The sequence below is a fragment of the Streptomyces sp. NPDC051976 genome (genome assembly GCF_040680795.1).
Taxonomy (GTDB): domain Bacteria; phylum Actinomycetota; class Actinomycetes; order Streptomycetales; family Streptomycetaceae; genus Actinacidiphila.
In genome coordinates this window covers 1-109,880 of record NZ_JBFAXL010000002.1, presented here as the reverse complement: position 1 = coordinate 109,880, position 109,880 = coordinate 1, and the positions used below count along the sequence as shown (strand labels likewise).

Here is a 109,880-nt window from a genome sequence, read left to right as displayed (position 1 = left end):
GGGCGGCGGCGTGGGCTGGCCCTCGGACGCCATCGTCTGCATGATCCCGGCAACCGGCTTGCCCTTGAGCGTGCAGACCGAATAGCCCCCGAACTCCTCGGCACCGACCTCGCCCTGCCAGCCGAAGAGGTCCCGGTAGAAGTCCAGCGCGGCCTGCTGGTCAGGGACCATCAGGTCGAGCCAGCACGGAGTCCCGGGCTCATAGGGAGTGGTCACTTCAGGCATCTGTAGCCCTCCAACCGATCGACCGCCACGGGCCCGCGCCCGGACGGGTAGGCACCCCCTGCAGACCACCTTCCTCGCGCTCCCGCGATACCGCCATCCGAACCGAAAATCGGTGCAAATGAGGCGCGCGGGGCGGCGGCGCCGCATACGGGAGGCGGCGCCGGGTGAGGCGCGCGGGGCTGAACGGTCAGGTATGCGAAGCGGCGTCGGGTGCGGCGTGCGAGGTGGCGGCGTCGCGTAGAAGCCCCAGAAACGCCGACAGGGCGGGGCGGTCCTCGGTCGTCGCGTCGACCAGGACGTGGATGGCGCGCACGGGCGTGGGGCGGGTGACCGGCCGCACCGCCACGTCCGCGGCGGGGATGGCCTCCAGCGCCAGCCTGGGGACCATCGTCACGCCGAGCCCGGTCGCGACGAAAGCCACGGCGGTCGCGTAGTCGTGCGCCTCGACCACGAAGTCCGGGCTGAAGCCGGCCGCCCCGCACGCGTCGAGGATGGTCTGGCGGCACAGGCTGCTCGGCCATTCGTTGTCGATCCACCGCTCGCCGCTCAGCTTCGCCAGCTCGACCGCCGGCTCGGCGGCGAGGGGGTGGTCCGGCGGCAGGACCATCACATACGGGTCGTCCAGCAGATGGATCGCGTGCAGTCCCGCAGGCACCCGCACCGTCTCGTCCAGCACCACGATCTCGGCGTCCGCGGGCTCGCCCGTCAGCCCCTTGCCCACCCGCAGCTCCAGCCTGACCTGCGGGAAGCGGCGGCCGAACGCACCGACGACCGGCGGGATCAGCACCGCGCCGGCGGTGGCGAAGTAGCGCACCGTCAGACGGTGCAGCTTTCCCGCCCGCAGGTCGGCCAGCGCGGTCTCGGCGTCGGCGATCCGCTCCTGGATCCCTTGCGCGTGCGCGGCGAGGAGGCGCCCGGCCTCGGTGGCGCGTACGCCCCGGCCATGGCGTTCCAGCAGCAGCGACCCGGTCTCCCGCTGCAGCGCGGCGATGTGCTGGCTGATCGCCGAGGGCGTGTAGCCGAGTGCGGCCGCCGCGGCGTGGATCGAGCCGGTCTCGACGACCGAGCGGAGGACGACGAGGCGTCGGACATCGAGCATGGGCGTGATTGTACAGTCGCACTGCACAATCACTCCAGAAAACATCGCTTGTGCTGGGGTGTTGGACGCGCCCAGAATTTCCGGCATGACGCACGCGACGAACTCCGCCGAACACACCGCCAGGCACCCCAAGGATCCTTGGCCTGTCCCACGGACCGCCCTTCAGCCTGTCCTCCGGCCCGTCCGCCTGGGGATCATCGGGCTGGGCGCGATGGGTGCCGAGATGCTGGATGTGGCGGTGCGGCACCCGGAGTTCGAGGTGGTCCTGGCCGCGGACCCGAGTGCGGAGGCGCTCGCCCGGGCGCGGGCGGCGCGCCCCGGCGTGGCGTACGTGCGGGACCCGGGGCAACTGCTCGACCACGACGGGCTCGACGCGGTCTACGTCGCCTCGCCGCCCGCCACGCATGCGGCCCTGGCGATACGCGCCATGAAGGCGGGCAAGGCGGTCTTCGCCGAGAAGCCGCTCGCGGTGGACCCGGCAGAGGGCGAGGAGATGGTGGCGGTCGCCGCGGCGACGGGCGTGGTGAACGCGCTGAACTTCACCCTGTCCGACCGCGCCGCCGCCCTGGCGGTGGGCCGGGCCGTGCGCGACGGTGACGCGGGGACCGTCGTCGGCGTGGACCTGCGCTTCTCCTTCCCGCAGTGGCCCCGCGCCTTCCAGCAGGACGCCCGCTGGCTGGCCGCACGCGAACAGGGCGGTTTCCTCCGCGAGGTCGCCTCGCACTACTTCTTCCTCACCGACCGGCTCCTCGGCCCGCTCTCCCCGGTCCACACCCACCTGACCTACGGCGACGGCAGCGACACGGCCGCCGAGACCGCGGCCACCGGGCTCTTCCTCGCGGGCACCGTCCCCGTACGCCTCTCCGCCCAGGTCGCCGCCGCCCCCGAGACCTACGAATGGACGCTGCACGGAACCGCCCGGTCCTACCGCCTCACCGACTGGGCCGACCTCTGGCACACCACCCCCTCCGGCTGGACCCGTATCGCCCTCGACGGCCCCCGCGGCACCGAGGAGACCCGCCTCACCGAGTTCGCCCGCGCCCTCCGCGGCGAGCACACCACCCTGCCCGACTTCGCCGCGGGCCTCCGCGTCCAGCACCTGGTCGAGCACTTCCACCGCACCGCCCGCTGACGACCCGCGGCCCGGTGGGGCCCCTCGTCCCTGGCGGCTTCGTGACGGGAGTCATGGGCTCCCTTGACCGTGGATTGACACCACGGCCCCTACAGTGCCGGTGTGTCCCATCCGATTGAGAGCGGTTCAGCCCCCGAAAGCCAGATACTCGTCGTCCCGCTGATGAGCGCGCTGCCCTCGCCGGACGGCGTGCCCGTACGCGAGGGGCAGACGCAACTGCAACTCAGACGGGTCTTGGCCGACGGCGGGGAACCGCGTCTGGTGCTGGTCGCGTTCAGCACCGTTGCCGGGCTCGTGCACGCCATGGGCGACGAGCAGCCCTGGGGTGCGATCCCGGCCGCGGCGCTCGATGAAGCGCTGCGGGGGTCCGGGGCGGAGGCCGTACTGGTGGATCCGGTGCTTGCCCGTGGGTGACTTCTCCGGGATCGACCCCGACGCGATGCAGCAGATGATCAAGTCATTCACCGGTGACGCGGCCGACCTCGCAGGGAGCGCGCAGTCCCTCAAGACCGCCTTCGGCTCGCTGGGGCTGGACACGGGGCCGCTCGACGAGCTGATCGGCATCAGCCGGTGGGCCGACGACCAGGCGCCGATGCTGCGCCGCAGGCAGGCGCTCGCCGCCGCGATGAGCCGGCCGGGCAGCGGCCCGCGGGAGATGGTGCAGGTACCCGAGCCGGTGCCCACCGTGAAGCAGGCGCAGGCAGACGGGACCAAGGCCGCGGCCGACGCGAACGCTGCGGAGAAACTGGCGGGCGGACCGGCGGGTGACGCCTTCCACCAGGTCGCGCTGGAGCTGGCCGCGCACAGGAACGACCCGGACTGGACCTCGGCCTTCTACGCCGGGCTCGATCCGAGACTGGCCGCGCAACTGCCGTCCGTGATCGCGGCGACGCGCAGCTCCACCGGCAAGGAGGACATGGCGACCTTCGCCGACGCCTTCAGGACCGCGATGCACGCCGCCAACCCGGCCCCCGGCTTCGACAAGGTGCTGGCCCTGTTCCAGGGACCCGTCCCCAAGGACGACCCGTCGGCGGTCTGGAACCGGGCGCTGATGCAGCAGGACGACCCGGACCTGTGGAGTATCGCCTGGGCCGACCTGGAGGACCTGTTCGTCCCCGAACACAGCTGGTCGACGGAGGGCGGCATCCTCCAGGGCGTTCTGGCCGGTCAGGCGCAGTACGCGAACCTGATCCGCGACCGCGCCGACCGGTTCGCCAAGGCCGCGGAGGCCCTGCACGAGTACCGGGTCAACAGCCCTGGCCTGACCACGGCCCAGCGCAACGCGATCAAGAAGCTCACCGGAAATCTGGGCCGTGCGTCGGCGGCCGATCTGCGGCAGGCGGAGGGAGTGCTGGCCAAGTTCAACCTCGGCGGCCTGTCGAAGCTCATGAACGCCTCGGTCACCGATGCCGCCAGTCCGCTGCTGCGCGGCGCGGCGTCTGACAGCGAGGTGCTCGGGAAGTTCCTGCGCGTCGGCGAGAAGGTGCCGGTGGTCGGCGCCGTACTCACCGTCGGCGGCACCTGGTGGGACATCAAGAACGGTACGGATCCGGATGTCGCCGTCACCGCCAACGTGGGGTCGCTGGCGATCGGCGCGGGCGCGGGCTGGGCGATGGAGGCCGCCACGATCGCGATCGCGGGCGGCCCGGTCGGCTGGGCCGCGGGGGCGGGGATCCTCGTCGCCGCGGGCGTCGGCTACGCGGCCTACCGTTTCCTGGAGAGCGACACGGGTCAGAAAATGATCAAGGGAACCGAGCACGCCGTCGAAGGCGCCGCCAAGGACATCGGGCACGCGGCCGAGAGCGTCGGACACTGGTTGGGGTTGTGATGGCGCGCAAAGTCAAGCGGCAGGACTGGACACCACCGCCCGGGCCCGAGCCCGAGACCGCTGCCTCGGCGTCTTCGGGCGGCCGGGGCCCGGCGCCGCTCGCCGCGCCGAAGCGGGGGCTGATCGCCGTGCTGCTGGTCTTCGGCGTCCTGTGCTTCGGGATGTTCTTCGCCTTCCGCTCCGACTGCGGCTCCACGGTCGACGCGCTGCGGGCGCACGGCACGCAGAAGGTGGCCTTCGTCGCGAGCGAGGGCACCAACCGCTACGGCGAGCACACCGATGTCGCGGTCTCCTTCGACGATGCCCAGGGCGCCCACCGGGAGAAGCTGTGCGTCCCCTCGGGCGGTTCGCTGCCGAAGGGGCTCGCCAAGGGGGCGGCGGTGGCTGTCCTCTACGACACCCGCCAGCCGTCCCGCGTGATGCTCGCCTCCCAGGTGGCCCACCCGCCCGGCTGGACCCTCCCCATGGTGCTCTCGCTCTCGGGCGGAATCCTCTTCCTCGGCCTGGGGGCGGCGGTCTTCGTCCGGCGCAGAATGGCGCTGCGCGGTGCGGGGGGCCTGCGGATCAGAGGCTGACGAGGCCGATCTGCTTGGCGCACAGGCGGGCCATGTCGTCGACGTCCGACGTCAGGACGACGACAGGCCCTCGCTGTCGAGAACCACCGTCTCGACGTGCTGGTTCACGCCTCGCGTGGGCGACGCCTCATCCGGCCGGTGTCCTCGGCCGGATGCCGGCCGAGGACACCGCATGGACCGGCGGTCCGCCCGTCAGGACGTGCTGCCCGCACCCGGCTGTACGGCGCCGACGGTCAGCAGGTTGACGTGGCCCGCGCAGGCCTGGGCGGTGGAGGCGAGGTAGAGCGGTGTGGTCTGGTTCGGCGGGTAGATCTGCAGGTAGGTCGCCGCCCTCGGCTGGCACTCGGTTGCCGGGAAGTTGCCCGCGTCCGCGATCTGCAGCGTCACATTGGCCTTGGCGCCGGGCGCCAGGGTGACCAGATGGCGAGGGGAGTCGGTGTTCCGCGTGGCGGCCAGGCCGATCTGGGTGACCGGGGTGCCGCCGGCGAGGGAGACACCGGGGTAGCCGTAGAGCGTGCAGGCGGTCGGGGAGATGTTCTTGAAGTCGATGACGGTGTAGGTGCTGCCGGCGGTGCCCTGCGTGCTCGCCACCTTCGCCTGCAGGGACCGGGTCGGGCACGCGCTGGTTCCGCTACCGGCGTGGCTCGCCTTGGTCGCCCCGGAGGTGGTGGTCCCCGCTGGGGCGCTCCCCGCCGTGCTGCCTGCCGTCGTGCTCGTGGCCGACGTGGTGGCCCCCTTGGCGGAGGTCGCGTCCGGTGCCGACGCGGCCGGGTCGTTCGGTCCGCAGCCCGTGGCCAGGACCGCGACGCAGGCCAGGGCCAGTACGGGCAGCATCCGCCGGGCTGCCGGTGGGGAGAACGTCATGGAGGTGCCGCCTTTCCGCTGATGCGGCCTGACGAGCCGCCTGCTCTCCAGGACGCAGCACCGCCCCACTCGGTTCGCCCGTATTCGTCCACGGCCGCGGCGACCCGGCGCCACCTCTCCCCTAGGCTCGGTCCATGCGACTGAGCACTGTGATTCTGCCGATCTACCGCTGGGCCGACGAAGGCCGGGAGGTGTGGCGGCGGGCCGAGGAGCTGGGTTTTCACGCCGCCTACACCTATGACCACCTGACGTGGCGGTCGTTCCGGGAGCGGACATGGTTCGGGGCGGTGCCGACGCTGACGGCGGCGGCGGGGGTCACGTCGCGGATGCGGCTCGGCACCCTGGTGACGTCGCCGAACTTCCGGCATCCGGTGACCTTGGCCAAGGATCTGATGACGCTCGACGATGTGAGCCAGGGGCGGGTGACGCTGGGGATCGGGGCGGGCGGGAGCGGGTTCGACGCGACGGCGCTGGGGCAGGAGGCGTGGTCGCCGCGGGAGCGGGCCGATCGGTTCGGGGAGTTCGTCGGGCTGCTCGACCGGCTGCTGAGCAGTGAGGCGGTGGCGTACGAGGGGGAGTTCTACTCCGCGGGGGATGTGCGGAACATCCCCGGGTGCGTGCAGCGGCCGCGGATCCCGTTCGCGGTGGCGGCGACCGGGCCGCGCGGGCTGAGGCTCACCGCGCGGCACGGGCAGGCGTGGGTGACCACCGGGGATCCGGCGCTGTACGAGACGGGGACGCCGCAGGAGTCGCTGGCCGCGGTGCGCGGGCAGGTGGAACGGCTGGGCGCCGCCTGCGCCGAGATCGGCCGGGACGTCGCCGATATGCCGAAGATCATGCTCACCGGCTTCACCCCGGACCAGGGGCACCCGCTGGACTCGGTGGACGCGTTCGTGGACTTCGCGGGCAAGCACGCGGAGGTGGGCATCGACGAGATGGTGATCCACTGGCCCATCGCCGGCACCGAGTTCGGCGCCGACCCGAAGGTCTTCGAGCGGATCGCCACCGAGGCGCTCGGCCAACTGGGCTGAGCGGCGAAGCCCCGGAGCGCCGCCGCGCGGCTCAGTCCGGAGCGCCGTCGGGGTCCCGCGGGCGGGCGGCGAGGGCGTCCATGCGGCGGGCGGCGACCTCCCGGGCGGTGGCGGCGGCGACGAACTCCGGGATCTGGCCGGGGCCGACCAGGTCGCGGACGGCGGTGACCGTGGCGGCGGGCAGCGGGACCGGAACCTCGGACGGCGGCGCGGTGGCGGGCGCGGGGCGGGGCGGGGCCGTGGGCAGCACCGCGTCGCCGAGGTGGCGGCGTACGTGCTCGGTGGCCAGCATCCGCATGGCGCGGGCCAGTTCGGCGTCGACCGTCTGCTGCGCCAGCGGGCGCAGCCGCCGGACCAGGGACGCCGCCTCGGCCGCCTCCTCGTCGGTGGGCGGGTGGTGCAGGAACCGCTCGAAGACGTACTCGGTGGTGAACTGCAGGAACCGCTCGGAGATGTGCTCGACCTGCACCCGCAGCTCCCGCAGGTGCCCGGTGATGGCGGGCAGCGGCACCCCGGCGGCGTGCAGCTCCGCGGCCACGGCCAGCTCCTGCGGGCTGGGCACCAGGAACTCGTCCTCGCTGCCCGCGACCGCCTCCAGGACCCCGAGCTGCAGCGCCTCCTCCACGGCTGTCAGGTCCGCCGTGCCGCCGAATGCCTCCATCAGCTCGGCGAGGCTGATCCGCGCGGGCGTCTCATCCGACCACGGCCGGTCCACCTCGCCGACCAGCCCGAGGACACCGCCCAGCCCGGTGCCCGCGTCCCACGCCGCCAGCAGCTCCTTGATGCTGGCCAGGGTGTAGCCGCGCTCCAGGAGGTCGGCGATCTGCCGCAACCGGGCCAGATGCGCGTCGTCGTACACATTGGCCCGGCCGCGCCGCTCCGGTTTCGGCAGCAGCCCGCGGTCGGTGTAGGCGCGGATGGTCCTGACCGTGGTCCCGCTCAGGTGGGAGAGGTCCTCGATCCGGTACGCGCGCTCGTCGGCGGCGGTGCTCAACGCTTCACTCCTCGGTCGTCACGAAGCCGCCGCGCGGCCGGGCGTCGTGGCGGCCCGGGCCGCCGGGGAGACGGCCAGGTACTCGACGGCCCTGCGCATCGAACCCTCCTGCGACGGATGGTACGACCGCCGAAGGTAGCGGGGCATCGCCGCGTTCAGCGAGGCCCAGGACGGCACCAGTCCGCGGCCCGCCGCGGCACGGTGGTCGCGCAGCCGGTAGACGCCCTTGGCCAGCCGCGGGTCGTGCCGCATCAGGTAGCGGGCGCCGACTATCCACAGATAGGTGAGCGTCGGCCAGGCGAACGCCATGCCCTCGGCGCGCCGCAGATAGCGGGGTATGCCGGTGCCGCCCACGTGCTGGTACATGTCGAAGGCGACCGCCCGGTGCTCGACCTCCTCGGCGCCGTGCCAGCGCAGCAGGTCCAGCATCACCTCGTCGGTGCCCGCGGCGTCGAGCGCGTCGGCGGCCAGGACCCAGTCGCCGAGCACCGCCGTGAAGTGCTCGATCGCCGCGATCAGGGAGAGCCGGAAGCGCAGCCACTCGCGGCGCGGTATCGGCACGCCCCACGGCGGCTTCTCGCCGAGCAGCACGTCGAACATCCACTCCACGTGCCTGGTGTAGCCGCTGGTGTCCAGATTCTGCTCGGCCAGGTGCTCCAGCACATAGGCGTGCTGGACGCTGTGGGTGGCCTCCTGGCCCATGAACCCCTTGACGTCCTTGAGGAGTTGCTCGTCGCTGACCAGCGGCAGCGCCTCCTTGAAGACCTTGACGAACCACCGCTCGCCCGCGGGCAGTAGCAGGTGCAGCACATTGATGACGTGCGTCGCGGTCGGCTCGTCCGGGATCCAGTGCAGCGGGGTGCGCTTCCAGTCGAACGTGACCCGGCGCGGCTTGATCGCGTAACCCATGGTGGTGCGTCCTCCTTCGGATGGTCGAAACGGTCGGGGTGGTCGGAACGGTCGGAACGGTCGGAGTGGTCGAAAGGGCTGAGACGGTCGAGAGGGTCCGGGCGGCCGGGCGGCCGGTGGGCCGTCCGGGGCGGGGTCACAGTGGCGGGTCGACGCGGGCGAAGGCCCGCAGCGCACCGGGGGACAGCCGGGACAGAAGCCGTGCGCCCCGGGCCTCGGGCGTGACGGGCACGACGGCGGTGTTGCGCTGCACGGCGTGCAGGATCGCGCGGGCGACCTTCTCCGGCGGGTAGTTGCGCAGTCCGTAGAGCCGGGCCGAGCGCGCCCTGCGCCGGTCCTGCTCCTCCTCGCTCACCCCGGCGAAGCGGGCGCTGCCGGTGATGGGCGTGTTGACGATGCCGGGGCAGATGGCGCTCACCCCGATGCCGTGCGGGGCCAGTTCGGCGCGCAGGCACTCGCTGAGCATCAGCACGGCCGCCTTGGAGGTGCTGTACGCGGGCAGCGCCCGGGAGGGCTGGAAGGCCGCGGCCGAGGCGGTGTTGACGATGTGGCCGCCCTGGCCGCGCTCCACCATCTGCCGGCCGAACAACCGGCAGCCGTGGATCACCCCCCACAAGTTGACGTCGAGCACCTGCTTCCAGTCCTCGGGTGTGGTGTCGAGGAAGGCGCCCGCCAGGCCGATGCCCGCGTTGTTCACCACCACGTCTGGGACGCCGTGGGTGTCGGCGGTACGCGCGGCGAGCTTCTCCATCGCCTCGCCGTCCGAGACGTCCACGGTCTCCGGCCAGGCGTCGGGGGCGCCGATCAGCCGGGACAGCTCCGCGGTGCGCGCGGCGCCCTCGGTGTCCCGATCGACGGCGATGACACGGGCGCCCGCCTCGGCGAAGGCGAAGGCGGTGGCCCGGCCGATGCCGCTGGCCGCCCCGGTGACCAGGACGAGCTGCCCGGCGAACCGCTGCCGGGCGCTGTCCCCTGCCTTCCCGAGCACGCCCGGCACCGCGGCGGCCGCCGTCCCTCCGGTGGCGCTCCCGGCCGGGCCGCCGCCGAACTCGTGGGCGGTGACGAAGTCCGTGATCCAGCGGGCCAGTTGGTCGGGCCGGGAGCGCGGCACCCAGTGCTTGGCGGGCAGGGTGCGCCGGGTGAGCCGCGGCACCCACTGCTCCAGGTCGTCGTAGAGCCGCTCGGACAGGAAGGCGTCACCGGTCGGGGTGATGAGCTGCACCGGCACATGGGCGTAGGCGTCGGGGCGCGGACTGCCCAGCCGCTGCCGGACGTTGTCGCGGTAGAGCCAGGCGCCGTGCGCCGCGTCCTCGGGCAGCGAGGCGGTCGGATAGCTGTCCGCGGGCAGCTTCTCCACCCGGGCCAGCAGCTTGGGCCACTGCTTGCCGAGCACGCCGCGCCAGGCCAGCTCGGGCAGGACGGGGGTGTGCAGCGCGTACACGTACCAGGACTTCGCGCCCTGGCCGATGACCTGGGCGGCCCGGCGCGGGGTGGGGCGGCGCACCCGGCGCCTGATCCAGTGGCCGAAGTGGTCGAGGCACGGGCCGGAGATCGAGGTGAAGGAGGCGATCCGGCCCTCGGTGCGGCCGACGGTCGCGAACTCCCAGCCCTGCACGGAACCCCAGTCGTGGCCGACCAGATGGACCGGCCGGTCGGGGCTGACCGCGTCGGCCACCGCGAGGAAGTCCTCGGTCAGCTTGTCCAGGGTGAAGCCGCCCTTGAGCGGGTCGGGGGCCGCGGACCTGCCGTGGCCGCGCACGTCGTAGAGCACCACGTGGTAGCGGTCGGCGAGCAGCCCGGCGACGTCGGACCAGACCTCCTTGCTGTCCGGGTAGCCGTGCAGCAGCAGTACGGTCGGCAGCGCGGTGTCCCCGTACTCGGCGACGCACAGCCGCACGCCGCCGGCACCCGTCACGAAGCGCTCCCGTGCCTGCTCCGGCCCGCTCATGCCGCCGCCTCCGACCCGCTCGCCGCGTCCGTGCCCGCCACCGCGCCCGCCCCCGCGTCGGTCTCCGCCTCCGACCACCGCCGCACATGGGGCAGTTCGTCGTCGAGCCAGTAGGCGTCGGTCTCCGTGACCACGAGGATCTCCTCGAACTTCGCTCCGGTGCCGCGGAATCCCAGGTGCGGTTCGACCGCCCACAGGCCGGGGTGCGGCGGATGGTCGGACATCCGGTACGGGCTCCACAGCGGGGACCAGCCCTCGCGGTGGCCGTGCAGGGCGTCGGACGCGAGGCCCTTGAGCGCCTGCGTGCCGAACCCGGCGACGCGCGGTGACCAGCGGCGGTCGCCGACCCGGTCGACCTTGTGGGCGATCACGCCGAAGGGATAGGCGCGGTGCCGGTTGGCGTACCCCTGACGGGACATCAGCCGGTCGACGTCCTGGTAGATCTCCCGCAGCGGCCGGCGCTCGCGCACCTCGTCCAGGATCAGCTCGCGGTGCTCGCGCAGGTCGGCCATCAGCCGCTCCTGCAGCGGGTTGGGGCCGAGCGCCCCCGAATACCCGATGTCGGCGGTGCAGCCTTCGTACGCCGGGGCCATGTCGAGGATGAACGGCATGCCCGGCTCGAGCCGGCGGCCGGTCGGGAAGAACTGCAGGGGCACCTTGAAGCCGGTGAACGCCGTACGGTCGCCGAACCAGGCGAAGGGCAGATGGAACCAGTCCCGCACGCCGTGCTCGCGCGCCCTGACCCGCATCGCGCGCGCCGCGTCCCGCTCGGTCATCCCGGGCCGCAGCTCCGCCGCGACCGCTTCCGCGATCGAGTACGCGAGCCGCTGCACCCTGCGGAAACCGTCCAGTCCGTCGTCCATGCCGCTCACCCCAGCCCCTACCGGACACCTCTGCCAAAGCTGACAGCAATCAATGTGACAGCGACTCGTGGCAGGGTCAAGGCCCCCCCCGTGCCGCCTGTGGAAAACCCCTGACCCCGACAGCCTTCATCCCTGCGGACCCCCGACCCCTACGGGAAGTCAGCCGAGAGGACTACAGGAATCCGGCACTCCGGACTGACGACCGGTGTGGTCTGCGCCACTAACTTCGAACACGTGACTGTGATCGCTACCGAAGGCCTGAGCAAGCGGTTCCCGAGGGTGACCGCTCTGGACCGGCTGACCGTCGACATCACCCCCGGTGTGACCGGGCTGGTGGGTGCGAACGGCGCCGGCAAATCGACCCTGATCAAGATCCTGCTGGGGCTCTCCCCGGCGACCGAGGGTCGTGCCGCGGTGCTCGGGCTCGACGTGGCCACGGACGGCGCGGAGATCCGCAGCCGCGTCGGCTACATGCCCGAGCACGACTGCCTGCCACCGGACGTGTCGGCGACCGAGTTCGTCGTGCACATGGCCCGGATGTCGGGGCTGCCGCCCACCGCCGCCCGCGAGCGCACCGCCGACACGCTGCGCCACGTCGGGCTCTACGAGGAGCGGTACCGCCCGATGGGCGGCTACTCGACGGGCATGAAGCAGCGCGTGAAACTCGCGCAGGCGCTGGTCCACGACCCGGCGCTGGTCCTCCTCGACGAGCCCACGAACGGCCTCGACCCGGCGGGCCGCGACGAGATGCTCGCCCTGATCCGCCGCGTCCACACCGACTTCGGCATCTCCGTGCTGGTCACCTCGCACCTGCTCGGCGAGCTGGAGCGGACCAGTGACCACGTGGTGGTGATCGACGGCGGCAAGCTGCTGCGGGCCTCCTCCACCAGCGACTTCACCCAGGCCACCGCCTCCCTCGCGGTCGAGGTCACCGACCGCGAGGGCGAGCTGCTGACCGCGCTGACCGGCGCGGGCCTCACCGCCCAGGCCAACGGCCATCTGCTGCTGGTCGACATCGCGGGCGACGAGACGTACGACACCGTCCGGGACGCGGTCGCCGGACTCGGGGTCGGCCTCGTCCGGATGGAGCAGCGCCGCCACCGCATCGCCGAACTCTTCATCGACGACGAGGACGCCGACCGGGCCGCGGCCGACCACGCCGCCGACCGTGCGGCCGCCCGCGCCGCCGACCAGGACCGCACCGAAGGCAAGGAGGGAGAAGACCGTGACGCAGCCTGACACGGTGGCGGCCACCGCCCCCGGACCCGCCGCATCCACCGCGCCCGATGTCATCCACAACATCGGCTACCGCAAGTACACCGGCCCGCGCCTCGGCCGCGGCTACGCCCGGATCTCCCTGTTCTCGCAGAGCCTGCGCGGCGCCTACGGGCTGGGCCGCAGCGCCAAGTCCAAGGTGCTGCCGATGATCCTGCTGGCCGCGATGTGCGCACCCGCGCTGATCATGGTGGCGGTCGCGGTCTTCACCCACATGACGAAGCTGCCGGTGGAGTACACGCGGTACGCGATCATCATGCAGGCCGTCATCACCCTGTTCGTGGCGTCCCAGGCGCCCCAGTCGGTCTCCCGCGACCTGCGGTTCAAGACCACCCCGCTGTACTTCTCGCGGCCCATCGAACGGATCGACTACGTGGCCGCCAAGTACGCGGCGCTCACGGTGGCGCTGTTCCTGCTGACCGCGGTGCCACTGCTCATCCTCTACATCGGCGCGCTGCTGGCGAAGCTCAGCTTCACCACCCAGACCGCCGGGTTTGCGAAGGGTCTGGTGTCCGTCACTCTTCTGTCGCTGCTCTTCGCGGGAATCGGCCTGGTCATCGCCTCGGTCACCCCGCGGCGCGGCTTCGGCGTCGCCGCGATCATCGCGACGTTCGTCATCACCTACGCCGCGGTGTCCAGCGTCCAGGCGGTCGCCGACAGCCAGGAGAAGTTCCACGTCATCGGGTGGTTGGGCGTCTTCTCGCCGATCTCGCTGATCGACGGCTTCCAGAGCTGGTTCCTGGGCGCGACCTCCGCCTTCCCGCACGCCTCGGGACCGCCCGACGCGCTTGCCGGTCTGGTCTACCTGCTGGTGATCCTCGCACTCATCGGCGGCAGCTTCGGACTGCTGATGCGCCGCTACCGGAAGGTCGGCCTGTCATGACGACGATCAGCATCGACAACGTCTCGCGCTGGTTCGGCAACGTGGTGGCGGTCAACGACATCACCATGACGATCGGCCCCGGCGTGACGGGCCTGCTCGGCCCCAATGGTGCGGGAAAATCCACGCTCATCAATATGATGGCGGGTTTCCTGGCCCCCTCGAACGGCGCGGTCACCCTCGACGGCACGCCCATCTGGCGCAACCAGGAGGCGTACCGCGAGATCGGCATCGTCCCCGAGCGCGAGGCGATGTACGACTTCCTCACCGCACGCGAGTTCGTGGTGGCCAACGCCGAGCTGCACGGGCTGGCCGACCCGGCCGCCGCCGCCCAGCGGGCGCTGGCCACCGTCGAGATGGAGTACGCGCAGGACCGGCGGATCGACACGTACAGCAAGGGCATGCGGCAGCGCGCGAAGATGGCGTCCGCGCTGGTCCACGAACCGTCCGTGCTGCTGCTCGACGAGCCGTTCAACGGCATGGACCCGCGGCAGCGGCTGCACCTGATGGACCTGCTGCGGCGGATGGGCGCCGACGGCCGGACCGTGCTGTTCTCCTCGCACATCCTGGAGGAGGTCGAGCAGCTCGCCCACCACATCGAGGTCGTGGTGGCCGGACGGCACGCCGCTTCCGGCGACTTCCGCAAGATCCGCCGCCTGATGACCGACCGGCCGCACCGCTACCTGGTGCGGTCCAGCGACGACCGCCGGCTGGCGTCGGCGCTGATCGCGCACGGCTCCACCGCCGCGATCGAGCTGGACAAGGCGGAGAAGGCGCTGCGCATCCAGGCGGTCGACTTCGCCGGGTTCACCGAATACCTGCCCCGGATCGCCCGCGACCACGGCATCCGGCTCTTCACCGTCTCGCCGTCCGACGAGTCCCTGGAGAGCGTCTTCTCCTACCTGGTCACGGCGTAAGGAGCCGACCGACATGCCTGCCACCCACGCCACCACCGCCGCCGCGACCACCACCTCGGCGCCACCCGTACGGCCGCCGGCCGCCACCGGTCCCGTCCTGTTCCACCCCACCGTGGCCCGGCTCACCTATCGGGCGCTGCTCGGCCGCCGCCGCGCCCTGCTGCTCTTCGCGCTGCCGCTGCTCCTGCTGATCATCGTCAGCGCGGTCCGCGCCCTCACCGGCGCCGACGACGACACCGCCAACCACCTGCTCCAGGGCTTCGCGCTCGGCTCCATGGTGCCGCTGATCGGCGTCATCGCCGGGACCGGCGCGATCGGCCCGGAGATCGACGACGGCGCCATCGTCTATCTGCTGGCCAAGCCGATCAGACGCTCGACGATCATCTTCACCAAACTCCTGGTCGCCATAGGCGTCACCGCCGCCTTCTCGGCGATCCCCGTACTGATCGCCGGATACATCCTCAACGGCAACGGGCTGAACATGGCGGTGGCGTACGGGGTCGCCGCGGCCGTCGCCTCCCTCACCTACGCGGCGATCTTCCTGATGCTCGGGGTGATCACCCGGCACGCGGTCGTCGCGGGCCTGGTCTACGCCCTGGTGTGGGAGTCGGTGATCGGAAACGTGGTGCCGGGCGCCAGGACGCTCAGCGTCCAGCAGTGGGCGCTGGCCATAGCCCAGAAGATCAGCGACGGTGGCGTGGTCACCTCCGAGGTGGCGCTGCCCACCGCGGTGGTGCTCCTGGTGCTGGTCACGACCGCGGCCACCGGATTCGCCGTCCACAAGCTGCGCACGCTCAAGCTCGCCGGGGAGGAGTGACGGCGCGCTGAACCGGGGGTGTGAGCACGGTGGAGGACCCCACTCAGCGCACCCACAGAGTGTCGGTTAAGACTGGTGTCGATGGCCCAGGACACCTCCGACACCAGCGCCCAGGTTCCGCCCGAGCCGCAGATCCCGGCCTGGTGGGCACACGAGCGCCGCCGCGTCACCCTTGGGGACGCGCGGCGCTCCGTCGCGGCGTGGATACGCTCGTCCCCCGGTACGCACATATGGCTGCTGGTGCTGGCCATCACCACCGGCATCGTGGCCGTGGTCTCGCCGCACGCCCGGTCGTATCTGCTGCACCATGTGAGCACCAACCTCGTGGAACTGCGCCACCACCCGTTGCGTGTGCTCTTCGCGAGCGCCCTGTGGATAGAGACACCGTCGGGTTTCGCGCTCTACGCCGTCCTCTACGAGCTGGTGCACGCCCCGGCCGAGCGCTGGCTGGGCACCTGGCGGTGGCTGGTGGTCGCCGCCACCGCGCACATAGGCGCCACCCTGGTCAGCCAGAAGGCGGTGCTGTTCGGCATCCACGACGAGCGGCTGCCGCGTTCGCTGGCGCACACCGTGGACATCGGGGTGAGCTACGGCCTCGCGGGCGTCATCGGGGTGCTGGCGTACCGCGTGCCGCGCCCCTGGCGCTGGGGGTACATCGCCGGGGTGCTGGCGTTCTTCACCCACCGGGTGGCCACCGACGGCACGTTCACCGACCTGGGCCATCTCACCGCCGTGCTGATCGGCCTGGCCTGCTTCCCGATCACTCCCCGGAACCCCAGGAACCCCAGGACCCCCCGGACTCCCTGACGACCGTCAGAAGGGGCCGAAGAGGCGTTCCAGCACCACCGCGATGCCGTCCTCGTCGTTCGACGCGGTGACCTCGTCGGCGACCTGCTTGAGGTCGGGGTGGGCGTTGGCCATCGCCACGCCGTACGCGGCCCAGGCGAACATCGGCAGGTCGTTGGGCATGTCGCCGAAGGCGATCGTGTCGGCGGCCTTCACGCCCAGACGGCGGGCGGCCAGGGAGAGGCCGGTCGCCTTGGTGAGGCCGAGGGGCAGCAGTTCGACGATGCCCTCGCCCGCCATGGTGACGCCCACGAGGTCGCCGGCCACGCGCTGGGCGGCCTGGGCCAGCCGGTCGTCGTCCAGGCCCGGATGCTGCACATAGAGCTTGTTGATCGGCGCCGACCACAGCTCGGCGGGGTCGTTCATCACGGTGACGGGCAGCTCGGGGTGGTACCTGTACCCCTCGCCGACCAGCACGTCGCCGGAGAGCCCGTCCCTGCTGGCGGCCAGGAAGAGCGGCCCGATCTCGGCCTCTATCTTGGCCAGCGCGAGCCCGGCGAGCTGCCGGTCGAGGGTGACCGAGGTGAGCAGCCGGTGCGTGCCCGCGTCGTAGATCTGCGCGCCCTGGCCGCAGACGGCGAGGCCGTCGTAGCCGAGGTCGTCCAGGATGTGCCGGGTCCAGGGCACCGAGCGGCCGGTAACGATGATGTGCGCCGCGCCCGCCGCGGTGACCGCGGCGAGCGCGTCACGCGACGCCTGGGAGACGGTGTTGTCGCCGCGCAGCAGCGTGCCGTCCAGGTCGGTGGCGACCAGACGGTACGGCAGCCGCGCGGCGGACGACGAGGCCGCGCCGGGTGCGGACGAAGCGCCGGGTCCCGTACTCACTTGGAGACGGGTTCCAGCAGCTCCCGGCCGCCCAGGTACGGGCGCAGGACCTCCGGCACCCGGACCGAGCCGTCGGCCTGCTGGTGGTTCTCCAGGAGCGCCACGATGGTCCTCGGCACGGCGCACAGGGTGCCGTTGAGCGTCGCCAGCGGGCGGGTGCCGTTCTCGTCGCGCATCCGGACCGACAGCCGACGGGACTGGAACTCGGTGGTGTTCGACGTCGAGGTCAGCTCGCGGTACTTGCCCTGGGTCGGGATCCACGCCTCGCAGTCGAACTTGCGCGACGCGGAGGACCCCAGGTCGCCCGAGGCCAGCTCGATCACCTGGAAGGGGAGTTCGAGGGCGGTCAGCCACTGCTTCTCCCAGGCCAGCAGCCGCTGGTGCTCGGCCTCCGCGTCCTCCGGCGTGGTGTAGACGAACATCTCCACCTTGTCGAACTGGTGGACCCGGATGATGCCGCGGGTGTCCTTGCCGTACGAGCCCGCCTCGCGCCGGTAGCAGGGGGAGAAGCCCGCGTAGCGCAGCGGCAGCTTGCCCGCGTCGATGATCTCGTCCATGTGGTACGCGGCGAGCGGCACCTCGGAGGTGCCGACCAGGTAGAGGTCGTCCTTCTCCAGGTAGTAGACGTCGTCCTCGACCTGGCCGAGGTAGCCGGTGCCCGCCATGGCGGCGGGCTTGACCAGGGTCGGGGTGAGGACGGGGGTGAAGCCCGCCGCGGTGGCCTGCGCGATGGCCGCGTTGACCAGGGCGAGCTCCAGCAGCGCGCCGACACCGGTCAGGTAGTAGAAGCGCGAACCCGACACCTTGGCGCCGCGGTCGACGTCGATGGCGCCGAGCAGCTCGCCCAGCTCCAGGTGGTCCCGGGGCGTGAAGCCGTCCGCCGCGAAGTCGCGCGGGGTGCCGTGCTGCTCCAGGACGACGAAGTCCTCCTCGCCGCCGATCGGCGCGTCGGGGTGGACCAGGTTGCCCAGCTGCAGGAGCAGCCGCTGGGCCTCCTCCGCGGCGGCGTGCTGGTCGGCGTCGGCGGCCTTGACCGCGGCGGCCAGCTCGCCGGTCCGCTTGAGCAGTTCGGCCTTCTCGTCGCCCTGCGCCTTCGGGATCAGCTTGCCGAGCTGCTTCTGCTCGGCCCGCAGCTCGTCGAAGCGGGTACTGGAGGACCGGCGCCGCTCGTCGGCGGCGAGGAGGGAGTCGACGAGCGCGACGTCCTCTCCACGGGCGCGCTGGGACGCGCGCACACGGTCGGGGTCCTCACGAAGCAGGCGAAGGTCAATCACGGCTACAGGCTACCGGGGAGCGGGCATCGGCCGCGACAACATTAGGGCCTTTATGAGTGCTATGTCCGCTTCGGGGGAAAAGCGAGTCAAATCCAATAAAGAGGGAATTGGTGAGCCGTCCACCGCATTCACCCCTTCCCTCCCCCGGGTCATCCCGCCTGTGGAGAACCGGAGTTGATCACGGTCGGGTATCCCGCCCGGCGGAAAGTTATCCACAGGCTGCTGGGGATAGCCATTCTTTGTCCACAGGGTGTGGGGAAGATCTGTGGAGAAGGAGGAAGATCGTTTTCCGGGGTCGGCGCTCGGCTATGGATTCCCCAACCAAACCCGTCCCACACTCACTTTCGAGTGAGAAGTGTTCCCTCGGGAGAGTTGGCGGGGGGAATTGGGGTGACGAGGGGTGAGCTGCGTCACCATGGGCGGAGGTGGCGCCTGTGTACGGATTTGTCGACTAGGTCGGATTGCCGTGTCGACTTGTCCCCAGTTACCCACAGGCTGCGGCGCACCCCTGTGGATAACTTTCCGGGAGTCTCAGGCCCGGCCGTCCAGCGCGCGGTTCAGCCAGTCGGACGCGGTGGTGAACTCCTCGTCCGTCGCCCCCCTGGCCACCCGCGCCGGGACCTCGTCGGCCCGCGGATAGGACCCGAGGAACCGTACGTTCAGACAGCGCCGCCGCAGCCCCATCAGCGTCTCGCCCACGCGGCGGTCGGTGAGGTGGCCCTCGGCGTCCACCGAGAAGCAGTACTGGCCCAGGCCCTGCCCGGTCGGGCGGGACTCGATCCGCATCAGGTTCACCCCGCGGATCGCGAACTCCTGCAGCAGGTCGAGCAGCGCGCCGGGGTGGTCGTCGCGCAGCCAGAACACCGCCGACGTCTTGTCCGCGCCGGTCGGCGACGCCAGCCGGGCCGGCCGCCCGACCAGGACGAAGCGGGTGGTGGCGTTCTGCGCGTCGTGGATGTCGGTGGCCAGCGCCTCCAGACCGTACGTCGGCGCCGCGAACTCGCCCGCGAAGGCGCCGTCGAAGCGGCCCTCCTGCACCAGCCGGGCGCCGTCGGCGTTGGACGCGGCCGACTCCCACAGCGCGTCCGGCAGGTTCCCGGCCAGCCAGTTCCGCACCTGGACCTGCGCGGCCGGGTGCCCGGTGACCGTCTTCACGTCCGCCAGCGCGGTGCCGGGGCGCACCAGCAGCGCGAACGCGATCGGCAGCAGCACCTCGCGGTAGATCATCAGCGGCTCGCCGAAGGCCAGCTCGTCCAGGGTGGCGGTGATCCCGCCCTCCACCGAGTTCTCGATCGGCACCAGCGCGCCGCCCGCGGAGCCGTTGCGCACCGCGTCCAGCGCCGCGGGCACCGACACCATCGGCACCAGCTCACGCGTGGCGGCCTCGGGCAGCGTGCGCAGCGCGGCCTCCGTGAAGGTGCCTTCGGGACCGAGATAGGTGTAACGGCTCGCTGACGACATGCGTTCAGCCTAATGGCCCCCGGCGCCCGCCCGGCCGCTCTTGGCCGGGATCACCGGCGCCCGGACCCCGCCCGGCCGCCCCGGCCGTCCGTCAGCCCTCCAGCAGCCGCTGCCCCACGTACTCGCCGGGACCGCAGCCGCCCGGCACCGCGAACAGCGCGCTGGCCTCGTGCCGCAGGAAGCGGGAGAGGCCGTCGGCGCCGTCGAGCTTGCGCTGCACCGGGACGAAGCCGCGCAGCGGATCGGCCTGCCAGGCGACGAAGAGCAGCCCGGCGTCCGGGGCGCCGTCGGTGCCGATGCCGTCGTGGTACGAGAACGCCCGCCGCAGCATGGCCGCGCCGCCGTTGGAGGCCGCGGCCGCCACCCGTACGTGTGCGTCGCCCGCGATGGCGAGCGCGCCGTCGGGGCCGATCTTTCCCAGGTCGACCGGGGTGGTCTCGGTGCCGCCGGACAGCGGCGCCCCGTCGGACTTGCGGCGGCCGATCACCTTCTCCTGGCGGGCCACGGACAGCCGGTCCCAGGAGTCCAGCAGCATCCGGATCCGCCGCACGACGGCGTACGACCCGCCCGCCATCCATTGCGGCGTCCCCGCGGACGGCACGAAGACCTTCCGCGCGAAGTCCGGCTCCGACGGCTTGGGGTTGTTGGTGCCGTCGATCTGGCCCATCAGATTGCGCCCGGTCATCGGCCGCGCGGTGGCGCCAGGGGTGCGGTTGAAGCCGTTCATCTGCCAGCGGACGGCAGCCGCGCTCCCGGCCGCCTTCTGGATCACCCGCAGCGCGTGGAAGGCCACCAGGGCGTCGTCGGCGCCGATCTGCACCCACAGATCGCCGTTGCTGCGCCGGGTGTCGAGGTGGTCGGCGGGGAAGTCGGGCAGCGGCGCGAGCGCCTCGGGCAGGTGGGCGGTCAGTCCTGTGCGGCTGAAGAAGGTGCGGCCGAAGCCGAAGGTGACGGTGAGGGAGGAGGGCCCCGCGTCGTCCGCGACCTGGTCGTCGTAAGCCGCCGGCGTGGTGGGCGAACCCGTGCCTGTCATCGCGCGGGCCGCGTCCGACCAGCGGCGCAGCAGCGCGGCGGCCGTCCTGCGGTCGGCGCCGGGCGCCAGGTCGAAGGCGACGAGATGGCCGCGCGCCTGCGCCGGTTCGACGATCCCCGCTTGGTGCCTGCCCTCGAACGGGACACGCGACGAGCCCACGGTGGTCAGCGCCACGGGTGCGTCGCGCGCCGCCAGGGCGCCACCCGCCCCCGCCGCACCGCCGACGACCAGCCCCGCGGCCCCGGCGGCGCCCGCGGTGGACAGCAGCCGCCGCCGGGAGAAGGCCCCGGGGGCGCCGCTCCCGGCGTCCGTTTCGGCGTCACCCATGGCGTCCCGTTCGGCGTCACCTATGGCGCCGCCTTCCGCGCCGCCCGCCGTGGTGGTCTCTGTCCTGTCGCTGCGGCTGCTCACGGCACCTGCACGTTCCTCGTCAGCGTCACCTCGTCGATGTCGGAGGTGCGTACGGTCAGGGAGATCTGCCAGGTGCCCGGCAGCGGGAGCTGGACGTTCTGGGCGATCCAGTGCCCGGCGACGAACCGCTTCAGCGGCACCTGGATCGGCCCGAGCTTCTTGGCGGGAAGGGTGAACGCCAGGCGCACCTCGGGCACCTCGACCGCGACGCCCGTGGGCCCGGTGAGGATCACGTGCACCACGTTGGGCGTGCCGGTGCGGCCCGGGTCCATCGAGAAGGCGGCGCTGCCCTTGCCGTTCTGGCCACCGGTGTCGTACGGGATGGTGACGCCGTTGTCGACCGAGTCGGTGCCGCCCGGCGTGGACGCGGCGGGCGCGTCGGCCAGTCCCTTCTGCTCCTCGGCGGCCCGCCCCGGCTGGGTGCCGGTGAGCATGGTGGTGACGGTCAGCAGGACCACCGCCACACCCACCTCGGCGAGCACCGAGCGGCGCAGCCTGTTGCGCCCGGGATCCGCGTCGCGCTGCTTCTTCGCCTCCGCGGCGCTCCTGGCGGCCTGCTGCCGCCGCAACTGCGCGGCGCGTCCGGGGTCGAGGTCGTCCGGCGCCCCGTTCGCCGCACCCTTGGTGCCGGATTTCGCCGCCGGCCCCGCACCGGCCTTCTCCGCACCCTTGGTGCCGGATCTCGGGCCGCCCTTTGCCGCCGCGGCAGCCTTCACCTGGGTCCTCGCCTCGGCCTTCGCGGTGTCCTTCGCCGTGTCCCTCGCGGTGTCCTTGGCCTCGGCCCTGGCCGCGGGCACCGTCCCCAGCTCCCGGGTCCAGCGCCGCGAGAACCACGCCACGCACACCAGGGTGCACACCAGGCCGATCTTGATCAGCAGCAGCCGCCCGTAGTGGGTGTCGGTGAAGGCGTGCCAGGTGCCCACCTGGCGCCACGCCTGGTAGGTGCCCGTGCAGATCAGGGTGGTGACGGCGGTCAGCGCGATGGCGGAGAAGCGGCGTACGGCGAAGGGCTCGACCGCACCCGCGGTGGAGGGTGTGCTGAGCGCGGTGAGCAGGGTGATCAGACCGCCGAGCCAGACCGCCATGGACAGCAGGTGGACCACGTCGAGCGGCATCGCGAGCTGGTGCTGGATGCCGACGGAGGCGTGCTCGGCCATCGCCCAGGTGGCGGCGATACCGGTGGCCACGACGGTGCCGCCGATGCCGAGTCCCCAGGCGAGGTCGGCGCGTTCGGCCGGGTCCTCGCGTTTGGCGTAGCTGCCGAAGAGCACGGCGAGGAAGACGGCCGCCGCGGCGAGCAGCAGCAGCCGGGACAGCAGTGCGGCGCCCGGTCTGGTCTCCAGCATCGACCGCATGACGCCCAGGTCGAAGGCGTCGCCGAGGCCGCTGCCGTTGACGTACGGGCCGCGCAGCATCAGCAGCGCGATGGTGGAGCCGACCAGGGTGGCCCAGCCTCCGGCGGCCAGCCGCTGCATGGGGCGCAGCAGGGCGCCGCGCGGCCAGCACACGGACAGGAAGACGCAGCTGCCGATCAGCAGCGCGAACCCGGCGTAGGCGAAGTAGCGGGCGACGCCGTAGAGCGTGCCCGCCACTCCGCCGCCGACGGCGGCCTCGCTCGACAGGTCGACGGTCGTCTTCGAGGGCGCGCCCACCGAGAAGGTGAACGCCCCGGCGACCGGGTGGCTGTCCTGCGACACCGCCTTCCAGGCCACGGTGTACGTGCCGTTCCCCAGCCCCGGGCGCAGCGTGACGGTGGCCGTGGAGCCGGAGTCCTGGCCACTGGCGTGCTGCGCCTGGTCACTGGCCACATCGGCGCCGCGCGGGTCGAGCACCCGCAGCGAGTCGGCGGAGAGCAGCACCCCTTCGGAGAAGGTGAGCAGCACCCGCTGCGGCGCCGTCTGCACCACCGAGCCCCCTACGGGGTCGGTACGGATCAGCGCGGCGTGCGCGGACGCGGGCGTGGCGGTGCCCAGCACCAGGGCGGCCAGCGCGCCGAGGGCGACCGCCAGCGCGGCGAGCCGCCGGACGGCGCCCCGCGGAGCGCGGGGAGTGGGTACGTACGACCGTGTGTTCATCGGTGCATCAGCCCCCGGGTCGGTATGTCGTCGGGCGCACGGGCACGGTGACCGTCACCGTGGCAGGTGTGGCGTGGGTGAAGTGGAGAGTGAGCGTCACCTTGTCACCCACGGCGGGTCTGCGGGTGAGGTTCTCCAGCATCAGATGGTCGGCGCCCAGGCCGAGCGCGAGGCTGCCCCCGGCCGGGACGGGCAGCGACATGACCTGGCGCATGGTGGTGCCGACGGTGGTGTGCAGGGTGACGTGCGCGGCCAGCGGCGTGGTCACCGACGTCAGTTCCGCGGCGCCGCCACCGGTGTTGCGGACCGTGAGGTACGCGGCGGCCATGTCGGTGAGCAGCGGCTGCGGTATGTAGCCGTCGGACACCGCGAGCCGCGCGGGCGACCCGCCGCCCGACCCCGACCCGGCGGCCGAGGAGGACGCGCTGCCGAGCCCCACCACCGCGGCGACCGCGACGGCCGCGCCGCCCGCGACCGCCCCGACGACGGCGCCGGTGAGCTTGCGGCGCCGGGTCACGGGGCCTCGCTCCTGATGATCTTGGGCAGGTCCGCCGCGTACTGCTCGGCGGTGGTGCCCGACATGTAGAGCACGTGCCCCTTGTCGTCCTTGGGCCAGAACGCCAGGACCTCGGCGCCGTGGGTGACGGTGATGCTGCCGTCCTTCTCCTTGACCGGCTTGTCGATCCCGATGCCGAGCGAGCGCGCGGCGTTCTGGATGGTCTCGAACTTGCCGGTCAGCCCGATGAACGACTTGTCCATCGCGCCCAGCCACTGGGTGAGCCGGGCGGGAGTGTCGCGGTCGGGGTCGGTGCTGACGAAGACGATCCGCAGCGCGGCCTGGTCGGCCTGGGACAGCTTGGCCTTGGCCAGCGCCAGGTCGCTCATGGTGGTGGGGCAGACGTCGGGGCAGTGCGTGTAGCCGAAGAAGATCAGCGTGGGGTGGCCCGCGGTCTGCTTCACCAGGTCGAACGGCTTGCCGTGGTTGTCGGTGAGCACGAGGGCGGGCTTGGTGAACGGCGTGTCGAGCAGCGTGCCGGCCTTCTGCGTGCCGTTGGACACGGCCGCCACATCGGCGTCGGCGCCGCTGCCGGCGTTGCCGGACGAGCCGCTGGACGAGCCGCAGCCGGTCAGCGCGAGGGCGCCCGCCGCGGCGAGCGCGACCGACCCGGTCCTGAAGGCGGTACGGCGCGTGCGGGAGGCGGAGGTGGTGCGGGTGGTGCGGGTGGTACGCATGACAGTGGTCCCCAGAGTGCGGTGTCGGTGTGCCGGGCGGCCGCGCGCGGTGACGCGGTCGGCCGCCCGGCGGGACGGGTCAGGGGTCGGGCCCCGGACCTGATCCCGGACCTGAAGCCCGACCTGACGTCGGACCTGAAGCCGGATCAGGCGGACGGGGTGCGGCGGCGCCCGGCGAACACGCCGAACGCGACACCTACCGCGCCCACGAGGATGCCGACGACGCCCAGCACCCGGGCGGTGTCGTCACTGCCGCCGCCGCTGTCACCGGACGCGGTGTCCTGCTTCCCCGACGCCTTGGTGTCGGCCGCGGAACCGGGAGCCGCCGTGCCCGGGGTGGTCGAGCCGCCGCTGGACGAGGCGGCCGTCAGCGTCAGCTTGGGCGCCGGGTTCTCCGGCTCCGCGGCGCCCGCCTGCGGCACCTCGATCCAGCGGACGACCTGGCCGTTGTCGTATGTCTGCAGCGTCTTGAACACCAGCGAGTCGGCGTTGTCGGGCAGCGGGCCGAGCGAGACGGGGAACTGCTGGAACTGCCCCGGGGCGATCTTCCCGCCCGACCAGACGATCTTCGTGACCGCCTCGTTGACCGTGCCGTCGTCCGTCTTCAGCGGCGTGGTGAGCTTCGCCGTGGTGACCTTCGCGGTCCAGCCGGGGACGGGCTGGAGGGAGACCGACGCGATCGGGTGGTCGGCGGGCAGATTGACCTCGATCTTGATCGTGGACGCGCTGTCCTGCTCGTTGGGGACCTTGAAGGCGACGGTGCTGTAGCTGCCCTTGGCGGCGCTGGCGGGCTGCACGGTGACATGGGCGAAGGCGGGCACGGCCGCCAGCAGGACGGTGGCTCCGGCGAACGCGGCGACGGTCGCGGCGCGGCCGCGGATACGTGAGCTGCTCATGGCAGGGGTTCTCCACAGAGGAAGTGAGGTGGGCGTGGACGCGTACGGGCGGGCCCGCGCGCCGTCGGCTCATCCCCGGCCGCCGCTCCCGTCGGGAGCGTGGCACGTGCGGAGAACGAGGCGTCGCGTCAGGCCGCGCCGAAGGCCATCGGCGGGCCGCGCCTGGCCATCGCGTGCCGCAGCAGCCACACCGTACGGTGCCTGGCCGCCGTCGCCCCTGAGGTGCAGCGGGTCCGCAGCCGTGCGGCCGCCGTCCCGGCCGCCTGCGCGGCGAGCGCCGACAGCAGGGCGTGCGCCCGGTGCAGTACGGCGGGTGAGAGCACCGCCAACTCGGCCGCGCCGCGCACCGACAGCCGTATCAGCCGCCACAGCGCGGCCTCACCGCGGCGCAGTATCCAGCCCGCCACCACGGCGGCGAGCAGGTGGGCGAGGACCATCCGCGACGAGCACAGCGGCAGCGCACTCAGGGTGTGCGCGACGCCGCCCCACGGGGTGGTGCCGCCGCCCATGCCGTGCATGCCGTCCATGCCCGCGGTCCCGGCCGGGTGCGTGCTGAGCGCGGCGGGGTCGAGTCCCGCGCCGCGCACTATCGAGGCGGCCCTGCCCGGGGTGAGGGGCAGCGCCTGGCTGTGGCAGAGCAGCCGGGCGGCGACCGCCATCAGGGAGTCGGAGCCTGTGCCGGTCCCGGTGGTCCCGGAGGCGCCGGGCGAGGACGGCAGGGTGGCACACGCCTGGCCCGCGCCGAAGACGGTGTGCAGCGCGAGTTGTCCGGCGGCCAGGGCGGCGGCGATGCCCGGCAGGGAGCGTTCCCGCCCGGCCAGCGGGGCCACCACCGCGAAGACCGCGAGCCAGCCGAAGACCAGTGACCACACCGGGACCGTACGACCCGAGGCCGCCGTGTGGCCTGCCGCGGCCAGCACGACGCAGACCGCGGTGAACACCGCGGCCCTCAGCAGTCGCATTCCGGCGCCCGCGCGCACGGAGGAGGCGGCGCCCCCGGAGGCAGTCATGTCGGCGGTCATCCTCTCACCGCGCGCACGGCGCCGGTAAGGCGGGTGCCCGGCTCGCGGGGGTGTGCGCCGGTCGTCCCCTTACACCCGTACGCCGGGGGTCCACATCCGCCGAATGAGCGGTATCACGTCAACACCACGCTTACGGGACGCCCTTCGTGGCAATACGTAACCTTATGTCGAGCCGCAGCCAGGAGGCTGGAGCATGAGCATCTGGTGGTCTCTCCATTTGCGGCGCGAGGCCGCGAGCGTTCCGCTGGCCAGACGGCTGCTGCTGGGGACGATGGAGACCGCCGGGGTGGACCCCGACATCTCCTTCGACCTCTCGGTGGCGCTCACCGAGGCTTGCGCGAACGCCGTGGAACACGCCGGATCAGCCACGGAGTACAGCGTCACCGCCAGGATCGAGGGTGACCGCTGCAGGATCGAGGTGGCCGACGCCGGGCCGGGTTTCCCCCGCGACCGCTTCCGTCACCCGGCCCGGCCGCTGACCCATCGGGGTCAGCAGTCCGAGCACGGGCGCGGACTCATCCTCATCGAAGCCCTCGTGGACCATGTCCACTTCCAGAACCGGCCGGGCCACGGCACGGTCGTCTCGTTCGACAAGGTACTCAAATGGCGTGACGGCGCTCTGCTGAAAGCGTCGTAGCCGGTCCGGTCGACTCCCAGGGGTCAGGCCCTGAGCGCCGCCATCCACGCCTCGACCTTGTCGGAGCGGCGCGGCAGCGCGGCCGACAGGTTCCGGTTGCCGTCGGCGGTGACGAGGATGTCGTCCTCGATCCGGACGCCGATGCCGCGGTACTCCTCCGGCACCGACAGGTCGTCCGCCTGGAAGTACAGTCCGGGCTCCACGGTCAGCACCATGCCGGGCTCCAGGGTGCAGTCCACGTAGGACTCGGTCCGCGCGTGGGCGCAGTCGTGCACGTCGAGGCCGAGCATGTGGCCGGTGCCGTGCAGGGTCCAGCGGCGCTGCAGGGCCAGTTCCAGCACCCGCTCGGCCGGGCCCTCTACCAGCCCCCACTCGACCAGCTTCTCGGCCAGCACGCGCTGCGACGCCTCGTGGAAGTCGCGGTAGGCGGCGCCCGGCTTGACCGCGTCGATACCCGCCTGCTGCGACTCGTACACCGCGTCGTAGATCTTGCGCTGGAGCGGGGTGAAGCGGCCGTTGATCGGCAGGGTGCGGGTGACGTCCGCGGTGTAGAGGGACCGGGTCTCCACGCCCGCGTCGAGCAGCAGCAGTTCGCCGGAGCGGACCGCGCCGTCGTTGCGCACCCAGTGCAGGGTGGTGGCGTGCGGGCCCGCGGCGCAGATGGAGCCGTAGCCGACGTCGTTGCCCTCGACCCGGGCGCGCAGGAAGAACGTGCCCTCGATCCAGCGCTCGGAGGTCGCCTCGGCCTTGTCCAAGGTGCGGACGACGTCCTCGAAGCCGCGAGTGGTCGAGTCGCACGCCTGCTGCAGCTCGGCGATCTCGAACTCGTCCTTGACCAGTCGCAGTTCCGACAGGAACACGGTCAGCTCGGCGTCCCGCTCCGCGGTCACCTTGTCGGTGAGCGCGGCCTCGATACCGGCGTCGTGGCCGCGGACCACGCGGACCGGTCCGGTCGCCTCGCGCAGGGTGTCGGCGGCCGTGCGGAGGTCCTTGCAGGGGAGCCCGAGCAGCGTCTCGGCCTCCGTCAGGCTGTTGCGGCGGCCGACCCACAGCTCGCCCTGGCCGTCCAGCCAGAACTCGCCGTTGTCCCGTGCCGAGCGCGGCAGCAGGTACACCGCCGCCTCGTGCCCCGACTCCGCCGTCGGCTCCAGTACGAGGACGGCGTCCTGCGTCTGGTCGCCGGTCAGGTGCACGTACTCGGTCGCGGGCCTGAACGGGTAGTCGGTGTCGTTGGACCGGGGGCGCAGATTGCCGGCGGGGACCACGATCCGCTCGCCGGGGAAGCGCGCCGAGAGCGCCGCGCGGCGGGCGGCGGCGTATCCGGCCTGCGGGATCGGCTCGAGACCCGACAGCTCGGTGTCGGCCCAGTCGGACTTCATCGAGGCCGCCAACTCGTCGGAAACCGCCGGGTAGAGCCGGTTCTTCCGCTCCTTGATGGGTGCGTCCTGGCTCTCGGGTGTCTCAGGGGTCTCCTGGTCGACCAGCTTGTCCTGGGCGTCGGCCACGTCCTGCCTCCTCGCGATAGACCTCCGGCCATCGTAAGTGCGCAGGCAAGGGGCCCCGCGCGGGTGGTGCGGGCGGGGGCGGCCGGCGGGGTGCCGGGCGGCGGGTGCGGGGGTCCTCAGTCGAAGTGGACGGCGAGCAGGACGACGTCCTCGACGCTGTCGGCGGCCGTCCGGTCGAGGCCGTCGGGCAGCAGGGCGTGCAGCACATGGTCGGCGAGCTGCTCGGGGTCCTCGCGGACCGGGCGCGGGGCGCTCTGGGCGGCGGTGTGCAGCCGTGCGAAGGCCCGGTCGGCGGGTTCCCCGGTGCGGTGCAGCAGGCCGTCGGTGTAGAGCAGCAGGCTCTCGCCCTGCTGGACCCGCAGCTCCACGCTGGGCGCCTCCCAGCAGCTCAGCATGTTCAGCGGGGCCGACAGGGAGGTCTCCACGTACTCGCAGCGGCGGTCGCCGACCACCAGCGGCGGGCAGTGCCCGGCGCCCGCGAGGATCAGCTTGCGCCCGCCGGTCCGTCCGGTGGGCGCCGCCTCCACGTACGTGAACAGCGCGGTCGCGGACCGGGCGGGCTCGGTCAGCCGCATCAGCAGTTCGAGGTCGGAGAGCACCGCGACCGGGTCCTCGCCCTCTATCACCGCGTAGGCCCGCAGCGACGCGCGCAGCCGTCCCATGGCGGCGACCGCGCTGGGCCCGGCTCCGGTGACCCCGCCGACGGCCAGGCCGAGCGCGCCTTCGGGCAGCGGCAGCGCGTCGAACCAGTCGCCGCCGCCGCGCGGCCCCGTGCTGTGGCGTACGGCCATCCGTACGCCGGGAACGCGCGGCAGCCGGGCGGGCAGCAGCTCGGCGGCGAGTGCGGCGGCGGTCTCGCGGGCGCGGACGAGGTCCAGCACACGGGCCAGGTGTTCGGCGGCGAAGCGCAGGTAGAGGCCCATCAGGCGGCGCTGGCGCTGGATCGGCTGGGCGGGCTCGTCGTAGAACCAGACGGCGGTACCGAGGCGGCCGGTGGGGCGGGGGGCGGTGCCGCCGTGGGCGAGTGCCGCGGCGGGTGTGGTGAGGGTCGCACTCGGGGCGGCGGCCGGGTCGGCCGCGGTGGCGTCGAGGGGGCTCGTGAGGCCGGTGACGAGCTGCAGCGAGTAGCTGGCGGCGAGGCCGAGCTGCTGGGCGACCTCGCGGTGGCGCGGGTCGAGGCCGGGCTCGTGCAGGAGGTCGGGGTGCAGGCGTTCGTCGGGGACGGTGTCCGGGTCGGTGCCTTCAGGGGCGACGGCGGTGGTGGCCGCCGGGGCGCCGTCAGGGAGGTCCGCGGGGGCGCCGTCGCCGGTCGCCTCGCCCGGGTCGGGTGGGCGCGGGCGGCCGGCGGCGTGGGCGGCGGGGCGGGGCACGGTCTCGATGGTGCCGAGGTCGGCGTGGCCGAGACCGAGTCCCACGGTGATGTCGGGGCCGAGGCCGTCGGCCGGTTCCAGCGCGATCAGGCCGCGGCGGGCGCCGAGCAGGGTCGCCCCGGCCCGCAGCACCTCGTGCAGCGCGTCGTCGAGGTCGGCCCTGCGGGCGAGCCGCTCGGTCAGCTCGTGCACCAGGGAGAGGTCGCACACCCAGGACGCCAGCCGGTCCTGTACGGCGAGGGAGCGCTCGACGGCGCCGGGTCCGCTGTGACGGGTGTGACGGACGGCCGTGGCGTCGTGGTCGGCGTCGTGACCGGAGCCGGGCGTGGTGTCGAGCCCGGTGTCGTGGCTGGTACCGATACCGCCGTCCATACCGCCATCCGCAAGCGGACCTGCGGTTTCCGGCCGTTCCGGCAGTTTGTGCGCCGCGGCTGGTGTGGCGGGGGAGGTGGACGTGGTGGCTGTGGTGGTCGCCGAAGGGACCGATGGGGCGGCATTCTGCGCCGTGCCGGGACGAGGTGGCTCGGTTCCAGCCACTTTTCTGGCGTGGGCGGGGCTCATGGCCGGGGACTTCCGGCCAGCGGCCGACGAATGGGGCAATCAACGCTTTTCGTCCGCAATGCGCGGAGCATCTGCATGAATAGCATCGCAAACCCCCATGTCGTGCTGCGCCGCTACCAAGGAACCCACTTCTACACGCAGCATCACGGGCATGTCCAGGATTGTCCTGGTACCACGAATGGTGTCGGGGTCACAGACCACGATCGCTCCTCGTCCGGACCGTGGCCGGACGTTGGCCGGAAACAGCCACCCCCGTCTCATGCGCGCTGTCGACTGATCCCAGCCAACAGCGCGTCATTTTCACGGGTGATGGGTAGGAACCCGTAGTCCGGCTCAAGCGTCGTAGTACGTAAGCAGTTGACAGCCGACCCCACCCCGAGTGGCGACGGGAGCTGCGCCCGGCGGGATCCACGAGCAGTGGTTCACGACCGGGGCAGGTGAGCAAGCGCCATGCGCACGCCACCCATCGCCACGTTCCACGCTCGGCCGGCGGCGTGATGCGCTGCCTCGTAAGCGGTGTGCTCGACAGTTCCACGTGTAATGGGCAGATCCCTGGGCGTTAACGGAAAGGAACGAGCGCTGATGCGCGAGATCCTCGGAAGGCGACGCAAGCTCTCACTGCAGCGAAAGGGGCGCACCGCGTTGCTCAACGCGGCGCTCATGTACGCCGAACAGTGGCGTTGGCGCGTGCTCCCCGGTGTCGGATACGACAAGCGAGGCGGCACCTGGCGGGCGGCCGGTGCGCAGCCGTGCGCCTGCGCGCGGCCCAACTGCCCGGTGCCCGGTGCCCATCCGCATGAGCCCGGGCTACTGGCGGCCACCCACGACCCGCGCATGGTGCGCTGGTGGTGGACCCGCAGGCCGGACGCGCCGGTCGTCCTGGCCACCGGCGACCGGGTGTCGGCCGCGAGCCTGCCCGCGGTGGCGGGCGCGCGGGCGCTGGACGCGATCGAGCGGCTGGGCGTACGCCTCGGCCCGGTGCTCGCCACGCCCACCCGGTACGTGATCCTCGTGGCGCCCTACTCGCTCGCCGAACTGGGCGAACTCCTGGACAGCCAGGACTGGGTGCCGACGTCGCTGCGCTACCACGGTGACGGCGGATATGTGGCGCTGCCGCCGTCGAGCAGCAGCGCGGGGCAGCTGCGCTGGGTGCGGCCGCCGGTCGTCGAGCCGGGTGCGAGCGCGCCCTGGCTCCCGCAGATCGCCGACCTGGTGGACGCCCTGGTCCGCGCGGGCCGTACCGCGCCGGACAGCGACCGGCTGACGTTCTGAGGCCTGCGTGGTCCGGGCCGCCGGGTCACCCGTTCGGGTAGCGGACGCCGACGGCGTCCTCTGAACGGCGCTCGGCGGACCCGGTTGCCTGGGTCGGCCCGCTAGATTTCGAACGGACCGCAACCGTCGAGGTCAGGTGAGTCCGTGGTGTCACAGCAACCTGCCAGCCCACACGACCGTTCGATGGATGAGCAGGCTTCGGGTCTGCGGATGGTCGCCCTCGCGAGTGTCGCCGCCCTCGCCGTGGTCCTGCCGCTGGCCGCGGCCACCAACGGCCCGCACGACCACGCGGCTCCCAACCACTCCGGCCAGCGTGCGGCCCAGCGCCCGCCGCACGCCCGCACGACCTCCGCCAACGGCTACGGCCCGCTCACCGCGCTGCCGCGCTCCGACGGCGCCAGCTGAGGCCCTCCGGCCTCGCGGCCCTGCCGCGTCCGGGCATGGAAACGCCCGGTCGCTGGCGACGGGGGATGCACCAGCGACCGGGCTGTCCAAACGGTAACAAGAGTTCCGCCGATCGCAAATTCCCTGATCGGGGCCGACCGGCTATTCCGCGCCATTCCGTGGTCCATGTGACGGGAATCACTGACCGACCGCTCAGTAGGCGCGATGTCGCGGACTTTCTGTGAGTCCGCCATGAGATTTCCCTGCGCGGTCGCGTTCGCAACACCGTTCGACTATTTCCAGCCGCCCACCCCCCACCCACCCCCCTCCCCGGGCGCCCCAGGACCCCCGAAGCCCCCCTACGCGGGACCGGTTCTCGCCCACGGCTGCGCTTCCGGAAGAGGGTTCGCCCCGAAGGGGCGCGGGGAACTGCGCGACCAGCCGTCGACGAGCTGCACGTCACCACCGGCCCCAATGGGGCAGACGCGTTGTTTCCCGACCACCGGCCCGGTGGGGGCGGGCCGCGCAGTTCCCCGCGCCCCTACGGGGCACGTCCGGTGCCTGGCCCACCGCAAGCGCCGCGCGCTTCCCCGCGCCCCTAAACGGGGCGCCGCCCTCCGGGCGGCTAGGAGAGGGTGATCTGGCGGTTGGTGAAGCCGCTGCGGGCGCGCCGCTCCTCAGCGGTGAGCGGCTCGGTACGGGCCAGCGTCTCGGAGAGCCGCTCACCGAAGGCGGCAGCCGGCTTCTCGACCTCGTCGGCACCCATGCCGACCGGCAGGTCCCAGACGGGCACGACCAGCCCGTGCGCGCGGAAGGAGCCGACCAGCCGCGTACCGTCGCCGAGCGACGAGACCCCGGCCGCGTGGAGGCGCGCGAGCGCGTCGAGGAGCTGCTCCTCGGGATGCGGCATGACCCACCGCAGGTGGTTCTTCTCGGGCGTCTCGCACCAGTACGCGGCGTCGACCCCGGTCAGCCGTACGGTCGGGATCGCGGCCTGGTTGGCGCGCTCCAGCGACGCCGCCACCTCACCGGTCGCCGCGTCCGCGTCCTCCAGCCAGAACTCGAACCCGCTGTGCACCTCCGGCACGAAGGGCGCGTCGAGGTCGAGCAGGTCCTGCAGCCGCCGCCCGTCCTGCGCGGGCCGCCGGCCCTCCACCGGGTTGCCCGGCTCGGCGGCGAGCGCCCGCAGCAGGGTGTCGGCGAGGTCGCGGCTGATGTCACCGGACGCCGCGTCGTTCTGCAGGCCGAGCAGTACGGCGCCGGTGTCACGGCGCAGCCCGGGCCACGCCATCGGCAGCACGGTGCCCAGCGTCACCGACGGCACGCCCTCGGGCAGCGGGTCCTTGAGCGTCAGCGGCACCGTCGCGGCCGGTACGAGTTCGCGCAGCGCGACCCAGTCGCACTCCCCGGGCAGCCCCTCGAACGGGCGCCGTACCAGCTCGGTCACCGCGTGCGCCGCCTCCCGGCCGTGGCACGCCTTGTAGCGGCGGCCGGAACCACAGGGGCAGGGCTCGCGCGCGCCGACCACGGGAACCGCTTCGCCCGCCGTACCCCCGCTCGCTCCGTGACCCTTGGTCGGGGCCTTCGTCTTCGTCGCGGTCGCACGCTTCTTGGCCATGGCTCGGTCTCTCCCGTAACGGCGGTGTTCCGGCCGCGAGCCTAGCGCTCACCGGCCCCGCGCCGGACCATGCCGAGCCCGGCCGCAGGGGCGGCGCGTCAGCGGCGCGTCACGGGGGTGGACCGGGGGAGGGCGACGGCGTCACCGTCCTGCCCGCGCCGCACGCGTGCTTGGAGCGCGCTCCTTCAGCCGAGGTCGTCGAGCGACTCGGCGAGGTCCAGCGGAAGATCGAGGGGTATGCCCATCGGCAGGCCGCCCCGGCCCGAGCCCATCCCCGCTCCCACGGTGGAGCCGACCCGATCGTCCCGCCGGGCGTGCCGGCCGCGTACCGGAAGCAGCGCCCAGACGGTGACCTCGCCGGGCGCGTCGTCCCGTACGCCCCACCGCAGCGCCAGGCTGCCGACGATGCCCAGACCGCGACCGCCGTGCGCGGTCAGCGAGGGGCTGGCGGGGCGGGGCCGCGTCGGGCCGCCGCCGTCGGTGACCTCGACCGCGAGCAGTCCGTCGTCACCGATCATCCAGGCGGCGCGTATGCCGCAGTGCGCCCCCGCGGGGCCGTCGTCGCAGCCGTCCAGCGGGCGGGCGTGCCGACACGAATTGCTCAGCAGTTCCGAGAGGATGAGGACCGCGTCGTCGATCACCGGCTCCGGCACGTCCCGCGCGCACAGCTCCCCGCGCAGTTTCCGCCGTGCTTCCGCGACACCCGTCGGACCATGGGGAAGGGCCATGGTCGAGGACGTCGGCACCTCCTGCGCCACCATCAACGACACCCCCGAGACCTCCTTCACCCCACGCCACGGGATGGATGCCCCCTGGAACTCGACCGGAAACAAGCCAACCGCGTTCTAACGAGGCACTCCGGACGCATTCCGCACTTTCGCGCGCCGTCCGAACACGATACGAACGCGCCGGAGCACGCCCTGTGACGGGCATGGCTGAATCAGGGTCGATGGAGCGCTCTCAGTGCCCGTAATGCCGGGAAAATTGGCAATACGGAGTCGTCTGGCATGCGTCGTACGTGTGTGCGGCGTGAGTCGGGTGTGTGGCGCACATCACTGTGAACCTCAGCGGCCCAGTTGGGCAAGTACCTGGCGTGGCCTGTTTGTGATGATCGCCTCAACGCCGAGCCGTACGCAGAGGTCGACATCGACCGGTTCGTCCACTGTCCAGACGTGAACCTGGTGCCCAGCCCGATGCAATCGCGCCACGTACCCCGGGTTGGCCCGCAGGATCCGCATGCTCGGCCCGGCGATGCCCACCCCCGCGGGCAGCCGCCCGTCGCGGTGCCGCGGCGAGACGTACTGCATGAGGTAGACGGTCGGCAGTTCCGGCGCCCCCAGCCGGACCCGGCGCAGTGAGCGTGACGAGAAGCTCATCACCCGTACCTGCGAGGGCTGCCCGGCCGGCGGCCGGTCGAGGTCGAAGCGGCGCAGCAGTTCCAGCAGCCGCTCCTCCACCTGGCCCGCCCATCGCGTCGGGTGCTTCGTCTCGATCGCCAGCTCCACCCGCCGGTCGGTCTCGACGACCAGCTCCAGCAGCCGCTGGAGGGTCAGGACCCGGCTGCGCTCGTGCGCGTTCTCGTCCCCTTGTGTGCCCTCGTCCCCCCGCGTGCCCTCGTACCGCTCCGGCGCCTCCGGATCGGTGTGCTGGCCCTTCCAGGAACCGAAGTCCAGGGCGGCCAGATCGGCCAGCTCGAGCGAGGAGACGGCGCCGCGGCCGTTCGACGTACGGTTCACCCGCCAGTCGTGGACGCAGACGAGTTCGCCGTCCGCGGTCAGACGTACGTCGCATTCCAGGGCATCCGCCCCGTCCTCGATGGCTTTCCGGTACGCGGCGAGCGTATGTTCTGGTACATCCTCGGAAGCGCCTCGATGGGCGACGACCTGGACAGGTCGCCCGTCCTGGCTTGCCTCCGGGACCGCGCGCGCAAATGTCACCGGGCCATGGTGCCACCGCTCCACCGGCGGTCACGCGATCAGGCCCCGTACAACCGGGCGCGGATACGCACAGCTCCGCCTTACGGCGGTCCGACACGCCGTGGGAAATGCTGTGTTCGGCCCACCAAACCCGTCATGACCCTGAGGAGAATCGCTGTGAGCACCGAGAACGAAGCCGGCTCCGGCCCGGCTGCGGAGCCGGCAGCGCCCGCGACCGACGGTGCACAGGCGGCCCAGACCCCCGCCCCTTCCGTACCGCACGCATCTCCTGCACCTTCTGTCCCGCCCGCCCCTCCCGTCTCCCCCGCGGACTCCGCCCGGGGAGAGGAGCGGACCGAGATCCTGCCGGAGGTGTCCGCACAGGATCCGTACGCGGCGCCTGCTCCGGCCCCCGCCCCTTCGCCGTACGCGCCGCCGCCGCCCCCGCCGGGCTCGACGCCTTCGCCGTACGACACACCGCCGAGCGCCGCCTTCGGGGCGGAGCCGCCGCACGCGGGGCACGGTTCGGGCTCGGGCATGGGTTCCGACCCCTTCGGCTCCCCGGTGCCGCCGCCGTACGCCGGGCCGCACGCGCAGCCGGGCCCCGGCGGTCCCGGCGGACCGGCCGCGCCGATGTGGGGCACGCAGGTGCCGCACCCGCCGAACTCCCCCAAGCGCCGCGGTGTCGGCGGCCTGCTGGCCACCGTCCTGGTGGCTGCCCTCGTCGGCGGTGGCGTGGGCGGCGGCGTCGGCTACTGGGCGGGCGACCGCCACCACAGCGACAGCCCCGTCTCCTCCACCACCGTCTCCGACGGCGGCAGCCAGAAGGCGTTCAACCGGTCGCCGACCTCCGTCGCCGGTATCGCCAACAAGGCGCTGCCCAGCGTCGTCACGATCAAGGCCAGCGGCAGCCAGGAGAGCGGCACTGGCACCGGCTTCGTCTACGACACCCAGGGCCACATCCTCACCAACAACCACGTGGTCGCCCCGGCGGCCGACGGCGGCAAGCTCACCGTCACCTTCTCCAACGGCAAGACGTACGACGCCCAGGTCGTCGGCCGCGCCCAGGGCTACGACGTGGCCGTGGTCAAGCTGAAGAACCCCGACGGCGTCAAGCTCACGCCGCTGCCGCTCGGAAACTCCGACAACGCCGCGGTCGGCGACGCCACCATCGCCATCGGCGCCCCGTTCGGCCTCTCGGGCACCGTCACCACCGGCATCGTCAGCGCCGTCCACCGCCCCGTCGCCTCCAGCGACGGCCAGGGCTCCAGCGCCTCCTACATGAGCGCCATCCAGACCGACGCCTCGATCAACCCCGGCAACTCCGGCGGCCCCCTCCTCAACGCCAACGGCGCCGTGATCGGCATCAACTCCGCCATCCAGTCCGCCACCAACAACGACCCCTCCGGCGGCCAGGCCGGCAGCGTCGGCCTCGGCTTCGCCATCCCGATCAACCAGGCCAAGCGCGTCGCCGACCAGCTCATCCAGACCGGCAAGCCCGTCTACCCGCTGATCGGTGTCAGCCTCGACACCCAGTTCCAGGGCGACGGCGCCAAGATCAGCACCGCCTCCGGCGCCATCACCCCCAACGGCCCCGGCGCTGCGGCCGGCCTCCAGCCCGGCGACGTCATCACCAAGTTCGACGACACCCAGATCGACAGCGGCCAGACCCTGATCGGCGAGATCTGGCAGCACTCCCCCGGCGACAAGGCCACCATCACCTACGACCGCGGCGGCAAGACCCACACCACCACCGTCACCCTCGGCTCCCGCGTCGGCGACAGCTAACCGTTAAGCTGACCCCCGCGCCGCCCACCCCACCACCCCCGGGCGACGCGGGGAGGCTTGCCCGAGCGGCCTAAGGGAACGGTCTTGAAAACCGTCGTGGCAGCGATGTCACCGTGGGTTCAAATCCCACAGCCTCCGCGTAGTACGTGAACACGCAGGTGGGGGCGGCTCCCGATTGAACCGGGAGCCGCCCCCACCTGTTGTGCGTCCCGGCCGTGTGCCAGTGGATTCCGTAGTGTCGCCCTGCCTACGGACGAACCCGTCCGCCTCTGTGCCGGAGGGTCGGCAGCTGGGACGGACGGGTTCGTGGGGCCCGATGGCAAGTGGCGGGTCAGATCAGGCTGTTGTAGATGGTCCAGCCGGTGCCGATCTTGGTGCGGGCGGTGTAGGGGGCGGCGGCCTTGCCTGTGCCCTGGTACAGCCACAGGGCACCGGACGCGTCACGGCCGAGGATGTCGGCCCGGCCGTCGCCGGTCAGGTCGCCGGGAACGAGGAGGGCGTTGTAGATGGTCCAGCCGGTGCCGACCTTGGTGCGGGCGGTGTAGGGGGCCGCGGCCTTGCCTGTGCCCTGGTACAGCCACAGGGTGCCTGATGTGTCACGCGCCAGCAGATCGGCGCGACCGTCACCGGTCAGATCACCCGCACCGACGAGGGCGCTGTACACGGCCCAGCCGCCACCTACCTTGGTGCGGGCGGCGAAGGGCGCGGTCGGGTTCCCGGTTCCCTGGTACAGCCACAGGACTCCCGATGCGTCACGCGCCAGCAGGTCCGCCCGGCCGTCACCCGTCACATCGCCCGTACCGACGAGGTTGTTGTAAACACCCCAGCCGCCACCGACCCTGGTGCGGGGCGCGAAGACCTTCGTGGCTCCGCCACCGCGGTAGTACCAGAGGACACCGCTGCCGTCACGGGCGACGACATCGCCCGAGCCGTCGGCGGTCAGCTTCGACAGCGCTGTGATCGAGTTGTACTGCTGCCAACCGCCGCCGACCTCCACGCGTGGCCGGTACGGCGCTGTGGCGTTGCCCGTGCCGTCGTAACGCCACAGCGTCCCCTGCGTGTCACGGGTGAGGAAGCGGCTGCCGACCGGGACGGGATGCGGGCTGTCGACGGCGAAGCCGACCGTCGCCTCCGGGCTGGCGGCGCCCACGCCGGACGCCTGGAAGCGGACGTCCGCCACGACCTGCCAGGCGTCGACCGTTGCGCCGGCCGCCAGGGTGTAGGTGAGGGTGTGGTCACCGGCCGGCAGGTCGCAGGACACAGCCTCGGCCGTGCCGTTGACCGGTCCCGTCGCGTGGTCGCAGGCGCCCTGTGGCCCGCCGCCCACCGAGGTGACCTTGATGTCGACAGCGCTCTTGGTCCAGTCGGGCTGGCCGTCCGCGGGGCGGAACGCCACGGTGAGGCGGCCGGGGCTCTCGGCGTGGACGTGCACGGTGTGCGTGGCTGTCGACGACGCCGCGAGGTCCGTGGTGGTCACGTCGAGGAAGCTCTGCGTCTGCTCGATCAGGCCGCTCGGGATTGTGGGGTCGGAGGGGTTGTTCGTCGGCCCCTGATAGTCGCCGACGGCAAGGAACCGGTCGTCACCGGCGCCGTCGACAGGGGCGATGTCGCTGAACGTGTAGGACGGGGACGCGGCGGCGGGAACGGTGGCCCCGGACTGCTTCGTCCAGGTGGTGCCGTCGTAGTGCCAGAAGACCGGCGTGGCGCCCATGGACGAGTCGTCCGCGCCGGCCGCCCACAGCCCGCCGTGCCCGTCCGGCCGGATGGAGCCGACGAGGAACTCGGACAAGCCTCCGGTGACGTCGTGCCACGCAGAGCCGTCCCAGTGTTCGACGTGTGGAACGGCCGGTCCGGCTGATGCGGGATAGCCCCAGCCCGCCATGTAGACGTCGTCCGGAGACACCGCCGCGACCTCGGCCATGGTGACACCCGCGGGCGCCGGCGGCTGGGCCATCAGCGTCCAGGTCGTCCCGTCCCAGTGGTACGCCACCGGGTGGCCGCCGTCCACGGGGAACCGCATGCCCGTCGCGTAGGCGTCGTTCGCCGAAACGGCGTCGATGCCGCGGATGTCTACGTGGTCGGGCAGGGCGAAGGTCTTCCAGGCGCCGTTGCTGTAGGTGTACAGGGCGTCGCCGCCCTCGAAAAGCCTGCCCGGAACCGCCTTGATCGGCACCTCGATCCAGGTCCGGTCCAGCGCGCCTGCCGCTGGGACGACCGCCCACTGCTTCCCGTCGTAGTGGGCCAGGAACTGCGTCCCGCCGGTGAGGGTCGCGGTGGTGCCGTAGGCCCATACGTCGTCGGCCGAAGACGCGCTGACGGCCGACCACTCGTCCACCTCGGGGAGCGCGGGGTCCGTGATCGGCGACCAGATCCGCCCGTCCCAGCGCATGAGAATGCCGTGGTCGTCGGTTCCCCGCCCGGCCGCCCACGCTCGGTCGGCAGCTACCGAGGTCACCGACGTCAGCGACTCCGCGGCGGTCTTGCCGGACAGCGCCGCCTTCCAGCCGGGCGTCGAGGCGTGGTGCGTCGCGGGTGCCGGGTCGGCTGCCGCCGTTCCCCCGGAGCCCACGAGTGCGGTGAGCAGGGCGAAGCCTGCTGTGCTTGCGACGGCAAGACGCCGGGCTCGCTCAAGCGAGCGCTTCCTCTTCATGACGCGTCCCCTCCTTTGGCCCACGGTCCCTCGGGGCCCATGCGTTGTCCTGTACGGCTGGACCGGACGCGTCGCCACGCGCAGGCACCGCGCACGACCGCCGATAACGGCGCCGGGCAGATGCCTGTCCTGGAGTCCCCTCCGTGCGCGGCTCGTCCGGCGCCTGCGGGCTCGGCACACATACCGCCCTGCAGGCACCGCTCAGCCATGGATTGGGCCAGGCGCATACGCCCCTGCCCGAGACCGCTCCCCTGCGGTCCCGGGCAGTGTGCCACATCCGGCTCGGGGAGGGACGGCACCCTTCACGAGCGGATCCCCGCTGGCCAGCTGGGGCCACAACCTGGAGACCGCCAGCACTCACCACGTGCTTGCCGCAGTAATCCGGATCGCCCGGCGGAGCGGAGGAGAGACTGAGCCAGGCCGCGCCTAGGGGTGGTCGGGGTTCTGGCGGCTCTGCTTGCGGTGGAGGTGGGGGGACTGGGAGGGTCCGGGCGTGAGTGTGGTGCTGGGAGACAAGCAGAGGTTCGCCGCCGAGGTGGGGGAGCGGGAGGGCGGGTTGTGCCGTGTGGACCTGTGGGCTGGGGGGAAGTGGCTGACCTGCGACGACAATATGGCGTTCGTCGGTCAGTTCCGTCGTGACGTCCTGGATACGGTCGATCGGCTGCGCTCCGGGTACGGGGGGCCGGCGCCGTTCGACGGGCTGTCGCCGGAGGACGCGCACCGGCGTCTCAGGCTCCGCGCGGAGGGCGAGGACGAGACCGGTGCGGAGTTCGACCTGCGCGGCCGGGTGCGGATCCTGGACTGGGGGCCCACGACCGACAACGTGTCGGCCCACCTCTTCCACTACGGGGATCGGCTGGTGATCACGCTGCAGTTCTGGCGCAGTGAGCTCCTGGTCAACCACCCGCACCACGCGGGCGAGGTCTTTGTCGTGGAGATCCCGACGGCGGAGTTCATCGGAATCCTGGAGGCGCTCGTCGCCACCCTCGACGAGGGCGAACCCGGGCCGGGGTGATCGAGGAAGCCCCGTAGGCTCCGGGCATGTCGTACGGGACGGACGCGCGGGAGCTGTACGAGGCCGTGGCGTGGTACGAGGGGGCCGAGCTGTACGAGGCGGTTGTCGCGCCGTGGGTGGATCGGGCCCAGGGCGGCTACCGCGGTTGGCTGGCCACGGCGGGCGAGGACAACTCCTGGTGGGAGGTGCGGGGTTCGGGGCTGGTCGGGCGGGAACTCGTGTGGGAGCTGTACGCCCTGCACCGGGTCGGTGACGTGCTGGCGCTCGCCTTTCAGCCGCGTTCCGGCAAGCCCGGTTCGCCGGAGCCGGAGCCGGATCCGGAGCCGGATCCGGAGCCGGATCCGGATCGCTTGCTGTCGGCGCGCGAGTACCTCGACGTGTTCACCTCGCTCGGCTTGACGCCGTTCGAGGACGGAGACGCTTTCGACCCGTTCCTCCACGAGATCGCCGAGGTCGAACAGGCCGACGACCCGCGGGCGCCGATCGAGATCGCCGAGGTGATCTGGCCCGGCCTGATGCTGGGCCAACTGCTCTTCAGCCGGGCCGGGGTGCGGATCCGCGCCGGGGTCGAGCACGCGCAGCGCGGCGTCGCGGACCGCTCCACCCTGTACTGGACCTTCCGGCGCCGCCATCGGCCGACGGTCGATCTGTCCCTGGGCTGGGGCAGCAACTCCCAGTGGCGCACCGACTTCCGCCTCGACTACCGGACCCCGACCGGCGACCGGCTCAACGTGCGAGGCGACCTCCCCATCGACGGCCGGTCCGACCTCCCCCTCGACCATCCGGAGAACCTCAGCCCCGAGGAGCGACTTCTGACTCCGGCCGAGCGACGCGAACTGCTGCGCCACCGCTGTCTCCTGCGTCCGCCCGAGGCCGTCGACACACTGGACGCGTCACTCGGCTGGGAGCGGGATCTGATGCCCTTCGACTGGCGGCTTCCTGACTCCGAGACCTGAAAGCTCAGTGGTCGGTGCCGCCGGGCCCCGCCGCCACTCGGTCACGGTAGCCGTCGGGTCGGCGGCTGATCGACGATTGGCCCCCCCGGCTGGTCAGGCCCCCGGCCGGTTAGGAGTCGAAGTAGGCCCGCGCGACCGCGTACGTGTCCTCGTAGAGGTGGTAGCGGGTGATCTTGCCGTCGTGGACGGTGGTGTGGAGGGCGAAGGCGGTGTCGATGTCGCGGCCGGTCTTCTTGACCTGGGAGACCATGCGGCCGGTGAGGACGACGTCCTCGTCGGCGGCGATGATCTGGTGGAGGTCGAACTGCTTGGCCTGGACGTGGGTTTGGAGCAGTTCGAAGAAGGTGCGCATGTCGTCGGCGGAGCTGACTTCCGGTACCCAGGGGATGCCGGGCGGGTGGGGGATGGAGAAGGAGACCGAGTCGGCGAAGAGGGTCGCGGCCTCGGCGGCCTTGCCCTCCGCGAGCAGGGGGAACAGGCGCTGCACGGTCTGGACCGGTGACTCTGCTGTCATGCGTGTCGATGGTACAGACGGGGCGGGGGGTTCACAGGAGTATCAGGGGACGCGTTGGCAGCACCCGTCACCCGTCACCCGTCACAGTGCGGTGTGCGGCAGGTGTGGGGCCGGTGGCGCCGCGGTCCCGCAGGCCCTTGAAGGGCGGGCCGTCAGGCCGACGCTCACAGCCACAGGCTCTCCCACGCGACGCCCGTCGGACGGGTCGACGGGTCCCGGAGGAAGTCCGCGAAGACGGATATGACCTGGTCGCGGTCGGGGAGGGCGCAGCGGTAGTGCCGTTCCGGAGCGCCGTCGCGGTACTCGAGCGCGTGGGTGCCCGCGGCGACGCCCGCCTGATCGCCGGTCCCGACCTGGACGAAGTGTCCGGCCGGACCTTCGAGGATCATGAACCAGTTGTCCGCGGACAACCGGCGCACCGCTCGCTCCACTGTCTCCGGGTCCGGATCACTGACCGGCAGACCGACGCAGGACCGCAACTCCAAGGCACCCGCGGCCCGTAGCGCGGGCGGTACGTGGACGACCTCGGCTTGCGGGTCGAAGCAGACCAGGCCGTGCTCCGCCGCCAACGTGATGACGCGGGGCGCCACTTCGGCCGCCCGGCTCCACCGCATCGGCATCAGTACGAAGCCGTCCCCGACGTCCAGGCCCACCGACCACGGCGACGACTCGTCCCAGCCGCCCGACCCGTCCGAGCCGTCCGCCCCGCCTGCCGCGTCCGCCCCGTCCGCCGTGTACGCCCCGTCCGCCGGCTCGGGGAACTCGGCGATCAGTGCCGCGTGGAAGTCCCGTACCGCCGCGGAAGGCGGCACCACCGCGGTCTCGCCCTCGCACAGCCGCCGGTACGTCTCCTCCGCCGCCGCACGCGAAGGGCGCGCCTCCGCGCACCACACGCCAAGATCAAAACTCACGACGTCCCCCTGTGCGGCGAAACCGACCCCCGTTGAGCGGAGATGCTAGGGGACCCCACTGACAACCGGCCCCCAGCTCCCGATCCGCTCCCGATCTCTCCCGATCCGCTCCCGACCCTCCCCTTCAGCGTTGTGAAGGAGCGACGTCGGGCACGGCGGTGACGGGGTTGTGGCCCTCGGCGACCAGCCGCATGACGACGCCCGCCACGCCTTCGAGTTGGCGTGCGTGATCAAGGCCGCCGATCACGGCGGGTACGCCGCCCAGGTCGCGGATCAGGGTCGCGGCGGTGGCGAGTGCCGCGGCGTCGTCGCCGCACATGGCGACCGTCCGCGGTGGTTGCCCCGCCGCCGGCCGCGTCAACCAGCTCGTCCCCGCGAAGAGGTGCAGCGCTTTGACCGGTCGGCTGCCCACGGCCCGCTCGGCGACGTACTGCACCGCGGACCCGGTCGGCGGCTTCAGCAGACCGGTGGCGAAGTCGACGGCGTTGGTGCAGTCGATCACGGGTTTGCCCGCCAACGACCCCTCACCCGCCCCCGCCAGCGCGAGCACGGGGCCGATCCCCTCCCACGCCAGCGCCACGACCGCGGCCTCGCACGCGCCAGCCACCCGCGCCGGAGTCGCCGCCTCCACGGCATCGCCGAGCCGGTCGGCGATCACTCGCGCCTTGTCGAGGGAACGGCCCCCGACGAGGACGTCGTGCCCGCCGCGCGCCCATGCCTCCGCCAGCGCGGAAGCCATCCCCCCGGTGCCCAGAATTCCGATACGCACGCCGCTCTCCCCACTCCGAAAGTCGCCCGGTTCGTTGTTCGTCCCTCGTTACGCTAGGAACGCCGGGCCTACCGATCGGTAGGCCCGGGCCCGGTAGGAAGTGGGATGTGAACGACGACTGCGCGCCCTTCGCCGCCGACTGCGCGGTGCGTCTCGCCGCCGAACTGATCGCACACACCTGGGATCCGGTGGTGCTCATGGCGCTGCGGGCGGGCAGGAGGCGCCGGATCGACCTTCTCGAAGCCATCGCGGGTGTCAGCGACAAGGTGCTGACCCAGTCGTTGCGCCGTCTGCACGCCAACGGCCTGACCACCCGGGTCACTTCACCGGTAGACCGCTCGGTGGCGTACGAACTCTCCGCGCTGGGACGCGGTCTCGCGGACGGTCCGCTGGCCGCGCTCGGCCAGTGGGCGATCGACCACGCCGACGAGGTCCTGGCCGCCCAGGAGCAGCACCGCCGGGAAGCTCCCGGCACGCGGTGATCTCCTACACCGCCCTTTCCATGCACACCAGTCGGTCCCGCTCGTCCCACGGCGCGACGACCGTGAAGCCGAGCCGTTCATAGAGGCCGATGGCGTCCGTGCGCCACTGCCAGACGGACAGCCGTACGGTACGGACGCCGTCGGCCGCCGCGTGGGCGAGGGCGGCGTTGACGAGGGCGGACGCGATGCCCCGGCCTCGGGAGGCCGGGGTTGTCCACAGGCGTTTGATCTCGCACCGGCCGTCGACGGGAGCGGTGACCACCAGACAGCCGACGAGGGCGTCCGTGTCCGCGCCCGACGCCACCAGCACCGTGTCCCCGGCGAACGCGGCGCGCGGGTCCAGGACTTCCGACCGGTAGCGGTCCGGCAGGAGAGCCGCGTCGGCGACGGGCTCGCCCTTCTCGGCCTGCGTACGGAGGTGGTAGGCCGCGAGCAGCGCGGACAGCCCCGGCCGGCCGGACGGCTCCTGCTCCTGCCCCTGCCAGCGGACGACCGCGACCTCGCGTTGATCCGTCATCGCGCCAGCATCACATGGACCGGGGCGAGACCTGACAGCCGGGACCCCGCTGGTCGTTGGGTCACTTTCCGCCGGGTGGGGCAGCCGATGCCGTGCCGGTCTGCTGGACCAGTACGGCGGTGGCGCGTTCCAGGAGCGTGCACAGAGCGGTGTACTCGGCGGACGTGAACGCTTCGGCGAGGGCGCGCTCCAGGACGTTCACCTCCTGGTAGGCGCGGTCGAGTACGGTCCGGCCGTCGTCCGTCAGGCTGGTGATCTGCACCTTGGCGTGCACGGGTGACGGCTCACGGCGGATGAGGCCCTTGGACTCCAAGGTGCTCAGCACACTGCTCATGCTCTGCTGCGTCACTCCGCAGTGGCGGGCCAACTGAGCACCGGACAGGCCGCCTTCGCGGGTCAGGAGCAGCAGCACGGTGTACTGCGTCATGGTCAGTCCGTAGCCGCGCAGCACCGCTTCGTGATGCGCCATCAGGGCCTGCTCCGACCGCCTGATCCGGGTGCAGAGGTCCTCCCCGACCTCCTCCCCGACCTCCTCTCCGACCTCGTCTCCGGGGTCATCTCCGACGGGTGTCCGCACGACGCTCTCCGCTCTCTCAGCCACCTATAACAGGTTCATGTGTTGACTCAGGGTTCTTACATACCTAGAGTCCTCGAATGTAAGGATACTGAGTCAACACAGAGGGCTGTAATCGTGAAGGCTGTTGTTCTCGACGCCGAGGACCGCTACGAGATCGCCGAGCTCGACGAGCCCGTCCCTGGCCCCGGCGAGGTGGCGATTCGGGTCGCCTACGCCGGGATCCAGTGGGGCGACACGATGGTCAGGGACGGCCACTTCCCTGTGCCGCGCCCCTTCGTGCCCGGCTTCGAGGCGGTCGGTCACGTGGCCGCGGCCGGACCCGGCGTCGACGCGGATCGGGTCGGCGAGCCGGTCGCCGCACTCACCTCGGCGGGCGCGTACGCCGAGGTGGTGGTGGCGCCCGCGGAGCTGGCACTGCACCTGGGCGACCTCGGCGACCTCGGCGATCTCCGCGACGGCCAAGGCTCCCTCCCGCTCCGTACCGCCGCCGGTCTCGGGTGGGCCGGGCCGACCGCCTACGACCTGGTCAACACCGCCGCCCGCGTCCGTAGCGGCGACAGCGTGCTGATCCACGCCGCCGCCGGCGGAGTAGGAACCCTGGCCGTGCAGTTCGCCCGGCTGGCCGGGGCCGGACGGATCGTCGGTGTGGTCGGCAGCGGTGAACGGGCCGCGTACGCATCCCGGTTCGGCTACGACCAGGTCGTGCTGCGCGAGGAGTTCTCGGCGGGAGCGCTCGGTGACGAGGGGTTCGATGTGATCTTCGACCCGGTGGGCGGACAGACCCGGCGGGTCGGCCTCGAACACCTCGCCCCGCACGGCCGCCTCGTCGCCTTCGGCAACCTCGACACCTACGAACCCGTACTGGCCAGTGCCAACGACCTCCTCACCCACGGCACTTCACTCGTCACCTACAACAGCAGCCTGCTCCAGCGGACCCACCCGGAACGCCTCGCCGACAGCGCCGCCCGCGCCCTCCGCCTCGTCGCCGACGGCCGGGTACGTGTGGACATCACCGCCGAGTACGAGATGGCGGACCTCGCCACCGCCGTGGAGCGACTCGCCGCGGGCGCCACCCACGGCAAGAGCATCCTGCGCATCGCCTGAGCGGGGCGCCTGAGCGGGGTGGCGGGGGCCGACCGCGGCGGGTCCGTCATATGGGGAGGTCGGCCAGGGTGGGGGCGATCGTGCCGAAGAGGTCGCCGATGGTGGTCAGGGCCGAGGTGTGGAGGGCGGCCGCGGGGACGGTGGTGCCGTCGGGGGCGGCGAGGGCGCGGGTGGCGGTGGCTTCGGCGACGACGGTGGGGTGGTAGCCGAGGTTGAACGCGCCCTGGGCGGTGAAGGTGACGCACATATGGGTCATGAAGCCCGCCAGGACGAGTTCGGGTCCGGCGTCCAGAGCGCGCAGCGTCTTCTCCAGGTCGGTGTTGTGGAAGGAGTTGGGGACCTGCTTGACGACGACGGGCTCCCCGTCGACCGGGGCGACCTGGGCGCAGATGGCGCCGATCTCGGCGCGGATGTCGTACGGGGTGTTCTCGCCGCCGTCGTTGACGACGTGGATCACCGGTGTCCCGGCGGCGCGGGCGGCCGACAGCAGACGGGCGGCCGCCGCGAGGGCCTCATCGGCGCCCTCCAGCGCCATGACGCCGGTGGTGTACGTGTTCTGGAAGTCGATCATGATCAGGGTGGCGTCGGCCAGGCGAGGCAACGGGTCGCCGAGGCCGAACACGTCACGCAGGGTCGGGGAAGCGGTCATGGTTCTCGTGGTCCTTTCATCGCAGGTCAAGGGGGACAAGTGGGGTCGCACACGGGCTGAGGGCAGGGCGAAGCCGCGCCGTGGGCGCCGTGTCCGGAGGGCCGGTTGCCTGGCCTTTGGTGGAGCGGATACGTGGGGCTGATCCGTGGAGCGAATTCGTTGAGCGAGGAGGTCAGTTGGTGGTGCGGAAGCGGCGGCGGTAGGCCGCCGGGGTGGTGCCGATCTGTTTGCGCAGTGCCCGGTGGAGGGTTTCGATGGAGCCGAATCCGCAGCCGGTGGCGACCTGGTCCAGGGGCTGGTCGGTGCTCTCCAACAGGCGGCGGGCCGCCTCCACCCGGGCGGCTTCGACGTAGGTGGCCGCGCTGGTGCCGGTCTCCTGGCGGAAGACCCGGGCGAAGTGCCGTTCGCTCAGGCACATCCGCCCGGCCAGCGCGGCCGCGGACAGATCACCGTCGAGGTGGTCGGTGATGAAGACCCGCAGCTCGTCGATGTCCCGTCGGGCGGCGGGGGGTTGGCTGAGCGGGACCGAGAACTGGCTCTGCCCGCCCTGCCGTTTGAGGTACATCACCAACTGCCGGGCCACCGCGAGCGCGATCTCCTCGCCGAGGTCCTCGGCCACCAGCGCCAGCGCCAGGTCCATGCAGGCGCTGATCCCGGCGCCGGTCCACACCTTCCCCGACCGTACGAAGATCGGGTCCGGGTCGACCGTCACCGCGGGATTCTCGGCAGCCAACTGCGCGGCCGTCGACCAGTGCGTGGTGGCCGTCCTGCCGTCCAGCAGCCCGGCCGCGGCCAGCAGATGGGCGCCCACGCAGACCGACGCCACCCGGCGGGCCTGCGGGGCGATCTGCTTGATCCACTCCACGATGTCCTGGTCGATCCGGGCGACCGGCCCAGCGGGCAACATCTCCACCGCCCCGGGCACGAGCAGTGTGTCCAGCACCCCGCCGACTTCCGCGAACGCGCAGTCGGCGACCAGCCGCACCCCGGCGGAGGTGGTGACCTCGCCCCGGGTACGCCCCGCCAGCCGCACCTCGTACCCCGCCGCCCGGCCCCCGACCCGCGCCGCCTCCCGGTTGGCCAGCGCGAAGACCTCGGCCGGTCCGGTGACGTCGAGCAGGTCGACATCGGGGAAGACCGCGATGACGACGAGGCGGGTGGTGGTGGGCATGCGTCCATCGTCGCCGCGACCCCCGACGTCCGCAATGACGGCTTTCTGTCACATCCGGACACGGTCAGGCCGGCCGGTCCGGGCCCGCCCCCCGGGCGCGTCGGGCGTGCACCCGCCCTGTAGGTACGCGGTAGGCCGCCACGGCCTCAGCGGCGCGCATACGCTCCTGCCAGTGCGTGGAAGGACTCCTTCGGTTCCCAGTGCCAGGGGGAGTTGGGGTCGGCCGGGTGGTCGCGTATGACCTTCACCAGGCTGTAGCCGGCCATGTCGAGGTCGAGCCGTGGGTTGGTGCGATGCGGGGCGTCCGGGGTGACGAAGGTGTAGGCCATGGCGCCGTAGAGGTTCAGCTCGGTGAAGGCGCCGAAGACTTCGGTCAGGTAGGCGGCCTGGGTGTGCTCGCTGCGTACCAGGCCCTTCTTTATCTGCGGCGGCGTCGTGTCGTAGTCGACGACGTCCCAGGCCATGCCGCCCAGCTTCGGGGCGCCCTTGAAAGTGCAGGACCCGAACTCGGTGATGGCCAGCGGCTTTCCGGGGCGGAGATACTTGCGCAGTTCGGCGAGGTGGCCGGCGCGGTCGGGGTAGTAGCCGTAGTAGTCGACGCACACCAGGTCGAACAGCTTCCAGTCGACGTCCTCATCCTGCGCGGCGCCGTACGACAGCGGCCCGTGGAAGACGGAACGGCCGACGGCGGCGGCCCGCGCGGTGAACTCGCGCAGCAGCCTCGCCGTCTTCACCGGGTCGTAGGCGCCCTTGAGCAGGTTCTTGATGCGTTCCTGCGCCGTGGCGCCGGGCACGATGCCGGGGACGTAGAGCAGGAACTCGCAGCCCACGTTCAGATGCACCCGGACGCCTTGGCGGCGCAGGCGTTCGGCGTAGCGGCCGGTCTCGGCGAGGTGGGCGAGGATGTCGGCGGCGGGCACGTCGCCGAGGGTCGGCTCCAGCCATATGTGCAGGCCGCGTTCGGCCGCCTCGGCCGCGCTGCGGGTGAGGCGCTCGACACCGTCGCCGGTGATCTTGACGGTGTCGGCGTGCAGGTCGCGGCGGATGGCCCGCATGTCGGCCTGGGTACGGGTCGGGCTCCACGCCGTCGCGGGCGTCTCACCCTCCCCCACCTCGTACACGACCCCCCGATACCGCACCCCGCCGGGCGCCGAGGGCTTCGGCGCGGGCCGCTGCCCGGTGGCCGTCGTATGCGGCGTGCCGCCGCGCCCTCGTCCCGTCGCGACCGCCTGCCCGGCGGCCACCGTCGCCGCCCCGACCGCGACGGCCCCCGCGATCCCCAGGAACCGCGCCCTGCTGAGCTGCCTCGCACCCATGTCGTCTCTCCCCGTCCGTGCCGTGGCGTCGGGCCGCCGTGCACCGGCGACCCGTCTCCCGGCGGCCGTGCCCGCCGGTACCCGATGTCAGCAGCCTGCGGGAACCCGGCGGCGGGCACCATTCGCCGAATGTCCACGAAATGGCTGGCCGACCGGCGGAAAGGAGCTGGCCGATCGACGGAAGAGAGTGGCCATTCGGCCGAGGCGCCGTCGCTGCCCGCCCGCCTACGCTCGTGTCATGACGAACGGTCCCGATCCCGCAGCTGCCGAGGGCGCCGGTCCGGCCACGGGTGACGGGCTCGACCGCGCTGGGTCCGCGCTCTCCGCCAAGAGCGCGGCCGCCCCGCGTGCCAGGCGCTCCCGGTCGGCCCGGGACTGGCTCGTGGACACGCTCGTCTTCGCCGCGGCCGTCTTCCTGGGGCTGGTCGTGCTCGGGGTGGTCAAGGAGCAGGGGTCCGTGGCCGGGTGGGCGATCGACCTGGACCCGTTCCTGGGGCTGGTGGCGTGCCTGGCGCTGTGGTGGCGGCGGCGCTGGCCGTTCGCCGTGGCGCTGATCGGGCTGCCCGCAGTGGCGCTGGCGACGAGTGCGCTGCCCGCGGGGGCGGTGATCGTGGCGAATCTGGCGTTGCGGGTGCCCTGGCGGCGGGCGCTGTGGACGCTGGGGGCGTACGTGGTGTGCGTGGTGCCGTCAGGGCTGCTGATCTCCGATACGGGGGACGAGCTGTGGATCAGCGGGGCGCTGTCGCTGGCGTATCTGCTGGCGGCCTTCGCGGGCGGCCACGCGCTGCACTCGCGGCGGCTGCTGGTGGAGCGGTTGCGGGAGGACGCGGAGCGGGCCCGGGCCGAGCACCGGCGGCGGATGGCCGACGCCCGTCGTAGCGAGCGACAGGCCATCGCCCGGGAGATGCACGACGTGCTGGCGCACCGTATCTCCTTGGTCTCGGTGCACGCGGGGGCGCTGGCCTACCGGACCCGGCAGGCGGAGGCGGCGGTCGGGCCCGCACTCAGCGGCGTGGAGGTCGCGGAGAGCGCCGAGGTGATCCGGGGCAACGCGCATCAGGCGCTGGAGGAGCTGCAGGAGGTGCTGTATCTGCTGCGGGCGGAGGACGACGGCGGCGAGCCGGCATCGCTGCTGCCGCGGATCGGGGACATCGGCGGGCTGGTGGCGGACGCGCGGGCGACCGGGCAGCCGGTGGACTACCGCGCCGACCTGGCCGTTCATGCCGTCGGCGACCTGCGGCCGCAGGTGCACAGGACCGCGTACCGCGTGGCCCAGGAGGGGCTGACCAACGCCCGCAAGCACGCGCCGGGCGCGCGTGTCAGCGTGCGGCTGAGTGGCGGGCCCGGCCGCGATCTGACGGTGGAGGTCAGCAACGAACTGCCCACACGTACGGGTTCGGGCTCGGGTACGGGGCCGGGCTCGGGCCGCGGTGCGGCGATCCCGGGTGCGGGCGCCGGGCTGACCGGCCTCGCCGAACGCGTCCACCTGGAGGGCGGCACTCTCGACCATGCCGCGGTGGACGGCACGTTCACGCTGTGCGCCCGGCTACCGTGGCCCGAGAGGTGAGGCCGTGATCCGGGTACTGCTGGCAGACGACGACCCCTTGGTACGGACGGGGTTGCGGCTGATGCTGCGCGGGGCAGACGGCATCGACGTCGTCGGGGAGGCGGCGAACGGCGTGGAGGCGGCCGCCGCGGTCCGCGCCCACACACCCGACGTGGTGCTGATGGACATCCGGATGCCGGTCATGGACGGCCTCGCCGCCACCCGCGAACTCACCGCGCGCGGTGACCAGGCGCCGCGGGTGATCGTGCTGACCACGTTCGACGAGCACTCCCTGGTCCTGGAGGCGATGCGTGCGGGCGCGGCTGGTTACCTGGTCAAGCACGCGGCACCGGAGGAGATTGTCGAGGCGGTACGGCGTGCCGCGCTCGGCGAGCCCACCCTGTCGGCGCCTGCGGCACGCGCGCTGATAGCGCACGCGGCCACCGGTTCCGGCGACCGGGCGGAACAGGCCCGCCTACGTCTGGCGTTGCTCAGCGAGCGGGAGCGCGACGTAGCGGTGGCGGTCGCCGACGGGCTGTCCAACAACGAGATCGGCGCCCGCCTCCACCTCTCCGTCGGCACGGTCAAGGCCCATCTCTCCAGCGCCCTGGCCAAACTCGACCTGGACAACCGCGTCCAGCTCGCCCTTCTCACCCACGACGCCGATCCGCGCCCGTAGCCGGGGAGTTGCCGCCTGGAGGCCGAGGGCACGGACTGCGGACGCGCCTCAGGGGCGGCCGCCGAACTGCCAGTTGTGGACCTCGATGGCGGCGTAGCGGTCCTCGGTGAGGACGGCGCGGGCGGTGGCCGGGTCGGGGGCGCGCAGGAGGACGGCGGTGCCGAGCCAGGTGGTGCCGTCGTCGGCGAGCAGGGGGCCGTAGGCGATGAGTTCGTCCCGGTCGTCGGGGAGTTCGAGGTCGGCGGGCTCGCCGGTGCCCGGTCCGAGGCCGAGGACGAGGTAGCGGGTGCCGCCGGTGCGGCCGCCGGGGAAGTCCCACATGGTGCGGCCCAGGGTGTTGCGCCAGCGGCGCAGCATCACGTCGCGGTACATGCCCGCCTGGTAGCCGGGCTCGTCGAAGGCGAAGGCACGGGCCGCGGCGGCGTCCGGGAGGTCGAGGATGTGCACGCTGCCGGTGGGCGTGTCCCAGTCGTCGGCCATGGTCGGTCCGCGGGCGATCATCTCCTTGGCGTACTGGTCCATGTAGGACCAGTGCGCTTCCAGCAGCTCTTCGCGCAGTGCCAGGGAGTCGGGCCGGTCGCGGTGGTAGCAGAGGAACTCCATCCCCTCAGTCTTCACACCCCGCCTCGCCGCCGCGCGCCATTTTCCCGGGCCCGGCGGACGAGGTGAACGGGGCGGCTCAGCAGGGCGGGTCGAGCCCGAGCCCCGGGGCCAGGATGGTGGCCGTCGCCGCGCTGGCCACGCCCAGCAGCGCGCCCGCGATGACGTCACCGGGGTAGTGGACGCCCGTGTGGACACGGGAGTAGCCGACGGCGGTGGCCAGCATGCCCAGGGGCGCAGCGGACCAGGGGTAGCGGGACCCGACCGCGGCGGCGAAGGCGAAGGCGGAGGCGGTGTGGCCGGAGGGGAAGGAGGCGGAGATGGGCATGGGGACATGGCGGCCGAGGGGGACGTTCACCGGGTCCGGGCGGGGGCGGCGGACCAGGGTCTTGCCCAGCAGGTTGGCGCTCGCCGAGGCCACCCCGATGGCGGCGACGCCCAGGAGCGCGGCGTCGCGCGGCCGCCCGGGTCGTAGCGCCAGCGCGGCGGCGACGGCGAAGGAGAGCTTCGAGTGGTCCGCGGCGGAGCTGAGCCGCCGCAGGTTCGTGTCCAGCGTCGGGGTGGGAGTGGCGGCGACGGCCGCGTAGAGCGCCTGGTCGAGCATCGACAGGTCGGTGAGCAGGGGGCTGCGCGCCAGACGGCTGCGGCTCCGGCTCAGGCGGCCACGGCCCAGGCGCCGGCCCAGCCGATGGACCGCGCTACGGCCGTTCGGACGGCTGCTACTGCTCACGGGAGTCCTCCTCGCCGTGCCCGAAGGCGAGTTGACGTACGCGCCGCCACCGCAGGGGGTGGGCGGCGGCGGGGACACCGGGGCGGTGCCGGGGGACCCGTACCCGCAGGGCGCCCGGCCGGATGGCGCAGTGGACGGGGACGGGCAGGGTGAGCGCCTCGCCGTCCACGGCGACCGGAATGGTGGGCTCCGCCGCCGACACGACGAGTGTGTGGGCGGTGGTCACGCTGATCCCGGTCGCGCGCTGGCCGCGAAGGGCCAGGTCGGCGGCCTGGGCGGCGCTGGTCACCCGCAGCCCGAGGACGCCCAGGGTGCCGGTGTCGAGCCGGGGACGGCGCCCGGCGGTGACGGGTTCGGCGGCGCCGTAAGGGTTGTTGCTCACCAGCAGCGCCTGCGGGGTCTCCGGGCGAGCGCCGTCGATCTCCACGCGCAGCCCCTTGCCCGAGCGGGTGTCGAGCAGGTCGGGCAGGGCGTCGAGCGCGGTGGTCGCCTTGGCGTCGCGGTACGCCGGGCTCTGCACGATCTCGGCGTAGGTGCCGAAGGAGACGGTGTTGACGAAGGCGCGTCCGGCGACCGTACCGAGGTCGACCTTGAGTTCCTCGCCGTCGGTGAGGGCGTCCAGGCAGGCCGCGGGGTCGTTGCGGTCCAGGCCGAGGTCCATGGCGAAGTGGTTGCGGGTACCGGCCGAGATGACGAGGAAGGGGATGTCGTGCTCGGCGGCGACGGCCGCGACCAGCGCCTGCGTACCGTCTCCGCCCGCGACTCCGAGCAGGTCGGCGCCCTCGGCCAGCGCCTGGCGGGCGAGCGCCGCCACGTCCTGGTGCGTCGTGGTGTCGAGCAGCACCACCTGGGCGCCGAGCGCCCGCGCCTTGTCGGCGAGGCCGAACTTCTCCACCTTGCCGCCGCCGGAGCGCGGGTTCATGATCAGCACCGGCCGTCGCGGGGGTTCGCCGCGCACCGCGGGCATCCGGTGCCGCGGCCGGTCGACGCGCAGCGCGAGTTGGGCGCAGCCCGCGGCGACCGCCCACAGCGCCACCGAGGCGGTCGCGGTGAGCAGCAGGTTCGTACTCGCGTACAGCACCAGGACGGCCGCGGGTGCCGCGAGCGCCAGCAGGGAGCCCAGCACGCGGATGAGGCCGCGCCGGGCCAGTGCCCACCAGATCCCCGCCGCCGCCAGCGCCAGTCCGGCGAGCCCGGCCAGCACCACGAGCGCGGTGCGCGTCCCGGCGAACGCCAGCAGCACCGCGATGGCCGCCACCGCACAGAGCAGCGCGACCCGCGCGAGCAGCCTGGCACGGGCGATCGTGGTCATCGGCGCCCCCTCGGGTCCGATCTCGATCGTCCGCGCGCCGGTCAGCCGCGGCAAACGGCGGTACGCCAGTCGGGGGCACGAACGGCCGGGGCCGACCCCGCCTCCGGCCCCACCCCCGGCTCCGGTCTCAGCTCTCCGGAGCCGACCCCGACCCCGGCCCCGACGCTGACCCCGGTCCTGACCCCGACCCCGAGGCCGGTTCGCCGCAGGCGAGGGCGACCGAGGTCATCCAGGCGATGACGGTGTCGCGCTGTTCCGGGGGGAGGCCCGCCTCCAGTTCGGCCTCGCGGCGCTGGACGGCGGGGAGCGCGGCTTCGTAGCGGGTGGTGCCGAGGGGGGTGATGTGGAGCTGGTGAGTGCGGCGGTCGGTGGGGTGCGGGGAGCGGGTGATCAGGCCGTCGCGTTCCAGCCCGGCCAGCATCTCGTTGGCGGCCTGACGGGTGCTGCCGACCGCTCGGGCCAACTGGGCGATCGACGTGCCGGGGTGCATCCGTACCGTCATCAGCGTGGCGAACTGCGGGACGGTGAGGCCGAACTCCTCGAGTTCGGCGCCGATCGCCGCGCGCATGCTGAGCCAGGTGTGGCGGACCAGGAAGCTCAGTACCCAGTCGCGGCGCTCCTCGCCCGTGTCGGCGCCCGTGCCGATGCCCGTGCCCATGTGACGTCCTCCACATTCATGATTGACAGGAACCTTACGATTCGCCACGATGGTCAGAACGTCAGGTACCTGTCGATCCTAGCGCGCGGCCGCGCGCCACCGCTTTCGACCGAAGGTCATCACGTATGCCACCCACCACGCCACCGCCGGCGGCCGCGCCGGCGGGCTCGTCCTCGACCCCGCCGCCGTCCCGGCAGCGGATCATCCTCGGCGTCCTCGTCTTCGCCCAGGTACTCATCTGGCTCGACGGCACCATCCTGTCCACCGCCTTCGAGACGCTGGCCGACCCGGTTCGCGGCCTGGGCGCCACGCCCGGCCAGCTGCAGTGGGCGACGGGCGCCTACACGCTGGCCTTCGCGGGGCTGATGTTCACCGGCGGCGCGCTCGGCGACCGGTTCGGGCACCGCAACACGCTGCTGGCGGGCATGTCGCTGTTCGGCGCCGCCTCGGCGCTGGCCGCGTACTCTTCCACCCCCGGCCAGCTCATCGCCGCACGTACGGTGATGGGCGTCGGGGCCGCCCTGCTCGTTCCGGCCACCATGGCAGTGGTGAGCTGGACCTTCGAGCCCGCCCAACGACCCGCCGCCTTCGGCACGTTGTCGTCCTTCGCCGGGGTCGGGATCGCCGCGGGGCCGATCCTGGCCGGGGCGCTGCTGGCCCGGTTCTGGTGGGGGTCGGTGTTCCTCGTCAACGTGCCGGTGGTCCTCGTCGGCCTCGTCTTCATCGCGCGGTACGTGCCCAACTCCCGCAGTCCGCAGGCCCGTCGGCTGGACCCGGCCGGGATGGTGCTGTCGACCGGCGGCCTGGGGCTGCTCGCGTACGGTCTGATCCGCGCCGGTCAGGACGCGTCCTTCGGGAAGCCGCCGGTGTGGGGGTGCGTCGCGGCGGGGCTGGCGCTGATCGCGGTCTTCGTGGTCGTCGAACTACGCATCTCCCACCGGAGTTTCGACCCCCGGCTGCTGACCCAGCGGCGGTTCGCCGCGGGCAACGCCGCCCTGATGATGGTGTTCGTCGCGCTCACGGCGGGCTCCTTCTACCAGGCGTTCTATCTGCAGGGCGCCCGCCACTACTCGGCGCTGCACGCCTCGTTCCTCTCGCTGCCCGCGGCGCTCGGCGTGGTCGTCGGCGCGCCCGTCGCCGTACGCCTGACCCGCCGGACGTCCGTGCTGCTGGTCTGCTCGCTCGCGCTGACCGTCTCCGCGCTGGCGATGGGCTCGCTCACCCAGTTCGGCGCGACCACCCCGATCGCCTGGTACTCCGTGGCCATGCTCGTCCAGGGCACGGCGATCGGCATGGTGATCGCCCCGGTCACGGGCGCGGTGCTGGGCTCGCTGCCCAGGGAGCAGGCAGGGGCGGGCAGCGCGGTCAACAGCGCGCTGCGGCAGACCGGCAGCGTGCTGGGCATCGCGGCGGGCGGCACGATCACCGCGATCGTCTACCGGCGCTCGATCGACGGCTCGCTGACCGGACTTCCGGTTCCGGAGCAGCGACAGGCCCGGGTCTCGGCCGAGTTCGCCCGCCATGTCGCGGCCGCCCGGCACGACCCCCACCTCGCCCGCGCCGCCGACTCCGCGTTCCTGCACGCCATGCATGTCGCCGCCGTGTGGACGACGGGATTCGCACTGCTCGGCACGGCGGCGCTGCTCATCGGCTTCCGGCCGGAGCGCGGCACACCGCCGCCGGAGGAACGGGCCCAGCCGGCGCGCGAGACGAGCGCCGCGAACGCGAGTTGAGACCGCACACGAGTGGCGCCCGGGACCTCCCCAAAGGTCCCGGGCGCCGCCCGCTCTCGCCAGATGGATCAACTCCGGTCAGGGCAGCGCCGGTTGGCAGTCCCGCCGGACGAGATCCCAGACGTCCTCGGCGGACGGGCAGCTGAGGGCGGTGGCGGCCACCGAGGCGCAGGTGTCGTGGCGCAGGCGGCGGATACGGGCGCGCACCTCGTCGAGCGCGGCCGGAGCGGCGGACAGGCTGTCGCAGCCGAGGCCGAGGAGCAGCGGGGTGACCAGGGGATGGGCGGCGGCGTCCCCGCACACGGAGACCTGGCGGCCGTACCGGTGGGCGGCTTCGACGACCGTGGCGATGGCGCGCAGTACGGCGGGGTGCGCGGCCAGCGCCGGTGTCGCCGCCGGGTCGCGTCGGTCCAGGCCGAGGATCTGGCTGGTGAGGTCGTTGCTGCCGATCGAGAAGAAGGCCGACTCGCGGGCCAGGGCGTCGGCCGCGGCGACGGCCTCGGGCAGCTCCACCATGATGCCCAACGGCGGTGCGGTGACGCCCAGTTCGGCGGCCACCCGGTCGAGGAGGGCACGGCAGGCGCGGAGTTCGCCCACGTCGGCGACCATCGGGATCATGATCCGCAGGTCCGTCTCGGCGCCCGCCCGCAGCAGGCTGCGGAACTGGTCGGCGAAGGCGTCGGGCCGCGCGAGCATCAACGGCAGCCCGCGGCCCAGGCGTTGGCCCTCGCGCCCCTTCGACAGGAACGGCGGCAGCTTGTCGTCGGCGAAGTCCAGGGTGCGGACGGTCACCGGCTGACCGGTCAGCGCGCGCAGCACCGGTACGAGGGCTGCCGCGTGCCGACTCTCGGTGGGCCAGTCGGCCGCCTGGAGGAAGGGCAGTTCGGTACGGAGCAGGCCCACCCCCTCGGCGTCGGCGGCCAGGGCGGCGCGCGCCTCGGCGGGTGTGGCCACGTTCGCCCTGAGCACGACCCGGTGGCCGTCGAGCGTCTCGGCGGGCAGATGGCGTTCCCCGGCGAGGGCGAGCCGCCGGGTGCGGGCGGCGTCCATCGCGTGCAGCGCGGCGGCGCGTTCCTCGGGGTCGGGGTGGATGACGGCGGTGACGCGCTCGGCGTCGAGCAGGATCTCCTGCCCGTCCGGCAGATCGAGGAGCTGGGGGTCCACCGCCAGCAGCAGGGGTATGCCCAGCGAGCGCGCCACGATGGCGGCGTGCGAGTTGGGGCCGCCGGTCACCGACGCGGCGGCGATCACCGTGCGGCCGGGTTCCAGCAGATCGGCCGCGCCGACCTCGTGCGCGACCAGCACCAGCGGCTGGTCGGGCGCGGGGCCCGTGTCGCCGTGCAGCCAGGCCAGCGCCTGGCGGCCCACCTGCCGTACGTCGGCGGCGCGTTCGGCCAGCGTCGGGTCGTCGAGGGCGCCGATGAGTCCGGCGTAGCTGTCGACGGCCTGCCGGATGGCCACCGCCACCGGCTGGCCCTCGCGGGCCCGGGCGACCGCCTGCCCGCGCAGGTCGCCGTCGAGCGCGATGTAGCCGTTGACCTCCATGATGTCGGCCTGCTCGTCCTTGCCCTGCTCGCGCAGCGCCGCCGACAGATCCTGCAGCCGGGCGGCGACGGCGTCGAATGCCTCGGTGACCTGCGCGGCGGGATCGCCCGCGGTACGGCGCGGCAGCGCGCTGTGCGTACGCGGCCGGTCGGTGCGGTGCAGGACGCCCAGCGCCGTACCGGGCGACGCGGGGTGGCCGGGGTAGGCGTGCCGGGTCATGAGGCGGCCACCGTACGAGCGCGACTGCGGCCGTCCTGGCGGGGCGCCGTGGCAGGGGCCGTCAGGGCGCCGCCCGGTCGGCGGGGCGTCGTCGCGGGGGTCGTCGGGGTGCGGCCGTCCTGGCGGGGCGTCGTGGCGGGGGCCATCCGGGCGCGACCGTCTCGGCGGGCGGGCATCAGGGCGCCACCGTGTCGGCGAGGGCGCGGAAGATGAGGGCGGTGGACGTGGCGCCCGGGTCCTGGTGGCCGACACTGCGGGCGCCGAGGTAGGAGGCGCGGCCCTTGCGGGCCTGCATGGGCGTGGTCGCCCGCATGCCCTCCTCGGCGGCGTCGGCCGCGGCGTGGGCCGCCGCGGCGAAGTCGCCGCCGGAGTCGGCCGCGAGCCGGAAGGCGGCCAGCGCGGGGGTGAAGGCGTCGATCATGGTCTTGTCCCCGGGCGTCGCCGCGCCGAGCTTCTGCACGCTCTGCAGACCGGCGGCGAGCGCCACGGCGAACTGCTCGGTGTCGGCGACCGGGGTGTCCAGCGCCTTGCCGAGGGCGCGGAAGGCGCTGCCGTACAGCGGTCCCGAGGCGCCGCCGACCACGGAGATCAGCGTCGTACCCGTCGTGACCAGCACGGCCCCGACGGTCTCGGGTGCGGAGTCGGCCAGGGCGGCGGTGGCGGCGGAGAAGCCGCGGTCCATGTTGGTGCCGTGGTCGGCGTCGCCGATGGCCGAGTCGAGCTGGGTGAGCAGGTCCTTGTTCTTCGCTACGGCGGCGGCGATGGCCTGCACCCAGGCGCGGGCGCGGTCGATGTCCACGGGGTCTCCGTTCTCAGGGGGTCGGCGGGGGGAGGGGATGGGGCGATGGGGACGGGGGACGGGGCCGGGGCCCGGGTGGCAGGGAAACCCGGGCCCCGCCGTGTTCCCCTCAGGCTCCCCAGCGCAGGCCGGGGGTGTCCACGGGCGCGTCCCACAGGGACAGCATGTCGCTGTCCGCCCGGCACACGGTGACCGAAACACCCGCCATGTCCAGGCTGGTGACGTAGTTCCCGACCAGACTGCGCGCGATCACGATGCCCCGCTCCGCGAACGCGGCGGCGACCTCGTGAAAGACCACGTACAACTCCAGCAGGGGTGTGGCGCCCAGGCCGTTGACCATGACGATCGTGCGGTCGCCCGCGGCGAGCGGCTGGTCGGCGAGGATCGCGTCCAGGGCGGTGGCCACGATCTCCTTGGCGGTACGGAGCTTGTCGCGGCGGCGGCCCGGCTCGCCGTGGATGCCGACGCCGATCTCGATCTCGTCCTCCGGCAGGTCGAAGCCGGGCTTGCCCGCCGCGGGTGTGGTGCAGGCGGTCAGGGCGACGGCGAAGGACCGGGAGGCGGCGTTGACGTCGCGGGCGGCCTTCACCACGGTCGCGAGGTCGGCGCCCTGTTCGGCGAGGGCCCCGGCGATCTTCTCGACGAAGACGGTGGCCCCGGTGCCGCGCCGGCCCGCGGTCCAGGTGGAGTCCTGGACGGCCACGTCGTCGTCGACCAGGACCGTCTCGACGCTGACGCCTTCCTCCACGGCGAGTTCGGCGGCCATCTCGAAGTTCAGTACGTCACCTGTGTAGTTCTTCACGATGAAGACCACACCGGCGCCGGTGTCGACGGCCTTCGCGGCGGCGAGCATCTGCCCGGGCACCGGCGAGGTGAACACCTCGCCCGCGCAGGCGGCATCGAGCATGCCGGGGCCGACGAAGCCGCCGTGCAGGGGCTCATGGCCGGAGCCGCCACCGGAGACAAGGGCGACCTTGCCCGGTCTGCCGCCGCCCGCGCCGCGGGAGATCACCTTGTTCGCGCGGTCGACGCTCAGTTCGGGGTGCGCGGCGGCGATCCCGGCGAGGGCGTCGTCGAGGACCGTCTCGGGGCTGTTGATGAGTTTCTTCATGACAGGACTCCTTCGCGGGGCGCCACCTGCGGGGACGGCTCCCCGGCCGAACCGGCGGGCAGGCGGCGGGCGTTGAGGGCGGCGTAGAGGACTCCGGCGGCGACCGCGCCCACGGCCTCGGCGGCCAGGTAGACCGGCAACTGGTTCCAGTGGACCGTGGAGCCGAAGAACTGGCCGATGACCATGGGCCCGAGGGTCCTGGCCATGTTGATGGAGGCGCCGGTGGCCGGGGCGACCGGGATGATGATGGCGAAGACGGCCAGGCCGATGGCCAGTCCGGCGAAACCGCCGGCCGCCCGCCGGTCGATGGCCCCGAAGACGACGAAGGCCAGGATGAAGGTGCCGACGGCCTCGGCGAAGAACGCGTGGCCGACACTGGTCTGCGGCCCGTACGAGGCGATGCCGAGGCCGACGTCCGCCGCTTTGTGGCCCAGGACGCCGATGATCGCGAGGGCTCCCACCAGCGCACCGGTCACCTGGGCGGCGATGTAGCCGGGGACGTCCCGCCAGGGCATCTTCCCGGTGGCGGCCAGGGCCAGGGTGATCGCCGGGTTGATCTGGCAGCCGGAGATGTGGCCGATCGCGTAGACCATGGCGACCACCACGGTGGCGAACGCGAGGGAGATCATGCCCAGTTCCGCCATGGTGAACGGGGCTGTGCCGCCGATTATCAGCGTGGCGGGGACCGATCCGACGCCGATGAACACCAGCATCGCGGTGCCCAGCAATTCGGCGAGAAGCTTCTGAGGGTACGTGTTCTCTTCCATGACGGCGCCCGGCCGAGCGGCGGCTCGGGCGCTCACCTCCTCCGCACTGAGGAATATTTCGCTTCCGCGAGTGACGTTCATCATTACTGAACGATGTTCGGAAGTTAAGCCCGCGTTTCACGGGTGTCAAGGGGTCCGGAGCGGAGAGTTGTCCGAGATGTGCGCATCGGCCCCACGGTGACGACCGTGGGGCCGATGGCGGAAAGGGGGCCCGGGGAGGCGGGCGGCGGGGTGGGTCGCCGGGCGGGTCGCGGGGCGGGCGGCCGGTCAGGCGGTGGCGCGGCGGGCGGTCCCGCGGGGCGCGCCCAGGTCGCGCGAGAGGCTGCGCGCGGTCTCCCGTACCGTCACGGCAAGCTCCTGACGTGCGGTTTCCGCGAGCAGGCGCTCGACGGGACCGACGATGCCGATGGCGCCGACCACCTCGCCCGAGCGGTCGAAGACGGGCGCGGCGATCCCCGCGTCACCGATCGCGGACTCCTGGTCCTCCAGTGCGTACCCCGTCGCGAGCACCTCGTCGAGCTGGCGTTCCAGCGCCGCCCGGTCGGTGATGCTGGCGCCGGTCAGGACCGCGGGTTCGGCCGCGAGCAGGCGCTCGCGCTCGGCGGCGGGGGCGAAGGCGACCACGGCCTTGCCCAGCGCGCAGGTGCTCCACGGGATGCTGGCGCCGACCTCGAGGATCTGCACCGCCCCCTCCGGGCGGAAGGCGTGGTGCACCACGAGCACGTGGTCGCCGTTGAGCACGGCCACCCACACCGCCTCGCCCGCCCGGGTGGCCAGCTGATCCGCCCAGGTCAGCGAGCGGGTGCGCAGTTCCTGGGTGTCCAGATAGGCGTTGCCGAGCAGTACGAGGTCGGGGCCGAGCTGGTACTTGGAGCTGTCCCGGTCCTGGACCACCAGGCCCTCGGTCTCCAGCGTGCGCAGCAGTGCGTGGACGGTCGGCTTGGCCACGCCGAGGCGGTCGGCCAGCTCGGTCACACCCAGCCGGGGGCCCGTCGACGCGAGCTCCCGGAGGATCTGGACCGCGCGCTGTACCGCCTGCACCATGAAGTAACCCCTGATTCACTATTGCTGAACAGCGTTCCGAGATCTACGGTAGGCGTTCATGAGAGCACCTGTCGGAATCGTACTCGTATCCCACAGCGCCGAACTCGTCGCCGGACTGCGCGGTCTGGTGGCGCAGATCGGCTCCGACGACGTCTCCCTCGCGACCGCGGGAGGGACCGACGACGGCCGCATCGGCACCAGCTACGACCTGGTCCTCGCCGCGATCCAGCAGGCCGACCGCGGTGGGGGTGTCGTCGTCCTCCCCGACCTCGGCAGCTCGGTCCTCACCGCGCTGACCGTGCTGGAGGACCACCCCCGTACCGATGTCGTGATCGTCGACGCGCCCTTCGTCGAGGGAGCCGTCGCCGCCGTGGTGACCGCCGCGTCCGGCGCCGACCTGGAGACCGTCGTCAAAGCCGCCGAGGAGGCCCGCAATGTCCCCAAGCTCTGAGTCCCCGAGTGCCGAGTCCACCGCGCCCGCGTCGCCGCACGACGACCCGGCGCTCGCGCGGCACGAGATCAGCGTGGTGCTGCCCGCGAACCTGCACGCCCGGCCCGCGGGCCGCCTCGCCCGCGCCGCCGCCGGCCTGGACTGCGCCGTACAACTCGAGTTCGGCGCCCGTACGGTCGACCCGACCGGCGTCCTCGCCGTGATGGCGCTGGGCGCCACGGCAGGGAGCACCGTGACGGTACGGGCGCAGGGCCCCGGCGCGGAAGCGGCCGCCGCGGCGCTGGCGGAGATCCTCGCCACCGCCGAATAGCCTGGCTCCCCGCCCACCCGCCGCCGTCACGAAAGAGCCGCCGACCATGATCACGGAACGTGAGCCGTCGCACGGGCCGACGAGCAGGATCGGGCTGGGCCTGGCCGCCGTCGGCCGCCCCGGCTACATCACCACCGGCCGCGCGGACGACCTGCCCCCGGAGGCCGGCCGCACCGTCGCCGCGCTGCGCCAACGCACGTACGAACTCCTGGACTTCGCGTACGCGCGCGGCGTCCGCTACGTCGACACCGCCCGCTCGTACGGCCGCGGGGAGGAGTTCCTCGGCGACTGGCTGCGCGGTGGCGGCGAGCTCCAGGACCTCACCGTCGCCAGCAAGTGGGGCTACACCTACACCGCCGACTGGCGCGTCCACGCCGAGGCGCACGAGGTCAAGGACCACGGCGCCGCGACCTACGACCGGCAGATCGCCGAGACCCGCGCGCTCCTGGGCGACCGGCTCGACGTCTACCAGGTCCACTCGGTCACCCCGGACAGCACCGCGCTGACCGATCCCGTCCTGCACCGCCGCCTCGCGGAACTCGCCGCCGGGGGCGTCAGGGTGGGGTTGACCACCAGCGGTCCGCGGCAGGCCGACGCGATCCGCGCCGCGCTGGAGGTGAGCGTGGACGGCGAACCCCTCTTCCGTACCGTGCAGTCCACCTGGAACCTGCTCGAGACCTCGGCGGAGCCCGCGCTGGCCGAGGCCCACGCGGCGGGCCGGACGGTCGTGGTCAAGGAGGCTCTCGCCAACGGCCGCCTCGCCCAGTCCCTGACCGGGCCCCGGCCCCATCCGGAGCTCGTCGCGATCGCCGCGGCCACCTACGCGTCCTGCGACGCCGTCGCCCTGGCCGCCGCGCTCCGCAGGCCCTGGGCCGACGTCGTGCTGTCCGGCGCGGTGACCACCGCCCAGCTCGCGGCCAACCTGCGCGCCACCGAGGTCCACCTGAGCACCGAGCACCTCACCCGGCTCGCCACCCTCGCCGAGACCCCGGACGACTACTGGACGCACAGGTCCCAGCTGCCCTGGTCGTAGCGCCTCGCCCGAGCCCCTGCCCCGCCGCCTGCCCCGCCGCCCGGACGATCAGGTGGCGGGGTTCACCCGTTCGTGTGCTGCGCATTAATTCGAACACGTGCTTGAATCTGGGGCATGGCGTACTCCTTCCCTCAGGACCTGCTGGAGGCTCAGCGGGACTGGTATGTCGTGTGCGGACTGTTGGCGGACAGGTCATGCTCCGCCGCGCAGAGCACGGTGCTGCGGCGGCGGTTGCAGCGGTTGTCGGTGCGGGTGTCGACGCATCCGCACTGGGCGACGTATGCGGGGCGGGCGCCGGAGGCGCGGATGGCGTTGCGGGAGGTGGTGCGGGCGGAGGAGAGGGGCGGGGTGTGAGCGCGGGCGGGCCCGCGGTGGTGGGCAGGGCGGGTGTGGACGAAGAAGGGGCGCGGCCATGGACGGGGCGGGGTCGGAGTTCCTGACGGCCAGGCAGGAGGCCATCGTGAAGGTGATGCGGGACTGGATGGACGACTACGGCTATCCGCCGACCGTGCGGGAGATAGCCGCCGCCGTCGGGCTCAGCAGTCCTTCGTCGGTGGTCCACCATCTACGGGCAATGGAGCGCAAAGGGGTGCTGAGCCACCGGCCGGGGCACAGCAGGACATACCAACTGCACCTCCTCTGACGACGGGGTACGGCACCAGATCAGGGCAACTCCCCCATCGCGGGGGGTTCCGCCGGGCTGACGCACAACCGGTAGGCGATCTTTGCGAAAGCATCACAACTACCTCGCAGCCTCTTCCGTCCGGGCTGTTAGTTTTTCGGCGCCTGATCGTGCACTTACGTGAACCGGCCGTCAGCGACCCTGACGGCACCGTCAGCACAGAGAGATTCCCATGGACTACTGCTACTCGTGCCGCAGGAACCTCAATGGGGCCCTGGTGTGCCCGGGGTGCGGTGCCTATGCCCCGGACATCGCTCCGCCTGCCTACCGCTTCGAGAGCCCGGCGGTCGCACAGCCCGCCACGATGAGTCCGGTCACCTCTGTGATGGCTCCCGCCCCGATGTCCGACCCGCTGGCGAGCGTTCCCGGGCCGTGGGGAAGCTACGGCGGCGAGCAGTTCCCTGAGGCGGGTCCGGCACACGCGGGTTCGGCGTACGCAGGCCCGGCGCACGCGGGTCCGGCGTATTCGGGCATGCACGCGGGGCCCCTGCACGACGGGGACAGCTCGGTCTTCGGTGGCCCGGAGCTGAGCGGCGTGGGGCTGGAGAGCGTGGAGAGCGACGGCGCGGCGATGGAGGAGGCCGAGGCGCCGGTCGCCGGGTCCTCCGACGACGCGTACGCGCTGCCCCCGATATCCCGGCGCGGGCGGGGACGGGCGGACCGCCGCAGGCAGCTGGAGCAGTGGAGGAAGAACAAGCGCCGTGCCGTGGCCGCCACGGCCGTGGCGATCGTCGGTGGCGCGCTGACCGCCGCCGCGCTGCCGGACAACTCCTCCAAGGGCCAGTCCACCACGGCCTCCTCGTCGGACGACGGGACCCCGGTGTCGTCGCTGACGAGCACCAGCACCGACTCGACCGGCGTGCAGCCGGAGGCCGACGCGTCGCAGCACATGGCCGCGCACTCGTCGAAGCCGGCCGCCGCGCAGCAGCACACCACGGTCACCGTCCACCCGGCGGCGACGTCGAGCCCGCGGCCGAACAACACCGCCACGTACCCGATGACACCGTCGGCCCCGGTGCGGCAGCACACCACGACGACCCGCTCCGCCGCGGGCACGCACACCCAGGTGCAGCACGCCACGGGCAGCGCCCAGGCCCAGACCCCCGCGCCGACCACGACGACGCAGGCCCCGGCGCCGAGCAGCACCACGGGCGCGAGCGCGCCCACCAGCACGGCCCAGACGCCGCCGTCGACCGCGAGCACCTCGCCGACGCAGGTGTGCCTGCTCTTCCTCTGCCTCAACTGACCGGCTTCGACAGACCGGCTTCGAAAGACCGGCCTCAACTGACCGGCAACTGATCGGCGGTAACTGACGGCAGCCTCCCTGCCGAGGTCCGCGTCGGCCAGCGCCCACACCCATGCCCCGGGTGTGGGCGCTGGCTGGTTTTGGCCGAAAATCTGCCGGAACGTTTATGCGTAGGCGGGACAAGGGCTGTGCCGCGGTCATGGGTCGGCCGAGGGGTGAAGAGAGGGCAAAACGGTCAGTTAACGGGTTTGTCGACAGATCGTCACGCTTGCGGGGGAAAACGACGAACCGGGTGCGTTCCGCGGGGATGGCCTGGGCAACTCTGGACTCGGCGACGCCGTACGAACGAAACGGCGGCGCGGTCGGCCAACCGCACTGCTCAGCACGACAGTTCAGCCCGATCCAGTTCAGCTCAGCTCGATTCCCCTGGAGGGAACACCATGGCAAGCATCCGTACCGTCCGTGTCCTGGCCGCCGTCGCCGCACTGCCGCTCGCGGCGGTGCTGTTCGCCGGAAGCGCCGCGGCTGACGACGGCGCTTTCGCGGGTGGCCACTCGAACGCGACGGTGGTGAGCAATTCCGGCGGCAATGTGAACGGGGCCAACTTCGGCAATGTGACGACGACCCAGCAGGCGGCGACGGGCGCGGGTGCGTCGAACCAGAACAACACGGCGAGCGTGGCCGGTTCCGGTTTCACCGCCATCGACCAGGACAACGTCAACATCCACTTCGCGCAGCTCTGGTGAGGTGAGGGCGGCGTGCGCGCCTGGGGGAGCGCGATGCCGTCCGGCCGGTGAGCCGAACGCGCGGCGGCACGTCATGTGCCGCCGCGCGATCGTGTCCCGCGGGAGGATGGGTGGGTGAACGGGCACGCGGGCGGGGAAGCGGACGGGGACGTGGACGGCGACGTGGACGGCGACGTGGCGCTGCTGGTGGTCGGGTCGGTCAACGCCGATCTCGTGGTGCGGGTGGCACGCCATCCGGCGCCCGGTGAGACCGTGCTGGGCACGGCGGGCCCCGAGACGCACCCGGGCGGGAAGGGCGCCAACCAGGCGGTCGCGGCGGGCCGGTTGGGCGCCCGGGTCGGCCTGTGCGGGCTGGTCGGGGCGGACGCCCACGGCGAGCGGCTGACCGCCGGGCTGCGGGCCGCGGGGGTGGACACCTCGGCCCTCGGGGTGGCTCCTGAGGCGCCGACCGGCCTCGCGCTGATCACCGTGGCGGCCGACGGCGAGAACACCATCGTGGTGGCCGCGGGCGCCAACGCGGCGCTGACGGAGGCCGAGGTCGAACGGGCGGTGCGCAAGGGCGTCCGCGTGGTGTCCGCGCAGTGCGAGGTGCCGATCGCGGCGGTACGGGCGGCGGCCCGCGCGGCGGAGCGGACCGGCGCCCGGCTGGTGCTCAACCCGTCACCGCCCGAGGCGCTCAGCGCCGACTCCCACCGGGCGGGCGAACTCCTCGCCGCCGCGGACCCGTTGGTGGTCAACCAGCACGAGATGCGGGTGCTGCTCGGCGGTGCGGGCGAGGGCGGCGAGGCCGAGCCGGAGGACCTGTTGCGGCTCGGTGTGCGGTCCGCCGTCGTCACCCTGGGCGGCGTCGGAGCGGTCGTGGTCGAGCGGACGGCGGAGGGGAGCCGTACGACACGGCTGGCGGCCGTACGCGTGCGGGTCGTGGACACCACCGGGGCCGGGGACGCCTTCACCGGGGCGCTGGCCTGGCGGTTGGCGGAGGGGGACGGGCTGGTCGCGGCGGCCCGCTGGGCGGTGCGGGCGGGCGCCGCGGCCGTACAGGAAAGCGGTGCGCAACTTTCGTCCACAGCCTGTGGAAAACTTTTGGCGACGGACCCGGGCATTGACAGAGCCCGCCCCTGAGGCCGAATCTGACGGTCAGTCAGAAATGGTGCACGGGAAGGGGGTCGGTCGGCGATGCCGGATGCCAGCGGCGAGCGGGACCCGCTCTACGAGGAACTGCGGGCCTACGAGGGCCGCACCATGGTCGAGCACGGCACCGGCAAGGACCCCGTCAACACCCCCATGATCCGGCACTGGTGCGAGGCGATGGGCCACCCCGTACCGCCGGACGGCAGCGCGCCCGCCACCATGCTGCAGGTGTGGATCATGGGCGGCCTGTCCGGCCACGCTCCGGGTGCGGGCCGCACCTCCACCTACGACGACCTCTTCGGCCTGCTCGACGCGGCCGGCTACCGCTCCATCGTCGCGACCGACTGCGAGCAGGAGTATCTGGCGCCGCTGCGTCCCGGCCAACTGATCAGCTACAACGGGGTCGTCGAGGCGGTCTCGCCGCGCAAGACGACCGCGCTCGGCACCGGCTACTTCCTCACCACCCGCACGGACATCCGTGCGGACGGCGTGCTCGCCGGCACCCACCGCTTCCGGGTCCTCAAGTACGCCCCGGCGGCCAAGCGCCCCTCGCCCGCGACGCCGCCACCCGCCGAGGCCCCCCGCCGCCCGCGCCCGGTCGTCAACCGGGACAACGCCGGTTACTGGCAGGCGATCGAGCGGGACCGCCGACTCCTCATCCAGCGCTGCACCGGCTGCGGCACCCTGCGCCTGCCCTGGCTCCCCGGCTGCAACGCCTGCGGCTCCCCCGAGTGGGACACGCTCCCGGCCGCGGGGCCCGGCACCGTCTTCTCGTACGTCGTGATGCACCACCCGCCGTTCCCCGCCTTCGACCCGCCCTACGCGGTCGCGTTGGTCGAACTGGCCGAAGGCGTAAGGCTGCTGGGCAATGTGGTCGGCGTCCCGTGCGACAAGGTGCGGGTCGGCGCGCCCGTCGTGCTGGACTTCCAGGTGGTGGACGGCGACCTGACCGTGCCGGTCTTCCGCGCCGCCGGGACGGAGGCGGCCGGATGACCGCCGTCGGCGACACGCTGCCGCCGCGCAGCGTCCCGGTGACCCGCACGCTGGTGGTCTCCGGCGCGCTGGCCACCCGCGACTTCCAGGACGTCCACCACGACCAGGAACTCGCCCACGCCAAGGGCTCGCCCGACATCTTCATGAACATCCTCACCACCAACGGCCTGGTGGGCGGCTATGTGTCGGCCCACTTCGGCCCGCACGCGGTGATCACGGCCGTCCGTATCCGGCTGGGAGCGCCCAACTACCCCGGCGACACCATGGAGTTGACGGGTACGGTCACGGCGCTCGCGGGCCGGACCGCGACCGTCGCGGTCACCGGCGCCAACGCGCTCGGAAACCATGTCACCGGCACCGTCACGGTGGAACTCCCGGCGGAGTCCGCCCCGGAACTCCCCGAGGGGGCAGCCCGATGAGCGTGCGCAGCCGTGACGTGCTCGGCGGCCGGGCGGCCGTCGCGGGGATCGGGGCGACCGAGTTCTCCAAGGACTCCGGGCGCAGCGAGTTGAAGCTGGCCGTCGAGGCGGTGCGGGCGGCGCTGGACGACGCGGGGCTGACGCCGGCGGACGTGGACGGGATGGTGACGTTCACGATGGACACCAGCCCGGAGATCACGGTGGCGCAGGCGGCGGGCATCGGCGAGCTGTCGTTCTTCTCCCGCGTCCACTACGGGGGCGGCGCGGCCTGCGCGACCGTGCAGCAGGCGGCGATGGCGGTCGCGACCGGGATCGCGGAGGTGGTGGTCTGCTACCGGGCCTTCAACGAGCGCTCGGGGCGCAGGTTCGGCTCCGGGGTGGTGCGGCGCGAGCCGTCGGCCGAGGGCGCGGCGCTGGGCGTGAACCTGCCGTCGGGGCTGCTCACCCCGGCGTCCTGGGTGGCGATGGCCGCCCAGCGCTATCTGTCGGTTTATGGGAAGGATGCGACGGTTTTCGGCCATGTCGCGGTCGCCGACCGCCGCCACGCGGCGAACAACCCGGCCGCGTACTTCCACGGCCGCCCGATCACCCTGGCCGACCACGCCGCCTCGCGCTGGATCGTGGAGCCGCTGCGGCTGCTCGACTGCTGCCAGGAGACCGACGGCGGCCAGGCGGTCGTGGTGACCTCGGTGGAGCGGGCACGCGACCTGCGGCGCCGCCCTGCGGTGATCACCGCGGCCGCGCAGGGGGCGGGGCGGGCGCAGGAGCAGATGACCAGCTACTACCGCGGCGCGGACGACCTGGCCGGGCTGCCCGAGATGGCGGTGGTGGCACGGCAGTTGTGGCGGACCAGCGGGCTCCGGCCGGACGCGGTCGACACGGCGGTGCTCTACGACCACTTCACGCCGTTCGTGCTGATGCAGCTGGAGGAGTTCGGCTTCTGCGGCCGCGGCGAGGCGGCCGACTTCGCCGCCGACGGCGGCCTCGAACTGGGCGGCCGCCTCCCGGTGAACACCCACGGCGGCCAACTCGGGGAGGCATATGTGCATGGCATGAACGGCATCGCGGAGGCGGTCCGCCAGGTGCGCGGCACCAGCGTCAACCAGGTGCCGTCCGCCGCCCACGTCCTCGTCACCGCCGGAACCGGCGTCCCCACCTCCGGCCTGATCCTGTCCGCCGACGGCTGATCCGCAACGTCGGAGACGGTGCCCGCGCACGGCTGATCCGTACGGTCGATCAGCGGCGTGTCTCCGTCGCCCCGGGCTGCCGCCCGCGTTAACTCACGAAATGCGCCAAAGAAATAGGTTTATCCGTTATGCCGTTATCGCTGTCTTGACGCTCACCGGCCTGCTGCTCCCCGAGGCGTCCGCCGCCGCCGCGTACACCGAGGGCCACCGGCACGGCCACGGCCACGGCCACGGCCACCGGCACAGCCACGGCCACCGGCACGGTCACGGCTACGGCCATGGCCGCGGCCGCGACGGGGTTCCCCGGATCTTCCAGGGCAAGGGCTTTGACGCCTGCCAGGCACCCTCCCTGGCCGCCATGCGCGCCTGGCGGGCGAGCTCCCCGTATCGCGCGGTCGGCATCTACTTCGGCGGCCGGGCGCGCGCCTGCTCCTCGCAGACCAATCTGAACAAGGACTGGGTCCAGCAGAACAGCGCCGCGGGCTGGAACATGCTGCCCATCTACGTCGGATCGCAGAGCCCCTGCGTGAACGGGTCGAACAAGAACCCCTACCGCATCGACACCAGCCGCCCCGCGGCGCAGGGCACCTCCGAGGGCAGCGACGCCGTGCAGACCGCGGCCGCCGTCGGCCTCACCGCGGGCAGCGCGCTCTACCTCGACATGGAGGCGTACGACTACACGAACGCGAGCTGCGCCGCCGCGACCCTGAGCTATGTGCGGGGCTGGGACCGCCAGGTGCGGGCGCTGGGCTATGTGCCCGCCTTCTACAGCAGCGCCGATTCCGGGGTCACGCACATGGAACAGGCCCGCAGGGCCGGTACGCCCGATCTGCCGGAGGCCGTCTGGTACGCGCGCTGGGGCGTGGCCGCGAACCTCACCGACGAGCCGTCGCTGGCCTCGTCCGCGTGGACCCCGCACGCGCGGATCCACCAGTACACGGGCAGCGTCACCGAGTCGTACGGCGGCTACCGCCTGACCATCGACCGCGACCTGCTCGACGCACCCGTGGGCCAGGTCTGAACCCCGGCGCCATCGGGTGGATCCCTTGGGGGTCCCCTACCCCCGGATCCCCCCTCGGGGGGTGGGGACAGCCCCCGTCCTACGACCTGAGAGTGATCCCGTTTCGGCACCTCCGGCCGATCCGCACGGGGTACCTCGGCTCCTAGCGTGGAGCCATGACCACGCCTGTGTGCACCAGCGCCGATTCGACGCAGTTCACGGCCTACGTACGCACCAAGGGCCCGACGCTGCTGAGGACCGCGCGTTCCCTGACCCCCAACCCCTCCGACGCAGAGGATCTGCTGCAGACCGCGCTGACCAAGACGTACCTGGCGTGGGACCGGATAGAGGACCACCGTGCCGTGGACGGCTACGTCCGCCGCACCCTGGTCAACACGCGCACGTCCCAGTGGCGCAAGCGCAAGGTGGACGAGTTCACCACCGACGAGGTGCCGGAGCCCGCCGGCACCTCGGGACCCGACCTGGTGGAGCAGCAGGCGCAGCGTGACGCCCTGCTGCGGGCCGTCGGCAGGCTGCCTCCGCGGCAGCGCGCCATGGTCGTCCTCAGGTATTACGAGGACATGAGCGAGGTGCAGACCGCCGAGGCGCTGGGCGTCTCCGTCGGCACCGTCAAGAGCGCGGTCTCGCGCGCCCTCGGCAAGCTCCGTGACGATCCGGAACTGGAGCTGTGCGTGGCGTGACGCATCCGTGACCCCGCTCTCGCCCGCGAATCGGGCGCGGGGTAGTGACATACCGCTTGGTATGCCAGCAGAATCGCGGACACCACTGTCCCGCGAAGCTGCCGGAGGCCACCGTGCTGAGCACGATGCAGGATGTACCGCTGACCGTCACGCGGATCCTTGTCCATGGCGCACAGATCCATGGAAACTCCCAGGTCACCACGTGGACGGGGGAGTCGGAGCCGCAGCGGCGCTCCTTCCGCGAGATCGGCGCCCGCGCGGTACGGCTGGCGAACGGCCTGCGGGACGGCCTGGGGGTGAACCAGGGCGACCGGGTGGCCACCCTCATGTGGAACAACGCCGAACACCTCGAGGCGTACCTGGCGATCCCCTCCATGGGCTCGGTCCTGCACACCCTGAACCTGCGCCTCCCCGCCGACCAGCTCGTCTGGATCGTCAACCACGCCGCCGACCGCGTGATCCTGGTCAACGGCTCGCTGATCCCGCTGCTCGCCCCGCTGCTCCCGCGCCTCGAAGTGGTCGAGCACCTGGTGGTCGTCGGCCCCGGCGACCGCTCGCCGCTGGAGGGCTGCCACGCGACCGTGCACGACTACGAGGAGCTGCTCGACGGGCGGCCCAGCACCTACGACTGGCCCGAGCTGGACGAGCGGACGGCCGCGGCCATGTGCTACACCTCCGGGACGACGGGCGACCCCAAGGGCGTCGTCTACTCGCACCGCTCGGTGTACCTGCACTCGCTGCAGGTCAACTCCGCCGAGTCGATGGGCCTCACCAGCCACGACACCTCGCTGCCCGTGGTGCCGATGTTCCACGTCAACGCGTGGGGGCTGCCGCACGCGGCCTTCATGTCGGGCATCAACATGCTGATGCCGGACCGCTTCCTCCAGCCCGGCCCGCTCGCCGAGATGATCGAGAGCGAGCGTCCGACGCACGCCGCCGCCGTCCCCACCATCTGGCAGGGCCTGCTCGCCGAGCTGACCGCCAAGCCGCGGGACGTCTCCTGCATGAAGTCGGTCACCATCGGCGGTTCCGCGTGCCCGCCCGCGCTGATGAAGGCGTTCGACGAGCAGCTGAACGTCCGCCTGTGCCAGGCGTGGGGCATGACGGAGACCTCGCCGCTGGGCACCGTCGCGCACCCGCCGGCCGGGGCGACCGGCGAGGAGGAGTGGGCGTACCGGATCACTCAGGGGCGCTTCCCCGCGTCCGTCGAGGCCCGGCTGATCGGCCCCGACGGCTCGGTGATGCCGTGGGACGGCGAGTCCACCGGCGAGCTGGAGGTGCGCGGGCCGTGGATCACCGGCGCGTACTACGGCGGTGTCGGCGAGGAACCGCTGCGGCCCGAGGACAAGTTCAGCCCCGACGGGTGGCTGCGCACCGGTGACGTCGGCGTGATCTCCGACAACGGCTTCCTGACCCTCACCGACCGGGCCAAGGACGTCATCAAGTCCGGCGGCGAGTGGATCTCCTCCGTCGAGCTGGAGAACCACCTCATGGGCCACCCCGACGTCGCCGAGGCCGCCGTCGTCGCCGTCCCCGACGAGCGCTGGGGCGAGCGCCCGCTGGCCACCGTCGTCCTCCGCGAGGGCGCCGACACCTCCTACGAGACCCTGCGCGACTTCCTCGCCACCCGCATCGCCCGCTGGCAGATCCCCGAGCGCTGGGCGATCATCCCCGCCGTCCCCAAGACGAGCGTCGGCAAGTTCGACAAGAAGGTGCTTCGCAAGAACTACGCGGACGGCGACCTGGACGTGACGCGGCTGGGTTAGTCCCCGGGCGGCGGAGGAAGGGCCCGGCAGAGGGCTTCCAGGGCGGCGGTGAAGGTGTGGTCGGGGGCGGCCGCGTAGCCGACCACCAGGCCGTCCTGGGGGGTGGCGGGGGCCGGGGCGGCCGGGTGGAGGAAGTCGGAGAGCGGGTCCAGGGCCAGGGACTGGAAGGCGGCGGCCCGGGTGGCGGAGCGTTCGGTGCCCGGGGGCAGCCGCAGTACGGCGTGGAGCCCGGCCGCGATGCCGGTGGCGGCGACGTGCGGGGCGTGTAGGGCGAGCGCCGCGGTGAGCTGGTCGCGGCGGCGCCGGTAGCGCTGTCGCATCCCGCGCAGGTGCCGGTCGTACGCGCCGGACTCGATGAACTCCGCCAGGGTGAGCTGTTCGAGCGCGCTGGCGGTCGGCTCGCGCTCGCCCTTGGCCGCCACCACCGCGCCCACCAGGTGCGCGGGCAGTGCCATCCAGCCCAGCCGCAGCGCGGGCGTCAGGCTCTTGCTGGCCGAGCCGAGATAGGCCACCCGCTCGGGATCGAGCCCCTGCACCGCGCCGATCGGCTGCCGGTCGTACCGGAACTCCCCGTCGTAGTCGTCCTCCAGGACCAGCCCGCCCACCGACCGCGCCCAGCTCACCACGGCCGCCCGCCGCTCGGGCGACAGCGGCACGCCGGTCGGGAACTGGTGGGCGGGGGTGAGCAGTACGGTACGAGCCCGGGTCGCCGCCAGACCCGAGGTGTCGGCCCCGCGCGCGTCGACGGACAGCGGGAGGGTGCGCAGCCCCGCCCGGTCGAGCAGCGCGCGGTGGAACGGCAGCCCGTACGACTCCACCGCCAGTGGTGCGCGGCGCACCGCGTGCAGGGTGCTCAGCAGCCGCAGCCCGCCCGCGAAACCCGAGCAGACGACGATGCGTTCGGGCGAGGTGCGCACCCCGCGGGCCCTGGCCAGATACCCGGCCAGCGCCCGGCGCAGCTCGATCCGGCCCTGCGGATCGCCGGGCCCGAAGGCGTCGTTGGGCGCGGCGGTGAGCGCGCGGCGGGCGGCGGCCACCCAGGCGGCGCGCGGGAACGAGCCGGTGTGCGGCTGCCCCTGCCGCAGGTCGTACGCGGGCGGCGGCGCGGCGGGCGTGGCCGCGGGGGCGGGCGGCGGCGCCGACGGCGTCCGGTCGGCGACCCGCGTCCCGGAGCCCTGGCGGGCCGTCAGCCATCCTTCGGCGACCAGCTCGGCGTAGGCGTCGGCGACCGTGTTCCGCGCCATCCCGAGGTCCGCCGCCAGCGAGCGGTACGGCGGCAGCCGGGTGCCGGGCGCCAGCCGCCCGCCCCGCACCGCCTCCCGCAGCGCCCCGGTGAGCGCGGCCCGCCGACCGCCCTGCCCCGACACCTCAAGATGCAGGTCACGACCCAGACCCTCAGCGGAATTGACCCATGAATCCGTCACGAAATTGCACTCTACGCCAGGTCGCCCGGCCTCATAGAGTTACTGCCATGACGACGAACACGACGCACACGACGCACCCCGCCCACGACGCGACCGCCGAGCAGCACGCGACCGTCCACCGCCTCGACCTCGCCTCGGCCGCCCCCAAGGTCTTCAAGGCGCTCATCGGGTTCGACGTCGCCAGCCGCGCCGGACTCGACCCGATCCTGGTGGAACTCGTCCAGACCCGCGCCTCGCAGATCAACGGCTGCGCGTACTGCCTCTTCATGCACACCAAGGACGCCCGTAAGCGCGGCGAGAGCGAGGAGCGGCTCTACCTGCTCGCCACCTGGCGCGAGGCCGCGCACTTCTACACCGCGAAGGAGCAGGCCGCCCTCGCGCTCACCGAGGCCGTCACGCTCATCTCGCACGACGGCGTCCCGGACGACGTCTACGCCCGCGCCGCCGAGCACTTCGACGACGCCGAACTCGCCCAGCTCCTCGGCCTGATCCTCACCATCAACACCTGGAACCGGATCGCGCTGACCAGCCGCAAGGTGCCGGGCACCGACCAGCGGCAGTGACCTTGCGGCAGGTGCCCGATACGCCTCAGGTGCCGATCTTGCCGAGCAGGTCGACGATCCGGGACTGCACGTCCGTGCTCGTCGACCGCTCGGCGAGGAAGAGCACCGTCTCGCCGGAGGCCAGCCGGGGCAGCTCGCCCGGGTCGATGTCGGCGGAGGTGTAGACGACCAGCGGCGTGTTGTTCAGCCGGGCGTGGCCGCGCAGCCAGTCCACGATGCCCTGCCGGCGGCGCCGGATCAGCATCAGGTCCATCACCACCAGGTTCGGGTGGATCTGCGCCGCCTTGGTCATCGCGTCCGACTCCGAGTCGGCGTGCGTGACCTGCATCCCGCGCCGCTCCAGCGTCGCCGCGAAAGCCTGCGCGATCGGCTCGTGCCCCTCCACCAGCAGCACCCGCGGCGGATGCTGCTCACTGTCCCGCGGCGCCAGCGCCTTGAGCAGTACGGCCGGGTCCGCGCCGTACGCGGCCTCGCGGGTGGCCTGGCCGAGGCCCGCGGTCACCAGGACGGGCACGTCGGCGGCGGCCGCCGCCTGCCGCAGCGACTGCAGCGCGGTCCGGGTGATCGGCCCGGTCAGCGGGTCCACGAAGAGCGCGGCGGGCGGCTCGGCGACCTGCGCGTCGACCTCCTCGCGCGAGCGCACTATCACCGGTCGGTAGCCGCGGTCGGTCAGCGCCTGACGGGTCGACACATCGGGCTCCGGCCAGACCAGCAGGCGGCGCGGCTCGTCGAGCGGCTCCTCCATGTGGTCGTCGGCGGCCTCCCGGGGGTCGTGCGGCCCGGCCACATCGGTGACGTCGACCGCGCCGTTCGGACCGTCCAGCGGCTCGGGGCCCTCGTCGGCGCCCTCGGCGGGCGCCCCTATGGCGTACGCGCGGCCGCCCTCGTGGACCGGGCCCGCCGGACCGGACGGCACGGGCCGCAGCAGCGCGGTCTCGCGGTCGTCGGTCTGCGGCTGGCCCTGGCCCTGGCTTTGGCCCTGCGGGGCGTCGGGACGGCGTACGGGCAACTGCCCGCTGTCCGGGTCCGCCTGCGGGTGCTGGCGGGCCTGCGTCTCCCCGCCGGGGCCGTGCTCCTGCGCCTGGCCCGGGATCTGGCCCGGCATCTGGTTGCCCTGGCCCTGCCCCTGGCCCTGCGGCGGGTTGAGCCTGCGGCGGCGGCCGGAACCGCTGGCCGTGACCTGTGCGGGCAGGCCCTGCGGGGTCTGCGCCTGCACGGCCTGCGTCTGGGTCTGCGGGTCGCCCGCCTGCTGGGCGAACGGCACGCCCTGGCCGAGGGTGCGCACGCTTATGGCACGGCTGTGGCCGCCCTGCGGCTGCGTCTCCCCGCCCGGCCCCTGCGGGGCGGGCCAGGAAGGCTGCGACGGGGCGGACGGCAGGGCGGGGAGGTTCCCGCCGCCGTGCGAGGGGGCGTGGGCGTGGGGGCCCTGGGGCTGGCCCGGAGTGCCCTGGCCGCCGTGGCCGTTGCCCTGGTCCGGCCGGCCGCCCTGGGGGCTCGACGGCCAGGACTGCGCCGGGGAGAGCCCGGCCGGGCCCGGCTCGTTGCCCCGCGCGTCGTCACCCGGGCGCCTGCCCTGCGGCGGTACGGGCGCGCCCGCGGCCTGCGGGGAGCCCGCGTCCGGCCACTGGGGCGCGACGGGCGCGCCGCCCTGCGGGGGTACGGCGCCGCCTTCCGGATTCGGCGGTTCGATGGCGCGGCGGGCGCGCCGTCCGGTGCCGCCTTCCGGTGCCTGGCCCTGGGCGGGCGCGTGCCCCTGGGCGGGCGCCTGACCCTGACCCGGGTGGCCGCCCTGACCGGGAGCCGGGGCCTGCCGCTGGTCCACGGCCGGTCCCGGCGACTGCCCCGGTGCCTGCGGCTGGTTGCGGCGCGGGTCCTGGAGCGGGTTGCGGCCGGACGCCTGCCCGGCCCGCTCGCCCTGCTCCGACGGTCCGGCCGGGGGAAGGGCGTGCGGGATCGGCGCGGCGGGGAGTTCGGCGCGCTCCTGCGCGGGCCCGCCGTCGCCGTGGTCGGCCTCCTGGTCGTCCGCGGCCCGCGCCCGGCGCGCCCGGCGACCGGTCGGCTGCGGTCCGCCGTCCTGCGCCGTACCGCCGTGGCCCTGCGCGGCCGCTTCGCCGCCCTCGCGCTGCCCGGCGCCGTCCGTACCCTCGCCCGGCCTGCGCAGCGCGCGGCGGCGCCCGGTGGGGGCCACGTCCTGGTCGGCGGCGGCCGGGATCGTCCAAGGGGTGACCGCGGCAGCGCCGTTGCCGTCACCGGCCTGGTTCCCGCGACGCCCCTGTGCGGCGCCGCCCGGGCCCGTGGCCGTACCGGAAGCGGCGCCTGCCGTGCCGGTCGTGCCGCGCATCGGCTGGGTCGGCACCGGCATCACGGTCGTGTCGGACTCGCGGGGCCGGTCGTCCCCGGCGGAACCGGCACTGGAGTGGGCGCCCGCGCCGTTCGACGCCCCGGAGGACGCGTGCGCCGAGCCGCCGTCCCCGGAGGAGTCACCCTTCGCGCCGCCGCCCGCCGCGCGCCTGCCCGTACCGCCGCCCGAGCCCGCGGCCACTCCGACCGGCACTTCGAGGACGTACGCGCTGCCCTGCCCCGGCACCTCGTGCGTCTGGAGGACGCCGCCGTGGCGCTCCACGATGCCCCGGGCCAGCGGCAGATGGACCGGGTCGCCGCCCGCGTGCGGACCGCGGACGTCGATCCGTATGACGTCGCCGCGCTGCGCCGCCGCGACCACGATCGTCGAGTCGCCGGTGTACGCGATGGCGTTTCCGGCCGAGTCGACGCCCGCGACGTCGCTTATGAGGTGGGCGAGGGCCTGCGCCATGCGCTCGGCGTCCAGCGACGCCTCGATGGGCGGCGCGTGCACCGCGTACTGCGCCCGTCCGGGGCCGATCAGCTCGACCGCGCCCTCGACGGCGGCGGACACCACCTTGTCGAGCCCGATCGGCTCGCGCCGCAGCTTGTCCTCGCCGCGGTCGAGCCGCTGGAACGCCAGGACGTTGTCGATGAGGGTGGTGATCCGGGCGTACCCGGCGGCGAGGTGGTGCAGTATCTGGTTGGCCTCGGGCCACAGCTGCCCGGCCGGGTCCGCCGCCAGCCCGGTCAGCTCACCGCGCAGTTCGGCCAGCGGCCCGCGCAGCGAGATGTCCAGCAGCGCCCGGAGCTGGCCGGTGCGCGCGGCGAGCGCGTCGTACGCCGTGCGGTCGGTGAACGTCATCACCGCGCCGACGAGCTGGTCACCGTCCCGTACCGGCGCCGTCGTCAGGTCGACCGGCACCGCGCGGCCGTCCTTGCGCCACAGCACCTGGCCGCGTACCCGGTGCTTGCGCCCCGACCGCAGCGTGTCGGCGAGCGGCGTCTCCTCGTACGGCAGCGGCGTGCCGTCCGCCCGCGAGTGGTGCACCAGCGGGTGCAGCTCCTTGCCGCCCAGGTCGGTCGCCCGGTGGCCGAGGATCTGCGCGGCCGACGGGTTGACCAGCACCACCTTGCCCTCGGTGTCCACGCCCACCACGCCCTCGGCGGCGGCCCGCAGGATCATCTCCGTCTGGCGCTGCTGGCGGGCGAGTTCGGCCTCGGTGTCGAGGGTGCCGGTCAGATCGCGGACCACCAGCATCAGCAGCTCGTCGCCGGTGTAGTGCGACGGCTGCGGCTCCCCGAAGTCCGCGTACGGCGTCCGCGGGTCCTCCAGGTTCGCGCTGGTCACCTCGACCGGGAACTCCGTCCCGTCGGTGCGCCGCGCCACCATCCGGGTCGGCTTCGTCCGGGTGTCCTCCGCCGCCTCGCGCGGGCTGCGCATCGACCCGGGGATCCGCTTCGAGTCGAAGGACGGCAGCAGGTCGAGCAGGCCCCGCCCCACCAGCGCCGTGCCCGGCGACTCGAACGTCTCGATCGCGATCGCGTTGGCGTTGACGACCGTGCCGTTGACATCGACCAGCAGCAGCGCGTCCGGCAGGGCATCGAGTATTGAGGCGAGGCGAGCAGCGCCTCTGGATGGCCTGCTGCTCACGAGACGCGTCCTCCCTGTTACCGCACGTACCGCACGTACCGCATTGTCCGCCGGGGTTGCCCCGCGCGCTCCATGCGTCGTCTTTCGTCGGCGCGGTCGGCTGTCACGGGCGGCCCATCTTGCCGCCACCCCCGGGACATGTCACTAGAGCGAGTGTACGTGTCGGCGCTCCCGCTGCGGCGCCGGATGCCCATGTGCCGCCTGGGCGCTGCCGGTTCAGCGGTCCCCGCGGCGCCCGCCGCGGGGGGTGTGGCGTGCGTCACGGGAGGTGGGACGGGGTGTCGTGGTGGCCTCCGGCCGGGGTGTTGGATCTTCCGTTCGGACGCGACTTCGCCTGGGTGGCGGGGCTGGGGGCGCCCGGGCGTGGGCGTCGGCTTCGGCTTCGGTCAGGCGGCGGGGCCGGGCGTCGCGGCGTCGGGGGCGTGCGGGGCCGAGGCGGTGGTCGGGGCGGCGGCCGGGCTGGGCAGTACGGGCACCATCCGTCCCCAGCGGGCGACCTCGCAGCCGTCCGTCCGCCGGTACTCCTCCCGTACCCGCTCCCCGTCCCACACCCCGGTGACGTGGGCGGTCTGTGGGCCCCCGTAGATCATCGGGCACATCTGCCCGGCCGCCACGGGCCCGACCGGCCCGCCGAGCTCCGCCAGCCGGCCGCACGCCGCCCCCGCGTCGACCTCGCCGGTCCGGGCTGGCGGCTCCTGCGGCGTCGCCTGCGCCCGCATCCCCCCGGGCCCGCACCGCAGCGTGTACGTCCGCGCCCGGCCGTCCCCGCTGTCGTACGTGACGGTCAGCCGGTTCATCCCCGCCGGCGGCATGACGTCCGGCCCGGGCCCCGTCCCCGGCCACGGCAACCCGATCGCTCCGGCGGGCGCGGCGGCGAGGACGAGGAGGCTGGCGGCGGCGCCGAGGGCCGCGGGCAGGGCACGGGACGCGCCCGGTCCATCGAGTGCTCGGGAGGTACCGGGGCGGCCGCTGAGGTCGCGGCGGGAGGACCGGCAGAGCCAGGGAATTCGCATGCGCCCCTCCTACTCCGCCGCGCCCCGCCACCCCCGCAATCCACCCCATCGTGGGCGCGCCCCACCGCTACCCCTTTGCCCTGCCCGCCAGCGGCCTTGTACCGTAGTCTGCGATTGGTCCCAGCCACACGGCTGTGCCATCATCTGCACACGCGCCCGCTCACCCGGGCACCAGGAGGCGTCGCCTAGTCCGGTCTATGGCGCCGCACTGCTAATGCGGTTTGGGCTTTACCGTCCATCGAGGGTTCAAATCCCTCCGCCTCCGCCACCCACCCCGGAGCCCCGCCCGTCCCCGACGGCGGGGCTCCGCGCGTTCTCCCCTCACCCTCCCCCCGCTCTCCCCCGACACCCCCTCCAACCCCGTTTCCGCAGGTCACCCCACCCCCCAGCAATGGATTTCACCTCCCGCCACCGGTCATGTAATGTTGTTCCCGCAACGCCGACCGGCCCAAAACCCCGCGAAGCGCCAGCACTCGTAGCTCAACGGATAGAGCATCTGACTACGGATCAGAAGGTTGCAGGTTCGAATCCTGCCGAGTGCACACAGCTCAAAGGCCCCCAGGGATTCTTCCCCGGGGGCCTTTCCCGTGCCGTACAGCAGCGAAGCACAGCAACAGCCTTGATCCCCTCGGACGCCCGACCTCGAAAACAGTCGCCCCGCCCCCGTGGCCCGCACATGATGCCGGGGTGACCTTCATCAACGTTCGAGGCGGACCGGAAGACGGCCCCTACAAGTGCCCGTGCTGCTCGTACATCACGCTCACCCAGCGCAGCTATCACGAGATCTGCCCCGTTTGCTACTGGGAGGACGACGGCCAGGACGACCACGACGCGGACGAGGTGCGGGGCGGACCCAACCGCGGGTTGAGCCTGACCGAGGCCCGCCGCAACTTCGCGCGGTTGGGCGCCAGCGACGAGCGGCGTATGGAGTTTGTCCGCGATCCTCTCCCGGAGGAGTACCCACCGCTGTGACATCCCCCTCGACGCACGGCCGAGGCCCCCGGAGATAGCCCGGGGACCTCGTCCGTAACTCGTACGGCAACCGCCTCGATCAGCCCGAGCCCGCGCTGCGGCCGATGCGACGGCGAGTCTGGGCCGTGATTCTGCAGGCGGAACCCTGCTCGTGGAGGAGCGAGGCGCAGATCTGTAAGAGCGGACCTTGCGGACGTCGGCCCGAACGCACAGAGCGTCGAAGGATCGGATCAGATTGCGCGGCTCGCTGTCCACGGAGCGCCGTCACGCACTCGTCCGCACGGCTTGTCGGTTCGGACGAGCCGACGCGAATGCAGCCTGACCCCCGGGGTGCGAGACGCCGCAAATGCGCTCTACGGTAGGGACGCCACGCCGGTTAGGCTCCCCACATGGCTGACTTCGTGCAGGTGTCCACCGCCACTGAGACCCGGGAACAGGCAGTCGAGTTGGCGAAGTCCCTGGTGCAGGAGCGCTTGGCTGCCGGAGCGCAGACCGTCGGGCCCGTGACTTCCGTGTTCTGGCACCTGGGGGAGTTCGGAACCGGCGAAGAATGGCGCCTGCTGCCGACCACCCGCACTGACCGGTACCCGGACCTCTTGAAAAACACCTCTTGAAGCACCACCCGTGGGACAACCCCGAGGTATCGGCTGTACCCATTGTGGCTGGATCGGAGGCGTCCCTTCGTTGGGTAACCGCGAACACCGAGCCCGAGACAGCTCCGTAGGCGTCAGCCCGCTGCCTTCTCCAGCACGGCTGCTACGGCGCCGATCTCGCGGTGCTTTCCCAGCTGTTTCAGGAAGGGCGTGAGGCGACGCCGGGGACGGTCGACGACCCGGACCAGGTTGCGCGACAGATCAAATATCGACCTCGGCGCCGCAGAGCGGCTGTGGATCGAGTGGCCGAACGGCTCGACAAGGGCGACCAGGGTAAGGGAACGACGTGAACAGGTGCACGACCGCGAAGGGCATCCCGTGTCGCAATCCGCTGATGCCCTGGTACGGCGCGGGCCCGCATCCGGGAGTCTGCGCACGCCATGCCACGGCCGAGCAGAAAGCGGCAGCCCTAGCTGTGCTGGACGTACCGCTCGACGTTGCTGCCACCGACCCGGCAGCGCCCTTCCCGGAGGTGTCCATCACCCCGCGGCGCGTCGTCTGTGATTCCCCGGTCGGTTGGGTGGCCAGGATCCGCGGGACGAACGAGAAGTACGTGTATGCACGTACCTTCCTCCGCCGCGCTGGCAAGCCATACGGATGGCCGCTTCTCGGCGCCGGCCTCTACGAGTGCAGGGATATCGGCCCTCACGGGAAGTTCTCTTGCTTCTTCTTCGTCAAGGGGGTGTTTCGCCGGAAGGTAGAGCTGGTGACCCCGGAAGAGGCCGCAAGGTTGGCCGGACGGATGGGACCCCAGCCCTCAGAGTGAATCGTGACCGGGCGCATCGGCGACCGGCAGGCGTGTGGCAGTCACCCACGAATGTGACTGCCGAGGAGTGGGCTACTTGCCGAACGGCGTCTCCCACCCGGCCGCTTTGCCGGGACGCGGCCGTCGGTCGAGCAGCAGAACGTGCACCACGGCCGTGATGATGAATGCCCACACGACGGCAGCGAACCACGTTCCGACGTCGGGCTGTGCGATGGCGCATCCCATCACGGTGGCGCTCGGCACGGTGTACGCGAGGGCGACCTTCCACGTCACGACCTGGCGGCGCCAGGCGACGAGGAAGGGTAGGCAAGCGAGAACGGACAGTGTGACGACAGGCACGGCCGCCCAGGCATAGCGTCACCAAGGTCGCGAGAACATCGGCCGCCGCCCCCCGGCCTCTCTTCCAGCCTGCTGCCCGCTGTACCCCCAGCGTGGCACCCCCATCTGATCAGCCGGTTGCCTCATCGACTGTGGCGATCCCCAACCTGCACCGGGTTCCTGGTACGACATGACCCCCCCTTGGATCGGGTGTAGAGAGCGGGAGCATCACAGACGGACCCGGAGGGTTGGGGCCACAGTTGCATAGTCGTGATGAAGCAGGCGCACTGATGCCCGCCCGGGGTGATCCTGTAACCACACAGGGGATGTGGCTCTGTGCCTTTGACCTGCATTTTCGGCATCGATGGCATTGTGTTGGCACACCGGAGGTGACCGCGACGACCAGCCCACGGAGCGGGCGAGAAGTTCCGGCGCTGGCTCGTCCGACGCCACCGGCTGGGCCTGTTGACCCGCCTATGTACCGCGTCCCTCGCGCAGCTCGCCGCGCGGTAAAGAACGACTGGGTGCAGTCTGAACGCATGAGCGGACGGTCGAGATACCGCACGGGCCTCTACCTGGCAGCCGCACTTGCAGCCGCAGGTTTGGGCCTTGCCGCCGCGAGCGGATGCTCCTCGTCGGGCAACGGCAACCAAACCACTTCGGGCAGTACCGGTGCCGGGCCAGCAGCCTCTACGACTCCCGCTGGAGCCTCAACGCCACTCACCGTCGGCCACTCCGCCGAGTTCTTCAGTCAGTTCACCGGGGAGCAAGGGACCACGCTCAGGGTGGCGGTCAACAGCATCAAGTACGCAACATCAGTCCCTGGCCCCGGGGGTAGCCCCTTCAGGCCCACGAGGGGTGTATACATCGTCATGTCGTTGACGGTGACCAACGCCGGGCAATTTGCGGGGTCCTTCAACGCGCCCAACTTCGTCTGGGTCTCCCCAGCGGGCCAGGTTGTTCCAGATGTTGGTACGACCCTGGGAGGCGCGGCGCCGGACCAGAGTCAGGAGGACACCACGCTGCAGCCCGGCCAGCACGCCACGGGCACGGAGTACTTCGACGTCCCCGCCAAGGGTGGCCAGCTCAACTATGAGATCGGCTCTGGCACGGCACCCTTGTTGGTGATCAGCCTTCCGGCCGATTGATCTGGTTCGACCATCTCGACGTCGGGTGCGCCCGCGGCGAGCGCGCGTCGGGCCTGTCGCCTCTGCCACGCCCTCCACCCAGCCCGCGGAAGGTCGAAGTAGATGAGGCGGCACGGCCAGTAGGCCCCGTAATAGAGCATCCACCAGACCAGTTTGATCAGCAGTTCAAGCCCGGCGCCCGAGGACCGCGAACGGTGCCTCCGTCGGCCTGACGTCAACGGCACCGACACTCGAAGCGGCCCTAGCCCGCCGGAAATTCGAATTCCCATTCGAAACCCCGCGATGTACGAGCGCTGCTTCCCCAAGGGCGCGTGCTCGCACGATATGGGACAGGGAACTGGGATGGATACCAAACGGCCAGATTCCGACCTAGGCGTCTTTCACGCGCCGTGCCAACTGCCCCTTACGCCAGCAGGTCACCCCTTAGGTACTCGGACGGCCTGTGCGTGCCGCTCGCATGGCTCAGCATCTGTGGCACCGGCCACGCCATGCGGTTTACCTGGATGCATGAGTGATGGTGTAGCCCTTGGTGCCGCTATCGCGGCTGGCACATCGGTTGCGGTGAGCGTCGTCGCCCTGACGCAGAGCACGAGGTGGCAGAAGCGTGACCTCTTCCTCGCACTGCACGAGAAGCTCACGCATCCGGAACTGCAGAGTGGTCGAACCCTGTTGCGTGAAGAGATCAACAAACCCGATGACGCGCAGAACATGCGCGAGTGGCGGACAGAGGAGTACCGGAAGGCAGTAAGCGCAATCGCCATGTTCGACATCCTCGGCTTGTACGTGAAAAGGCGCTACATCAAGAAGGTCTGGGTGTTCGAGGAGTGGGGTTGGCTCTACGCCGAGGTCTACTCCCACGGGCGGCATGTCATTGAGGAGCGGCGTGCCAACAGCGGGAACGGTCGACAGCCTTGGCCTCACTTCCAAGCGCTCGGTAAGAAAGCTTTGGCGAGGTATCCGGCACGCGAGGTAGGCCGGACCGCCGAGTAGACCCCGCGCTGTCAGCGGGTACCCCGCTGGTGTGTTTCGGCACCAGGCTTAGACGGCTCGGATCGGGGCAACAGGACGCCCGACAGCCAAACGCCCCGCCCGGCACGTGATCAGACGGGGCGCGGTGCAATGTGGGGATCTACCTGAGCCGTGAGGATGGCTCGACTTCCGAGGAAGAGGGTCGGTCCTTCCTGACGGCAACAGTGACGGCAACGGCCCCACACGCCGACGATCGGCCGCGTACGCTCCCGTTCCAGTAGGCCACCAGGCCTGCCACCGGGCCGCCGCCCGAAGCTACGGATCAGAAGGTTGCAGGTTCGAATCCTGCCGAGTGCACAGCAGTCAAAAGGCCCCCGGATCCATCCGGGGGCCTTTTGCATGCAGCGGCTCTAGACGGTCGAGGACTGGGCGATGGCCACGACGAGAATCAGGATCTGGCACAAGAGAAGTAGTACCGCCACACGGTAGGCCAGCGAGTGCCTGCCGAGCGCTGCGCTGTTCCGGCGTTGGGCGTCCACCATCGCGGCCGTCAGGTCCACCTTCGCGTCCTTCGTGTCCGAACCCTCGGACCACATCTCCATGATGATCCGAGCCGACGGGCCGTGCCGCCACTGCCGCGTGGGCAACAGGATGACGAACGAACAGGCCCCCAGGGACAGAAGCACTCCGAAGAGAGCCCATGGCGCCCAGACGGGCAGGAGCCTGCCGTGCGCCGGGTCCGTGCTGACCAGTCCCAGGCCCGCCGAGAAGGAGGTCACGAGCGCGGCAACGCTGAGGATTCCCGACGCCCGGGTCCTGAGACTCTCGAACGCACTTGTCTGACTGGCCAGTCTGGCTTCTGCCGCCTCGTACGCCAGATCAACGAGCTCATCCCCTCCGTCGCCCTGACGTCGCCATGTGGGAGGCGGCGAGCCTCCGACCTGTGTCGAGCCCGCCCCAGGAGGGGGAGGGGGCGCTTCCGGCCGAGGCCCGTACTCGGGAGCGGGGACAGCGGGAGGACATTGATGGCGCTCTGGAGGTTCCCCCGTGTGCTGCCAGTCCTCTTCTGCCATCGCGGGCTCCTTCGGGCGCTCACCTCGAAGCTAGAGCGGACCTCCAAGGGCAACCACCCGGATTGCTCCGGACGGAGCACGCCGCCGAGCTCAGCCGAGGCCAGACCCTGGGAGCCGGAGGGATTGCCGCAGCGTCCGGGACGTCACCCTCCACCGAACCGGCCCGGCCGCTTCGGTGTCGCGGTCGAGGACCTCCGCGAGGGGGCACGCGAGGGGCTGGCGGTCGGGGGGCTCACGCGGCGTTCTTGTGGCGGGTGTTGAGTGCGGTGGTGGCCTTGTGGTCGGCCTTGAGCAGGGCCGGGATGAGGACGTAGACGGCGGCCGGGACGACGACCGCCGTCATGGCCAGTGTGCGCAGTGCCAGGGGTAGATGGGCGGTGTAGGGGCCCAGGAGCAGGAAGGTGAGGGTGATGGCGGGGTAGACGGCCAGCCAGGTGAGCAGGGCGCGGCGGTGTATGGAGGGCATGGACGGCACGGCCGCCGGGGACTCCTCGGTCGTCGTCGTGGCTGTGGGCGCGGCGGAGACGGTGAGCGTGGTCATGGGGTGGGTCCTTCCCGCTCGTGTGCGTGCGGCCGGAGACCTCATCTCCAACCGAATGGTTGGAGTCTGGCACGGCTCCGCCGCAATGTCCAACCGCTTGGTTGGACATTGCGGTATCGTGGGGTCATGGCCTGGGACACCGCGCGCACCAAACAGCTCCTCCTCGACGCAGCCGTCGAGGAGTTCGCCGAACACGGCCCCCAGGGCGCCCGAGTCGCGCGCGTCGCGACGCGCGCGGGGGTGAACAAGGAGCGGATCTACCAGTACTTCGGCAACAAGGACGACCTCTTCGGCGCGGTCCTCGCCTCCGAACTGGCCAGGCTCGCCGCGGCCGTGTCGCTCTCGGCCGAGCAGGCCGAGGACCTCGGGGACTACGCCGGCCGCGTCTACGACTACCACCGTGCCCACCCGCACTTTGTTCGACTGCTGACCTGGGAGGCCCTGCAGTACGGCACGAGTGAGACGACCGGACCCCTGGCCGCGGAGGCCGAACGGACCGCCCACTACGCGGAGAAGGTCCAAGCGGTCGCCGCCGCCCAGGGCGTCGGCGCCCTGACCCGGGACACGGATCCGGCTCGCCTGATGCACGCGGTGATCGCCCTCGTCAACGCGTGGTTCATGCTGCCCCAGGTCGCCCGCCTGCTCATGGCCGCGACCCCGAACCCCCATCCCGCGTCGGACCGCGACGCCCTGGTCCTGCTCGTCCACCGGCTGACCACACACGGACCCGGCTCCACGGACACACCCTCACCCGGGCAGGGCCCACGCACACGCCAGGCCCCGTCGGCCGCGGCATCCGGCTGAAGGCGGGTATCGCGCTACGTTGTGGCGGCCCGGTGGCCAACCGGTCGACTCGCGCGGTGGTTCCCGAAAGCCGGGTAGCCCGGGAGTGGGGGCGCCGTCCAGGGGGTGGCGACGGCGTCGAGCAGGGAGCGCGTGGTGGCCGTGAGGGCGGGGAACTCGTCCAGGGTGGTGGCCGTTTCCCAGCGGTGCCGGAGGACTTGGCGTCTCGTGGGGGCCGGGCGGCGGGTGCGGTGGAGGGGGGCGTCTTCCGTGGTGGCGCGGGGGAGGAGCCGGACCGTCGCGTCCACCGTCCAGACCGCCGTGGCCTGCCGCATGCCGGCGTGCCAGACGGCGTCGTCGGCCAGGGCCGGGTACACGGGGACGACCTCCGCGCGATAGGCGTGCTCGATCTCCGCGGCCAGCTCGGCCGGCAGGGTGAAGACGCACCAGCAACTGGAGAACGGCATGCGGCAGTAGGCGGCGGTAAGGAACACGGACTGGTAGCAGGCCGCCTCGAAGTCGATCAGCCGCAAGCCGTCCGGGGTGAGGAGGTTGTTGTCGGGGCAGGTGTCGCCCGGGGTGAAGGCGGGGAAGGTGTCCCCGCCCGCTGTGCCGATGCGGGCCAGTTCGTCGGCGAGGCCGGGTGGGGCCGCGATTGCGGCGCCGTCGAGCAGCGTGAGCAGCGCTTCGGCGTTGCGGGCGATCCTGGGCTCGTCCTCCCAGGACGGCATGCCCTTGTCGTAGCGGGACCACAGGCGGGTGAGCTCGGCGCGGCGGTGTACCGACGCGGCGGCGAGCCGTCCGAGGCCGCGGGCCCAGGCCAGCAGGCCGGATACGGCGGCCTCGGGGTCGGTCCCCAGCAGGACGTCCGCCAGGGTGGGCGCGTTCCCGAGATCGGCCATGACCAGCAGGGGGGCTTCGGGGTCCACGCCGAGAACCTCGGGACCGGCCAGCCCGAGGGACAGCCCGGCGGCCTCGGCGGTGAAGGCGCGCAGGGACTCCGGCTCGTGACGGAACGCCTTGACGATCACGGTGCCGCCGCCGGGCGTCGTGCAACGCAATACGGTGCTGCGCGAGCTGCCGCCGAGGTCGACCGGTCCGGACAACTCGACGTCCAGCAGATTGCCTGCGGCACGCAAGATCGAGTCCACCCCGGCATTCTGTCAGCGGCACCGCTGAGCGGGGGAGGACGGCCGCGTCACGCGGCCCCCCGCCGGTATCCGGCGGCCCGGGCGGACATCCCGCACCGGGCAGCTGTCCGGCACCGGGCGGCCTCCCGCTCCCGCTCCCACCGGGGTGGCCTCACGCCCCCACCGGGTGACCTCACGCCCCACTGGGTGACCTCACGCTCCTGCCCGCACCGCGCGGGCCCCAGGCCCCGGCCCCCACCGGGCGGCCTCACGCCCCCGCCTCACCCCCCACCAGCCGCCCGATCTCGGCGGGCGTCCAGTGGCCCGCGGCGCCCGGGCGGGCCGCGAGGTAGGCGGTGATCGCGGCCGGGGGCCAGGCGCCCGTCTGGAGGAGGCCGGAGGCCAGGAGGCGCAGGTAGGGGGCGGACGGCCGGGTCCAGGGGACGTCGGCGGCGCGCCAGGGGGCGGTGAAGGTGAGGACGGGCACGGTGTCGAGGGAGCCCGGGCAGACCAGGGTCTCGTAGCGGCCGGGCCCGAGACGGGCCGTACCGGTGGCGAGGGCGGCGTCAAGGCCGAGGCCGAGGTCCAGCGCCCGGTCCTCGCCGGGGACCGCGTACATCTCCTGGGCCGCGATGTCGGCGAACTGCCCGGCGGTGACGAGGTGGGCGCGGGCCCAGGCGGTGCCGGGGGCGGTGGGGTCGTAGAAGGCGCGGCCGCCGGTCCAGACGGGGGACTCGGTGGCGAAGTAGACGGTGCCCGGGAGTTCGACGGGCGCCGAGCGTACGGGCATACGCGGGTCGCGGGCACCGGGGTACGTACGCGATCCGCCCGGCGGGCGGCCGCCCTCGAGGTAGCAGCGCAGCCGCTCGGTGTGCATGTTGGAGCCGTACGACGCGTACCAGACCAGCCCGGTGGGCGAGCTGCGGCCCTGACCGGCCTCGACCCGTCGAACGGTGCTCAACACCTCACCCCGCGCGTGTGCTGTGGCGGACGCCCCCTCGTACGCACACTAACCGCGGACGCACGAAGGCGCCGCGCGAGGCAGGGGGCGGGCGCGGTCGCTTACGACGTGCTCTCCCACGGGTCGGAGGAGAGGTCGAGGTGGAAGCTGTAATGGAGCCGGGCCTCCGCGGACTTGAGGGCCTTGACGCCGGCCTCGAACTCCGTCCAGCCCTTGGCCTCCCGCTTCCGGTGTGCGGCGTCGGGGGTCACGCCGGAGCCGAGCGGGGCGGACTCGTAGACGTCGCCCGCGCCGTCGTTGAGGTCCTTGAGGGCGGTCGACCACAGGGACTGGGTGGCGCGGTCCGGGACGGGTGCGTAGTGCTGGGCGGTGTGGACGGTGGAGAAGAACTGGGTGAAGTCGATGATGGCGGCGCCCCGTTGGTGCTCGGCCTGGAGGTCGGCGGCGTCGGCGCTCACCGCGCGGAGCTGCTGCTCGCCGCCGTTGCCGAACCATTCGCTGACCAGTTCGGCGGTCATCGACGGATCCGGGGTGGGGGTGCCGGTGGCGGAGGGTGTGGTCGGCGCCGGGGCCGGAGCCCCGGTCGGGGACGAACTGGTGCTCGACGGCGGGTCGCTGGGCTGTGTGCTCCCGGAGCCGCCGGAACACGCGGCGGTCAGCGCGGAAAGGGCCACGACGGCCACTGCCGCCCGGCGGAACCCGGCCAACGACATGAACTCCCCCACCTCGCGACGCTCACTGATCGCCGCATCATCGCAGATCGCGGGAGTGCGCCCATCGGGGGAACTACGCAGATCCGCGTAGCATCCGGCAGATGAGCGTTCCCAGCAGAGAACTCACCCCCGCCGACCTCGAACTGATCGAGTTCGCGCGGGAGATCGTCGACGCGAACACCGACGGCGAGGACGGTACGTACACGATGGGCGCGGCCGTGCGGGGGGTGGACGGGCGGATGTACGGGGGGATCAACGTCTACCACTTCACCGGCGGCCCCTGCGCCGAGTTGGTCGCGCTGGGGCACGCACGCGCCTCGGGGGCACGGGAGTTGGCGACGATCGTCGCCGTCGGGAACTGCGGGCGCGGGCCGGTGGCGCCGTGCGGCCGGGACCGGCAGGTGCTGTTCGACTACCACCCGGGGATCCGGGTCGTCCTGCCGACGCCCGAGGGCGTCAGAAGCGTGGGGATCAAGGACCTGATGCCGCTGGCCTACGGGTGGACCAAGGAGCACGGCGCGCTGCCGTACGACCCGCGGGCGTGACCCGGAGCCCCTGCGGAACCCCGCCCCCTCACCGCACCCAGAAACTCAGGCCGTCCGCCTCCGAAGCGCCGCAGACCTGCAGCATGCGGAGCTGGGCGGCCGTGCAGAGGACGGTCAGGGGCGGGTGGCGGGGCGAGGGCGCCGGGTGCCGCAGCAGCGTCGCCGCGCAGTGGGCGTCGAGGAAGGTGAGCCCGGTGAGGTCGAGGGTGCGCAGTGCGGTGAGCGGCGGGCTGGGCGTGAGCGCGGTGTGGAGGGCGCGGTCGAAGTCGGGGCGGGTGGCCAGGTCGGCGCTGCCCACCAGGGTGAGCAGGGGGCCGTCGCGGGTGATGTGCAGGGCGTCGACGGGGGTGAGGACGGACAGCGGGTGGGCGGCGGTGAGGTCCGCGAGCACGGCGGCGGGGAAGACGCGGCGGTCGTACTCGCAGAGCGCGGTGAAGCCGATCCGCCGGAACAGCCGTGTGAGGCCCGCCTCGTAGGCCGCCAACTCCTCGGGCGGCACGTCGGGCCGGGCGGCCCAGGCCATGTCGCCGGCCGCGCGCAGCCCCGTGTAGCCGCGGTCGTGCGCGTCGGCGCGGATCGCCGACCAGAGGGCGACGCGGGCGCCGGGCGCGAAGCCGCGGGCCGGATCGTAGCCGGGCGTCTCGTCGACGACCTCCAACTGACCGGTGGACGCCGCGCGTTCGGCGGGCACGCCGTACTCGGACAGCGCGGACACGGCGGCGGTGGGGGAGGTGCCCGGGTCGGTGAAGAGCATCACGCGTTCGCCGCGGGCCAGGCCCTGCGTGGTGAAGGCGGCGCGGACCGCCCACCGCTCGTCGTCGCTGTCGAAGGGCAGGCAGGCATGGTCGCCGCTGACCATGAGGTCGACGGCGACCACTCGCGTCCTGCCTCCTCCCATGGCCCGAACGTACGCCGCCCACCCCGCGGCACAGGGGCGGCGATCGGATCTCGCCCGTACGTGACACAAAGTGGTCATCCGTGTACCGGTCCTGACCGCCCCACCCGGCCCGCCCGCCGCCCGGCGGCAGCCGCTCCCCCGGTCGCCCGCCGCCCGGATTCTCAGACGATTCACAGAAACGGCCAAGACTTCTTTCATAGCGCGCGCACAGGGTGGACACCATGCCTCCGACCTCGATGACAGCGGCCGCCGCGGCCGCCAACGGCTCCACCCACGCCGCCCACGCGGGCGGCCCCGCGACCGCGCCCCTCGGTGACCTCGCGCGCCCGGACGGTTCGCCGGTCCGCGTGCTCGTCGTGGACGACGAGGCGCCGCTCGCCGACCTGCTGGGCATGGCACTGCGCTACGAGGGCTGGCAGGTGCGGACCGAGGCCGACGGCGCCGGCGCCCTGCGCGCGGCACGCGAGTCCCGGCCGGACGCCGTCGTGCTCGACGTGATGCTGCCGGACATGGACGGCCTGGAGGTGCTGGCGAAGCTGCGCCGCGACACCCCGGACGTGCCGGTGCTGTTCCTGACCGCGAAGGACGCGGTCGAGGACCGGATCGCCGGGCTGACCGCGGGCGGTGACGACTACGTCACCAAGCCGTTCAGCCTGGAGGAGGTGGTGGCCCGGCTGCGCGGGCTGCTGCGCCGCTCCGGAGCCGCCGCCGTACGCAACGAGTCACTGCTGGTCGTCGGCGACCTCGTACTGAACGAGGACAGCCACGAAGTGAGCCGCGGCGGCGACAACATCCACCTCACCGCGACCGAGTTCGAGCTGCTGCGGTACCTGATGCGCAACCCGCGCCGCGTGCTGAGCAAGGCGCAGATACTCGACCGCGTGTGGTCGTACGACTTCGGCGGCCAGGCCAACGTGGTCGAGCTGTACATCTCCTACCTGCGCCGCAAGCTCGACGCGGGCCGCAGCCCGATGATCCACACCCGGCGCGGCGCGGGCTACCTGATCAAGCCCGCGGAACCCGTCTGACCATGAAGAACCTGCTGCGCAGACCCTGGTCGCTGCGCCGACGACTGGTGGCGTCCTGCGTGGCGCTGGTCGCCGTGGTGTGCGCCGTGATCGGCGCGGTGACGATCTTCGCGCTGCACGACTACCTGTACGGGCAGCTCGACGGCAAGGTGCAGGACGTCGCGATGCGCGCGTCGGGAGGACCGCGCGACGGCGCGCCGCCCGGTGGGCGCTCGATCGACAAGGACCTGCTGGACAACCACCCCTTCGGCTTCCTGGGCGGCGGCGGCCAGCCCGGCGAGACGGTCGGTGCCACCGTCGCCGCGAACGGGACGGTCACTAAGGCCGACGTCAGCGCGACCAGCCCGACCAGCAACGTGCTCATTCCCGTCCCGCTCTCCGCGTCCCAGACCGCGGCCTTCGCGGCGGTGCCGCGGGACGGCAAGCCGCACACCCTGGACGTGCCGGGCCTGGGCACGTACCGGGTGGAGTCCGCGCGGCCCGCGGCCGACGGTTCGACGGTGCTGGTCGGACTGTCGACGTCGGGCGTGGAACAGACGCTGGACACCCTGATGTGGGTGGAGTTCTCGGTCGCCGGGGCCGGTCTGGTCGCGGCCGGGCTCGCGGGCGCCGCGCTGATGCGGATCGCCCTGCAGCCGCTGCGCCGGGTCGCCGCGACCGCCACCCGGGTCTCCGAACTCCCGCTGCACAGCGGGGAAGTGGCGCCGCTCGAACGCGTGCCCGCCTCCGACACCGATCCCCGTACCGAGGTCGGCCAGGTCGGCGCGGCGCTCAACAGGATGCTGGGGCACGTCGGTTCGGCGCTGAACGCCCGGCAGGAGAGCGAGACCCGGGTACGGCAGTTCGTCGCGGACGCCAGCCACGAGCTGCGCACACCGCTGGCGTCGATCCGCGGCTACGCCGAACTCACCCGCCGTGGCCATGAGTCGGTCGGCCCCGACACCCGGCACGCGCTGGGCCGGATCGAGTCCGAGGCCGCGCGGATGACCACGCTCGTGGAGGACCTGCTGCTGCTCGCCCGGCTGGACGCGGGCCGCCCGCTCAGCCTGGAGCAGACCGATCTCTCCCCGCTGGTCGTGGACGCGGTCAGCGACGCCCGCGCGGCCGGGCACGGCCACATCTGGCGGCTCGACCTGCCCGACGACCCGGCGACCGTGCAGGGCGACCCGCAGCGCCTGCACCAGGTGCTGACCAATCTGCTGGCCAACGCCCGCACCCACACCCCGCCCGGCACGACCGTCACCGCCCGGGTCGTACGCGAGCCCGGCGGCGTCCTGCTGCAGGTCGAGGACGACGGGCCCGGTATCCCGCCGCCGCTGCAACGCCAGGTCTTCGAGCGGTTCGCCCGCGGCGACGCCTCCAGGACCCGGGCCACGGCCAGCGGTCCGGGTGCCGCGAAGAGCGGCTCGGCCCCCGGAACAGGAGGCGGCAGTACGGGACTCGGGCTCGCCATCGTCCGCTCGGTGGTCGCCGCGCACGGCGGCACGGTCGGCGTCGAGAGCGTCCCCGGCCGTACGGTCTTCACCGTCCGCCTCACCGATCCGCACTCACAGCCGCGGCTCAGGTTCGCCACAACGTCGTGACAGGGCGGCCGCCGAGGGTCGGATCATGCGAACCCACCTCGGCGACCTGCCCGCCCGGCAGCACCTGCCGGCCGCGGCCGCAGCTCCTGACCACGTGGTCGAGCCCGGCACTCCGGTGCTCGATGTCGTGATCCCCGTGTACAACGAGGAGAACGACCTGGAGCCCTGCGTCCGCCGCCTGCACGCCCACCTGTCGGGCACGTTCCCCTACCCCTTCCGGATCACCGTCGCGGACAACGCGTCTACGGACCTCACGCCCGCGGTGGCCAAGATGCTGGCCTCCGAACTGCCCGAGGTCGAGTCCTTCCGCCTGGAGCAGAAGGGGCGCGGGCGGGCCCTGCGCACCGTCTGGACCGCGTCGGAGGCGCCCGTACTGGCGTACATGGACGTGGACTTGTCCACCGACCTCAACGCGCTGCTCCCGCTGGTCGCGCCGCTCATCTCCGGCCACTCCGACCTGGCGATCGGGTCCAGGCTGGCCCGCTCCTCGCGGGTGGTGCGCGGCGCGAAGCGGGAGTTCATCTCGCGGGCCTACAACCTGATCCTGCGCGGCTCGCTGGCCGCGCGCTTCTCGGACGCGCAGTGCGGCTTCAAGGCCATCAGGGGAGATGTCGCCCAGCGGCTGCTGCCGATGGTCGAGGACACCGGCTGGTTCTTCGACACCGAGATGCTGGTGCTCGCCGAGCGGGCCGGGCTGCGCATCCACGAGGTGCCGGTCGACTGGGTCGACGACCCCGACAGCAAGGTGGACCTGGTCCGCACCGCCACCGACGACCTGCGCGGAGTGTGGCGGATCGGACGCGCCCTGGCTACCGGGCAGTTGGCGCTCGACCGGCTGCGGCGGCCCTTCGGCGACGATCCGCGGGACCGCGAACTGACCGGCGTGCCGGTCGGGCTGGCCCGCCAGCTCGTCGGCTTCTGCGTCGTCGGCGCCCTGAGCACCCTGGTCTACCTGGCGCTCTTCTCCCTGCTGCGGCTCGGCACCGGCTCCCAACTCGCCAACGCACTGGCCCTGTTGCTCTCGGCGCTCGGCAACACCGCCGCCAACCGCCGCCTCACCTTCGGCGTACGGGGCCGCGAGCAGGCCGTACGCCACCAGGCGCAGGGGCTGGTGGTCTTCGCCATCGGCCTCGCCCTCACCAGCGGCTCCCTCGCCGCACTGCACGCGGCCACCGCCCACCCGTCGCACAGCAGCGAACTCGCCGTCCTGATCGCCGCGAACCTGGCGGCCACGGTCCTGCGCTTCCTGCTCTTCCGCGCCTGGCTCTTCCCCGACCGCCGGCCCGACCGGCCCGCCGCGCCGACCGCCACCCACGAACCCGACCTGAGGAGTGCGCGATGACCGCACCCAGCAACTCGCCGTCCGGCAGCGCCTACACGGCCCCGACGGCGCCGCCGCCCCTGACGGACGTCTTCGGCGCTCCCGTGCACACGGTGCACACCGTGCGACCCGCGGCGGCCGACGCGCCGGAGACGGAGACCCCGCGGCAGGCGGCTCCGCTGCCCCAACGCCTCTGGTACGGGCGGCCCGAGGACCCCCGGTGGGCGCGGCCCGCGTTCCTGGCGCTGCTGCTGGGCACGCTGGTGCTCTACCTGTGGAACCTGGACTCCGCCGGGTACGCCAACTCCTTCTACTCGGCCGCCGTGCAGGCGGGCAGCCAGAGCTGGAAGGCGTTCTTCTTCGGCTCCTCCGACGCGGCCAACGCGATCACCGTCGACAAGCCGCCCGCCGCGCTGTGGCCGATGGCGCTGTCGGTACGGCTGTTCGGCCTCGGCTCATGGCAGATCCTGGTGCCCGAGGCACTGATGGGCGTGGCCTCGGTCGGCGTGCTCTACGCGGCCGTACGGCGCCGGTTCAGCGCGGGAGCGGGGCTGCTGGCGGGTGCGGTGCTGGCGCTGACGCCGGTCGCCGCCCTGATGTTCCGGTTCAACAACCCCGACGCGCTGCTGGCGTTGCTCATGGTCACCGCCGTGTACTGCGTGCTGCGCGCCGTCGAGGACGCCCGCACCAAGTGGCTGCTGCTCGCGGGTGTGGCCTTCGGTCTCGCCTTCCTCACCAAGACGCTCCAGGCATGGCTGATCGTGCCGCCGCTCGCGGTGGTGTACGCGGTCTGCGCGCCGACCACGCTGCGCAGGCGGCTGCTCCAACTGCTCGCCGCGGGCGGTGCGATGGTGGTGTCCGGCGGCTGGTGGGTGACGATCGTCGAGCTGTGGCCGAAGTCGTCCCGCCCGTACATCGGCGGCTCGCAGGACAACAGCTTCCTGTCGCTGACCTTCGGCTACAACGGCTTCGGCCGCATCACCGGCAACGAGACCGGCAGCGTCGGCGGCGGCGGACGCCCCGGTGGCGGTGGCGGTGGCGGCGGGGGCATGTGGGGACAGACCGGCATCGGCCGTCTCTTCAGCTCCGACATGGGCGGCCAGATCGCCTGGCTGCTGCCCGCGGCCTTCGCACTGCTGGCGGCCGGGCTGTGGGTGACATGGCGTGCCCGGCGGACCGATGCGCGGCGGGCGGCGTTCCTGGCCTGGGGCGGCGCTCTGCTGATCACCTTCGCGACCTTCAGCTTCATGTCCGGGATCTTCCACCAGTACTACAACATCGCCCTCGCCCCCTACATCGCCGCGCTCACCGGCATGGGCGCCGCCCTGCTCTGGGAGCGCCGCACCCACCTCGCCGCGGCGGCCACCCTCGCCGTCACGGTCGCGGGCACCGGCGTCTGGTCGTACGTCCTCCTGAACCGTTCCGCCGACTGGCTGCCCTGGCTGCGGACCGCCGTCCTGATCGGCGGCTTCGTGGCGGCGGCCGGACTGCTGCTCGGGGCGTTGCCGGGTGTACGGGTCGCCTCGCGGCTCGGCGCGCGGGCCGGTGTCGTGGCCGCGGTCGTCGGCCTCGCCGCCGCACTCGGCGGACCCGTCGCCTACAGCCTCAACACCGTCGACACCGGGCACTCCGGCTCCATCGTGACGGCCGGCCCCACGGTCCAGGGGGGCGGTACTGGCGGCCGCCCGGGCGGCGGCCGCGGCGGCTTCCCGCAGGGCCAGGGCGGGGGCACCCCGCGGATGTTCGGCGGCGGGGCGCCCACGGGCGGTGCGCCCACCGGCGGTGCGCCCACCGGCGGTATTCCGGGCGGTCTCCCCGGCGGTGCTCCGACCGGTGCCGGTGGCCGTACCGGCGGTGGCGGTGGCGGCGGGATGGGCGGCCTCCTCAACGGCACCCAGGTCAGCGCCGCCATGAAGTCCCTTCTGCTCGCCGACGCCGACAAGTACACCTGGGTCGCGGCCGCCGTCGGCTCGCAGAACCAGGCGAGCTACCAACTCGCCACCGGCAAGCCGGTGATGTCCATCGGCGGCTTCAACGGCAGTGACCCGTCTCCGACCCTCGCCCAGTTCAAGCAGTACGTCGCCTCGGGGCGCATCCACTATTTCCTCGGCGGAGGCCAAGGCGGTGGCATGGGCGGAGGCGGCACCGCCGCCTCCATCACCACCTGGGTGCAGTCCACCTTCACCGCCCAGACGGTTGGCTCCGCCACGGTGTACGACCTCACGGCGCCCAAGTAGGTCGGCGCCCCGTTTTTTAGGGGCGCGGGGAAGCGCGCTGCGCTTGCGGAGGACGGTGCCCCGTTTTTAGGGGCGCGGGGAACTGCGCGACAAGCCCCCACCGGCCGGTGGTCCGAAGACAACCGATCTGCCCCTCTGGGGCCGGTGGTGACCTGCAGGCACGCGACGGCTGGTCGCGCAGTTCCCCGCGCCCCTTCGGGGCACGTCCGGTGCCTGGCCCTCCGCAAGCGCAGCGCGCTTCCCCGCGCCCCTTCGGGGCACAGGTCCTCCGTTAGGCGAGGTGGGCGGGGAAGCCGCCGGTGGCTACGGGGCCCCAGCGTTCCGGGGTGAGGCGGATGAGGGACTTGCCCTGGCGGAGCATGGCGGAGCGATACTCCGCCCAGTCGGGATGCTCACCGGAGATGTTGCGGAAGTACTCGACGAGCGGCTCGACGGAGTCGGGAGAATCAATCACCTCGACGGTGCCGTCGACCTGCACCCAGGGCCCGTCCCACTCGTCCGACAGGACGATGACGCTGGCACGGGGATCGCGCCGAGCATTCCGCGTCTTGGCCCGCTCGGGGTAGGTGGAGACGACGATGCGCCCGGAGTCGTCGACGCCGCAGGTGAGCGGGGAGCCCTGGGGGCGCCCGTCGGCGCGGGTGGTGAGGAGGATCGCCCGGTGCCTCGGACGTACGAAGTCCAGCAGGTCGGCGAGGGAGACGGACGTGTTCGTGGCGATGTTGGGAGCCATGGGGGAAGCCTAGGGCCTGCCGTGGCGACGCCCTCTGAACGTGGGTCCTGGCGGGGCGGCCTCGGCCGTCCCCTGCTTCGGCCGTCCGCCAGGACCCTTCCCCGGGCCGCCGTACTGGACCTCTCCGCTGTGGGAACAGTCCGGCCGGCCGGGAGTTCTAGTCGCGCTGCCGCACGGCGTCCGCCGCCCGCGCGGGGCTGCTCGCGGCCTGCTGGAGGCCGCTGTGGGTGCGCAGCGCCGTCTCCTTGATGAAGACCACAAGCAGGAAGGACAGCAGGGCGAAGGGCGCCGCGTAGAGGAAGACGTCGCCGATGCCGTGGCCGTAGGCGCCCTCGACGACACCCCGTACGGGCGCGGGCAGTCGGCCGAGGTCGGGGATGCCGCCTCCGCCGGGCGCCGCCGCGATGTGGTGGGCGGACAGGCCGTCGGCGACGAAGTGGGTGACGCGGTTGCCGAGGACCGCGCCGAGCGCGGTGACGCCGACGGCGCCGCCGAGGGAGCGGAAGAAGGTCACCAGCGAGCTGGCGGAGCCGAGGTCCTCCACGGCGACCTGGTTCTGCACGGCGAGCACCAGGTTCTGCATCATCATGCCGACGCCGAGCCCCAACAGGGCCATGTAGCAGGCCGCTTCCCAGTACGGCGTGCCGGTGCGCAGCAGGCCGAGGGTGGCCGAGCCCGCGGTGAGCAGCACGCCGCCGGAGACCAGGAACGCCTTCCAGCGGCCGGTACGGGTGATGATCTGGCCGGAGGCGGTCGAGGCGAGGAAGAGGCCGCCGATCAGCGGGATCGTCATGATCCCGGACATCGTCGGCGTCGCGCCCCGGGCGAGCTGGAAGTACTGGCTGAGGAAGACGGTGCCCGCGAACATCGACACGCCCACGAAGAGGCTGGCGAAGGACGTGAGGGCGATGGTCCTGTTGCGGAACAGCCGCAGCGGCACGATGGGTTCGGCGGCCCGGGACTCCACGAACAGGAAGATCAGGCCGAGTACGAGCGCGCCGGGCACCATGGCGTACGTCTGCCACGACAGCCACGGGTAGCTCTGGCCGCCGAGCGAGACCCAGACCATGACCAGCGAGACGGCCGCGGTGATGAAGAAGGCGCCCGCCCAGTCGATCCGCACGCGCCGCCTGACCACCGGCAGGTGCAGCGTCTTCTGCAGCACGATCAGCGCGACGACGGCGAACGGCACACCCACGTAGAAGCACCAGCGCCAGCCGAGCGCGGAGTCCACGATGACGCCGCCGACCAGCGGGCCGCCGACCGTGGCCACGGCGAAGGTCGCGCCGAGGTAGCCGCTGTAACGGCCGCGCTGCCGGGGCGCGATCATCGCGGCCATGATGACCTGGGTGAGCGCGGACAGGCCGCCCGCGCCGACGCCCTGGACCAGGCGGCAGGCGATCAGCATCCCGGGGCTGGTGGAGAAGCCGGCGACGATCGAGCCGACGACGTAGATCACCAGGGCGAGTTGGATCAGTAGCTTCTTGCTGAAGAGGTCGGAGAGCTTGCCCCAGATCGGGGTGGTCGCGGTGACCGCGAGCAGCGACGCGGTGACCACCCAGGTGTACGCGCTCTGCCCGCCGCCGATGTCGGCGAGGATGCGGGGCAGCGCGTTGGAGACGATCGTGGACGACAGGATCGCCACGAACAGTCCGAGCAGCAGCCCGGAGAGCGCCTCCATGATCTGCCGGTGCGACATGGGGGCGGCGTCGGATCCGTCGTGGTGGCCGTGGCCGCCGTGCCCTTCTCGCTTGCCGGTGTGGGTGGTTGTCGCCATCTGAAGTCCTTCTCAGCCCGCGTGGACGCGGGATATTCGGGGGGTACGCGGTGTGTGGTCGCCGAAGCTGCCGCGCAGCCGGGCGAGCAGGGCCGACAGTTGGGCGACGTCGTCGTCGGGCCAGTCGGCGAGGTGGTCGGCGAGCACTTCCGCCGCGCGCGTCGACGAGGCGCGCAGGACGTCGCCGCCGGCCGCGGTGAGCCGCAGCAGCCGGGAGCGCCCGTCGTACGGGTCGGGGGCCCGCTCGATCCAGCCGCGCTCGACGCCGTAGGCGACATGGCGGCTGGTGACGGAGAGGTCGACGGCCAGCAGTTCGGTGAGGTCGCTGCTGCGCAGCTCACCGTGCCGGTCGAGTGCGCTGAGCACGGCGACGGCGGTGAGCGGCGTCTGCGGCGGCATCCGGCGGGCGATCTCGCGGGTCACGGCGAAGGCGCCGCGGAGCTGGTGTGCGAGCTCCGCGCACTGCTCGCGGTCCGCCATGGCCGGTCACCCTCTCTCGTACGCACCTGAAGTAGGTGGGAAATGCACTGGTTGCCTGAAGCAACGGTAGAGGTAGTTGGTTGCATCAGGCAAATGATTTGCGGCGACCGACAGTAAAATCCGGGCAAAAAAACCGCCCGCCTCCGGACGGGGAGGCGGGCAGGGACGGGACCGCTAGGCGGAGGCCGCCGTCAGCGCCGCCAGCTCGTCGCCGGTCAGCTTCAGATCGGCGGCCGCGACCAGCGCGGGCACCTGCTCGACCCGGCTGGCGCTGGCGATCGGCGCCACCACCGTCGGCTGCGCGGCGAGCCACGCCAGCGCCACCGTGCCGACCTCCGCCCCGTGCGCGGCGGCCACCGCGTCCAGCGCCGCCAGCACCCGCGGGCCGCGGGCGTCCTCCAGGTACCCGTACGCCTTGGCCGCCCGGGCGCTCTCCACCCGCGCGCCGCCCGGCCGGTACTTGCCGCTGAGGAATCCGGCGGCCAGCGAGGAGTACGGCGCCGCCGACAGCCCGCGCGCGGCCACCAGCTCCGCCATCCCGCCCTCGTACGCCCCGCGTTCCACCAGGTTGTAGAGGGGCTGCACGATCTCGTAGCGGGCCAGGCCCTCGCGCTCGGCGAGGTCCAGGGAGGCGGCCAGCCGCTCGGGTGACAGGTTCGAGGCGCCGAGCGTGCGCACCTTGCCCTCCCTGACCAGCGCGTCCAGCGTGCCGACGATCTCCTCCACGGGGGTCGAGAGGTCGTCGAAGTGCGTGTAGTAGAGGTCGATGTGGTCGGTGCCCAGGCGGCGCAGCGACGCCTCGGCGCCCGCCCTGATCGTCTCGGCGCGCAGGCCCTTGAAGTCGGGGTGCCCGCCGACCTTCGTCGCCACCACGACGTCGTCACGATTGCCGCGCGCGGCCAGCCAGCGGCCGAGCACCGTCTCCGACTCGCCGCCGGAGTTGCCGGGCACCCACGCCGAGTAGACGTCCGCGGTGTCGACGAAGTCACCGCCCGCCGCCGTGTACGCGTCCAGGACGGCGAACGACCGCGCCTCGTCGGCGGTCCAGCCGAAGACGTTGCCGCCGAGCGCGAGAGGGAATACGTCAAGGTCCGATGTGCCGATACGTGCCATGTGCGGTGGTAACCGGTGGGGGGTGCGGCGTATTCCGTTCCCACGGGGACGCGCTAGGGTCAGGCGGCATGTCGAACCCTGAGAACAACTACGACCCGGCCGGCAGCACTCAGATGTTCCGCGCCTTCGTCGAGGAGCAGCCGCCCGCCGCCCAGGTGCAGCGGGCGCAGGGCCGCAGCAAGGCCGGTCTGGTGATCGGCGTGATCGTGGCGCTGGTCGTGATCGTCGGAGTGGTCGCGCTCGCCATGAAGTGACGGGCCCTGACAGACACAGTGCCAACGAGGTAGTGCCAACGGGGGCATCACTCTTGTACGGCGTGACCGGCTGACGGCCGGGCCTGCCGATCACCGGGCCGATCACTGGACCGGGCGCGGAGCCGGGTTCGGGAGCCGCGTTCGGGAGCCTCTGGAGCCGCGGTCGGGAGTCGGGTTCAGGAGAGCGTGACGTCCCTGGTCTCGATGTGCATGCCCAGCGGTACCCGCCAGGCGTCCACGCACAGGTCCCAGGACGCGGTGCGCGACGCCCCGCCCGCCAGCGGTACCGGGACCGGCTTCGCCGTGTCGATGGTGGCCCAGTCGATGCCGAGCCCGCCGATGATGTGGGTCCCGAAGGTGACGGTGCCCGCGGTGACCGGCCTGCCGCCGGTGTTGGTGAAGGTGACGGTGACCTTCTCGCACCAGCGGTCCGCGTCCGCCGTACGCAGCGGCACGCTCACCACCAGGTGCGCGGGAGCGGGCGGTGTCGTCGGCCCTGAACCGCCCGGCGGCGTCCCGGGGTTCCCCGGCGTCCCTGGTGTCCCTGGTGTCGATCCTGTCGGTCCTGTGGAGCCCGGGTGCCCGGGTGGCTTCGACGGCGCCGGGCCCGGCTTCGACACGGGCGGCGGCGCGGAGGTGGACGAGTGCCCGGACCCCGGTGGTACGGGGCTGTCCCCGGCCGTCGGCGGGCCGCCCGCGTGCGTGCCGGGGGGCGCGGAGGCGCTGGGCGCACCCCGCGGCGGGGAGCCGTCCAGCGGGACCATGACGACGCGGCCGTCCGGCGGTGTGTCGGCGGAGCCCGCGGTGCTGTCGGGTGACGGGCCGACGCCGCCGATGGCGACATGACCGGTGCCGCCGTCGCCCGCGCAGCCGCCGACCGCGAACGCGGTGAGCAGCAGCGCCGCGCAGGAGCCCGCGGCGCGCAGCCGGGCCCTCCGCGTGTGCCACGCGGCCGGTGCGGCTGGTGCGACGGGAGAGGACGCGGTGACGACCATCGGTCCAGTTTACTGACGGGGTGTCAGGTAGTCACCACCCCGTCAGTCACCTCACGCCTCGGCGGTCAGACCCTCGCGCAGCTGGGCCAGGGTGCGGGTCAGCAGCCGCGAGACATGCATCTGGGAGATGCCGACCTCCTCGCCGATCTGCGACTGCGTCATGTTCGCGAAGAACCGCAGCATGATGATCTGGCGCTCGCGCGGCGGCAGTTGGGCGAGCAGCGGCTTGAGCGACTCGCGGTACTCGACGCCCTCCAGCGCGGTGTCCTCGTAGCCGAGGCGGTCCGCGAGGGTGCCCTCGCCGCCGTCGTCCTCGGGCGGCGGGGAGTCCAGCGAGCTGGCCGTGTACGCGTTGCCGACGGCGAGACCGTCCACCACATCGTCCTCGGACACCCCGAGGCACAGCGCGAGTTCGGCCACCGTCGGCGACCGGTCGAGCTTCTGGGACAGCTCGTCGCTGGCCTTGGTGAGCGCCAGCCGCAGCTCCTGGAGCCGGCGCGGCACCCGTACCGACCACGAGGTGTCGCGGAAGAATCGCTTCACCTCGCCGACGATCGTGGGCATCGCGAACGTCGGGAACTCCACGCCGCGTTCGCAGTCGAACCGGTCGATCGCCTTGATCAGGCCGATCGTGCCGACCTGGACGATGTCCTCCATCGGCTCGTTGCGACTGCGGAAGCGGGCGGCGGCGTACCGCACCAGCGGCAGGTTCAGCTCGATGAGCGTGTCACGTACATAGGTGCGTTCCGGGCTGTCCGCGGGCAGTTCCGCGAGGCGCAGGAACAGCGATCGGGACAGCGTGCGGGTGTCGATGGCCTCGCCGTGAAGAGCATCGTGCGGTGCTGCCGGCACATTGGGCCTGAGCACGTTGGGACTGCCCACCTGTACGGACATGCCACCCCCTTGAGGTCGCGGACGGGTGTCGCGAGCGACGGTTGTTCCTCCACTGGAATACCGGAGGCCGACTCGCGACAAACGCGGTATCCGCAGAATGTCACATGTCGGCAACACGCTGTAGCGCCATGTCGACATATCTTTGCAGGTGACTTAATCCCGGAGAGCTACGCTTCGATCTGGTTTGCGGACCTGAGCCGCGCGAAGCTCCGTGACAGCAGCCGTGACACGTGCATCTGCGAAACCCCCAGCTCCGCACTGATCTGGGACTGCGTCAGGTTGCCGAAGTAGCGCAGCAGCAGGATCCGCCGCTCGCGCTCGGGAAGTTGCACCAGAAGATGGCGGACCAGGTCGCGGTGCTCGACGCCGGAGAGCGCCGGGTCCTCGTAGCCGAGCCGGTCGAGCAGCCCGGGTGCCCCGTCGCCCTCCTGCGCCGCCTCCAGCGAGGTGGCGTGGTAGGCGCGCCCCGCCTCCAGGCAGGCCAGCACCTCGTCCTCGGAGAGCTTCAGCCGGTCGGCGATCTCGGCGGTGGTCGGCGAGCGGCCGTGCAGCACCGTCAGGTCCTCGATGGCGCCGCTGACCTGGACCCACAGCTCGTGCAGCCGCCGGGGCACGTGGACGGTCCGTACGTTGTCCCTGAAGTAACGTTTGATCTCCCCGACCACGGTCGGCATCGCGAACGTCGGGAACTGCACCCCGCGCTCCGGGTCGAACCGGTCGATCGCGTTGATCAGGCCGATCGTGCCGACCTGGACGACGTCCTCCATCGGCTCGTTGCGGCTGCGGAATCGGGCCGCGGCGTACCGCACCAGCGGCAGGTTGACCTCGATCAGGGCGGTCCGCACCCGGGTGTGCTCGGGTGTGCCGGGTTCCAGCTTGGTGATCTGCTCGAACAGCACCTGCGTGAGGGCGCGCGCGTCCGCGGCGTTGGCGCTGGGCGCACGGGTCCTGCCGCGGGGATACACGGTTGGTGCCGTATGAGCCGACACTGGCACTTCACACCCCTCATCGGTCCACTCATCCGGCAAAAGCGGTCATAGCATCACAATTCATGTGCTCTCTGTGCAAGCACCGCATATTGCCGTGTTGTACTAACCCGTGGCCCTGGGGGCGTGCGCCGGGGGCGCGCACGCGGCGGATCGGGGCACGAAGAAGCCCCCCGCAACCTTGCGGGGGGCTCGTGCGGAAACGGTCGGAAGGCCGCCGAAACCGTCAGATCTCGTAGTCCGCGATCACCCAGGTGGCGAACTCGGTCCACGGCGTGACCGCCGCCTGGTGGGCCGGGTGTTCGAGATAGGCGACCAGCGCCGCGGTGTCCGCGACGGACGAGTTGATGGCGAAGTCGTACGCGACCGGCCGGTCGGTGATGTTCCAGCCGCACTCCCAGGACAGCACTCCTGGCACCAGCGCGCCCAGCTCCTCGAAGGCCCGCGCCCCAGCCACCACACGCGGTTCTTCCCGCTCCACACCCTCGTTGAGCTTGAACAGGACCAGGTGACGGATCATGCGACGGAACTCCTCGGCAGTGCTGTGCGGGTCAGTTGACCAGGTCGTGCATGAACTGGCCCAGGCTCTTGGCGGCGTTCGAAATCCCGACGAACCCCACCTGGACCAGATCGGCGGCTCTGGCCGGCTGGTTGATGATCGTGTAGAGCACGAAGATCACGAGCACGTACATGGTGATCTTCCTCGCCTGCGCCATGCTCCCTTGCCCTCCCAGCCGCAGCCCCACACCAACGGTCACAAGTGTGCAATCAACGAAGTCTATCCATCAGATGGCGCAATCACGCGTACGGTATGGCGTTTCATCCGCTTAACAGACGAAGGTCCGATCAGCCCTCCGTCCCCGCCCCCGGCCCACACAAAAGGCGCCCGCCCACTCGATCGAGTGGGCGGGCGCCTTGAGCCGTACAGAGCGGTAGCGGTGGGATTTGAACCCACGGAGGAGTTGCCCCCTCACACGCTTTCGAGGCGTGCTCCTTAGGCCGCTCGGACACGCTACCGAGAGAGATCCTAGCCCACGCCGGGGTGTGCTCCGAAATCGTTTGTGCGGAAGAAGCGGGTGAGGAGGGCGGCGGAGGGGGCGGGGAGCACTCCGGCGATCACTTCGGGGCGGTGGTTGAGGCGGCGGTCGCGGACCAGGTCCCACAGGGAGCCCGCGGCGCCGGCCTTGTCGTCGGCCGCGCCGTAGACGACGCGGTCGAGCCGGGACAGGACGATGGCGCCCGCGCACATGGTGCAGGGCTCCAGGGTGACGGCCAGGGTGCAGCCGGTGAGCCGCCATTCGCCGACCGCCTCGGCCGCGCGGCGGATGGCCAGGACCTCGGCGTGGGCCGTCGGGTCGCCGGTCGCCTCGCGCTCGTTGTGGGCGCGGGACAGCACGGTGCCGTCGGGGGAGAGCACGACCGCGCCCACCGGTACGTCACCGGTGAGCGGGGCGTGCTCCGCCTCGTCGAGGGCCAGCCGCATCGCGGCCGTCCAGGGGTCGCGCAACGGGTCACGCGGTCGATCCGGCGGCGGATCGGGCGGTGGTTGCGGCGGCCGATCGGACCGGGGGTCGTGCGGAGCTGTCAGCGGACCGCCTCCAGCACGTCCCCGCAGCCGAGGGCGTCCGCGATCTCGCCGAGTGCCTCGCCGGTCAGCGCGCCGTCCCCGCTGAGCGCCAGCAGTTCCTTGGTGCTCATGCCGAGGTCGGTGAGGATCTCGGTGTCACCGAGCGGACCGGTCGGCACATGGTCCTCCGAGGGGCCGGGCACGGCTTCCTCGTCCTCTTCGTAGTCGCTGTCGGATTCGCCGTCCTCGGTGCCGTCGAGGTCGACGAGTTCGTCCAGGTCCTCCGGGTCGCGGCCCAGCACTTCGTCGGTGAGCAGGATCTCCCCGTACGAACTGCGGGCGGCGGCAGCCGCGTCGGACACGTAGATCCTGGGGTCCTCTTCACCGTCGACGCGGACGACGCCGAACCAGGCGTCCTCCTGCTCGATGAAGACCAGAACCGTTTCCTCCTCGTCGCCCGCCGCGCGGGCCAGATCGCTCAGATCGGCGAGGGTTTCCACATCGTCGAGATCGGGTTCGCTCGCTTGCCAACCGTCCTCGGTGCGCGCGAGCAGTGCGGCGAAGTACACCGTGACTCTCCCACTGGGTCTCAGGCCGTCCGGACCGGGTAGGGGCCGCTTGCTGCTGCCGTTGGCCCCGCCCCACTCGGCATCGTGGCAGAAACCAGGGCTCTGCGAGAGGTCTTCGGCACTGCGACGTGCCAGGTCTTCGTCACTTTTGCGGAAAGCGGTGATCTTCGGGGGCTGTTATGCGGCTCTCACGGGTGCCCGGCGGCTCCCGGGGAGTCAGCTCTGCGTCGTGCTGTCGTCACGCTCCGGTCACCACCGGAAGGTCCGCATCCTCATCTGCTGGCGCATGCGGGCGGCCCGGGCGCGTCGCGGCTGTACGCGGTCGCGCAGTTCCCTGGCCTCGTCGAGTTCACGCAGGAAGAGGGCGCGCTTGCGGCGCCGCTCGGTGTCGCGGGAGTCGCGGGTGTCACGCGTGTGGCGTTCGTCTCCGTTACGGTCCGGCATCTGGGGCACCATCCCTGAAGCTCGGTTCACCCTGGTAGCTGACCGGGTGTACCTGCCCAGTTTCCCTCTTTCGCGCGGTTTACCCCACAGGAAGCACAGAAAGTGACGCCCACGGGCGACGGGGCGCACACCCGTACCCGGCGGTTAGAGTCGTGCTTATGCGTCTCCATGTTGTCGACCACCCGCTGGTCGCGCACAAGCTCACCACCCTGCGCGACGAGCGCACCGACTCGCCGACCTTCCGCCGGCTCGCCGACGAGCTGGTCACCCTGCTCGCGTACGAGGCCACCCGGGACGTGCGGACCGAGCAGGTCGACATCGTCACCCCGGTGGCCCCCACCACGGGCGTCCGCCTCTCCCACCCGCGCCCCCTGGTGGTGCCGATCCTGCGGGCCGGGCTCGGCATGCTCGACGGCATGGTGCGGCTGCTGCCCACCGCCGAGGTGGGCTTCCTCGGCATGGTCAGGGACGAGAAGACGCTGGAGGCGAAGACATATGCCACCCGGATGCCGGACGACCTTTCGGGTCGCCAGGTCTACGTGGTGGACCCGATGCTCGCCACGGGCGGCACCCTGGTGGCCGCGATCAACCTCCTGATCGACCGCGGCGCGGACGATGTGACCGCCCTGTGCCTGCTCGCCGCCCCCGAGGGCGTCGAGATCATGGAGCGCGAGCTCGCGGGCAAGCCCGTCACCGTCGTCACCGGCGCCATTGACGAGCGCCTCAACGAACACGGCTTCATCGTCCCCGGCCTCGGCGACGCGGGCGACCGCCTCTACGGCACCGTCAGCTAACGCCGCGCGCGGCGCTTGCGGAGGACCGTGCCCCGTAGGGGCGCGGGGAACTGCGCGACCAGCCGTCGCGTGGCTGCAGGTCACCACCGGCCCCAATGGGGCAGACGCGTGGTCTTCG

108 protein-coding genes, 4 tRNA genes and 2 pseudogenes (1 of these 114 running past the window's edge) are annotated in these 109,880 nt (G+C 72.4%); 52 read left to right on the top strand and 62 right to left on the bottom strand.

The features are described from left to right. Together AB0M29_RS02840 and AB0M29_RS02835 are read right to left on the bottom strand one after the other, a co-directional pair. Positions 1–225 carry the 5' portion of a VOC family protein gene (locus AB0M29_RS02840; protein WP_365377935.1) on the bottom strand. 561 nt of this gene lie to the left of the window's left edge, so only the first 225 of its 786 coding nucleotides appear in the window; its start codon is at positions 223–225; its stop codon lies off the left edge, out of view. Between the two features lie 187 nt (positions 226–412). Next, positions 413–1,324, bottom strand: a complete 912-nt coding sequence (locus AB0M29_RS02835; protein ID WP_365377933.1) for a LysR substrate-binding domain-containing protein — start codon at positions 1,322–1,324, stop codon at positions 413–415. Between the two features lie 85 nt (positions 1,325–1,409). On the opposite strand from AB0M29_RS02835, the gene AB0M29_RS02830 reads away from it, so the two are divergent. The 4 genes from AB0M29_RS02830 to AB0M29_RS02815 all read left to right on the top strand — a co-directional run bounded on the left by AB0M29_RS02830 (position 1,410) and on the right by AB0M29_RS02815 (position 4,859). Next, entirely contained in the window at positions 1,410–2,456 is a 1,047-nt protein-coding gene (locus tag AB0M29_RS02830; RefSeq protein WP_365377931.1) for a Gfo/Idh/MocA family oxidoreductase, read from the top strand. 102 nt (positions 2,457–2,558) lie between these two features. Further along, positions 2,559–2,870 (top strand): SAV_915 family protein, encoded by a 312-nt coding sequence (locus tag AB0M29_RS02825; RefSeq protein ID WP_365377929.1) that lies wholly within the window; start codon positions 2,559–2,561, stop codon positions 2,868–2,870. Beyond that, a complete protein-coding gene (locus tag AB0M29_RS02820) occupies positions 2,863–4,284 on the top strand; it encodes a hypothetical protein (RefSeq protein WP_365377926.1) in 1,422 nt (473 codons plus the stop codon). The genes AB0M29_RS02825 and AB0M29_RS02820 overlap by 8 nt, the downstream gene beginning before the upstream one ends. Further along, complete coding sequence (locus AB0M29_RS02815) at positions 4,284–4,859, top strand: DUF3592 domain-containing protein (RefSeq protein ID WP_365377923.1); 576 nt, start codon at positions 4,284–4,286, stop codon at positions 4,857–4,859. Before AB0M29_RS02820 ends, AB0M29_RS02815 begins: the two co-directional genes overlap by 1 nt. Positions 4,860–5,051: 192 nt before the next feature. On the opposite strand, the gene AB0M29_RS02810 is transcribed toward AB0M29_RS02815, so the two are convergent. Then, complete coding sequence (locus AB0M29_RS02810; protein ID WP_365377920.1) at positions 5,052–5,723, bottom strand: DUF4232 domain-containing protein; 672 nt, start codon at positions 5,721–5,723, stop codon at positions 5,052–5,054. A gap of 134 nt (positions 5,724–5,857) precedes the next feature. Between AB0M29_RS02810 and AB0M29_RS02805 the strand changes: the two genes are divergently transcribed. Continuing rightward, positions 5,858–6,754: an LLM class flavin-dependent oxidoreductase gene (locus AB0M29_RS02805; protein ID WP_365377917.1), complete on the top strand. Its 897-nt coding sequence runs from the start codon at positions 5,858–5,860 to the stop codon at positions 6,752–6,754. Positions 6,755–6,785: 31 nt separating this feature from the next. Here the strand turns inward: AB0M29_RS02805 and AB0M29_RS02800 are convergent, their stop codons facing one another. The 4 genes from AB0M29_RS02800 to AB0M29_RS02785 form a co-directional block, all read right to left on the bottom strand. Further along, entirely contained in the window at positions 6,786–7,748 is a 963-nt protein-coding gene (locus AB0M29_RS02800) for a MerR family transcriptional regulator (protein WP_365377914.1), read from the bottom strand. An 18-nt stretch (positions 7,749–7,766) separates the two neighbouring features. Further along, on the bottom strand, positions 7,767–8,657 hold the full coding sequence (locus tag AB0M29_RS02795) for a metal-dependent hydrolase (RefSeq protein ID WP_365377911.1): 891 nt from the start codon (positions 8,655–8,657) through the stop codon (positions 7,767–7,769). Between the two features lie 136 nt (positions 8,658–8,793). Continuing rightward, positions 8,794–10,605 carry an SDR family oxidoreductase gene (locus AB0M29_RS02790; protein WP_365377908.1) on the bottom strand — a complete coding sequence of 604 codons (1,812 nt, stop codon included), beginning with the start codon at positions 10,603–10,605 and terminating at the stop codon, positions 8,794–8,796. Further along, complete coding sequence (locus AB0M29_RS02785; RefSeq protein WP_365377906.1) at positions 10,602–11,468, bottom strand: M24 family metallopeptidase; 867 nt, start codon at positions 11,466–11,468, stop codon at positions 10,602–10,604. Before AB0M29_RS02785 ends, AB0M29_RS02790 begins: the two co-directional genes overlap by 4 nt. Before the next feature lie 207 nt (positions 11,469–11,675). Here AB0M29_RS02785 and AB0M29_RS02780 point away from each other — a divergent pair, with 207 nt between their 5' ends. The 5 genes from AB0M29_RS02780 (at position 11,676) to AB0M29_RS02760 (ending at position 16,164) form a co-directional block, all read left to right on the top strand. After that, entirely contained in the window at positions 11,676–12,707 is a 1,032-nt protein-coding gene (locus AB0M29_RS02780) for an ABC transporter ATP-binding protein (protein WP_365377904.1), read from the top strand. 4 nt (positions 12,708–12,711) lie between these two features. Continuing rightward, the gene (locus AB0M29_RS02775; RefSeq protein ID WP_365378574.1) at positions 12,712–13,626 is read left to right on the top strand and encodes an ABC transporter permease; all 915 of its coding nucleotides are present in this window, start codon (positions 12,712–12,714) and stop codon (positions 13,624–13,626) included. Further along, a complete protein-coding gene (locus tag AB0M29_RS02770) occupies positions 13,623–14,540 on the top strand; it encodes an ABC transporter ATP-binding protein (protein ID WP_365377901.1) in 918 nt (305 codons plus the stop codon). Before AB0M29_RS02775 ends, AB0M29_RS02770 begins: the two co-directional genes overlap by 4 nt. Positions 14,541–14,553: 13 nt before the next feature. After that, positions 14,554–15,357 carry an ABC transporter permease subunit gene (locus AB0M29_RS02765; RefSeq protein ID WP_365377898.1) on the top strand — a complete coding sequence of 268 codons (804 nt, stop codon included), beginning with the start codon at positions 14,554–14,556 and terminating at the stop codon, positions 15,355–15,357. A gap of 81 nt (positions 15,358–15,438) precedes the next feature. After that, a complete protein-coding gene (locus AB0M29_RS02760; RefSeq protein ID WP_365377896.1) occupies positions 15,439–16,164 on the top strand; it encodes a rhomboid-like protein in 726 nt (241 codons plus the stop codon). 6 nt (positions 16,165–16,170) lie between these two features. On the opposite strand, the gene AB0M29_RS02755 is transcribed toward AB0M29_RS02760, so the two are convergent. The 9 genes from AB0M29_RS02755 to AB0M29_RS02715 form a co-directional block, all read right to left on the bottom strand. Then, positions 16,171–16,968 carry an HAD family hydrolase gene (locus AB0M29_RS02755; RefSeq protein ID WP_365378571.1) on the bottom strand — a complete coding sequence of 266 codons (798 nt, stop codon included), beginning with the start codon at positions 16,966–16,968 and terminating at the stop codon, positions 16,171–16,173. A gap of 56 nt (positions 16,969–17,024) precedes the next feature. Continuing rightward, positions 17,025–18,302, bottom strand: a complete 1,278-nt coding sequence (gene serS / locus AB0M29_RS02750) for a serine--tRNA ligase (RefSeq protein ID WP_365377893.1) — start codon at positions 18,300–18,302, stop codon at positions 17,025–17,027. A 531-nt stretch (positions 18,303–18,833) separates the two neighbouring features. Next, complete coding sequence (pheA, locus tag AB0M29_RS02745; protein WP_365377891.1) at positions 18,834–19,763, bottom strand: prephenate dehydratase; 930 nt, start codon at positions 19,761–19,763, stop codon at positions 18,834–18,836. A gap of 91 nt (positions 19,764–19,854) precedes the next feature. After that, on the bottom strand, positions 19,855–21,123 hold the full coding sequence (gene efeB, locus AB0M29_RS02740; protein ID WP_365378568.1) for an iron uptake transporter deferrochelatase/peroxidase subunit: 1,269 nt from the start codon (positions 21,121–21,123) through the stop codon (positions 19,855–19,857). Positions 21,124–21,203: 80 nt separating this feature from the next. After that, complete coding sequence (locus AB0M29_RS02735) at positions 21,204–23,282, bottom strand: copper resistance protein CopC (RefSeq protein WP_365377888.1); 2,079 nt, start codon at positions 23,280–23,282, stop codon at positions 21,204–21,206. A 7-nt stretch (positions 23,283–23,289) separates the two neighbouring features. Next, positions 23,290–23,799, bottom strand: a complete 510-nt coding sequence (locus AB0M29_RS02730) for a copper chaperone PCu(A)C (protein ID WP_365377885.1) — start codon at positions 23,797–23,799, stop codon at positions 23,290–23,292. Continuing rightward, entirely contained in the window at positions 23,796–24,515 is a 720-nt protein-coding gene (locus AB0M29_RS02725; protein ID WP_365377883.1) for an SCO family protein, read from the bottom strand. The genes AB0M29_RS02730 and AB0M29_RS02725 overlap by 4 nt, the downstream gene beginning before the upstream one ends. Positions 24,516–24,661: 146 nt before the next feature. Further along, positions 24,662–25,411 (bottom strand): YcnI family protein, encoded by a 750-nt coding sequence (locus AB0M29_RS02720; protein ID WP_365377881.1) that lies wholly within the window; start codon positions 25,409–25,411, stop codon positions 24,662–24,664. A 128-nt stretch (positions 25,412–25,539) separates the two neighbouring features. Further along, a complete protein-coding gene (locus tag AB0M29_RS02715; RefSeq protein ID WP_365377879.1) occupies positions 25,540–26,421 on the bottom strand; it encodes a hypothetical protein in 882 nt (293 codons plus the stop codon). Between the two features lie 205 nt (positions 26,422–26,626). On the opposite strand from AB0M29_RS02715, the gene AB0M29_RS02710 reads away from it, so the two are divergent. Continuing rightward, positions 26,627–27,070, top strand: coding sequence for an ATP-binding protein (locus tag AB0M29_RS02710; RefSeq protein ID WP_365377876.1), 444 nt, complete (start codon positions 26,627–26,629; stop codon positions 27,068–27,070). Positions 27,071–27,093: 23 nt separating this feature from the next. Here the strand turns inward: AB0M29_RS02710 and AB0M29_RS02705 are convergent, their stop codons facing one another. Beyond that, complete coding sequence (locus tag AB0M29_RS02705) at positions 27,094–28,554, bottom strand: aminopeptidase P family protein (protein WP_365378565.1); 1,461 nt, start codon at positions 28,552–28,554, stop codon at positions 27,094–27,096. A gap of 137 nt (positions 28,555–28,691) precedes the next feature. Further along, the gene (locus AB0M29_RS02700; RefSeq protein ID WP_365377873.1) at positions 28,692–30,317 is read right to left on the bottom strand and encodes a PP2C family protein-serine/threonine phosphatase; all 1,626 of its coding nucleotides are present in this window, start codon (positions 30,315–30,317) and stop codon (positions 28,692–28,694) included. Positions 30,318–31,088: 771 nt separating this feature from the next. Between AB0M29_RS02700 and AB0M29_RS02695 the strand changes: the two genes are divergently transcribed. Continuing rightward, positions 31,089–31,778, top strand: coding sequence for a bifunctional DNA primase/polymerase (locus AB0M29_RS02695; protein ID WP_365377871.1), 690 nt, complete (start codon positions 31,089–31,091; stop codon positions 31,776–31,778). 183 nt (positions 31,779–31,961) lie between these two features. Further along, positions 31,962–32,183, top strand: a complete 222-nt coding sequence (locus AB0M29_RS02690) for a hypothetical protein (RefSeq protein WP_365377869.1) — start codon at positions 31,962–31,964, stop codon at positions 32,181–32,183. Positions 32,184–32,787: 604 nt separating this feature from the next. Here the strand turns inward: AB0M29_RS02690 and AB0M29_RS02685 are convergent. From AB0M29_RS02685 to AB0M29_RS02675, 3 genes are all read right to left on the bottom strand, one after another. Beyond that, on the bottom strand, positions 32,788–33,780 hold the full coding sequence (locus tag AB0M29_RS02685; protein ID WP_365377867.1) for a DUF5926 family protein: 993 nt from the start codon (positions 33,778–33,780) through the stop codon (positions 32,788–32,790). A gap of 185 nt (positions 33,781–33,965) precedes the next feature. Then, on the bottom strand, positions 33,966–34,550 hold the full coding sequence (locus tag AB0M29_RS02680; RefSeq protein WP_365377865.1) for an ATP-binding protein: 585 nt from the start codon (positions 34,548–34,550) through the stop codon (positions 33,966–33,968). A 294-nt stretch (positions 34,551–34,844) separates the two neighbouring features. After that, entirely contained in the window at positions 34,845–35,717 is an 873-nt protein-coding gene (locus AB0M29_RS02675) for a glycerophosphodiester phosphodiesterase (RefSeq protein ID WP_365377863.1), read from the bottom strand. A 135-nt stretch (positions 35,718–35,852) separates the two neighbouring features. On the opposite strand from AB0M29_RS02675, the gene AB0M29_RS02670 reads away from it, so the two are divergent. Beyond that, positions 35,853–37,484 (top strand): trypsin-like peptidase domain-containing protein, encoded by a 1,632-nt coding sequence (locus AB0M29_RS02670; protein WP_365377861.1) that lies wholly within the window; start codon positions 35,853–35,855, stop codon positions 37,482–37,484. A 51-nt stretch (positions 37,485–37,535) separates the two neighbouring features. Further along, positions 37,536–37,622: transfer RNA gene (locus AB0M29_RS02665), tRNA-Ser, on the top strand. Positions 37,623–37,815: 193 nt separating this feature from the next. Here the strand turns inward: AB0M29_RS02665 and AB0M29_RS02660 are convergent. Further along, positions 37,816–40,134, bottom strand: a complete 2,319-nt coding sequence (locus AB0M29_RS02660; protein WP_365377859.1) for a VCBS repeat-containing protein — start codon at positions 40,132–40,134, stop codon at positions 37,816–37,818. Positions 40,135–40,627: 493 nt separating this feature from the next. On the opposite strand from AB0M29_RS02660, the gene AB0M29_RS02655 reads away from it, so the two are divergent. After that, entirely contained in the window at positions 40,628–41,149 is a 522-nt protein-coding gene (locus tag AB0M29_RS02655; RefSeq protein WP_365377856.1) for a hypothetical protein, read from the top strand. A 26-nt stretch (positions 41,150–41,175) separates the two neighbouring features. Beyond that, positions 41,176–42,105: a hypothetical protein gene (locus tag AB0M29_RS02650; protein ID WP_365377854.1), complete on the top strand. Its 930-nt coding sequence runs from the start codon at positions 41,176–41,178 to the stop codon at positions 42,103–42,105. A gap of 109 nt (positions 42,106–42,214) precedes the next feature. On the opposite strand, the gene AB0M29_RS02645 is transcribed toward AB0M29_RS02650, so the two are convergent. From AB0M29_RS02645 to AB0M29_RS02635, 3 genes are all read right to left on the bottom strand, one after another. Beyond that, a complete protein-coding gene (locus AB0M29_RS02645) occupies positions 42,215–42,619 on the bottom strand; it encodes a nuclear transport factor 2 family protein (protein WP_365377852.1) in 405 nt (134 codons plus the stop codon). Positions 42,620–42,783: 164 nt separating this feature from the next. Then, entirely contained in the window at positions 42,784–43,530 is a 747-nt protein-coding gene (locus AB0M29_RS02640) for a hypothetical protein (protein WP_365377849.1), read from the bottom strand. A 124-nt stretch (positions 43,531–43,654) separates the two neighbouring features. Continuing rightward, entirely contained in the window at positions 43,655–44,299 is a 645-nt protein-coding gene (locus AB0M29_RS02635) for an NAD(P)-binding domain-containing protein (protein ID WP_365377847.1), read from the bottom strand. 107 nt (positions 44,300–44,406) lie between these two features. On the opposite strand from AB0M29_RS02635, the gene AB0M29_RS02630 reads away from it, so the two are divergent. Beyond that, positions 44,407–44,781: a helix-turn-helix domain-containing protein gene (locus tag AB0M29_RS02630; RefSeq protein ID WP_365377844.1), complete on the top strand. Its 375-nt coding sequence runs from the start codon at positions 44,407–44,409 to the stop codon at positions 44,779–44,781. 4 nt (positions 44,782–44,785) lie between these two features. On the opposite strand, the gene AB0M29_RS02625 is transcribed toward AB0M29_RS02630, so the two are convergent. Continuing rightward, a complete protein-coding gene (locus tag AB0M29_RS02625; protein WP_365377841.1) occupies positions 44,786–45,298 on the bottom strand; it encodes a GNAT family N-acetyltransferase in 513 nt (170 codons plus the stop codon). 61 nt (positions 45,299–45,359) lie between these two features. Then, positions 45,360–45,767 (bottom strand): MarR family transcriptional regulator, encoded by a 408-nt coding sequence (locus AB0M29_RS02620; protein ID WP_365377838.1) that lies wholly within the window; start codon positions 45,765–45,767, stop codon positions 45,360–45,362. Between the two features lie 222 nt (positions 45,768–45,989). On the opposite strand from AB0M29_RS02620, the gene AB0M29_RS02615 reads away from it, so the two are divergent. Further along, positions 45,990–46,979 carry a zinc-binding alcohol dehydrogenase family protein gene (locus AB0M29_RS02615; RefSeq protein WP_365377835.1) on the top strand — a complete coding sequence of 330 codons (990 nt, stop codon included), beginning with the start codon at positions 45,990–45,992 and terminating at the stop codon, positions 46,977–46,979. Positions 46,980–47,025: 46 nt separating this feature from the next. Here the strand turns inward: AB0M29_RS02615 and AB0M29_RS02610 are convergent, their stop codons facing one another. The 3 genes from AB0M29_RS02610 to AB0M29_RS02600 form a co-directional block, all read right to left on the bottom strand. Beyond that, positions 47,026–47,628 carry an isochorismatase family protein gene (locus tag AB0M29_RS02610; protein ID WP_365377832.1) on the bottom strand — a complete coding sequence of 201 codons (603 nt, stop codon included), beginning with the start codon at positions 47,626–47,628 and terminating at the stop codon, positions 47,026–47,028. A 172-nt stretch (positions 47,629–47,800) separates the two neighbouring features. Further along, the gene (locus tag AB0M29_RS02605; RefSeq protein ID WP_365377830.1) at positions 47,801–48,799 is read right to left on the bottom strand and encodes a DJ-1/PfpI family protein; all 999 of its coding nucleotides are present in this window, start codon (positions 48,797–48,799) and stop codon (positions 47,801–47,803) included. A 146-nt stretch (positions 48,800–48,945) separates the two neighbouring features. After that, entirely contained in the window at positions 48,946–50,115 is a 1,170-nt protein-coding gene (locus AB0M29_RS02600; protein ID WP_365377828.1) for an abortive phage infection protein, read from the bottom strand. Positions 50,116–50,353: 238 nt separating this feature from the next. On the opposite strand from AB0M29_RS02600, the gene AB0M29_RS02595 reads away from it, so the two are divergent. Both AB0M29_RS02595 and AB0M29_RS02590 read left to right on the top strand, forming a co-directional pair. Further along, a complete protein-coding gene (locus AB0M29_RS02595) occupies positions 50,354–51,682 on the top strand; it encodes a histidine kinase (RefSeq protein ID WP_365377826.1) in 1,329 nt (442 codons plus the stop codon). 4 nt (positions 51,683–51,686) lie between these two features. Continuing rightward, complete coding sequence (locus tag AB0M29_RS02590; protein WP_365377824.1) at positions 51,687–52,340, top strand: response regulator transcription factor; 654 nt, start codon at positions 51,687–51,689, stop codon at positions 52,338–52,340. Positions 52,341–52,388: 48 nt separating this feature from the next. Here AB0M29_RS02590 and AB0M29_RS02585 read toward each other — a convergent pair whose 3' ends face one another. The 4 genes from AB0M29_RS02585 to AB0M29_RS02570 form a co-directional block, all read right to left on the bottom strand. Next, complete coding sequence (locus AB0M29_RS02585; protein WP_365378562.1) at positions 52,389–52,943, bottom strand: YciI family protein; 555 nt, start codon at positions 52,941–52,943, stop codon at positions 52,389–52,391. A gap of 76 nt (positions 52,944–53,019) precedes the next feature. After that, on the bottom strand, positions 53,020–53,544 hold the full coding sequence (locus tag AB0M29_RS02580) for a phosphatase PAP2 family protein (RefSeq protein ID WP_365378560.1): 525 nt from the start codon (positions 53,542–53,544) through the stop codon (positions 53,020–53,022). Between the two features lie 115 nt (positions 53,545–53,659). Next, on the bottom strand, positions 53,660–54,982 hold the full coding sequence (locus AB0M29_RS02575) for a diacylglycerol kinase family protein (RefSeq protein WP_365377822.1): 1,323 nt from the start codon (positions 54,980–54,982) through the stop codon (positions 53,660–53,662). A 127-nt stretch (positions 54,983–55,109) separates the two neighbouring features. Then, on the bottom strand, positions 55,110–55,640 hold the full coding sequence (locus tag AB0M29_RS02570) for a MarR family transcriptional regulator (protein WP_365377819.1): 531 nt from the start codon (positions 55,638–55,640) through the stop codon (positions 55,110–55,112). A gap of 125 nt (positions 55,641–55,765) precedes the next feature. Here AB0M29_RS02570 and AB0M29_RS02565 point away from each other — a divergent pair, with 125 nt between their 5' ends. After that, positions 55,766–57,373 carry an MFS transporter gene (locus tag AB0M29_RS02565; RefSeq protein ID WP_365377817.1) on the top strand — a complete coding sequence of 536 codons (1,608 nt, stop codon included), beginning with the start codon at positions 55,766–55,768 and terminating at the stop codon, positions 57,371–57,373. 78 nt (positions 57,374–57,451) lie between these two features. Here the strand turns inward: AB0M29_RS02565 and AB0M29_RS02560 are convergent, their stop codons facing one another. The 5 genes from AB0M29_RS02560 to AB0M29_RS02540 form a co-directional block, all read right to left on the bottom strand. Continuing rightward, entirely contained in the window at positions 57,452–59,137 is a 1,686-nt protein-coding gene (locus AB0M29_RS02560; RefSeq protein ID WP_365377814.1) for a putative PEP-binding protein, read from the bottom strand. A 175-nt stretch (positions 59,138–59,312) separates the two neighbouring features. Beyond that, positions 59,313–59,930 carry a dihydroxyacetone kinase subunit DhaL gene (gene dhaL / locus AB0M29_RS02555; protein WP_365378557.1) on the bottom strand — a complete coding sequence of 206 codons (618 nt, stop codon included), beginning with the start codon at positions 59,928–59,930 and terminating at the stop codon, positions 59,313–59,315. A 115-nt stretch (positions 59,931–60,045) separates the two neighbouring features. After that, positions 60,046–61,047, bottom strand: coding sequence for a dihydroxyacetone kinase subunit DhaK (dhaK, locus tag AB0M29_RS02550; protein ID WP_365377810.1), 1,002 nt, complete (start codon positions 61,045–61,047; stop codon positions 60,046–60,048). After that, complete coding sequence (locus tag AB0M29_RS02545) at positions 61,044–61,814, bottom strand: aquaporin (RefSeq protein ID WP_365377807.1); 771 nt, start codon at positions 61,812–61,814, stop codon at positions 61,044–61,046. The genes dhaK and AB0M29_RS02545 overlap by 4 nt, the downstream gene beginning before the upstream one ends. A gap of 267 nt (positions 61,815–62,081) precedes the next feature. Next, complete coding sequence (locus AB0M29_RS02540) at positions 62,082–62,858, bottom strand: IclR family transcriptional regulator (protein WP_365377804.1); 777 nt, start codon at positions 62,856–62,858, stop codon at positions 62,082–62,084. Between the two features lie 58 nt (positions 62,859–62,916). Between AB0M29_RS02540 and dhaM the strand changes: the two genes are divergently transcribed. The 14 genes from dhaM (at position 62,917) to AB0M29_RS02470 (ending at position 74,523) form a co-directional block, all read left to right on the top strand. Beyond that, complete coding sequence (gene dhaM, locus AB0M29_RS02535) at positions 62,917–63,309, top strand: dihydroxyacetone kinase phosphoryl donor subunit DhaM (RefSeq protein WP_365377801.1); 393 nt, start codon at positions 62,917–62,919, stop codon at positions 63,307–63,309. After that, positions 63,293–63,619 (top strand): HPr family phosphocarrier protein, encoded by a 327-nt coding sequence (locus AB0M29_RS02530; protein WP_365377798.1) that lies wholly within the window; start codon positions 63,293–63,295, stop codon positions 63,617–63,619. Before dhaM ends, AB0M29_RS02530 begins: the two co-directional genes overlap by 17 nt. 46 nt (positions 63,620–63,665) lie before the next feature. Beyond that, positions 63,666–64,652, top strand: a complete 987-nt coding sequence (locus AB0M29_RS02525) for an aldo/keto reductase (RefSeq protein WP_365377796.1) — start codon at positions 63,666–63,668, stop codon at positions 64,650–64,652. A gap of 114 nt (positions 64,653–64,766) precedes the next feature. Beyond that, the gene (locus tag AB0M29_RS02520) at positions 64,767–65,006 is read left to right on the top strand and encodes a hypothetical protein (RefSeq protein WP_365377794.1); all 240 of its coding nucleotides are present in this window, start codon (positions 64,767–64,769) and stop codon (positions 65,004–65,006) included. A 58-nt stretch (positions 65,007–65,064) separates the two neighbouring features. Continuing rightward, positions 65,065–65,295 carry a hypothetical protein gene (locus AB0M29_RS02515; RefSeq protein WP_365377792.1) on the top strand — a complete coding sequence of 77 codons (231 nt, stop codon included), beginning with the start codon at positions 65,065–65,067 and terminating at the stop codon, positions 65,293–65,295. Positions 65,296–65,806: 511 nt separating this feature from the next. After that, the gene (locus tag AB0M29_RS02510) at positions 65,807–66,580 is read left to right on the top strand and encodes a hypothetical protein (RefSeq protein ID WP_365377789.1); all 774 of its coding nucleotides are present in this window, start codon (positions 65,807–65,809) and stop codon (positions 66,578–66,580) included. A 440-nt stretch (positions 66,581–67,020) separates the two neighbouring features. Then, the gene (locus tag AB0M29_RS02505) at positions 67,021–67,326 is read left to right on the top strand and encodes a hypothetical protein (protein WP_365377787.1); all 306 of its coding nucleotides are present in this window, start codon (positions 67,021–67,023) and stop codon (positions 67,324–67,326) included. 180 nt (positions 67,327–67,506) lie between these two features. Continuing rightward, positions 67,507–68,448 (top strand): ribokinase, encoded by a 942-nt coding sequence (locus AB0M29_RS02500; RefSeq protein ID WP_365378555.1) that lies wholly within the window; start codon positions 67,507–67,509, stop codon positions 68,446–68,448. A gap of 54 nt (positions 68,449–68,502) precedes the next feature. Continuing rightward, positions 68,503–69,450 (top strand): OB-fold domain-containing protein, encoded by a 948-nt coding sequence (locus tag AB0M29_RS02495; protein WP_365377785.1) that lies wholly within the window; start codon positions 68,503–68,505, stop codon positions 69,448–69,450. Then, on the top strand, positions 69,447–69,869 hold the full coding sequence (locus AB0M29_RS02490; protein WP_365377782.1) for a MaoC/PaaZ C-terminal domain-containing protein: 423 nt from the start codon (positions 69,447–69,449) through the stop codon (positions 69,867–69,869). Before AB0M29_RS02495 ends, AB0M29_RS02490 begins: the two co-directional genes overlap by 4 nt. Beyond that, positions 69,866–71,056, top strand: coding sequence for a lipid-transfer protein (locus tag AB0M29_RS02485; protein WP_365377779.1), 1,191 nt, complete (start codon positions 69,866–69,868; stop codon positions 71,054–71,056). Before AB0M29_RS02490 ends, AB0M29_RS02485 begins: the two co-directional genes overlap by 4 nt. A gap of 145 nt (positions 71,057–71,201) precedes the next feature. After that, positions 71,202–72,077, top strand: coding sequence for a DUF1906 domain-containing protein (locus AB0M29_RS02480; RefSeq protein WP_365377776.1), 876 nt, complete (start codon positions 71,202–71,204; stop codon positions 72,075–72,077). Between the two features lie 155 nt (positions 72,078–72,232). Beyond that, positions 72,233–72,757, top strand: coding sequence for a SigE family RNA polymerase sigma factor (locus tag AB0M29_RS02475; RefSeq protein WP_365377773.1), 525 nt, complete (start codon positions 72,233–72,235; stop codon positions 72,755–72,757). Between the two features lie 113 nt (positions 72,758–72,870). After that, entirely contained in the window at positions 72,871–74,523 is a 1,653-nt protein-coding gene (locus tag AB0M29_RS02470; RefSeq protein ID WP_365377770.1) for a long-chain fatty acid--CoA ligase, read from the top strand. Here AB0M29_RS02470 and AB0M29_RS02465 read toward each other — a convergent pair. Further along, positions 74,520–75,947: a PLP-dependent aminotransferase family protein gene (locus AB0M29_RS02465; RefSeq protein WP_365377767.1), complete on the bottom strand. Its 1,428-nt coding sequence runs from the start codon at positions 75,945–75,947 to the stop codon at positions 74,520–74,522. The two genes, AB0M29_RS02470 and AB0M29_RS02465, sit on opposite strands and share 4 nt — an antisense overlap. Before the next feature lie 47 nt (positions 75,948–75,994). On the opposite strand from AB0M29_RS02465, the gene AB0M29_RS02460 reads away from it, so the two are divergent. Next, a complete protein-coding gene (locus AB0M29_RS02460) occupies positions 75,995–76,510 on the top strand; it encodes a carboxymuconolactone decarboxylase family protein (protein ID WP_365377764.1) in 516 nt (171 codons plus the stop codon). Between the two features lie 25 nt (positions 76,511–76,535). On the opposite strand, the gene AB0M29_RS02455 is transcribed toward AB0M29_RS02460, so the two are convergent. Further along, the gene (locus AB0M29_RS02455; protein ID WP_365377761.1) at positions 76,536–80,504 is read right to left on the bottom strand and encodes a PAS domain-containing protein; all 3,969 of its coding nucleotides are present in this window, start codon (positions 80,502–80,504) and stop codon (positions 76,536–76,538) included. A 386-nt stretch (positions 80,505–80,890) separates the two neighbouring features. Then, positions 80,891–81,517, bottom strand: coding sequence for a hypothetical protein (locus tag AB0M29_RS02450; RefSeq protein ID WP_365377758.1), 627 nt, complete (start codon positions 81,515–81,517; stop codon positions 80,891–80,893). Positions 81,518–81,691: 174 nt separating this feature from the next. Between AB0M29_RS02450 and AB0M29_RS02445 the strand changes: the two genes are divergently transcribed. From AB0M29_RS02445 to AB0M29_RS02425, 5 genes and pseudogenes are all read left to right on the top strand, one after another. Continuing rightward, positions 81,692–81,785 (top strand) — tRNA-Ser (locus AB0M29_RS02445). Between the two features lie 201 nt (positions 81,786–81,986). Next, positions 81,987–82,059 (top strand) — tRNA-Arg (locus AB0M29_RS02440). Positions 82,060–82,204: 145 nt separating this feature from the next. Continuing rightward, on the top strand, positions 82,205–82,489 hold the full coding sequence (locus tag AB0M29_RS02435) for a CPCC family cysteine-rich protein (RefSeq protein ID WP_365377754.1): 285 nt from the start codon (positions 82,205–82,207) through the stop codon (positions 82,487–82,489). Between the two features lie 389 nt (positions 82,490–82,878). Then, positions 82,879–83,213 (top strand): annotated as a pseudogene (gene cutA / locus AB0M29_RS02430) (divalent-cation tolerance protein CutA). 263 nt (positions 83,214–83,476) lie between these two features. After that, positions 83,477–83,908, top strand: a complete 432-nt coding sequence (locus tag AB0M29_RS02425) for a hypothetical protein (RefSeq protein WP_365377752.1) — start codon at positions 83,477–83,479, stop codon at positions 83,906–83,908. 72 nt (positions 83,909–83,980) lie between these two features. Here the strand turns inward: AB0M29_RS02425 and AB0M29_RS02420 are convergent, their stop codons facing one another. Continuing rightward, a complete protein-coding gene (locus tag AB0M29_RS02420; RefSeq protein ID WP_365377749.1) occupies positions 83,981–84,247 on the bottom strand; it encodes a hypothetical protein in 267 nt (88 codons plus the stop codon). A 269-nt stretch (positions 84,248–84,516) separates the two neighbouring features. Here AB0M29_RS02420 and AB0M29_RS02415 point away from each other — a divergent pair, with 269 nt between their 5' ends. Both AB0M29_RS02415 and AB0M29_RS02410 read left to right on the top strand, forming a co-directional pair. Further along, positions 84,517–85,374 (top strand): DUF4352 domain-containing protein, encoded by an 858-nt coding sequence (locus AB0M29_RS02415; RefSeq protein ID WP_365377746.1) that lies wholly within the window; start codon positions 84,517–84,519, stop codon positions 85,372–85,374. A gap of 507 nt (positions 85,375–85,881) precedes the next feature. After that, positions 85,882–86,364: a hypothetical protein gene (locus AB0M29_RS02410; RefSeq protein ID WP_365377743.1), complete on the top strand. Its 483-nt coding sequence runs from the start codon at positions 85,882–85,884 to the stop codon at positions 86,362–86,364. A gap of 389 nt (positions 86,365–86,753) precedes the next feature. Here AB0M29_RS02410 and AB0M29_RS02405 read toward each other — a convergent pair whose 3' ends face one another. Together AB0M29_RS02405 and AB0M29_RS02400 are read right to left on the bottom strand one after the other, a co-directional pair. Next, positions 86,754–87,122: a hypothetical protein gene (locus AB0M29_RS02405; protein WP_365377740.1), complete on the bottom strand. Its 369-nt coding sequence runs from the start codon at positions 87,120–87,122 to the stop codon at positions 86,754–86,756. Positions 87,123–87,648: 526 nt separating this feature from the next. Then, entirely contained in the window at positions 87,649–87,957 is a 309-nt protein-coding gene (locus AB0M29_RS02400) for a hypothetical protein (protein ID WP_365377738.1), read from the bottom strand. 126 nt (positions 87,958–88,083) lie between these two features. Here AB0M29_RS02400 and AB0M29_RS02395 point away from each other — a divergent pair, with 126 nt between their 5' ends. Further along, a complete protein-coding gene (locus AB0M29_RS02395) occupies positions 88,084–88,761 on the top strand; it encodes a TetR family transcriptional regulator (RefSeq protein ID WP_365377735.1) in 678 nt (225 codons plus the stop codon). A gap of 14 nt (positions 88,762–88,775) precedes the next feature. On the opposite strand, the gene AB0M29_RS02390 is transcribed toward AB0M29_RS02395, so the two are convergent. From AB0M29_RS02390 to AB0M29_RS02380, 3 genes are all read right to left on the bottom strand, one after another. Continuing rightward, complete coding sequence (locus tag AB0M29_RS02390) at positions 88,776–89,891, bottom strand: hypothetical protein (protein ID WP_365377733.1); 1,116 nt, start codon at positions 89,889–89,891, stop codon at positions 88,776–88,778. 247 nt (positions 89,892–90,138) lie between these two features. Beyond that, positions 90,139–90,747 carry a histone deacetylase gene (locus AB0M29_RS02385; protein WP_365378552.1) on the bottom strand — a complete coding sequence of 203 codons (609 nt, stop codon included), beginning with the start codon at positions 90,745–90,747 and terminating at the stop codon, positions 90,139–90,141. Between the two features lie 185 nt (positions 90,748–90,932). Then, positions 90,933–91,544: a hypothetical protein gene (locus AB0M29_RS02380; RefSeq protein WP_365377730.1), complete on the bottom strand. Its 612-nt coding sequence runs from the start codon at positions 91,542–91,544 to the stop codon at positions 90,933–90,935. Positions 91,545–91,645: 101 nt separating this feature from the next. Between AB0M29_RS02380 and AB0M29_RS02375 the strand changes: the two genes are divergently transcribed. After that, on the top strand, positions 91,646–92,089 hold the full coding sequence (locus AB0M29_RS02375; protein WP_365377728.1) for a cytidine deaminase: 444 nt from the start codon (positions 91,646–91,648) through the stop codon (positions 92,087–92,089). Between the two features lie 28 nt (positions 92,090–92,117). Here the strand turns inward: AB0M29_RS02375 and AB0M29_RS02370 are convergent, their stop codons facing one another. Continuing rightward, positions 92,118–92,987: an MEDS domain-containing protein gene (locus AB0M29_RS02370; protein WP_365377725.1), complete on the bottom strand. Its 870-nt coding sequence runs from the start codon at positions 92,985–92,987 to the stop codon at positions 92,118–92,120. 221 nt (positions 92,988–93,208) lie between these two features. Here AB0M29_RS02370 and AB0M29_RS02365 point away from each other — a divergent pair, with 221 nt between their 5' ends. Genes AB0M29_RS02365 through AB0M29_RS02350 form a run of 4 tightly spaced genes read left to right on the top strand, consistent with a single transcriptional unit; the run spans position 93,209 to position 99,156 of the window. Further along, a complete protein-coding gene (locus AB0M29_RS02365) occupies positions 93,209–94,015 on the top strand; it encodes a response regulator transcription factor (protein ID WP_365377723.1) in 807 nt (268 codons plus the stop codon). A gap of 2 nt (positions 94,016–94,017) precedes the next feature. Continuing rightward, a complete protein-coding gene (locus AB0M29_RS02360; RefSeq protein ID WP_365377720.1) occupies positions 94,018–95,598 on the top strand; it encodes a HAMP domain-containing sensor histidine kinase in 1,581 nt (526 codons plus the stop codon). Positions 95,599–95,623: 25 nt separating this feature from the next. Further along, on the top strand, positions 95,624–96,940 hold the full coding sequence (locus tag AB0M29_RS02355) for a bifunctional glycosyltransferase family 2/GtrA family protein (protein WP_365377717.1): 1,317 nt from the start codon (positions 95,624–95,626) through the stop codon (positions 96,938–96,940). Further along, complete coding sequence (locus AB0M29_RS02350; RefSeq protein WP_365377714.1) at positions 96,937–99,156, top strand: glycosyltransferase family 39 protein; 2,220 nt, start codon at positions 96,937–96,939, stop codon at positions 99,154–99,156. Before AB0M29_RS02355 ends, AB0M29_RS02350 begins: the two co-directional genes overlap by 4 nt. Positions 99,157–99,427: 271 nt before the next feature. On the opposite strand, the gene AB0M29_RS02345 is transcribed toward AB0M29_RS02350, so the two are convergent. The 4 genes and pseudogenes from AB0M29_RS02345 to AB0M29_RS02330 all read right to left on the bottom strand — a co-directional run bounded on the left by AB0M29_RS02345 (position 99,428) and on the right by AB0M29_RS02330 (position 103,259). Next, complete coding sequence (locus AB0M29_RS02345) at positions 99,428–99,889, bottom strand: PPOX class F420-dependent oxidoreductase (protein WP_365377711.1); 462 nt, start codon at positions 99,887–99,889, stop codon at positions 99,428–99,430. Positions 99,890–100,106: 217 nt separating this feature from the next. Further along, positions 100,107–101,666 (bottom strand): annotated as a pseudogene (locus AB0M29_RS02340) (MDR family MFS transporter); the annotation flags it as partial. Positions 101,667–101,678: 12 nt separating this feature from the next. Further along, positions 101,679–102,146, bottom strand: a complete 468-nt coding sequence (locus AB0M29_RS02335; protein WP_365377708.1) for a MarR family winged helix-turn-helix transcriptional regulator — start codon at positions 102,144–102,146, stop codon at positions 101,679–101,681. Positions 102,147–102,320: 174 nt separating this feature from the next. After that, positions 102,321–103,259, bottom strand: coding sequence for an aldo/keto reductase (locus tag AB0M29_RS02330; protein WP_365377705.1), 939 nt, complete (start codon positions 103,257–103,259; stop codon positions 102,321–102,323). Positions 103,260–103,327: 68 nt separating this feature from the next. On the opposite strand from AB0M29_RS02330, the gene AB0M29_RS02325 reads away from it, so the two are divergent. Beyond that, positions 103,328–103,513, top strand: coding sequence for a hypothetical protein (locus tag AB0M29_RS02325; RefSeq protein WP_365377702.1), 186 nt, complete (start codon positions 103,328–103,330; stop codon positions 103,511–103,513). Between the two features lie 176 nt (positions 103,514–103,689). Here the strand turns inward: AB0M29_RS02325 and AB0M29_RS02320 are convergent, their stop codons facing one another. The 9 genes from AB0M29_RS02320 to AB0M29_RS02280 all read right to left on the bottom strand — a co-directional run bounded on the left by AB0M29_RS02320 (position 103,690) and on the right by AB0M29_RS02280 (position 108,968). Continuing rightward, the gene (locus tag AB0M29_RS02320) at positions 103,690–104,508 is read right to left on the bottom strand and encodes a hypothetical protein (protein ID WP_365377700.1); all 819 of its coding nucleotides are present in this window, start codon (positions 104,506–104,508) and stop codon (positions 103,690–103,692) included. 51 nt (positions 104,509–104,559) lie between these two features. After that, on the bottom strand, positions 104,560–105,402 hold the full coding sequence (locus AB0M29_RS02315) for an RNA polymerase sigma factor SigF (RefSeq protein WP_365377697.1): 843 nt from the start codon (positions 105,400–105,402) through the stop codon (positions 104,560–104,562). A 167-nt stretch (positions 105,403–105,569) separates the two neighbouring features. Then, positions 105,570–106,367 (bottom strand): RNA polymerase sigma factor SigF, encoded by a 798-nt coding sequence (locus AB0M29_RS02310; RefSeq protein ID WP_365377694.1) that lies wholly within the window; start codon positions 106,365–106,367, stop codon positions 105,570–105,572. A gap of 247 nt (positions 106,368–106,614) precedes the next feature. Then, complete coding sequence (locus AB0M29_RS02305) at positions 106,615–106,908, bottom strand: Dabb family protein (protein ID WP_365377691.1); 294 nt, start codon at positions 106,906–106,908, stop codon at positions 106,615–106,617. A gap of 31 nt (positions 106,909–106,939) precedes the next feature. Further along, positions 106,940–107,104 (bottom strand): hypothetical protein, encoded by a 165-nt coding sequence (locus AB0M29_RS02300; protein ID WP_365377688.1) that lies wholly within the window; start codon positions 107,102–107,104, stop codon positions 106,940–106,942. A 214-nt stretch (positions 107,105–107,318) separates the two neighbouring features. After that, positions 107,319–107,405 (bottom strand) — tRNA-Ser (locus AB0M29_RS02295). Between the two features lie 10 nt (positions 107,406–107,415). Then, positions 107,416–107,895: a nucleoside deaminase gene (locus AB0M29_RS02290; protein WP_365377685.1), complete on the bottom strand. Its 480-nt coding sequence runs from the start codon at positions 107,893–107,895 to the stop codon at positions 107,416–107,418. Between the two features lie 77 nt (positions 107,896–107,972). After that, positions 107,973–108,524: a hypothetical protein gene (locus AB0M29_RS02285; RefSeq protein ID WP_365377682.1), complete on the bottom strand. Its 552-nt coding sequence runs from the start codon at positions 108,522–108,524 to the stop codon at positions 107,973–107,975. Positions 108,525–108,773: 249 nt separating this feature from the next. Then, positions 108,774–108,968: a hypothetical protein gene (locus AB0M29_RS02280; RefSeq protein WP_365377680.1), complete on the bottom strand. Its 195-nt coding sequence runs from the start codon at positions 108,966–108,968 to the stop codon at positions 108,774–108,776. A gap of 158 nt (positions 108,969–109,126) precedes the next feature. Between AB0M29_RS02280 and upp the strand changes: the two genes are divergently transcribed. Beyond that, positions 109,127–109,762 carry a uracil phosphoribosyltransferase gene (gene upp, locus AB0M29_RS02275; protein WP_365377677.1) on the top strand — a complete coding sequence of 212 codons (636 nt, stop codon included), beginning with the start codon at positions 109,127–109,129 and terminating at the stop codon, positions 109,760–109,762. Positions 109,763–109,880: the final 118 nt, after the last annotated feature.

What these genes read in the sequence shown, in the direction of transcription:
- AB0M29_RS02835 (WP_365377933.1), bottom strand. Translation starts at nt 1,324, where the DNA reads ATGCTCGATGTCCGACGCCTCGTCGTCCTCCGCTCGGTCGTCGAGACC.
- AB0M29_RS02830 (WP_365377931.1), top strand. Translation starts at nt 1,410, where the DNA reads ATGACGCACGCGACGAACTCCGCCGAACACACCGCCAGGCACCCCAAG.
- AB0M29_RS02815 (WP_365377923.1), top strand. Translation starts at nt 4,284, where the DNA reads ATGGCGCGCAAAGTCAAGCGGCAGGACTGGACACCACCGCCCGGGCCC.
- AB0M29_RS02810 (WP_365377920.1), bottom strand. Translation starts at nt 5,723, where the DNA reads ATGACGTTCTCCCCACCGGCAGCCCGGCGGATGCTGCCCGTACTGGCC.
- AB0M29_RS02805 (WP_365377917.1), top strand. Translation starts at nt 5,858, where the DNA reads ATGCGACTGAGCACTGTGATTCTGCCGATCTACCGCTGGGCCGACGAA.
- AB0M29_RS02795 (WP_365377911.1), bottom strand. Translation starts at nt 8,657, where the DNA reads ATGGGTTACGCGATCAAGCCGCGCCGGGTCACGTTCGACTGGAAGCGC.
- AB0M29_RS02790 (WP_365377908.1), bottom strand. Translation starts at nt 10,605, where the DNA reads ATGAGCGGGCCGGAGCAGGCACGGGAGCGCTTCGTGACGGGTGCCGGC.
- AB0M29_RS02785 (WP_365377906.1), bottom strand. Translation starts at nt 11,468, where the DNA reads ATGGACGACGGACTGGACGGTTTCCGCAGGGTGCAGCGGCTCGCGTAC.
- AB0M29_RS02770 (WP_365377901.1), top strand. Translation starts at nt 13,623, where the DNA reads ATGACGACGATCAGCATCGACAACGTCTCGCGCTGGTTCGGCAACGTG.
- AB0M29_RS02765 (WP_365377898.1), top strand. Translation starts at nt 14,554, where the DNA reads ATGCCTGCCACCCACGCCACCACCGCCGCCGCGACCACCACCTCGGCG.
- AB0M29_RS02760 (WP_365377896.1), top strand. Translation starts at nt 15,439, where the DNA reads ATGGCCCAGGACACCTCCGACACCAGCGCCCAGGTTCCGCCCGAGCCG.
- pheA (WP_365377891.1), bottom strand. Translation starts at nt 19,763, where the DNA reads ATGTCGTCAGCGAGCCGTTACACCTATCTCGGTCCCGAAGGCACCTTC.
- efeB (WP_365378568.1), bottom strand. Translation starts at nt 21,123, where the DNA reads ATGGGTGACGCCGAAACGGACGCCGGGAGCGGCGCCCCCGGGGCCTTC.
- AB0M29_RS02735 (WP_365377888.1), bottom strand. Translation starts at nt 23,282, where the DNA reads ATGAACACACGGTCGTACGTACCCACTCCCCGCGCTCCGCGGGGCGCC.
- AB0M29_RS02725 (WP_365377883.1), bottom strand. Translation starts at nt 24,515, where the DNA reads ATGCGTACCACCCGCACCACCCGCACCACCTCCGCCTCCCGCACGCGC.
- AB0M29_RS02720 (WP_365377881.1), bottom strand. Translation starts at nt 25,411, where the DNA reads ATGAGCAGCTCACGTATCCGCGGCCGCGCCGCGACCGTCGCCGCGTTC.
- AB0M29_RS02715 (WP_365377879.1), bottom strand. Translation starts at nt 26,421, where the DNA reads ATGACTGCCTCCGGGGGCGCCGCCTCCTCCGTGCGCGCGGGCGCCGGA.
- AB0M29_RS02710 (WP_365377876.1), top strand. Translation starts at nt 26,627, where the DNA reads ATGAGCATCTGGTGGTCTCTCCATTTGCGGCGCGAGGCCGCGAGCGTT.
- AB0M29_RS02700 (WP_365377873.1), bottom strand. Translation starts at nt 30,317, where the DNA reads ATGGACGGCGGTATCGGTACCAGCCACGACACCGGGCTCGACACCACG.
- AB0M29_RS02695 (WP_365377871.1), top strand. Translation starts at nt 31,089, where the DNA reads ATGCGCGAGATCCTCGGAAGGCGACGCAAGCTCTCACTGCAGCGAAAG.
- AB0M29_RS02690 (WP_365377869.1), top strand. Translation starts at nt 31,962, where the DNA reads ATGGATGAGCAGGCTTCGGGTCTGCGGATGGTCGCCCTCGCGAGTGTC.
- AB0M29_RS02685 (WP_365377867.1), bottom strand. Translation starts at nt 33,780, where the DNA reads ATGGCCAAGAAGCGTGCGACCGCGACGAAGACGAAGGCCCCGACCAAG.
- AB0M29_RS02670 (WP_365377861.1), top strand. Translation starts at nt 35,853, where the DNA reads ATGACCCTGAGGAGAATCGCTGTGAGCACCGAGAACGAAGCCGGCTCC.
- AB0M29_RS02660 (WP_365377859.1), bottom strand. Translation starts at nt 40,134, where the DNA reads ATGAAGAGGAAGCGCTCGCTTGAGCGAGCCCGGCGTCTTGCCGTCGCA.
- AB0M29_RS02650 (WP_365377854.1), top strand. Translation starts at nt 41,176, where the DNA reads ATGTCGTACGGGACGGACGCGCGGGAGCTGTACGAGGCCGTGGCGTGG.
- AB0M29_RS02645 (WP_365377852.1), bottom strand. Translation starts at nt 42,619, where the DNA reads ATGACAGCAGAGTCACCGGTCCAGACCGTGCAGCGCCTGTTCCCCCTG.
- AB0M29_RS02625 (WP_365377841.1), bottom strand. Translation starts at nt 45,298, where the DNA reads ATGACGGATCAACGCGAGGTCGCGGTCGTCCGCTGGCAGGGGCAGGAG.
- AB0M29_RS02620 (WP_365377838.1), bottom strand. Translation starts at nt 45,767, where the DNA reads ATGGCGCATCACGAAGCGGTGCTGCGCGGCTACGGACTGACCATGACG.
- AB0M29_RS02610 (WP_365377832.1), bottom strand. Translation starts at nt 47,628, where the DNA reads ATGACCGCTTCCCCGACCCTGCGTGACGTGTTCGGCCTCGGCGACCCG.
- AB0M29_RS02605 (WP_365377830.1), bottom strand. Translation starts at nt 48,799, where the DNA reads ATGCCCACCACCACCCGCCTCGTCGTCATCGCGGTCTTCCCCGATGTC.
- AB0M29_RS02600 (WP_365377828.1), bottom strand. Translation starts at nt 50,115, where the DNA reads ATGGGTGCGAGGCAGCTCAGCAGGGCGCGGTTCCTGGGGATCGCGGGG.
- AB0M29_RS02595 (WP_365377826.1), top strand. Translation starts at nt 50,354, where the DNA reads ATGACGAACGGTCCCGATCCCGCAGCTGCCGAGGGCGCCGGTCCGGCC.
- AB0M29_RS02585 (WP_365378562.1), bottom strand. Translation starts at nt 52,943, where the DNA reads ATGGAGTTCCTCTGCTACCACCGCGACCGGCCCGACTCCCTGGCACTG.
- AB0M29_RS02580 (WP_365378560.1), bottom strand. Translation starts at nt 53,544, where the DNA reads ATGCTCGACCAGGCGCTCTACGCGGCCGTCGCCGCCACTCCCACCCCG.
- AB0M29_RS02575 (WP_365377822.1), bottom strand. Translation starts at nt 54,982, where the DNA reads ATGACCACGATCGCCCGTGCCAGGCTGCTCGCGCGGGTCGCGCTGCTC.
- AB0M29_RS02570 (WP_365377819.1), bottom strand. Translation starts at nt 55,640, where the DNA reads ATGGGCACGGGCATCGGCACGGGCGCCGACACGGGCGAGGAGCGCCGC.
- AB0M29_RS02565 (WP_365377817.1), top strand. Translation starts at nt 55,766, where the DNA reads ATGCCACCCACCACGCCACCGCCGGCGGCCGCGCCGGCGGGCTCGTCC.
- AB0M29_RS02560 (WP_365377814.1), bottom strand. Translation starts at nt 59,137, where the DNA reads ATGACCCGGCACGCCTACCCCGGCCACCCCGCGTCGCCCGGTACGGCG.
- dhaK (WP_365377810.1), bottom strand. Translation starts at nt 61,047, where the DNA reads ATGAAGAAACTCATCAACAGCCCCGAGACGGTCCTCGACGACGCCCTC.
- AB0M29_RS02545 (WP_365377807.1), bottom strand. Translation starts at nt 61,814, where the DNA reads ATGGAAGAGAACACGTACCCTCAGAAGCTTCTCGCCGAATTGCTGGGC.
- AB0M29_RS02540 (WP_365377804.1), bottom strand. Translation starts at nt 62,858, where the DNA reads ATGGTGCAGGCGGTACAGCGCGCGGTCCAGATCCTCCGGGAGCTCGCG.
- dhaM (WP_365377801.1), top strand. Translation starts at nt 62,917, where the DNA reads ATGAGAGCACCTGTCGGAATCGTACTCGTATCCCACAGCGCCGAACTC.
- AB0M29_RS02530 (WP_365377798.1), top strand. Translation starts at nt 63,293, where the DNA reads ATGTCCCCAAGCTCTGAGTCCCCGAGTGCCGAGTCCACCGCGCCCGCG.
- AB0M29_RS02525 (WP_365377796.1), top strand. Translation starts at nt 63,666, where the DNA reads ATGATCACGGAACGTGAGCCGTCGCACGGGCCGACGAGCAGGATCGGG.
- AB0M29_RS02520 (WP_365377794.1), top strand. Translation starts at nt 64,767, where the DNA reads ATGGCGTACTCCTTCCCTCAGGACCTGCTGGAGGCTCAGCGGGACTGG.
- AB0M29_RS02515 (WP_365377792.1), top strand. Translation starts at nt 65,065, where the DNA reads ATGGACGGGGCGGGGTCGGAGTTCCTGACGGCCAGGCAGGAGGCCATC.
- AB0M29_RS02510 (WP_365377789.1), top strand. Translation starts at nt 65,807, where the DNA reads ATGCACGCGGGGCCCCTGCACGACGGGGACAGCTCGGTCTTCGGTGGC.
- AB0M29_RS02505 (WP_365377787.1), top strand. Translation starts at nt 67,021, where the DNA reads ATGGCAAGCATCCGTACCGTCCGTGTCCTGGCCGCCGTCGCCGCACTG.
- AB0M29_RS02495 (WP_365377785.1), top strand. Translation starts at nt 68,503, where the DNA reads ATGCCGGATGCCAGCGGCGAGCGGGACCCGCTCTACGAGGAACTGCGG.
- AB0M29_RS02490 (WP_365377782.1), top strand. Translation starts at nt 69,447, where the DNA reads ATGACCGCCGTCGGCGACACGCTGCCGCCGCGCAGCGTCCCGGTGACC.
- AB0M29_RS02485 (WP_365377779.1), top strand. Translation starts at nt 69,866, where the DNA reads ATGAGCGTGCGCAGCCGTGACGTGCTCGGCGGCCGGGCGGCCGTCGCG.
- AB0M29_RS02475 (WP_365377773.1), top strand. Translation starts at nt 72,233, where the DNA reads ATGACCACGCCTGTGTGCACCAGCGCCGATTCGACGCAGTTCACGGCC.
- AB0M29_RS02460 (WP_365377764.1), top strand. Translation starts at nt 75,995, where the DNA reads ATGACGACGAACACGACGCACACGACGCACCCCGCCCACGACGCGACC.
- AB0M29_RS02450 (WP_365377758.1), bottom strand. Translation starts at nt 81,517, where the DNA reads ATGCGAATTCCCTGGCTCTGCCGGTCCTCCCGCCGCGACCTCAGCGGC.
- AB0M29_RS02425 (WP_365377752.1), top strand. Translation starts at nt 83,477, where the DNA reads ATGCCCTGGTACGGCGCGGGCCCGCATCCGGGAGTCTGCGCACGCCAT.
- AB0M29_RS02415 (WP_365377746.1), top strand. Translation starts at nt 84,517, where the DNA reads ATGCCCGCCCGGGGTGATCCTGTAACCACACAGGGGATGTGGCTCTGT.
- AB0M29_RS02410 (WP_365377743.1), top strand. Translation starts at nt 85,882, where the DNA reads ATGAGTGATGGTGTAGCCCTTGGTGCCGCTATCGCGGCTGGCACATCG.
- AB0M29_RS02400 (WP_365377738.1), bottom strand. Translation starts at nt 87,957, where the DNA reads ATGACCACGCTCACCGTCTCCGCCGCGCCCACAGCCACGACGACGACC.
- AB0M29_RS02395 (WP_365377735.1), top strand. Translation starts at nt 88,084, where the DNA reads ATGGCCTGGGACACCGCGCGCACCAAACAGCTCCTCCTCGACGCAGCC.
- AB0M29_RS02385 (WP_365378552.1), bottom strand. Translation starts at nt 90,747, where the DNA reads ATGCACACCGAGCGGCTGCGCTGCTACCTCGAGGGCGGCCGCCCGCCG.
- AB0M29_RS02380 (WP_365377730.1), bottom strand. Translation starts at nt 91,544, where the DNA reads ATGTCGTTGGCCGGGTTCCGCCGGGCGGCAGTGGCCGTCGTGGCCCTT.
- AB0M29_RS02375 (WP_365377728.1), top strand. Translation starts at nt 91,646, where the DNA reads ATGAGCGTTCCCAGCAGAGAACTCACCCCCGCCGACCTCGAACTGATC.
- AB0M29_RS02370 (WP_365377725.1), bottom strand. Translation starts at nt 92,987, where the DNA reads ATGGGAGGAGGCAGGACGCGAGTGGTCGCCGTCGACCTCATGGTCAGC.
- AB0M29_RS02365 (WP_365377723.1), top strand. Translation starts at nt 93,209, where the DNA reads ATGCCTCCGACCTCGATGACAGCGGCCGCCGCGGCCGCCAACGGCTCC.
- AB0M29_RS02360 (WP_365377720.1), top strand. Translation starts at nt 94,018, where the DNA reads ATGAAGAACCTGCTGCGCAGACCCTGGTCGCTGCGCCGACGACTGGTG.
- AB0M29_RS02355 (WP_365377717.1), top strand. Translation starts at nt 95,624, where the DNA reads ATGCGAACCCACCTCGGCGACCTGCCCGCCCGGCAGCACCTGCCGGCC.
- AB0M29_RS02350 (WP_365377714.1), top strand. Translation starts at nt 96,937, where the DNA reads ATGACCGCACCCAGCAACTCGCCGTCCGGCAGCGCCTACACGGCCCCG.
- AB0M29_RS02345 (WP_365377711.1), bottom strand. Translation starts at nt 99,889, where the DNA reads ATGGCTCCCAACATCGCCACGAACACGTCCGTCTCCCTCGCCGACCTG.
- AB0M29_RS02335 (WP_365377708.1), bottom strand. Translation starts at nt 102,146, where the DNA reads ATGGCGGACCGCGAGCAGTGCGCGGAGCTCGCACACCAGCTCCGCGGC.
- AB0M29_RS02330 (WP_365377705.1), bottom strand. Translation starts at nt 103,259, where the DNA reads ATGGCACGTATCGGCACATCGGACCTTGACGTATTCCCTCTCGCGCTC.
- AB0M29_RS02325 (WP_365377702.1), top strand. Translation starts at nt 103,328, where the DNA reads ATGTCGAACCCTGAGAACAACTACGACCCGGCCGGCAGCACTCAGATG.
- AB0M29_RS02320 (WP_365377700.1), bottom strand. Translation starts at nt 104,508, where the DNA reads ATGGTCGTCACCGCGTCCTCTCCCGTCGCACCAGCCGCACCGGCCGCG.
- AB0M29_RS02315 (WP_365377697.1), bottom strand. Translation starts at nt 105,402, where the DNA reads ATGTCCGTACAGGTGGGCAGTCCCAACGTGCTCAGGCCCAATGTGCCG.
- AB0M29_RS02305 (WP_365377691.1), bottom strand. Translation starts at nt 106,908, where the DNA reads ATGATCCGTCACCTGGTCCTGTTCAAGCTCAACGAGGGTGTGGAGCGG.
- AB0M29_RS02300 (WP_365377688.1), bottom strand. Translation starts at nt 107,104, where the DNA reads ATGGCGCAGGCGAGGAAGATCACCATGTACGTGCTCGTGATCTTCGTG.
- AB0M29_RS02280 (WP_365377680.1), bottom strand. Translation starts at nt 108,968, where the DNA reads ATGCCGGACCGTAACGGAGACGAACGCCACACGCGTGACACCCGCGAC.
- upp (WP_365377677.1), top strand. Translation starts at nt 109,127, where the DNA reads ATGCGTCTCCATGTTGTCGACCACCCGCTGGTCGCGCACAAGCTCACC.